Here is a 115,343-nt window from a genome sequence, read left to right as displayed (position 1 = left end):
GCCCGCTGACCGTCGCCTGCACGCAGCAGGCCGGCCAGTTCACCAATGAGATGGGCGAACGCGCCGGCCCGATCAGCTTCGTCAACATCCGCGAGACGGCGGGCTGGTCGCGCGACGGCGCGAAGGCGGGCCCGAAGATGGCGGCGCTGCTTGCAGCGGCGGCGGTTCCCGCGCCGGACTATCCGCTGGTCACATTGTCGAGCGATGGCATCATCCTGATCTATGGGCGCGACGAGACCGCGATCGAGGCTGGCCGGCTGCTGGCGGACCATCTCGACGTCACGGTCATGCTCAGGAAGCCGGCGGACGTCGTGCCGCCTGCCGCGGCCGTGTTCCCGATCGTGCAGGGCACGATCCGCAATGCGCGGGGGCACTTTGGCGGCTTCGAGCTCGCGATCGACGACTACGCGCAGCCACGCCCGTCCTCACGCGCCCGCTTCGAGTTCGAAGCCCCGCGCAACGGCGCGATCTCGCGCTGCGATCTCGTGCTCGACCTCTCCGGTGAGCCGCCTCTGTTTCCCGCACACGATCTGCGAGACGGCTATCTCCGCGCGGATCCGAGAGATCCCGCGGCCATGCTGCGTGCGGTGCTCGCCGCCCGCGATCTCGTCGGAAGCTTCGACAAGCCGAGATATGTCGACTTCACACCCAGCCTCTGCGCGCATTCCCGCTCGAAGCTGATCGGATGCCATCGCTGCCTCGATTTGTGCCCGACCGGCGCGATCACGCCGGACGGCGACCATGTCGCAGTCAACGCGGAGGTGTGCGCAGGCTGCGGGCAATGTGCGGCCGCCTGCCCCACCGGAGCGGCATCCTACGCGCTGCCACCCGCCGATACCCAGTTGCAGATCCTCCGCGCCATGTTGCGCGCCTATCGCGAGGCCGGCGGCACACATCCGGTCCTACTGCTGCATGACAGCCAGCACGGCACGCCGCTGATCGATGCGCTCGCCCGCCATGGCGACGGATTGCCGGCCAATGTGCTTCCCCTCGCCGTCAACGAGCTGACGCAGGTCGGCCTGGAAGCCATCATCGGCGCCTTCGCCTATGGCGCGGCTGCCGTGCGGCTCCTGCTGCGCGCCAAGCCACGACACGACGTGACCGGATCGTTGCTGACGATCCGGATGGCCGAGACCATTCTTGTCGGCCTCGGATTTGACGGTTGCCGCGTGAGCACGATCGAAACCGACGACCCCGACACTCTGGCCGAGCAACTGACGGGGATTGGCCCCCTCGCCGGCCTCGAAAATCCCGCGACTTTCCTGACGGTCGGCAAACGCGGCGATCTGCTTCGCTTCGGCTTGAGCGAACTGCATCGCCTCGCCCCCAAGCCGGTTGACGTGATCGCCTTGCCTGAGGGTGCACCTATCGGTGCGATCACCGTCGACGTCGCCGGTTGCACGCTGTGCCTGTCCTGTGTTTCGGCCTGCCCAACCGGCGCGCTCCGCGCCGATCCCGACGGCCCTGTCCTCAAATTCGTAGAGGACGCCTGCGTGCAGTGCGGTTTGTGTCAGAGCACCTGTCCTGAAAAAGTCATCAGGCTCACCCCGCAGATCGATTTCCGGGCAAGACGCGCGCCGGCGCGGGTGATCAAGGAAGAAGAACCTGCCCTGTGTATTCGCTGTGGCACACCGTTCGGCGTCAAGAGCACGATCGATCGGATCGCGACCAAACTCGAGGGACGGCATTGGATGTACCCTGCCGGGGACCGTCGGACCGAGGCCTTGCGGATGTGCGCCGATTGCCGGGTCATTGTCATGAGCGAACAGCAGTTCGATCCGATCCAGGACGTGCCGGAACGCGCGCCGCCACGAACGACGGATGACTACCTGCGTCAACGCGAGAACAAGGACTAGCCGCATGCCTCGATTCATGAAGGTTCTGTCGACGTGCCTTGTCACCACGGTCCTTGGCGGCACAGCCGTCGAGGCCGCCGCCCTTACCAAAGCGGAAAAGGTTGCACTCAAGCAGGCGGTCGTCGCCTGCAAGGCCGAGGCGAAGGGCAAGAAGATCAAGTGGCTGTCCCGCCGCAAATACGTCAACCAGTGCGTCGTGGCGGCGCTCAAGGAACATCCCAGCATTAGTATCGCCCGCATGCTCAAGGAGAACCCTGAGCTGACGAAAATTCCGGTGGAGCAATGGCCGGGGTATTAAAGTCTCATATCGCGGCTTGACGCCTTCGCTTGAGTATGCGCAAGGCGGCTAGCGCCAACTCGGGCTATTTCGACGTCGCACGCGCCAGGAAGTCCGTGAGCGCGCGGCGATCTTCGGCCGAGCCGATCTGCTGCTCCGGCATCTTCGTGCCGGGCGTATAGGCGTTCGGCCCGATCTCGAACAATTTTGAGACGGTCTCCGGCGTCCAGACGATGTCCATCGTCTTGAGTGCGTCGGAGAAGCGATAGCCCGGCAGCGAGGCGATCCTCCGACCGAACAGTCCGGCAAGGGTGGGACCGGCGCGCTGCACCTCCGTCTCCGACAATGTGTGGCAGGCGACGCAGGCCCTGAAGATTTCGGCACCGTGGTCGTCGGCATAGGCGGCGAGCGGGTCCCTCGGCGTGCCCACCACGTTCGATCCGGCCGCCGCGCCAGTCAGTGCATTCCAGCGCCTGATCTTGCCGTCGGCGCCGCCGGTCAGGAGCGTCACGCCATCGGGCAGGAATGCCACCGACCAAACCGGCCCGCCCAGCCCGGCGAACGTGCGCAGCACGCTGCGCGCCTTGCGATCGACGATCGCCACCGTGCCGTCAATTGCCGCTGCGGCGATCAAGGCGCCGTCATGCGAGACTGCCAAGGCGACGATCGGAGTGGCGCCGGCCGTGACCTCGCCGCTTGCCTTGCCGTCGGCCGTCATCATGCGCAGCTTGCCGTCCGCTGCGCCGGTGACGATTTCGCCGTCAGGCGAGATGGCCACGGCATTCAGCGGCAACGGCACCGTGACGACCTCGGCGCTGCCGTCCGGCAGGCGCCAGATCCGCACCGTCAGATCGTAGCCCACGCTCACCAGCGACTGTCCGTCGGGGGCAAAGGCCACGCCATTCACGTTTTGCGAGTGACCTTGCAGCACGCGCGAGCCCCCGTCGGACAACGACGAGAGCCGCACGGTATGGTCCCACGAGGCGGATGCGAGCTTGGATGCATCGGGCGAAACGGCGAGCCCGACGATGGGTCCCGTATGGTCCGCGAAAACCCGGTCCGGCTGCGGCCGGCCCGACGTCCAGATGGCAATCCGGCCATCCGCACCCGCCGTTGCCATTCTTCCATCGCCGAGGAAGGCGACCGCGTTCACCGCACCCGAATGGAAGCGAAGGACCTGATCCGCGGACTCGGTTGCCAGCGACCATCGGATTGCCGCAGTGTCGAAGCTGCCCGACAGAATCGTCCTGCCATCGCCTGAAACGGCGATCGCGCGGACAGGTCCGCCGTGTCCGGCCAATTGCGCTTGCGCGGGTTGCAGCGCAAGAAGCAGCGATGCTGTTACAAGGAACGTGGCGAGACGCAAAATCAAATCCATGGCCGTCGGAGACACTCGCAGCGCAGCCCCCAAGCCATTCTGCCCGTTTTTGCTGCCCGGCCAAAGTGCTCCCCTGGCGTCCATCGGCCCCGCCGGCGATCATTCTGGAAATCTGGCGTGTCCATGGGCGACGGGCTTGGCCCTTGGCAACAACGTGCCCATTTCACCAGTAATCAACAAGGGAGCTCGTATTCGGTTTGGGGTGCGACAAGCGGCGCCTTGAAGAGCGGCCCACGCGGTCGCAGTCTTGGTAAAGGCGCCTCACAATCGAGGTCGAACATGCAAATACATCCGAAAGCATATCTGCAGTTCATCTCGCGCATTTGGCATTCTCGCGTGTTGCCGCCGCGGGATCGCAATCCCACCAGCCGGGACGCGTCGCCACTGCTCATCTACATCGCTGCGGTGTTGGCGCTGCTACTGGCAATTCTGATAGTCGATCGCCACGGTGCGCCGTTTCAATTCCCAGAACATGTCGGCGATCCCGCTGAGATCAACCCGATCTTCATGAGTTTTTGAAACACAGCGCGCGACGGGGGCTGCGCAAGCGAACAACCCGTCCGACGCGTCGCGCTGTTCAACGCCAGACGATTTCCAGCCCGCTCATCCCGAACCGAATGCGTTCGGATGCGACGGCACCATTCTCTCTATTGCTGAGTTCCCCTCGGAAACACCAGCGATCGATCGTCGAAATCTTCAACCGGCAGCTTGTCTTGTTCTTGCACAGCGGGCATCCCTGCCACCGATGTGTGGCTCACGGACGATGGATGCGATCTCGGGACATTCGTCGCAGCCAGAAAAAGCGCGAGGGCGGTCAGGCCGGCGATCATCAGGAGCTTCATGCGAACCTCCGTTGGTTCTGGGAGAGTCCTGACTAGTGCAGGATTCGACGTCCCCCTGTGAGATCGCTCACAACTCTCCTTTTGTTGATCAGCGCTGGAGCCGATGCGCTCCGGCTCCAGCCCCTTCCCAACCCGCCTATGGCAAATCTTTCGGGCGCGGCCACAAGCCGCCTTCGGACCAGGATTCGGATTCATCGGGCGACAACGGATCCGCGCCACCGCCGGTCCGTGCGGGATCGACGTTGAGCCATCGGCGCAATTCGAGCTTGCCGATCTGGTTGCGGTGGACCTCGTCGGGGCCGTCGGCCAGTCGCAACAAGCGAGTCGTCGCGAGCGCTGCCGAAAGGAAATGGTCGTTGTTGGTGCCGCCTCCCCCGAACGCCTGGATCGCCCAGTCAACAATGGTCTGCGCCATGTTCGGCGCGACGACCTTGATCATCGCGATTTCCTGCCGCGCTGCCTTGTTGCCGACCGTGTCCATCATGTAGGCCGCTCTGAGCGTCAGCAGCCGCGCCTGGTCGATCTTCATGCGCGCTTCGGCCACGCGCTCGAGCGTCACGGTTTGCTCGGCGAGAGGCTTGCCGAAGGCGACGCGTTTCAGCGCGCGTCGGCACATGCGCTCGAGCACGCGCTCGGAGAGGCCGATCAGCCGCATGCAATGATGAATGCGTCCGGGCCCGAGCCGACCCTGCGCGATCTCGAACCCACGCCCCTCGCCGAGCAGCATGTTGGCGGCCGGCACGCGTACATTGGTGAATATCACCTCGGATGCACGATCCGGGACGCCGTAGAAGCCGAGCACGGGCAGCGAACGGACGACATGCGCGCCGGGCGTCTCCTTCGGCACGAGGATCATCGACTGACGCTTGTGACGATCCGGATTCTGCGGATCGGTCTGCCCCATGAAGATGATGATCTTGCATCGCGGATCGGTGGCGCCGGTGGTGTACCATTTGCGACCGTTGATCACGTAATCGTCGCCATCACGGACGATCGAGCTGGCCACATTGGTCGCGTCGGACGAGGCAACGTCGGGCTCCGTCATCGCAAAGGAAGAACGGATCTCGCCGGCCAGCAAGGGCTTCAGCCAGCGTTCCTTCTGCGCCTCCGTTCCGTAGCGCAGGATGGTCTCCATGTTGCCCGTGTCAGGGGCGCTGCAATTGAAGACCTCGGGAGCAAGATGCGAACGTCCCATGATCTCGCACAGCGGGGCATATTCGAGATTGGTCAGCCCGTCCTCGTGAGCGGGTAGAAACAGGTTCCACAGGCCGGCCTGTTGTGCGAGCGGCTTCAGTTCCTCGACAACCGGGTGCACAGCCCAGGGCCCGAGCCGCTCGGCCTCCTGATAGTATCGGCGCTCATTCGGATAGATGTGCTCCATCATGAAGCGCTGGAGACGCGCGGCCAGTTGCTGGCTGCGCTCGCTTTGGGTGATATCCATGTAGATTCTCCTTACCGGCCGCGTAGGCCGTCCCTGAGCGTGTTTCGGGTGATTTTTCCGGATTCCGTCTTCGGCAGATCGTCCAGCACGCGAATGTCGACCGGGCACTTGTAGGCCGCCAGTCGCTCGCGGCAGAAGCGCGAGAGCGCGGCAACATCGATCACGGTGCCGGGTTGAGCGGAGACGAAGGCGACCACCGTCTCGCCGCGATAGGGATCGGCGGCGCCGACGACGGCTGCTTCGCGCACGCCCGGAAAGCCATAGATCACGTCTTCGACTTCGCGCGGCCAGACCTTGAAGCCGGAGGCGGAGATCATGTCCTTCTTGCGGTCCACGAGGTAGAACCAGCCGCTCTCGTCAAAGAAGCCGACGTCGCCGCTATGCAGCCAGCCGTTGGTCAGCACCTCGTCGGTTTCCGCCGGCTTCCTCCAGTAGCCGGCCATCACACCTGAGCCACGCACAACCACCTCGCCATGCGCGCCGGGTCCGAGCGGGCGGCGCTCGTCGTCGACGACGATCGCATCGACGCCCGAAGTCGGCCTGCCGATCGACAGCGCGCCTGAGTCGGGATCGACCGGAATCCGACCTTCGTTGGGCGCAAGATGGCTTGCAGAGGTCAGTTCGGTCATTCCATAGGAACTGCGGATCGCCCGTCCAAACCGTTTCGCAAAGGCATCGATGACCGAGGGCGCGATCGGCGCGCCGCCGGAATAGATATGTACGAAGCTCTCGAAATGCCGGCTCGTTGCGTCAGCCTGGTTCATCAGCGCGATGTACGCGGTGATGGCACCGACGATGAATGTCGGCCGCCATTCAAGGAAGGCATCGAGCGCGACCTGGGGCTGGAAGCGATAGGTCAGCACCATCGCTGCACGCGCGGCAAACGCCGCGACCATCTGGATTTCAAAGCCGGTGATGTGGAACAGCGGCGCGACCCCAAAGATGCACGACGTGCCGTTCAATTCGAAATGATCGCAACAGATCAACGCGGTCGCCACCAGATTGCGATGCGTGAGCATGGCGCCCTTTGGAACGCCCGTGGTTCCGGAGGTATACAAGAGAAGGGCGATGTCGTCGGACGTCAGAACCGGTGCCGGTGGTGCGGCTGCATTTTCGGCGAAAACCGTCGCCAGCGCCCGGGCCTGCGGAGCTGCGCCCGGCACCGGCAGCACCCGGACATCGTTTCGCAGCTGGAATTCCCGAGCGCCGGTCCAGAACACCAGCTCGGAATCGACCGAACTGGCGGCCAGGAAAACGTTCTCCCATTGATCGTCGTGGCAGATCACCGCCTTCGGCTCGCAATCCCCGAACAGCTTGCGAAGCTCTGGCGTGCGGTACATCGGGTTGAGGCTGACGACGATGGCCCCGACCTTCCAGGCCGCTACGCTGACGATGACGAACTGCGGCACATTCTGAAGAATGACGGCGACCCGATCGCCGCGCCCGACTCCTTTTTGCGCGAAGCGGGCGGCGAGCCGGTCGCTGAGCCGATCGATATCGGCATAGGTCTGCGTCGCATCGAAATAAAACACGGCCGGCGCCTCGCGCGGCGCGGCTCGAAACAGATCAAGCGCCGTCCGCCTTCCGGGATCGGGCGGAGCGACCGATTCCCCGAGCCGCGCGCGCAGCCGGCCCGCGGCTTCCTCGTAAGCGCGTGCACGCGACACGGAATCCAGGTCGACAGTCATCGCCGCTTGCCACCACTGTCGCAACGATGGCAGCCCCGTCCGGGCCGGCGGCCGCTATAGCCCGCCGCCACCTGGCGCAGCAGGAACCGTGGCAAAAGGCGTTCGCCGCCACTACTCATTGGCACTTTTTCCTCGATAGACCGAGCCGAGACGCGCATGCGGAAGCGCGGCACGGCTTGCAAGGGGCGGCTGGGCCGCCCCACTCTCTTTTGCTTGAATGACAACGCGCGTGCGCCGGATGTGGAGACGCACCAACACCTGTGCAGCTTCGACATCGCGCGCCCGGATCGCGTCCATGATCAGGACATGCTGGGGATCGGAGAACGGAAACCCGTCCTTGGCATAGGTCTCGCTCACAAACTGTCGCCGGAAATGCTGCGTGCTGTTCCAGAAGCGTTCGACCATCGCGAGCAGTTGCGGCATCCGCGCCCGCGAATAGGTCCGTAGATGAAACTCCCGATCAAGCTGGATGTACTCCTCGAGCGTGGTGACCTGCTCAAGTTCGCGCACAATGCGGTCAAGCGTCTCGATATCCTCGTCGGTCAGATTTGGAACGCTTTCGCCGATGGCAAGCGGCTCGACCGCTTCACGGATCTTGTAGATCTCGATCGATTCTTCCGAATTGACGTCCGCAATCCAGGCGCCACGGTTCGGCGCCATCACGACGAGCCCCTCGTTCTCGAGCTGCTTCAGCGCCTCGCGCACGGGAATGCGGCTGGCTCCGAAATGGGCCGCAAGAAGCTCCTGCCGAATCCGCGTGCCTGGCCGCATCTCGCCGCTCAGCACCGCGCTGCGAATCTCGCTTGCGATCCTCTCGCTCATCAGGCGACGGGACTCCGGATCGTCCTCATTGCCGTCCCGCGTCATGTCCTTCCAATGGGGAGGCCGCTGATAAGGACTCATGAAAGGCCCTCCTTCAATGAATGGCCGCGTACATGATCTTGTCCTCGGTCGCATCAGCCCGTGCCATTTCCTCGACGATACGTCCGCCGCGAGCGACCAGGATCCGATCCGAGATAGCCAGAATCTCCGGCAGATAGGAAGAAATAACGACAACCGCCTTGTTCTCGCGCGCCAGCCTGCGAATCGCCTCGTGAATTTGTGGAATGGCGCTCACATCGACACCACGCGTCGGTTCGTCGAAGATGACCACCGTAGGCTCCTGGGCCAGAGACTTTCCCACCACGACTTTCTGTTGGTTGCCGCCGGAATATTCGACAATCTTCAGCGTCCGCTTCAATGCAGAGATCGAGAGCGCCGAGATCCATTGATCGGCGATCCGTTTCATCTCGCGCGCGGAGTAAAGGAACCGCTTGACGCGCGGCGACGACAGATAGCCAAGATAGATATTCTGATCCACCGTCATCGTCTCGAAGAAACCGTCGACCTTGCGATCCTCGGTGATGTAGGCGATTCCGTCGCGCACCGCCTGCCGCGGCACCCGGTAGCGGACCGGCTTGTCCCGCAGATAGATCATCCCGCCGCGCAGGAAGTTGCGCTTGCGGGCGCCGCTGACGATCTGCGCGATCTCGGAGCGCCCTGCCCCGACCAGCCCGAAGATGCCGACGACTTCTCCATTGAACACCGAGAACGACATGTTCTTGACGATGCTGCCCATCGTCACGTTCTCGACCGAAAGCACCTTCTCACCGCGGGAGGCATGCGGCTTCGGCGCATCCGGATCAGCCCCGTGGGTCGCGTACTGCGCTGCGGTTTCCTCACGGCCAACCATCATCCGCACCAGGGCGTCACGCGTGACGTCCTTCGCCGGTACAGTGGCGACCAGCTTGCCATCGCGCAGCACGGTGATGCGATCCGCGATGTTCAATGCCTCTTCCAGAGCATGCGAGATGAAGATGATCCCGGCGCCCTCCTCTTTCAGGGTGTTGAGAAGATGGAACAGGTGCTGGGTCTCTTCAGGGGTCAGCGATGCGGTCGGCTCATCGAAGATGAAGACCTGGGCGTTGTGGCGAACCGCACGCACGATTTCGACCATCTGCCGCTTGGCGGTTCCGAGATTCTCCACCAGCACCAGCGGGTCGACGTTGAAGTTCATCGATTGCAACGACTGGGTCGCCGCAATGTTGATCTTGCTGTAGACCGTGACCCATTTCTCCATGCCGAGTTCAAGGTTCTGCGCCACCGTCATCGACGGGACCAGGCTGGATTCCTGGTAGACCATCGCGACCCCACCCTCGAGCGCTTCCTTCGGCGACGCGAACGAAACCTTGCGTCCCTGGATCAGGTAGTCGCCGGAGGTCAGCACGATCGCACCGGCAATCGCCTTGCACAGCGTCGATTTCCCCGCGCCGTTTTCTCCTAGCAGCGCGTGGATTTCGCCCGGCCGCAGATCGAAATTGACACCATCGATGGCGTTCAGACCGCCATAGACCTTGCTGCCATTGACGATCTGAAGCAGCGGGGTCCCTGCCTGTTGTTCCGCCGGCATGGCGTTCATCCTTCCTGCATGCCGCGACCAGGCGGCAGTTCGACGAGGCAATCGCGTCCCTTGGACACCGCCAGCACGCGCGAGCCGATCGGGCGGACGGCGGTGATTCCATGAACCCGACCATCGACGCGGCTGTGCAGCGTCTCGGTCGCCGCGCCCTTGTCGTCGAGCCGGGCGACGAGACCATAGGAACGCGGCGGCGCCCACGGCTTCTGGATACCGAGTTTCTTGATGCGGCCGATCTGGGTCGGTTCGCGCGGATTGAGGCGGCCATCCAGCGCCGGCCCGATCCAAAGCTCAGGTGGCACCGTCCGCATCATCTCTTCGCAGAATGCCCGCTCGCGCAGGACGAATTCGGTCAATTGCGTGCGCAGCGCGAGGAAGGCCATCCAGACCTCACCGTTCGCGCCTCGGGCAAGACGCGCCGGGTAGCCGGTATGATTCTTGACGATCACGCGCCTGTCGTCACCCGTGCGTGAAAAAGCGGTCAGGCGGTGGGTCCAGGATTCGGCGACCCAGACCTCCTTGCCGTCGCCGGATACGACCAAGCCGAGCGGCCATGCGAGCTTGTCCGCACGCACGCTCGCACTGCCGAGCGAGGAATTGCAGGCGATGAGCCGGCCCGAGGGGGCGCGGTTCTGCATCAGGTCGGTCAGCCAATGCTCTGGCCGATTGTTTCGCGAGCCGTCGGTGAGGTAGATCGCCCCGTCCGGCGCGACCGTCACCGACAGCGGACAGGCAATCTTTTCACCGCCGACGCTTTCGAGCTTGCCGATGATCTCGCCAGCCGGCGAAAGCGCCACCAGCCCCACGCCGGAGACGCAGGCGAGCAGCCGGCCGTCCGGCGTGCAGGCAAGCCCGCCGACCGGGCCGTCGAGCGTCGCGAACTCCGTGCGCGTGTTGAAGTCGTCTCCCGTGCAACGCAGGACGTGGTTGCCGGTCGAGACGTAGAGCGCACCGTCCTGCCCGAGCGCAATGTCGTCCGGTCGCTCGATCTCGTCGCCGAGCTGGCGCGCCTGATCGAGCCGCTGGTTCGGGGAGAAGGCGCCGTCGAGCACCGGAATGCCGTGAATTTCCCGGTTCGGGGACAGCACGCGATCGATGATATCGCCAAGCAGAGACATGGCTCAGGCCCTTCCCCAATAGGACTTGTGCGCTTCCCAGGTCGGGTCGGCGTCCTGCAGGCGGATGCGGCCGATGCGGTTGTTCTCCAGACCCCCGATATAGAGATAGCCCTTGTGTTCACGGACCGACGTGATGGTCGGATGCGAAAGCCCGCCTGGATCCCAGAGCGATTCCGTCACCACGCCGTTGTCGTCGAACTTGACCACGCAGCCGTAGTTGATGCCCGGACACAGCCATTCGTCCGGCGGGATCTGCTTGACCATGCGGGTGCGGAAAACAGGGTTGCGCATCGCAAGGTCGTAGACCGGCGTGCGCAGGCCGACGAAGGCGAGCCAGTACTTGCCGTCGGAGGCGCGGTTGATGTTGTCGCAATAGCCCGGAAGGTTGTCGATCAGGATTTCGCTGGTGCCCGCCTTCGGGCCAGCGATCCAGAAGCGATTGATCTGGCATAGCCAGGTGCTGGCCCACAGCACCGACTGACCGTCATGCGAAATGCAGATGCCGTTCGGGAACGTCAAGTTCTTGAGGACCGTCCTGGTGGTGCCGGTCTTCGGATCGTGGCAGATCAGCCGGCCGTTGCCGCGCCCCTCGAAGCCGTCGAGCGCCCAGTCGGTGAGTTCATAGCGGGTCGAGGCCTCGCTGAAATAGATCTTGCCGTCTGGCGCGACGTCGAGATCGTCAGCGAGATAGAGCCGCGAGTCGTCCTTGAGGCGCGTACGCGTGCGCGTGGTGCGGTCGGTGACCTTGAAGACCGAGCGATCGGGCTTCACGCCGTAAACGCCCATGCCCGCGATGCAGACGAGGAGGTTCTGATCCCGATCGAACGCCAACCCGAGCGGCCGGCCGCCGATGCGCGCGAACTCTTCGCGCACGGTATAGTCCGGCGCGAGAAAGCGGATGATCGAGCCGTTGCGGTTGACGGTGTAGAGGTTGTCCTTGCGGTCAAGGATGATGTCTTCCGGGCCCTCGATCATGTCGAGCGCGATCGCTTCCGCGTTCTTCAGGCGATCGTTCTCCGCGAACGGCGTGCCGCTGCCCCGCTCGACCGACGGCGGCGGCTCGAAATCAACCCAGCTTGGGGTGACGTAGACCTTCTGCAGCACCTTGCCCTTGTTCTTGACCCACTTCACGTTGAAGCCGACCGCGAGCAGCAGGATGATGCCGATGATGGCGGTGGTCAGGTTGCCGGAGATGCCGAGCCGGACCATGCCGCTGGTGAGCATGAAGATGATCGCCGCGCCCATGACGGCGCGCGCGATGGTACCGCGGCCACCGGCCAGGCTGATGCCGCCGAGCACCACCGCGGCCAGCGCGTTGATCTCCCAGCCGACGCCGGTGTCGGTGCCGGAGCTGCTCTGCCGCGCGGCATAGAGGATTCCCGCCAGCGCCGCGATCGCGCCCGACATCACATAGGCCGAGAACAGCACGCGCTTAACGTTGACGCCGGCGTGGCGGGCCGCCTTGCGGCTCGACCCGACCGCCATGATGTGGACGCCGGGCTTGATGCGGGTGAGGAAGAAGTGGGTTCCGACCGCAAGCAGGATCAGCACCAGCATGTTGAAGGGAATGCCGAGAACCCTCCCCGAGCCCATGAAGTCCCACGTACTGGACCCGCTGTCGATGCTCGCGAGTTCGTTCGTGTACGCAACCGTCACCTTGTTGTAGGCGGCGCGGACGATGATGAGGACGACGAGCGTCGTCAGGAACGGCCGGGTCTTGCCGTAGGCAATCAGGCCGCCGTTGATCGCGCCCATCGCCGCACCGAACAGGACCACAAGCACGATGGTCACGGGCAGCGGCAGCCCGAGGATGAGATACAGATAGAGCGCGAGGAAGTTCGACATCGCGAACACCGCGCCGACCGACAGGTCGATGCCGCCCGACAGCACGGAGAAGGCCATCGCGACCGCGACCATGCCCTGCTCCGCGAAATTCCGCATCAATTCCTGCAGGCTGCCCGCCGTCAGGTAGCGCGGGATCATGATCGCGAAGGCCAGGAAAACCGCGATCGTCAGCGTGAATGGAATGATCGGCTCCATCCAGCGCTTCTCAAGCAGTTCGCCCAGGAACAACTGGGGCGAATGGCGGTGCCAGGCTCGTTGCAGGCTCTTCATCAACAGACTCCGGCGGGCTCGGCGCAGCAGCGGCCGAACGGCGGGACGACGCGGGGGATTGGGATCGACAGCTCCGGCCTGCCCGCGCCGCGGTGGGCGCGGGCGCCGGAACGACTTACTTCGCGCCCTTCGGGATGCTGAAGCAGTACATGCGATCGTCCTTCGACTTCACCCAGGCGGGGGTCGTGTAATAGGCGATGTTCTTCGCGCCCGGCTTGTCGCCGCTCTGCAACAGCGCAATCACCGCGTCGGCGATGGTCTGGCCCTGCACGTCGGCGCGATACGACAGGTTCGCGGAGAACGCGCCTTGCTCGAGCAGATCGCAATCCGCAGGCTGGCCGTCGCTGGCGACGAACACCTTCACCTTGTCGCCCATGTTGGCCGCCTTGATCGCCTGCGCCGCGCCCGCGGTTTGCGGTCCCCAGACGCTGAGGATCCCGCACAGCTTGGGATGCTGCTGCAACACGGTGGTCGTGATGTCGCCGGCCTTGTTGGCGTCCCAGCTGGTCGGCTGCGACGACACGACCTTGATCGACGGGTCGGTCTTGAACACCTCCATCGCGCCATTCTTCATGTCGAGCGAATAGGCCGCGGTCGCCTCACCTTCGAGGATCGCAACCTCGCCGGAGCCCTTGCCGCCGCCACACTGATTGATGACCTCGCGCGCGATCTTGGTGCCGAGATCCTTGGCATCGACGCCGACATAGGCGTCGGTCAGGGTGTTCGATGCCATGTTGACCTGCACGACATAGATGCCGGCGTCCATCGCACGCTTGAGCTCCTTGGCGAGCAGCGTGACGTTCGGATTTTGCACCACGATCACGTCGGGCTTGTCGTTGATATAGTCGCTGACGGTCTGAAGCTGGATGTCGGACTTCATGTTGGCGTCGCGGGTGACGAGCTTGATGCCGTAATCGTCGAAACGATCCTTCATCACGCGCGTCCATTCGGATTCCAGAACACCCATCCAGACCGGCGACCAGGCCACCGTCTTGCCCTTGAGCGACTTGTCGAATTTCTCGCGCAGCTGGTCGCGCGGCCCGGCCGCCTGCGATGGCGCAGCCGCCAGTGCGGCGGTTGCCACCATCGCGGCCAGCCCGATGCCGGCAAACGCCCTCCTGTGCACAGCTTTCGTCATGTCAATTCCTCCCCTGTTATGTCGGCCGACCGTTGCGGCCCGTTGGTTGATGCAGAGCTTTAATCGCCCTGCTTCGACGTCTCCTCGTCGCGCGGATGCAGCCGGGAATCGAGCAGGATCGCGATCAGCAGCACGACACCCTTGACGATGTTCTGGGTCTGCACGTCCATGTCCATGATGGTCATGCCGTTCAGCAGCACGCCGATCAGCAGCGTTCCGGCGATGACGCTCATCACGTTGCCGCGGCCGCCGACGAGGCTGACGCCACCGAGCACCACAACCATGATGACGTCGAAAATGATCGTCGATTCCGCGACCTGGAGATGCATCAGCGCCGTCTGCGCGACCATCACGACACCGCCGACATACCCGATCGCGGCGCACAGCGCGTACTCGATCATGGTCAGCGGGCGGGTCGGCAGACCGGTCTGACGCGCGGCGTCGGGATTGTCGCCATGGGCATAGACGAAGCGCCCGATCACGGTGCGCGACAGGAAAAGATGCACGACGACCGCGGTGGCCGCGAAGATCAGGATCGAGATCGGAACGCCACCCCAGATGTTGCCGCCGAGCCGCAGGAATTCGTCATGCCCCTTGGAAAGATAGACGACATAGTGCTGCACCGCTGTGGTGCGCACGATCCCCAGCACCGCAAGGCTCGACGCCAGCGTCGTCAGCAGCGGCGGCATCTCGATCACCGAGATCAGAAACCCGTTCAGGACGCCGATGGCGATCGCCATCACGAAGCCGATCAGCAGCGCGACCGGCGTCGCGTAGCCCGAGTTCATCAGGATGATCGCGATCGCGGTGGAAGCGGCAAAGGAGGCGACTTGCGACAGATCCAGTCCACGCCCGATCACGACCACCGCCATGCCGAGCGCGAGAATGCCGAGTATCGAAATATTGCGCGCCAGCGCGAACAGATTGCCCAGCGTCAGGAAGCCCTTCAGGAAGATCGAAAAAATGACGATCAGGACCGCGCACATCACCAGCACGGCCGTCGTCTGCGTCAATTTCGCCCCGCGCGCGCCCGAACTGCCGGTCACCGGGTCCTCCCAGGATTGATTTTATTGTGAGCGGAAATTGAACAGAATGTATCCAGAAGTCAATCTCCGTATCCAAATTTTGGACAGCAGCTGGTTTGACCGGAGGATATATTCACACCTGAAGACCTCCATAACTATCTATATCTAAACAGATATATGTATGTTCTGGCGTCCGCGATCGAAGCGCATTTCCGAGTTCGATCGGTCCTTTTGAAGCCGACATTGCTATATTGGATACATTTGGCTTGAGAGCCTGTCCCTAAGGCCAACTGGTCCTCATAGCGCCGTCACCCGTGGCGACGGAACGAAGCCGACGACGTTGCGGCAATCGCTCCTGGCCAAGGCCTGAAGATCGTGGCGAAAGAGAATGCCGAGACCGATCTTTGACGCCGCCTTTCGCCCATCGAAGCCGCGCCAGGTGGAAGCCCGAGCGAACTGACGGCCGGTTTGAATTCTGTCTCGGCGCGCCCATATTCGTGACAGGTTCGCAAACACTGACGGTACCAGATTTGTCCGAGCAACTGTCGATGTTCGATGCGCCCGCCGCAGGACCGGCGGGTCTGCACTACGCGCCGGATTTCATCTCCAAAGCGGCCGAGGGCGAACTCATCCGCCACATCCGGGCACTTCCGCTTGCCCCCTTCCAGTTCGGACAGTTCGAAGGCAAGCGCCGCGTGGCTTCGTTCGGTTACCGGTACGACTATGGGTCGCGCCGACTGGAATGTGCCGAACCGATCCCGTCCTGGTTAAACGGCATCGTCGCCGCGATCCAATCCTTCGGCGGCGCGTCGACCGAGATCGGGCAGATCCTGTGCACCGAGTATGATCGCGGCGTCGGTATCGGCTGGCACCGCGACAAGCCGCATTTCGACCGGATCTTTGGACTGTCCCTGGGATCCGCATGCAAGTTCCGTTTTCGTTGTCGGACGGAAAACGGATGGGAGCGGCTCACGCTCGATGCGGCGCCCCGATCACTCTACCTGATGGCCGGTGATGCACGGAAGATATGGGAGCACAGCATTCCGCCGGTCGAGGCCCCCAGATACTCGATCACCTTCCGAACCATGGTCGAAACGGTGCGGGGCGCCAAAGCGTCGCGATAACCTTGGATTGCCGGTTCCAGCGCTCCGCTGCGCATCGCCGCATCAACCCTGATCGAGCGCTACTTCGATCCGATCGGAAGACGCAATCATGAGCGGAAGGTGCGACCAACGCCGCGCGAATGGTTGATGGGACGGGGGCGGACGAACTTGGGAAGTTCGTCCGCCGAGAGATCGCGCGCCCCCGGAGTGTCGATCACGGGGAACGCAGCGGGCGTCTCACGCCGCTTTCGCAGCAGCCTTGTCGGCCGGTGCCGTTTCCATGGCGCGCATATAGAGATCGAGCAGCGATTCGCGCTCGTCGCGCTCATCCTGATCCTGCTTTCGCAGTTTGACGATCTCCTTGAGGATCTTCACGTCGAAACCCTCACCCTTGGCTTCCGAAAAAACTTCCTTCTTCTGCTCGTTCAGTTCCTGCAGTTCAGCGTCCAGATTCTCGATCCGCTCGATGAAAGAACGAATTTTTCCGCCGGGAATGGTGATGTCAGACATAGTGCCTCTTTGTTGAATGAGGCGGTGAAAATGAAAGCAAAGTGATAACCAATGTCTTAAGCTTCATCGGTTCCTGTAGCGCATCTATCCCGCGGCTTGCCGCGGTATTTCAGACCGCGATCCAGCTGATCACGGCCGCGGCCGACGTCCAGAGTGTCCATCCAAGGCCAAGCAGGGACATCACCGCGGCCGCCATTGCTACGGCCAGCAGCAGACCATCTTCCTGCAGGTAAGCGATCGCGATCAGGACGACCACAATTCCGGGAATGACGTTGACCAGAGGCAGGGGCCAGCCTGCCAACAGACCCAACAGGAACACGACCAACCCAACAAGCCGGTCAGTCACGTCATGGCGCGCATTCCAGCGCGGCCGGCTGATGTTCTCGATCGCGCGCAGCAGCGGACCCGCCCTGACGGTGAACCGCTTGAATCGCTTGAAGTCGAACGGCCGCTTCGACAGGAAGCGGGGAAAAGATGGAGCACTGTGCCCCAACATCATCTCGACCGCCGGAAACAGGAGGGCCAGCGTCGCAATTGTGGCCACGCCGGGGACGATCACAAGCAGCCCCAGCAACAGCAGGAGCAACCCGAACGAGCGCCTGTCCAGATGGCTGAGGAGCCATTCGAGGTCGACGGGGCCGTCAGGTGCTTGCGCGACGAGTTCTTCGAGGAGCTGGGAAGTACGGGTAGGCGCTGAGAGGGGAGCGGGCAAATGAAGCATTACCCGGTAACATGGTCGAACTCCGTATCGATTGCAACGAATGCCAGAGGCGCCTAGGAAGCATTGATGGACAACGATTCCGACCAGGCGTGGCACGGCCATGCGCCGAACAGCCCCCTGCCCGCCGGTCGCCGCCGCTGGCTGTGGTTTCTTCTGATCGTCGTCGTCGCCCTTGTCGGCGCCGGCGGCGTCTACGCCTGGCCTGAAGTCGCGGCATTGGTCCCCGCCATAAGCCACGAATCGTCCGGCGGGGCGACGACGACGAGCGACAAGGAGGCATTGCCAACTCTCCTCGCGGCCCAGCAGAAGCTCGAGGAAGACCTCGCCGCACTCGATCGGTCGGTAGCCGACGGGCAGGCGCAGTTGAAGGCCATTACCGACCAGCTGGCGGCCCTGACCTCGAAGGTCGAAGAGTTGCAGCACCTGCCCCCGCCGGCAGCGCCGCCGCCACCTGTTACGGCCGAGGTGCCGCGTGCCCCGATCGCGCCAACTACCCCGCAGCCGAGAAAGCCGCCGCCTCGGGCCGCCAGGCCTTCGGGTCCCGTTTCGATTGGCGGCGCACCGCTCAATGCCGCGCCCGGCAGCATGGCCCGTTGAGCTCAGAAATGCCCCAAACCGCATTCCGATTTTTGGCTTGGGGTTTGATCCTCGGCCTCTTCATCGTCACCGATACGACGCTGGCATTTCGTCCCCACACCTTGATATCGCCAAACGCCGATCGCTTTGCCGCGCTCTTCGTTGTCGGAGCCGTCTTTTCGCTCGCCTATCCGAAGCATGTCCTGCCAATCCTGCTGGCACTGCTCGCCGTCATCGTCGGCTTCGAACTCATTCAAAAGCTGCTCGCCGGCAGGCATGGCTACATAAAAGACATATTCGTCAAAGGCGCCGGCTGCTGCGCAGGCGTTGTCGCCGCCACTGCCCTGAGACGCGCGCTTTCAGCAATGTCCAAGCCGACAGGTACCTCCTGACGTCCTGCGCCGCCTTTGCCCTGTTCGACGTTGGCGCAGAGGCACGTGTCGGCAACCTTCGGTCCAATCCATCATCAAACCTGCCTTGGCACGGGCAAGTCCGCTATTCAAATTGGACCGGCTCGGATCCGGGATAGGAATGAGCGACGAACTCGCAGAACGCGCGAGCCGCCGGAGAAAGCTTCGCCTTGTCCTTCCAGGCAAGCCCGACATCCATGGTGTGGACATCGTCATCGAGCGTCTTGAGATCGATGCGATGTCCTTCGAGCGACCAGGGACGGTAGACCATGTCGGACAGGATTGTAATTCCCATGCCGGTTGCGACCATGCTGCGAACCGCTTCGACCGACAGGGTCCGGAAGATGACGTTCGGCACGTACGCGGTATGCTGCCAGTAACGCATCGCGGAGCGTTCGGCTTCATCGACGGTCAACATCAGATAGGGCTCGCTCGCCAGGTCCGCCAGCTTGATGCTGTCCTTGCGAAGCAGCGGATGATTGACGCAAGTCCACAAGCGACGCGGCGAGCGCAACAAGAGCCGCGAGCGAATGGAGTCCCGGTCATGCAAGTTCGCAACCAGCATGATGGCCGCATCGACGCTACCGCTGATCAAGCTCTGCTCGATCGCGTCGCGCGGAAACTCGTGAAGACGCACCGTGATGCCCGGGAATGATCGCCAGAAGCGCGACAACAAGGGCGGCAGGAAATATCCGGCGATGGTGTAGCTGACGGCGACATCGACGGTGCCGTCCACCTGCATTCCCCAGCGATGCGGCCCGCGTATCGCATCCGATACGCTGGCCTCGATGGCGCGGGCACGCTGCAAGAACTCCCGTCCGTCAAAGGTCAGCGTCACGCCGTTCGAGTGACGGTCGAACAGCTTGTGGCCGAGCTCGGCCTCGAGCGCCTTGATGGACGCGGTGACCGCAGACTGCGTCACGCTGAGCGCCGCCGCGGCAGCCGAAACGCGCCCGGTCTCGGCGGTTGCGATGAAATGCCGAACCTGACGGAACGTCAGAGACATAAAAATTTCCGATATCAGCGAACGATATTTCGAATTTTACAATCCCCCGGCGGACCGGAAAAATCAATCCATCGGTTCGCGAGTGAGAGGCATTGAGGTCATGTCCGATGGTTTGGAGTTGGTCGCTCGCGATATCAGCGTCCAATTCGAAGGCCTGAAGGCGCTGTCCAACGTGACCTTGAGCGTACCGCGGGGACGTATCGCCGGACTGATCGGCCCGAACGGAGCCGGCAAGACCACCCTTATTAATGTGCTGACGGGTTTCCAGCCGGTTGGCGCCGGAACCGTGGAACTGGAAGGCGAGACGCTGAGTGGCATTGCAGCGCACAAGCTGCGCCGCAAAGGCGTGGCGCGAACCTTCCAGTCGGGCCGACTTTTCCGCGACCTGCCGGTGATCGACAACCTTGAGGTCACCGGCGTCGGCCTGGGCCAATCCCGTCCGGAGGCGATCGGTGAAGCCGAGCGCGTCATGGCTTGGCTCGGCATTTCGCATCTGTCCAACACCATCGCCGGCGCCCTGCCCTATACCGACGAGCGCCGCGTCGCGATCGGCCGCGCGATCATGTGCACACCGCGCTATCTGCTGCTTGATGAACCGGCGGCTGGAATGTCGGAGCACGAAAGCCACGAACTTGCCGCCATCATCCGGCGGATCGCTGGCGAGCTCAATGTCGGGGTGCTGCTGATCGAGCACAACATCGGCCTCGTGCTCGAGCTCGGCGAGCGCATCTACGTCCTCGATTCCGGCGAGGTCATCGAAGCCGGCCCGCCCGCTCAGATCCGTGACAGCGATGCGGTGCGGCACGCCTATATGGGTACGCAGCGCGACGAGCTGCTTCCGCCAGTCGCCGCCGAAGAGGCCGTCGCGTCATGACGCTGCTTGCCGTCGACGACATCACCGTTAGCTATGGCCGCCTGACGGCTCTCCGCGGCCTGACGCTGAAGATCGATGAAGGCGAAATCCTGTTCGTGACCGGCCCGAACGGCGCCGGCAAGTCGACCTTGCTCAACGCCATCGCAGGCGTCGTGCCACCGGGCTCCGGGTCCATCATGATCGATGGCGCAAAGATCACGGGTGCCGCACCCGAAGACATCGCCCGGCGCGGATTCTCCCTGGTTCCCGAGGGACGCAATGTCTTTGGCGCGCTGACGATCGAGGAGAATCTGAAGGTCGGAACCGGCATGCGCACCGACCGCAAGAAGATCGCCGACGACCTGGATCAGGTCTACGAGGAATTCCCGATGCTGGCCGAGCGCCGCCACACCCCGGCGGGCATGCTCTCCGGCGGCCAGCAGCAGATGCTCGTCATTGGCCGCGCCTTGATGGCCGCGCCCCGCATCATGGCGATCGACGAGCCGTCGCTCGGCCTTGCGCCAAAGATCATCGACCAGGTCTACGAGATCCTGGTGCGGCTGCGGACGCAGCGCAAGCTCACACTCCTGATCGTCGAGCAGAGCTCGACACGCGCCATGATGACGGGCGGACGGATGGTCCTGATCCGCGGCGGCCGCATCGTGCTCGAGGGCCCAGCGGCCGATATGGTCAGGGATGATCGTCTGAAGCAGTCCTATTTCGGCTTCGGAGATCATTGAGATGCGCGAGTTGCTCCAGATCATCTTCGATGCCCTCAGCCTCGGCAGCCTCTACGCCCTTGGCGCGCTCGGTATCGCCCTGATCTTCGGCGTGATGCGGCTCGTCAACTTCGCGCACGGCGATTTCATCGCGTTTTGCGTCTTCGCCATGCTGTGGCCGTCGATCGATGCGGCGGCGATCGTCTTTGCCGGGCAGCTACCGTTCTATCTGCTGATCCCGCTGCTGCTCTTGATCGGCGCCGCGCTGTCGATCCTGTCGGAGATCGTCGTCTTCCGCCGCTTCCGCAATGCCAATCCGGCGACGATGATGATCGCATCCTTCGCGCTCGGCTTCGTGATCCGGCATCTCCTGCTGATGCTGTTTTCGAGCCGGCCGAAGTCGATCACGCTGTGGCCGAGCCTTGGCCTGCCGGTCGAATTCCTCGGCGCTCACATCCCGATGCTCCAGGTCGTGACCATCATCATCACGCTGGCCGTGCTGGTGGTCCTCGTCCTGTTCCTCAAGCGCACGCGCTACGGGCTCGAGATGCGCGCCGCCGCCGACAATTTCACCATGGCGCGCATGCTCGGGGTCCGCGCCAACGGCGTGATCCTGCTGGCCTTCGCCATCAGCGGCATGCTGGCGGCGGCGATCGGCCTGATCCTGGCGACCAATTCCGGCACCGCCGACATCGGCATGGGCGCCAATGTGATGCTGATCGCGTTCATCGCGACCGTGATCGGCGGCCTCGGCAGCATTCCCGGCGCCGTTGCCGCCGGCTTCCTGATCGGTGCGGCCAGCGTCGTGTTCCAGGCGACCCTGCCACACGACGCCAGGGTATTCCGCGACGCCTTCGTCTACGGCGCCGTCATCGTCGTCCTTCTGGTGCGGCCGCAGGGCCTGTTCGCACCGAAATCCGCCAAGCAGAGGGTCTGATCGATGTCGCAGCGGCCGTCCGTCATCCGGCAAACGATCATCACGCCGATCGTGCTGATCGTGGCGCTGCTCATCATGGCGGCCCTCTCCTATCAATTCGGCAGCCGGGCCTTCAACCGCACCGTGGTCGAGATGTTCATCAACATCATGGTGGTGGTCGGGCTCTACGTCTTCGTCGGCAATTCGGGCCTGCTGTCGTTCGGCCATATCAGCTTCATGTGCCTCGGCGCCTACATGACCGCCTGGCTCACGATTCCGCCGGTGATGAAGTCGATCACGCTCAAGGGATTGCCGGCGTGGCTGCTCCACACCCAACTGCCGATGTGGGTGGCGACGCCGATATCCGGATTGATTGCGGCACTGTTCGCGCTGATCGTCGGGCGCGTCATCATGCGCCTTTCGGGCATCGCCGCCTCGATCGCGACCTTCGGCCTGCTCGGCGTCATCAACAATGTCTATTCGAACTGGGATTCGGTGACGGGCGGACAGGGTTCGATCGTCGGCATTCCGCCCACCATGAATGTCTGGACCGGATGGATCGGCGGCGCCGTGGCCATCGCGATCGCCTATCTCTACTCGATTTCGCGCTCCGGACTGGCACTTCGCGCCACGCGAGACGAAGCGGTCGCGGCCAGCGCCTCCGGCATCGACATCGTCCGCGAACGGCTGATCGCCTTCGTCGTCAGCGCCTTCATCATCGGGCTCGCCGGCGCGCTCTACGCGCATTTCCTGAGCATCGTCAATCCCGGCGCATTCTATCTGCGGACGACGTTCATCACGCTGTCGATGCTGGTGGTCGGCGGCATGTACAGCCTCAGCGGAGCCGTCTCGGGCGTGGTCGCGATCTCCGTGTTGATCGAGCTGTTCCGCAATCTCGAGAAGGGCATCAGCCTCGGCGGTCACACCGTCGGCCTGCCGAACGGTGTCCAGGAAATCGCGATCGGCATCATCACCATCGCGATCCTGATGTACTTGCCGACGGGACTGACCCGCAACCAGGAATTCTCCTGGCGTCGATGGCCGTTGCAGCGCCGCCTGACGCCACCGGTCCAGACCGCGCTGAAGGAACTGCACTGACGCTTGTTGTACAATTGGAGGAGTGGGGATATGCGCTTTACGACATTACTCAGCATCTTGGCCGGAGCATCCGCGCTCTGGTTCACGCCTGCCCGGGCAGCCAACGAGATCGTTGTTGGATTTGCGACCGCGGCGTCCGGATTTATGCAAGCCTATGACAAGCCGGCGCAGGACGCGGCGCTGATCCGGATCGAGGAGATCAACAAGGCCGGCGGCCTGCTCGGCAAGAAGATCAAGCCCGTCTTTGCCGACACCAAGACCGATCAGGCCGAGGGTGCCAAGGCCGGCCTTGCGGTGCTCGACCAGGGTGCCGACCTCGTCATCGTCTCCTGCGACTACGATTTCGGCGCGCCCGCGGCGCTGCAGGCGCAGGCTGCCGGCAAGGTTTCCTTCTTCCTCTGCGCCGAATCGATCAAGGCCGGCATCCCCGGCGTCGGCCCGTTCTCGTTCTCGGCCTCGGTGCTGGCACCGGTGCAGGGAGCGACCATGTCCGAATGGGCTTACACCAAGAAGAACGCGCGCAGCTTCTATCGGCTGCTCGACAGCTGGACCGTCTACAACAAGGGCATCTGCGACGGCTTCGACTGGATGCTGCCGCGCCTCAAGGAGGCCAAGCTGGTCGGCAGCGACACCTTCAAGAACGACGATGCCTCGATCGCTTCGCAGATCACGCGCATCAAGAGCCTGCCGAAGGAGCCTGACGCCATCATGCTCTGCACGATGATGCCGGGCGCTGTCTCCGCCATCAAGCAGATCCGCGCCGCCGGCATCAAGTCGATGATCCTCAACGGGTCAGGTGTCGACGGCAGCTACTGGATGAACGCCGTTCCTGACCTCTCGAACTTCTACGTCCCGGTGCAGGGCTCGGTCTATGGCGACGATCCGAACCCGAAGGTCAACGAGTTCAACAAGAAGTACAAGGAGGTCACCGGCGGTGACCCCTCCAGCCAGTACGTCTATCCGGGTTACGTCCTGATCGACGTCTGGGCCAAGGCGGTCGAACGCGCCAAATCGACCGATGCGGCAGCCGTCGTGGCCGAGCTCGAGAAGATGAACAACGAGTCCACGCTGTTCGGGCCGCGCACCTTCACCAAGGACATCCACCACCAGAACCAGGGTCGCTATCTGATCGTCGACACCGAGGCCGGCAAGCCGCAGGTGATCGACCAGTGGACGATCTCGGAAAAGATCCCGCTCGACTATCTGGTGTCCAAGTAACCCGGCAATGCGCCGCCCTGGGTGCGCCAGTCATACCCGGGGCGGCCTTCGCCGGTCATATGCAAAGCCAGTTGGAAGGAAATCAGGAGATGGTCGTGATCAACTGCGACATGGGCGAGGCCTACGGCCTCTACAAGATGGGCGACGACAAGGCATTGATGCCTCATATCGACGTCGCGAACGTCGCCTGCGGCTTTCATGCCTCCGACTTCAATCACATGCGCAAGACCGTGCAGCTCGCCAAGCAATTTGGCGTCAAGGTCGGGGCGCACCCGTCGCTGCCCGATCTGCAGGGATTTGGTCGCCGGGAGATGAAGATCGACCGCGAGGAGCTGGCCAATTGCCTGCTCTATCAGATCGGCGCACTCCAGGCCTTCCTGGATGCCGAAGGCATGGCGCTCAATCACATCAAGCCGCACGGCGCACTTTACGGCATGGCATCGCGCAACGAGGAGATCGCCGAAGCCGTGGCTGATGCCGCTGACGTCTACAAGGTGCCGTTGCTCGGCATGAAGGGAACGTTGCACCAGAAGGTCTACGAGCGGCGCGGTCATGCCTTCGTCGCCGAATACTATGCCGACCTCGACTACAATGCCGACGGCAGCCTGATCATCACCCGCGAGCACGAGGCTAAGGATCCGGCCGACGCCGCAACCCGATGCGCAAGGGCGGTCAATGAAGGCAAGACGCGCACTGTGGCCGGAAACGACATCGTGGTCGGCTCCGATTCGATCTGCATCCACTCCGACACGCCGAACGCCGTCGCCATCGCCGAAGCCGTCCGCGAGGCGGTGCGCCCCTATCTCACCGCGCGCTGAACCGTCGCGGCAACGAACCAAAGACTCTCAAGAGGAAACAATGGCAACGCAGCAGATCTTCTCGCCGCTCCCAGGCATCTTTTATCGCAAGCCCGCACCCGACAAGCCGGTCTACAAGAACGACGGCGACGCCGTCGCCGAGAGCGACACGATCGGGCTTATCGAGGTGATGAAATCGTTCAACGAGGTGAAAGCCGGCATCGCCGGCAAGATCGTCCGCTTCCTGGCCGAGAATGAAGATGCCGTGATGGCCGGCCAGCCGATCGCCGAAATCGACGTTTAGGGCTCTTCGACCAGCCATGGCGATCAAGAAGCTCCTCATAGCCAATCGCGGCGAGATCGCGGTGCGCATCATCCGCGCAGCGCGCGATCTCGGCATTGCAACCGTGCAGGTCTACAGCAAGGCCGACCAGGCCTCGCTTGCGGTCAGGCTCGCCGACGAAGCGGTCGATATCGGTCCGCCGCAGGCGTCGAAATCCTATCTCAACCAGGCCGCCATCCTCGCCGCGGCGCGGGGCACTGGTGCCGACGCTATCCATCCCGGCTACGGCTTCCTGGCCGAGAACGCCGAGTTCGCCGCCGCAGTCGAAGCGGCGGAATTGATCTTTGTCGGCCCGACCGCGCAATCGATCCGGCTGATGGGCGACAAGGTCGCGGCACGCGAGGCCGCCGCCGCGGCCGGCGTGCCGACCGTCCCTGGCAGCCAGGGGCGGCTGGAATCGGCCGAAGCGGCCTTCGCGCTGGTCGAGAAGACCGGCTTCCCAGTGATGATCAAGGCCGCCGCCGGGGGTGGCGGACGCGGCATCCGCATCGCGCGGTCCCCCGGGGAGTTTCAGCATCTGATGCCGCAGGCACAGGCCGAGGCACTCGCGGCCTTTGGCGACGGCGGGCTTTACGTCGAAAAGCTGATCGAAGGCGCGCGGCATATCGAGGTGCAGGTGCTCGGCGACGGACACGACGTGATCCATTGCTTCGAACGCGAATGCTCATTGCAGCGCCGCCGCCAGAAGGTCTGGGAAGAAGCCCCCTCGCCCTCGCTCACCCAGGCCGTGCGGGAGAGGCTCTGCACCTCGGCTGTGGCACTCGCCCGAGCGGTCAATTATCGCGGCGCCGGCACGCTCGAATATCTCTACGACGACGCCACCGGTGAATTCTACTTCCTGGAGATGAACACCCGCATCCAGGTCGAGCATCCGGTCACGGAGATGATCACCGGCATCGACCTCGTCCGCGAGATGATCCGGATCGCCGGCGGCGAACGTTTGCGCATCAGCCAGAACGAGATGTGCGTCAGCGGCCATTCGATCGAGGTCCGTATCAACGCCGAGGATCCCGCCAGAAACTTCCTGCCCAACCCGGGCACGGTGAGCGCGCTCAACCTGCCCGTCGGCGACGGCGTTCGCTTCGACAGCATGCTCTATGAGGGATACACGGTGCCGCCCTTCTACGACAGCCTGCTCGGCAAGCTGATCGTGCACGACAAGGATCGGCCGAGCGCCATGAAGAAACTCGAGCGCGCGCTCGCCGAGCTCAGCGTCGAAGGCATTTTCACGACCAAGCCCCTACACCAGGCGCTGGCGCGCGACGCCGACGTCCAGGCTGGGCGCTTCCATACGGCATGGCTCGAATCCTGGCTTGAGTCCCATGCCGCCACGCTTGCCACCGCTCAGCCGCCATCAGCCGCGAAGGTCGCCTCATGATGGCGAGAGAATCCGCCCCGTCAGCAACAGGAGGCCGCTAGCATGCAAACTCGATTTTCCTTCGGCGGCGATGAGCACATTTTCGCCGAGGTCGGCGAAGCGATGTCGCTCGAGGCCTTTTTCAAGAGCCTGTTCATCACCAATGCGGTGCGCGATGCCAGGATCAAGGGTGTCACCGAGATCTGCCCGGCGAACGCGTCCTATCAGGTCAAGTTCGATCCAGAGCGGATCAAGCCCGACGATCTCCTCGCCGAGCTGAAGCGGCTGGATTCCGCATCCGAGAAATCGGAACCGGTGATCAAGACGCGGATCATCGAGATCCCCGTGCTCTACAACGATCCCTGGACCCATGAGACCTTGATGCGCTTCCGCGAGCGTCACCAGGATCCTGACGGCACCGACCTCGAATACGCCGCGCGGATCAATGGCCTCGACAGCGTCGATGCCTTCATCAAGGCGCATTCTAGCGCGCCCTGGTTCGTCTCGATGGTCGGCTTCGTCGCCGGCCTGCCCTTCCTCTACCAGATGGTCGAGCGCAAGCGGCAGCTTCAGGCCCCGAAATATCTGCGCCCGCGCACGGATACGCCGAAGCTCACCGTCGGACATGGCGGCTGTTTCAGCTGCATCTATTCGGTGCGCGGCGCCGGCGGTTACCAGATGTTCGGCATCACGCCGATGCCGATCTACGATCCCAACCAGACCATCAGCTATTTGCGCGACTTCATGTGCCTGTTCAAGCCGGGCGACATCGTGAAATGGAAACCGATCGACCGGGCAGCCTATGACTCCGCGGTCGCCGACGTCGACGCCGGCCGGTTTGCGCCCGTGATCCGCGACGTCTCGTTCTCGCTGACCGAGTTCAACCGCGACATTGATGGCTACAACAGCAAGCTCGATGGAGTTCTCCATGGCCGTTAGGGTTTTGAAGCCGGGTCTTGCGACCACCGTCCAGGACCTCGGACGTCCCGGCTATTATCACATCGGCATCCCGCTCTCCGGCGGCATGGACCGTCACGCGCTGGTCGCCGCAAATCTGCTAGTCGGCAATGATGCAGGCGCAGCCGTGCTTGAGGTGGTGTTCATGGGGCCCGAGCTCGAATTCACCGAGGACGCCACGGTCGCCGTCACCGGCGCGGAGCTGCCGCCGAAACTCGACGGCGAGCCGCGCGAGACCTGGACCAGCTTCAAAGTGAAGCGTGGCCAGATCCTCTCCTTCGACTTCCTCAAGCGAGGCGCACGCGGCTACATCGCGGTCGCCGGTGGCATCGATGTGCCCGTGGTGCTCGGCTCGCGATCGACCTACGCACTCGGCGCGCTCGGCGGCTTCAAGGGCCGCAAGCTCGAGGCCGGCGACGAATTGCCGGTCGGCCGTGCCAGCGTGACGGTCAAGGACGGCCGCACCGTCGCCAACGATTTGCGCGGGCAACCGGCGGGAATGCCGACGGAGCTGCGCGCCATGCCCGGCCTCTATTGGCACCGCATCACCGAGGCCGCCGGCAACGGCTTCTTCTCCGACACCTGGAAGGTCGCGCCGGAAGCCGACCGGATCGGCTACCGCTTCAAGGGTGGCAAGGCGCTCGAATTCGTTCCGCGCGAACCGCCGTTCGGCGCCGGCTCCGATCCGTCCAACATCACCGATGCCTGCTATCCCTACGGCTCGATCCAGGTTCCCGGCGGCACCGAACCGATCGTGCTGCATCGCGACGCCGTATCCGGCGGCGGCTACTTCATGGTCGGCACCGTGATCGCCGCGGACATGGATCTGATCGGTCAGCTCCAGCCCAACACGCCGGTGAAGTTCGTCAAGGTCGACATGGATCAGGCGCTTGCGGCACGCAAGAGCCGGACCGAGCTGCTGGGCAAGCTTCGCAGCGCCATGGCGTAATCGCGAGGGGACCGCCGCATCTGCCAACGGAGCTCGGCCGCCGGCGCCGGAGCGTTCGCGCATGGTCAAGTCTAAACCTGTGGCTGTCGATTGCGCGCTCGCACATCTGAGGTCTGTGCCACGGCGCGCTGTCCGCCGGGCGGCACGAGAGTTGCAGCGGACACATTCGGGCTGAGAAACACTGCTCATGAGTTGTGCAAACATCGGAACAACCGCGATGTCCGTTTCTCTGAAACAGATCCGCTACTTCGTCGCCGCCGCCGAGACCGGGCGGATCAGCCAGGCGGCCATCGATCTCAACGTCTCGCAATCAGCGGTCACCGCGGCGATCCAGCAGCTCGAGGCCACCGTCTGCGCCCGCTTGCTGGAGCGCACGCCGAACGGCGTAACCGTCACCATGGAGGGCAGCCGCTTCCTCTCCCAGGGCCGTCATATCCTCGCCGCCGTCGCCGAGGCGGTGCGCGACACGCAGATGTCCGCCGGCCCCCTGTTCGGGACGATCCGCGTCGGCGTCACCTACACCGTGTCGGGCTACTTCCTGCCGCGTCATCAGATGCGCTTCAAGGCGAGTTTCCCCGGGATCACGATCGAGCTGTTCGAGGCGCCGCGCGACGTGCTCGAGCGCGCACTCGTCGATGGTGCCCTCGACCTCGCGGTGATGCTGGTCTCGAACCTGCGCGACAACGCCATGCTCACCAGCGAGACCTTGCTGCGATCGCCGCGCCGGCTGTGGCTTGCGCCCGAGCATCCCCTGACCCGCGCCGAGCGGGTCCACCTCGCTGACATCGCGACCTATCCCTATGTCATGCTCACGGTCGACGAGGCCAAGCACACCTCGATGCGCTATTGGAACAACGCCTCACTCGAACCGAAGACGGTGTTCCGTACCTCCTCGGTCGAAGCCGTCCGCTCCATGGTCGCCGGCGGCATGGGGATCGCCATTCTGTCCGACCTGATCTACCGGCCCTGGTCGCTGGAAGGACAGCGGATCGAGACCCGCGTCATCGAGGACGAGGTGCCCAGCATGGACATCGGTCTTGCCTGGCGTCGCGACACCAAGCCATCGGAGGCTGCGATGGCTTTTCGCGATTTCATGCGCTTTGCGGTTGCCGGCGTCGGGCCGGCCCGGCCGCCGGTCAGCATGGACCACCGACATCAGGCCGAGGAGGCCATCGAAATCTAGAATATCAGTTTCCGTTTTATTCGACTTGACGCCGTCCGGCTGTCCTCGCCAAACTTTGCCCGGGGACACGACGACCGGAGGCACAGCCGGCGGCGGGAGTGAGACATGCAAGTCACCTACACGACCAACGACATCCCGTTGCAGACCCGCCGCCAGTACTGGCAGGAGGTCGTCTCGAAGACCTATTACTCGCTCGACCTGCGCTTCCCGAGCACGCGCGACTTCAATGCGCGCCTTGGCGCCTGGTCGATGGGCCCTGTCTCGGTGTCCCGCAACATCGCCAATGGCCTGCTGTACAAGCGGCATGAGCGGCATCTCCTGAGCGAGCGGGAGGAATCCTTCCTGATCACGGTGCCCGAACTCGCCGAAATCCGTTTCGAGCAGGACGGCAAGGTGGTGCATTGCCGCCCGGGCGCGTTCCTGATCGAGCGCAGCCACCTACCCTACGAGTTCAGCCATCAGGATCCGACGGCGCTGTGGTGTCTGAAGATCCCGAGCGCGGTGCTGCGCGCCCGCATTTCCCGGCCCGAGCGCCTCGCGACGCTGCAATTCGACGCCAGCCGCAGCGTCGGCGCGCTGTTCGTCGACACGCTGCGCCTGTCCGGTGAACGGATCGAGGAAATGGACGAGACGGCGCGCACGATGATGGGCAAGCACCTGATCGAGCTGCTTGCGATGGCCATTGAATCCGACGACCGTGTGTTGACCGGTCACTCGTCCTCCGTGCGCAACGGCCATTTGCTGCGTTGCGAGCAATTCATCCGTGCCCGCCTCGACGACATGCGGCTCACGCCGCAGATGATTGCCGACGGCTGCGGCATCTCGCTGCGCTATTTGCACCAGATCTTCGAGGGCGAAGGCCTGACCGTCTGCGCCTATATCCGCAACCAGCGCCTTTCAATGTGCGACGCCCTGCTGCGCGATGCGAACTGCCGCAAGAGCATTTCGGAAATCGCCTATCAATGGGGCTTTGCCGACCAGGCGCAGTTCAGCCGCAATTATCGCGGCCGGTTCGGATGCACCCCGAGCGAGGCGCGCGCGATTTCGCGCACCGCCAACTCCTGATGACTGGCCTGCTGATGGATTTTTAGGCACACCGCCGCCGGCCTGGGCATGTATGAGCACCGGCACGGTTCGCTCTCTCGCACAAACCTTCCTGCGCTCAGCGTCAAGAACGAAGGCCGCCGCTCTGCCTAAGATCGGCGAAACGCTCGTTCGAAAGGAAGAGGCATGGCGCAGAACCTTCGTGTGGCCGTCGATGTCGGTGGCACCTTCACCGACATCTGCATCATGGACGAGACGACCGGTCTCGTGCGCATCGAGAAGACCTCCTCCACGCGCGATCCGATCGAAGGGATCATGGGCGGCGTATCCAAGGCCGGCATCGACCTGTCCAAGGTGGCGCTGTTCTCGCACGGCACCACGATTGCCACCAACGCGCTGATCACGCGCCGCCTGCCGCGCACCGCAGTGGTCACGACCAAGGGGTTCCGCGACGTCATCGAGATCCGGCGCGCCAACAAGGAAGACCTCTGGGACACCTACAAGGACGTGGTCCGGCCCTATGTGCCACGGCGCGACCGCCTCACCGTACCTGAACGCGTCGATGCAGCCGGCGCGGTGATCGAGCCGCTCGACGTCGAAGCTGCGCGCAGCGTCGCACGCATCCTCAAGCGTCGCGGCGTCGCCGCGGTCGCGGTGTGCTTCATGAACGCCTATCTCAACGGCACCAATGAGCGCGCCATGCGCGATATCCTGCTGGCCGAGATGCCCGATATTCCGGTCTCGATCTCCTCGCAGGTGCTTCCCGAAATCTTCGAGCACGAGCGGTTCTCGACGACGGTCGCCAATGCCGTGGTGAGCCCGGTCGTCGTCAACTACACCAGCCGGCTCGGCGAACGACTCTCGGACGAGGGCTACACCCGCGATCTTCTGCTGCTGCACACCGGCGGCGGCGTGATGACGCCGGCGAGCGTGAAGGATTTCGCGGCGCGCCTTGCCGGCTCCGGCATCGCCGCCGGGGCCATAGCCAGCCGCCATATCGCCGGTCTTTGCGGTTTCCCCAATTCGATCGGCCTCGACATGGGCGGCACGTCGACCGACGTGTCGCTCGCCTATGAGGGCCAGTCGCGGATTACCAAGGACTGGCACATCGAGTTCGGCTATCCGATCCGCTTCGCATCGATCGAGGTGCTCACCATCGGTGCCGGCGGCGGCTCGCTGGCCTGGACCGATCCGGCCGGCTCGCTGCGCAACGGCCCGCAATCGGCCGGCGCCTATCCGGGACCGGCCTGCTATGGCAACGGCAATACGCAGCCGACCAACACCGATGCCAATGTGACGCTCGGCCGGCTTGGCACCGATCTCGCCGGCGGCAAGGTCAAGCTCGACCCCGAGCTGGCGCGGCAAGCAGTCGAGGGCGGCGTCGCCAAGCCGTTCGGCCTCGGCCTGCACGAAGCCGCAGATGCAATCGTCAAGGTCGCCAATGCCAACATGTCGGATGCGGTGCGCCTGATCTCGATCAGTCGCGGCTACGATCCGCGCGACTTTGCGCTGGTGGCGTTCGGCGGCGCCGGTGCCCTGCATGGGGTCGACGTCGCACGTGAGCTGGCGATTCCCGTCGTGATCGTTCCGCTCAATCCCGGCGTGACCTCAGCGCTCGGTTGCCTGCTCGTCGACATGCAGCACGATTTTTCGCAGAGCTGCATGGTCGACGCCGCCGAGGCCGACGCCACCGAGATCGAGGCACAGTTCGCCGAGCTCGAGAAGGCTGCGCTCGCACGGTTGATCCATGAGGGCGTCGCGCAGCAGGACATCGTGCTGCAGCGCTCGATCGACATGATGTATCGCGGCCAGTGGCGTTCGCTTGCCGTCAACGCGCCGCGGCCGATCGGCGCGATCGCCGATCTGGTGCAGAGCTTCCATGCCGAGCATCAGCGCGAATACAATTTCCGCCGCGACAGCGCGCCGGTCAGCTTCTTCCGTCTCAATCTGAAGGCAGTGGGCGTGGTCCCCAAGGCCGAGTTTGCCGTCCACGAGCCGACCGGCGCTAGCCCCGAGCCGGTCAGCCGCCGCAGGGTCTGGTTCGAGGGCAGCGGGCTCGATACACCCGTCTATCGGCGCGACAACCTGCCCTGCGGCTTCTCCTTTCAAGGCCCCGCGATCATCGAGCAGGTCGATGCCACCACCGTCGTTCCGCCCGGCGCCGCCGCCGAGGTCGACAGATATCTCAACATCATCATCCGCGTGAAGGAGTAAACCATGGCCGGAGCTCTCCCGCTCGACCCCGTGACCTTCGAGGTTTTGAAGAACTCCTTCATCACCAGCGTCGACCAGATGGGCGAGCAGGTCCTGAGAGCCTGACTGAAAAATGGGTGAGTGATCTCAGTGGGGTGTGATTCCATCGGATTTGCAAAGATTCGAGGGAGAGCACGATGCCCTGGACCAAGATCACTCGGGAGCAATATCGGCGGGACGATCTGCGTTATGCAAGCGATATGACCGATGCGGAGTGGGCGGTGATCAGACGCCTGTTGCCGCGAGCGAACCGGCGCGGCCGGCCGCGTAAGACGGAGCTGCGTCGTGTGATCGAAGCGATCCTCTATATCGTTTCGACCGGCTGCCAGTGGCGGGCGTTGCCGCAGGAGTTCCCGCCCTATTCGACGGTGCAGGGCTATTTTTATAGATGGCGGGATACAGGCCGGTGGCAGAGGATTGTCAGCGTGCTTGTCCGACGGGCGCGAAAAAAGCTTGGACGGACACCGAAGCCGACGGCAGCCGTGATCGACAGTCAAAGTGCGCCAACCACGCAAGCTGGCGGACCGCGCGGCTACGATGCAGGCAAGCGCATCTACGGCCGCAAGCGGCATATCGTGACGGATACCAATGGCCTCCTCCTTGGGGTTCATGTTCATCCGGCCAACGTTCAGGACTGCCATGGCGCCGTACCGCTGCTGAAGAACGTGCGGATGAACTTCCCCCGGCTGCGCCACGTCTTTGCCGACCGGATCTACCGCGGAAATCAACTCCTCGACGCGCTCTCAGACTGCGGTCCATGGACTGTCGAGATCGTCGAGCGGCCTCAAGGCGTCAAAGGCTTCCAGCTTCTGCCGAGGCGGTGGGTGGTTGAACGCACATTCGCTTGGTTCGGCAGATGCCGCCGCCTCGCCAAGGACTTCGAGGCGACGGTGGCAACCGAAGCTGCCTGGCTGCTGATTGCACACATCAGGCTCCTGACCCGCAGACTCGCGGCTGCAGCTAAGGTTGGGTGATTTATGAGTCAGACTCTGAGGACCTGCTACTCCTTCGTCATCTACAATCGCGACTTCTCGAGCGCGCTGCACGACGCCAACGGTGAATGCGCGGCGCAGGGCAACCAGGATATTGCCGTCCACGTCGGCACGCTGCATTTCACCTGCAAGGATGTCATGCGCCATTTCGAAGGCGACATGCATGAGGGCGACGTTTTCGCCATCAACGATCCCTATGCCGGCGGCACGCACTTCTCCGACGTGCGGCTGATCCGTCCGATCTTCGCCGACGGCAAGATCATCGCTTTCAGCCAGTCCAACGGACACTGGTCCGACGTCGGCGGCAGCGTGCCGGGATCGTTCGACGTCGCCGCCCGCGAGATGTTCCGCGAGGGCCTGCGCATCACGCCAGTCCGGCTGTTCGACAAGAACGGCCTGCGCAAGGACGTCGCGCATCTGATCGCGTCGAATACGCGCGATCCGGCCTCGATCATCGGCGACATCCAGGCACAGGCCGAAGCCACCGCCGTCTGCGAACGGGAGATCCTGCGCCTGGTCGGCAAATATGGCCGTGATACCGTCGAGACCGGGCTTGCCGCCGTCCAGGACTATGTGGAGCGTTCGGCGCGCCAGCGCATCGCGGCGCTCCCCGACGGCGAATGGGAAACCGTCGACTTCATCGACCGCGATCCGGCCGGCGGCGAAGGCATGATCCCGATCCGCATCAAGATGACGATCAAGGGCGATCGCGCAATCTACGACTTCACCGGCAGCCATCCGACCATCGGCTCGATCTACAATTCGGCGTTCGGTGCAACCTTCTCTGCCGTCGCCGCCGGCATGAAGACTTTCTTCCCCGACCTGCCACTCAATTCCGGTTTCTACCGCTGCTTCGAGATCATCGCCCCCGAAGGATCGATCGTCGACGCCAAATGGCCGATCGCGGTCACCGGCTTTCTGATGCCGTTCGAGAAGATCATGAACTCGATCTACGAAATGTGGTCGAAGCTGATGCCGGAGCGCGCGCTCGCTTGCGCGTTCAATCTCGAATATCTGCTCACCGGCGGGCTCGATGCCCGCAGCTCCGACAAGCCGATCTTCATGTTCTATGACTGGCTGCCCGGCGGCTGGGGCGGGCGCAACGGCAAGGATGGCAGCAATGTCACAACCGCCTGCTTCGGCACCGGCTTGATGTCGCAGCCGGTCGAAGGCCAGGAGCGCGCCAACCCGATCCTGACCACCGAATGCGAGATCCTCAAGGACTCGCCCGGCCCCGGCAAGTGGCGCGGCGGCGCCGGCGTGGTGAAGACGTCGCGGATGCTGCAGGCCGAGAAAACCGTGATCTCCTATATCTGCGACCGCGAGCGCGCGATCGTGTGGGGCATCGAGGGCGGCCTGCCGTCGATGCCGCACGGCCTGACCCTGAAGCGCGCCGGCAGCACGGCCGCGGAGCGGCTCGGCTCGATCTTCTCGGACGTCCCGATCGGCGAAGGCGACACTTTCTCGCGTCCGACCGCCGGCGGCGGCGGATTTGGCGATCCGCTGGAGCGCGATCCGAACCTCGTCGTCGAGGATATCAAGGACGACTATGTCTCGGTCGAGCGTGCCGCCAAGGACTATGGCGTCGTGGTGCACACCATCGACGCCGAGCTCTGTAACTACGAGGTCGACAAGGTCGCGACCGAGGCGCTCCGTGCGAAGATCCGCTCCGAGCGTGTCGCCAATGTCCGGCTCGATCCGGAGCTGGTGGCGCAACGCTATCGCAGCGGAGCAATCGACGCGCTCGACGCGATCCGCAAGCACGCGGTGATCCTCGATTGGGGCACCGGTGCCTTGCTTCCCGAATCCACGCGCCAGTTCCGCGAGGTGTTTGAGCGGCGCTCGGTCGCAACGTGGAAAGCAGGCTGAATGCCATCGCCGGCCGCGACGTCGGCAGACCGCACAGAGCGTTCACGAAAAACTGGATCCGACACCGCCCCTCCACTTTCATTCGAGCCATGAGGATTGTGCTATGACGAGTACGACGTGCCTTTCCCCCAATCGAGTTTGGCCGATCCGCCCCGCGCTCGGCCTTGCCGCCGGCCTCGCCCTTGCCGCTGCGGTCGCGCCGGCCGCGGCCGAGACGCCGTGGTTTCCGATGAAGGTCTACGACGCGTCGTCCGGCACACCGAAGCCGGCCGAGTACACGCCGCTGCCGAATGCCGAGAAGCCGTACAGGCTCTGCGTGCTGTTTCCGCACATGAAGGACAGTTTCTGGGTCGCCGTCGCCTATGGCATCGTCAAACAGGCCGAGGCGATGAACGTCAACATGAACCTCTACGAGGCCGGAGGTTACGAGAACCTGCCGAAACAGCTGTCGCAATTCGATGACTGCATGGCCAGCGCACCGGACGCCATCATCGTCGGCGCCATCTCCGGCGCAGGCCTCAGCAAGAAGTTCGAGGAAGCCAAGGCCAAGGGCGTGCCGGTCGTCGGTGTCACCAACCCGCTGCCGCCGAACGCGCTGCCCGCGGCCAACTACGTCGACTTCGTCGCCATGGGCGAAGTCACCGGCGCCGGCCTGCTGGCGCAATCCAAGCCCGACGACAAGCTCAACATCGTGACGTTCCCCGGTCCGGCCGGCTCTGGCTGGGCGGAGTCGTTCAACGAAGGCTTCAAGAAGGCCGTTGCCAAGAACCCGAACGCCGAGATTCTGGCCGAGAAATTCGGCGACTCCGGCGTCGCCGTGCAGCTTCAGCTCATTCAGGACGCCTTGCAGGCCTATCCCGGCATGAACGTGATCTGGGGCACCGCCCCCACCGCTGAAGCCGCCATCGGCGCCGTTGCCGAGGCCGGCCGAAGCGACCTGAAGATCGTATCGTCTTACGAAAACCAGGCCATGCTTGACGCGCTCAACCGCGGCGACATCCTCGCCTTCGCAACCCAGTATCCGGTCGGAGAAGGCGCCGTCGCGATCGATCAGGCAGTGCGTCTCATCGAGAAGAAGCCGGTCATGAGCCTTGTCCAGCCGATCGCCGCTGTCATCGACAAGACCACCGTACCGAAATTGCAGATGGACCTCGTGCTGGCTCCGGCGAGTTGGACACCGGTCTATTCGGTCAAGGCCAAGTAAGCCGCTCGCGAATGGTGCCGGGTGGGAGCACCTGCTCCCACCCGTCTTGCTCACGGCCCAACGGAGACGCGGATGGATGTCGAGATTGACCCGAAGCCCGCCGAGCCTCTGCTTCGATTGCGGGGGATATCAAAGCGCTTCACCGGCGTTCGCGCGCTCGACCGGGTCGACCTCGACGTTCGTGCCGGCGAGCTTCATGTCCTGTTCGGCGAGAACGGCGCCGGCAAATCGACCCTGATCAATGTCATCTCGGGAACGTTTCCGCCGGACGAAGGCACGTTCCATTTTGGCGACGAGGAGATCCATCATCTCACGCCGCAGCGGGCCCGCACGATCGGCATCAGCCCGGTCTTTCAGGAGTTCTCGCTGATCCCGAGCCTCACGGTGGAAGAGAACCTGTTCCTCGGCCGCGAGGTCACCCATGGCGGCGTGCTGCGCTCGCGCGAGATGCGCAAGCGCGCCAGGGCGCTGATCGACGAGCTCGGCTTCGATCTCGATCCGGCGCAGCGGATCGACGACCTTTCCCGCGCGCACCAGCAGATGGCCGAAATCGCCAAGGCCCTGCTCGGCCGCGTCCGCCTTTTGATCCTTGACGAGCCGACTGCCTCGTTGACCGAGCGCGAGACCGGACGGCTGTTCGAGCTGATCGCGCGCCTGAAGAGCCAGAATGTCGGGCTGATCTATGTCTCGCATCGCATGCGCGAAATCCGCGCCCTTGCCGACCGTGTGACGGTGCTGCGCGACGGCCGCCACATCCAGACCCTCGACGCCCCCGGCTCGACCGACGGCGAGCTGGTGGAGCTGATGACCGGCCGCAGGATCGACCTGCTGTTCCCGGCCATCGCCCACCGGCCTGACAAGGTGATGGTCGACATCGAAAACCTGACGCTCGCGGACGGCAGCGTTCAGGAGGTGAATTTCCATGCCCGCGCCGGCGAGATCACCGGCATCGCCGGTCTCGTCGGCTGCGGCAAATCGGAGCTGATCCGCGCGGTCTACGGCATCGAGCCCGCGGCATCAGGCGTGATCCGGATCGACGGTCTGCCTTACGAATTCCCGACCCCGAGGCAAAGCCTCAAGCGCGGCATCGCCTATTTTCCTGCCAATCGGGTTGCCGAAGGGCTCGCGCTGTCCCGTCCGATCCGCGAGAACGCATCGATGACGGTGCTCGACCTGCCCGCGTTCGCGCGCTTCGGCGTGCTGCGGCAGGCCGCCGAACGCGCCACGATCGCGGACATCATGGAGCGGTTGCAGCTGAGGCCGCCGAACATCGAACGGAGCGCCGGCGCGCTGTCCGGCGGCAACCGTCAAAAAGTGATGCTGGCACGCGCGCTCACGCGTGAGCTGACCGTGTTCCTGTTCGACGAGCCGAGCGTCGGGATCGACGTCGGCGCCAAGCTCGAGGTCTACCAGTTCATGAAGCGGCTGGTCGAGGCCGGCGCCGCCGTGATCGTGGTGTCGTCGGAATTGCCGGAGGTTCTGGCGCTGTCGAACCGGCTCTACGTCATGCATCACGGCCGCATCGCCGCCGAGCTGACGGACTCCGAGAAGACCGAGCAGAACGTGCTGTCGAGCTTCTTCCGCGACCATCTCGCCGCGGAGGTCGCGTGAACACCGCGCTGGTCACCGCAAACCCGCAAGGCGCGATCGGCTTGCGATCGATCGCAGGCCGTGTCGGGTTCCTGCCGGCCCTGCTGGTCTTGCTCGTCGCCGGCATGTCGGCGATCGATCCGCAGTTCTACGGCATCATCAACATCCTCAACATCCTGCGCAACGCGTCGCTGCTCGCGATCGTCGCCTGCGGTCAGGCGCTGGTCATCATCGCGGGCGGCTTCGATCTTTCGGTCGGCGCCGTCGTGGCGCTCGCGAGCGTCGTCACCGCCAAGACCATGGCCGCCGCAGCCACCGCGTTTCCCGGCAACAACGCCCTCATCATTGCCAGCGGGATGGCGGCCGGACTCGGCTCCGGGGCCGTGGTCGGGCTCGTCAACGGCTTCTGCGTGGCGAAGCTCAAGGTATCCGGCTTCGTGGTGACCCTGGGCACGATGTCGGCGACTGCGGGCGTCGGCCTGATGATCACTAACGGAATCCCGGTTTACGGCATGCCCGATATCTTCGTGAAGGGCTTTGGGCGCGCCCAGGCGCTCGGCCTGCCGACCGCCGTCCACGTCGCGCTGGTCATCATCATCGTGATGGTGTTCGTGCAGCGGCGCACGCTGTTCGGCCGTTACGTCTACGCGATCGGCGGCAATGTCGATGCGGCCATCGTTTCGGGCGTATCGATCCAGCGCCACGTCGTCGGCACCTACGTTGTCTCGAGCATGCTCGCGGCATTGACGGGCATCCTGCTGACCGCGCAGGTCGGCTCCGGCCAGGCCAGCTTCGGCGGCGACCGGATGATGCTGCAATCGATCGCAGCCGCCGTGATCGGCGGCGTGAGCTTGCGCGGCGGCGTCGGGCGCATCGAAATCGTCGCCATCAGCGCCCTGTTCCTGACCATCCTGGGCAATGCGCTCAACCTCCTGCACGTCGACTCCCGGCTGCAGCCGGTCTTTCTCGGCGTCATCATGGTCGCGGCCGTGGCGCTGGACGAACTCAGCCGACGGAGCAAGGCTCGTGTCTGACCTCGAATTGTCCGTCGCCGCCAAGAACGCGGATCGCCCGAAATTGGCGCCGGGTCGCTGGCTCTGGAGCGCAGTGCTGCCGGTCGCATTGGTGGCCCTGTTGCTCGCCTTCGCCACGGTCGACCGCGGCGTGTTGTCGCCGGCCAACCTGCTCAACATCGCGCAACAGAGCAGCTATCTGGCCCTGTTCGCGATGGCCCAGACCGTGGTGATCCTGACGCGCGGCTTCGACCTCGCACTCGGCCCGACCGTATCGATGGTGAGCGTCGGCACCGCGCTGGCGATGGCCGGCGCGACGGCGTCGGGCCATGGTACAGGCGCCGTGCTGCTCGCCGGGCTCGCTGCCGGCTTCGTGCTCGGCACCGCGTGCGGGCTCTTCAACGGCGTGGTTATTGCGCTGCTCGGGGTCAACCCCTTTGTCGCAACGCTCGGCAGCTACAATATCGCGATCGGGATTGCGACCACACTATCGTCCGGACGGCCCGTGCAAGGCGTGCCGGCGCCGTTCTCGCAGATCTTCTACGGCGGCAGCGTCTTCGGAATTCCGGCGGCCATCGCGATCACGGTCGGGGTCGGCGCCGTGCTCCATTGGACCCTGACGCGGACCGTGTTCGGCCGTTCGCTTTACCTCATCGGCACCAACCCGCGCGCAGCGGCGGTCGCCGGCCTGCCGGTCAAGCGCACCCTGATCGCGACCTATGTGCTGTGCTCCGGGCTTGCGGCGCTCGGCGCGATCATGATGACGGCGCGGACCGGATCGGGCGAGCCGAACCTCGGCGGGGCGCTTTCACTGCAGGCGATTGCCGGCGCCGTAGTCGGCGGAACAAGCCTGGCGGGCGGGCGCGGTGGGGTCGGCACCGCGGTGCTCGGCGCCCTGTTCATCACCATTCTGTCCAACGGCATGAACCTCACCCGGATCGACGGATACGTCCAGATGGTCGTGCTCGGCGCGATCGTCATCGTCGGCGTTCTGCTCGATCGCCTGCGACTGGAGCGGCGCCAATGACGACGGGTTCTCCCATGCAGAGCGTCGCAGGCGAGATGCACGATGCACCTGCCTCGATCTACGTTGCGCCCTCGCTCGCTTCCGCACTCGACGCACTGAGCGAATTCGGCGCGGCCGGCGCTGCCTTTGCCGGCGGCACGTGGATCATGCGGTCACCGATCCGCCACGAGCGGTTGAAGCCGCACTATGTCGCGATCGGCAAGATCGCCGAGCTGACCGCGGTTCGTATCGGCAGCGATGCAATCGAGATCGGCGCGGCGGTTACGCATGCGGCACTCGCGGCGGCCCTGGCCGATCTTGCGGAATTCGCGGTCCTGGTCGACGCCGCCGGCCGCTCCGCCAATCCTGCGATCCGCGCGATGGCAACGATCGGCGGCAACCTCGCGACGTCGGAATTCGCCGCCGCGGATTGCGTACCGGCGCTGCTCTGCCTCGATGCCCAAGTGGAAATGTCGGACCGCGACGGCCGCGAGCGCATCGGCCTGTCGCATTTCCTGAAGATCCGATCGTCCCTTCCGCGCGGTCATCTGGTGACGCGGATCATCTTGCCGCGGGCGGCGCGCAGAAGCGCCCATGCCCGCCTGCCGCTGCGTAAATCGGGTGACTACCCGGTCGCCATCGTCAGCCTGTCGGTCAGCATCGATGCAGCGGGCCGTGTCCAGGCGGCGCGCGTCGCGGTCGGTTCAGTCGAGCCGGTGGCGCGCCGCTGGGATCGGCTCGAGGCAGCGCTGATCGGACGCCCGCTCGATGCGGCGGGGGCGGCGCAGACTGCGGCCGCGTTGGCGGACGACTTCGTCGGCCGCGACAGCGTCGATGCCCCGGCCTGGTATCGGGTCAGCGTGCTACCCGGTCTCGTCCGCCGCGCTGCGATCGCAGCGCTTGGCTCCTGAACCGGTGGGGACCGACATGGGATTCAACTTGACAGTGAACGGTGATCGCCTCCCTTCCGTGGCCGACCCCGCCACGCCGCTGATCGACATTCTGCGTGAGGAGATGCATCTGACCGGCGCGAAACCGGTCTGTCGCGAAGGCTTTTGCGGTGCCTGCATGGTGCTGGTCGACGGCGAGCCGACGCCATCGTGCCTGTTGCCCGCCGCGCTCGCCGATGGCCGCGAGATCCGCACCGTCGAAGGCCTTGCGCCTCACGGCGAACTGAACCGCATCCAGGCGGCCCTCGAGGCCAGCGATGCGGTCCAATGCGGCATGTGCTTTCCCGGCATGGTGGTGAGCCTGACGCATCTCTTGACGACCCGGCCTGACGCCACCCGTGACGATATCCGGGCCGCACTCACCGGGAACATCTGCCGCTGCACGGGATACGAACGCATCGTCGAGGCGACGCTGCTCGCCTTGGCCAACGCATAATCGGGAGGCGCAAGCATGTCCGACGTTTCCGCGACGATGGATTTGCGCCGGCGGGACGCCGCCGACAAGCTGCGTGGCCGTACGCGCTACACCATCGATCGATATCTGCCCGGCATGCTGCACGCCGCGGTGCTGCGTGCCGGCCTGCCTTCGGGCCGGATCATTCGCCTCGACACGTCGAGGGCTGCCCGCATGCCGGGGGTACGTGCGATCGTGACGGCGTCGGATGCGCGCGGCATGATCGGCATCGGCATCGCCGATCACCCGCTGTTCGCCCGCGATGTCATTCGCTACGACGGCGAACCGCTTGTCGCGGTCGCAGCCGTCACGTTGGCGCAGGCGCAGACCGCGCTCGCGGCGATCGACGTGGAAATCGAGCAACTCCCCGCAATATTGACCATGGCGGAGGCGCTGGCACCAGATGCGCGGCTGGTTCATCCGGACTGGCGCGGCTATGAGGTCCTGGTCGAAGGCGGCGCGCGTGCGGGCAATGTCGCCTGGGAGGCGACCGTCGTTCGCGGCGACGTCGACGCCGCCTTTGCGCGGCCTGACGTCGAGATCGTCGAAAGTTTCTATCGCGTCGGCCGGCAGAACCACGTGGCCTTCGAGCCGCGTGCGGTCGTCGCAAGCTACGAGGACGGCCGCTTCCATATCGAGACGTCGACGCAGGTTCCCTGGAGCGTCCGCAATGCAACCGCGCGCGCGTTGGGCGTGCCGGCATCGCAAGTGCGCGTCACTGTGCCGCCGGTCGGCGGCGGCTTCGGTCTCAAATTCGATCTGGCGGTTGAGCCCTTCGCCGCCCTCCTCGCCCGCGCCAGCGGCCGGCCGGTTCGCCTCGTCAATTCCCGCGAGGACGAGATGCTGACCTGCCTGTTCCGCGAGAACGCCGATATTCGCATCCGCTCGGCGGTGACGCGCGACGGAGAAATCGTGGGCCGCGAGGCGGTCGTGCTGATGGACTGCGGCGCCTATGGCGGCGAACAGATCTTCCTGACCACCATGACCGCACACACGCTCGGCGGAAACTACAGGCTTGGCAGCGTGCGCATGGTCTCGCGCGCGGTCTATACCAACACGGCGCCGAACGGCGCGTTCCGCTGCTGCAATGGCGTCTACAACACCTTCGCGCTCGAGCGGCACACCGACGAGATCGCAGCGCGGATCGGAATGAATCCGCTTGCTTTCCGGCGCCGCAACGTGCTCGGCGACAAGGATCTCGGCGCCACCGGCCAGGTATTCGAAGGCGATGTGCTCGGCCCGATGCTCGACCGGATGGATACGTTGCGCGACGCGGCAGCGCCGCTGCCGGCGCGCACCGACGGCAAGCTCCTTGGACGCGCGACCACCGTCGGCACCTGGTTCGTCTTCGTCGGCCCATCGGCCGCGACGGTGAACATGAATGCCGACGGCACGGCGACCCTGGTCACGTCAGGTGTCGAGATCGGATCCGGCTCGATGATGCAGAGCCTGCCGCAGATCGTTGCCAGCACGCTCGGCATCGCGCCCGAGCAAGTGATCGTCCGCGCCGCCGATACCGATGCGGCCGGTTATGATGTCGGCGTCGGTGGCGGCCGCACCACCGTCTCGCTCGGCGCCGCCAGCCTGTCGGCGGCACAGGAGGTCCGCACGAAGCTTTTGAGGATCGCCTCCGAGATGATCGAAGCCGCGCCCGGCGATCTCGTCATGCGCGATGGTCGGATCGAGATCGCCGGCGCGCCGGGCTCCGGCCGCACCGTCGCGGAGGTCGCGACCCGCGCTCAAGCGCTGGGCGGACCGGTCGCCGGCACCGGCGCCTTCACCGGCGCCGGCGTGCCGGCGATGCCCGGTTGCGTTGCCGGTCATTTCATCGACGCGATCGACATCCCCGTCTTCGCCGTCCACGACTGCGAGGTCGCCGTCGATTCGGAGACCGGGCATGTCGAGGTGCTAAGCTATCGCGTGGTCCAGGACGTCGGCCGTGCGCTGAATCCACGCGCAATCCACGGCCAGATCCAGGGCGGCGTCGTGCAGGGCCTGGGCTACGCCCTGCACGAGGAGGTGACGATCGGCAGCAATGGCCGTGTCAGTCAAAGCGGCTTTGAGACTTACCGCGTACCGCTTGCGCTCGACGTCGTACCGGTGGAGATCAGCCTCTATGAGGGCGCGCCGTCGGTGGGGCCGCTCGGCACCAAGGGCGCCGGCGAGGTGCCGATCCTCAATGTTGGCGCCGCCGTCGCCTGCGCCGTTGCCAACGCGACAGGAAAGCGGGTACAGGAATTACCCCTGACGCCGCCGCGCGTGCTCGAACTTCTGCTCGAGCGCAAGCCGGGTCTGGCACTGTCTCACATTGCCGAGGTGTGGGCGGACAACCTTGTTCGTCCTCACGGGGCGCCCTAGGGACACCAGAAAAAATGCCCAGCAAACGATCCGAACGCTGAGCGACCGGCTTGGGCGCCAGGCGCCTGATCCGTGGCAGGTAGGCGCTACCGTCCCCGCACCGACCAGGCCCACGATATTTTCGTCCATTCCCCTCCGCGGCGCTCAGGCAGCCGCGACCTCGTGGCCCGCCATGACCTCCAGCGCTCTCAGAATGCCGGAATGGTCCCAGCTTTTGCCGCCGAGGGCGGTACAGGCGTTGAACAGCTGCTGGGCTGCTGCAGTGCCTGGCAGCGACAAGCCAAGCGCGCGCGCCCCTTCGAGCGCGAGGTTGAGGTCCTTCTGATGCAGCTCAATGCGGAAGCCCGGATCAAAATTGCGCTTCAGCATGCGATCGCCGTGCACTTCGAGGATCCGGGACGACGCGAAGCCGCCCATCAACGCCTGGCGCACCAATGCGGGGTCGGCCCCGGCCTTGGAGGCGAACAGCAACGCCTCGCTCACCGCCTCGATGGTCAGCGCCACGATGATCTGGTTCGCAACCTTGGTGGTCTGGCCGTCGCCGTTGCCGCCGACATGCGTGACATTCTTCCCCATCGTTTCAAACAGGGGCTTCATCGCATTGAACGCCCGCTCCCGCCCGCCGACCATGATGGTCAGGCTGGCCGCCTTTGCACCAACTTCGCCGCCGGAGACCGGCGCGTCGAGATAATCGGCCCCGAGCGCATCGATCCAGCGTGCAAACTCCTTCGTCGCCAGCGGAGAGATCGAGCTCATATCCGTCACGATCCTGCCCTTGGAGATGCCCTCCGCGACGCCGCCTTGACCGAACAGCACGGCTTCGACATGCGGAGTGTCCGGTACCATGATGATCACGGCGTCCGCCTCCTGCGCCACCTGCTTGGCGGACTCGCAAGCGATTCCGCCGGCCGCGATCAACTCAGGCGCAACAGGTACGACGTCGTGCAGGAACAGACGATAGCCGGCAGCCAGGAGGTGGCCGGCCATCGGACGTCCCATGGTGCCAAGTCCGATGAATCCGATGTCTTTCATTGTCGTTGCTCCCTGTCAGCCGGATGAAGGCGTTTTTCCGGACGAGCGACTCTCGGCTCGCGTGAAGAAACCGCGTTAAATAAAATTCCAGAGCTCCGTCCCGATTCAATCGGAACGGAACAGGCTCTAGGTCACGAAAGTCTGTGCGGCGTGCCAGCCCAGGCTCTCGAGCGTGGTCGCCCGCGGCTTGTATTCGCACCCGATCCAGCCCCGATACCCGATGCTGTCGAGATGCTTGAACAGATAGGAGTAGTTGATTTCGCCGGTTCCCGGTTCATAACGGCCCGGATTGTCGGCGAGCTGGACATGCGCGATCCGGCCGAGATGCTTCTGCAGGGTCCGCGCGATATCACCTTCCATGATCTGCATGTGATAGATGTCGTACTGGATGAACAGATTGGATGAGCCAACCTCGGAAATGAGCTGCACCGCCTGTTCCGTCCGGCTCAGGAAGAAGCCGGGAATATCGAGCGTGTTGATCGGTTCGACGAGGAGCCTGATGCCATGCTGGGCGAGCGCGCCTGCGGCGAAGCGCAGGTTGGACACGAGGACTTCCTGCAGGTCCGCCCTATCCGTATCGGCTGGAGCGATGCCGACCAGGCAGTTCAGCTGCCGGCAATCCAGCGCCTTTGCGTAGTCGATCGCGCGCACCACGCCGTCGCGAAATTCATCGACCCGATTGCGCAGGATCGCAATGCCACGCTCACCGGCGGCCCAGTTGCCGGCTGGAAGATTGTGCAGCACCTGGGTCAGCCCACAGCGCGCCAATTCCTCCCGCAACGCGCCCTTTTCGAAGTCATAAGGAAAAAGATACTCGACTGCGTTGAAGCCGGCCGCCTTGGCGGCCGCGAACCGATCGAGGAACGGCAGCTCGTTGAAGAGCATGGTGAGATTGGCGGCAAATTGAGGCACGAGTCGTATCTCCGCTTGAAGCGATGAATGATGTGGTCAGGCCGGCAACAGCGTGCCGGATCGTGATGCGCTCGGCACGTCATCGAGCGGAAGATCGAGCACCTCTTCGAACTCGACGATGTTGTCGATCTCCGTTCCCATCGCGATATTGGTGACTCGCTCGAGAATGAACTCCACGACCACGGGCACGCGATGCTTCGCCATCAGCTCGCGTGCGGTCGCGAACGCCGCCTGCGCGTCGTTCGGATCGGTGACCCGGATCGCCTTGCAGCCCAAACCCTCTGCGACGGCCACATGGTCGACGCCGTAACCGCCGATCTCGGGCGCGTTGATGTTCTCGAACGAGAGCTGGACGTGATAGTCCATGTCGAAGCCGCGCTGCGCCTGCCGGATCAGGCCGAGATATGAATTGTTCACGACGACGTGGATGTAGGGCAGATTGAACTGCGCCCCGACCGCGAGCTCCTCGATCAGGAACTGGAAGTCGTAGTCACCCGACAGCGCGACGATGTCGCGGTCGGGATCGGCGGCACGCACGCCAAGCGCGGCCGGCAGTGTCCAGCCGAGAGGACCGGCCTGCCCGGCGTTGATCCAGTTGCGCGCATTGTAGACGTTGAGGAACTGGGCCCCAGCGATCTGCGACAATCCGATCACGGTCACGTAGCAGGTGTCGCGGCCAAAGGCCTTGTTCATTTCCTCGTAGACGCGCTGGGGCTTGATCGGGATGTTTTCGAAGTGGCTCTTGCGCAGCATCGAACGCTTGCGGTCGCGACAGGCGGCGGGCCAGGCCTGCCGATCGCGCAGCCTCCCGGACTTCCGCCACTCCCTGGCGACGCTCACGAACATTTCCAGCGCGGCCTTGGCGTCGGAGACGATACCGAGGTCCGGATTGAAGACCCGCCCGATCTGCGTCGGCTCGATGTCGACATGCACGAATTTGCGGCCCTTCGTGTAGGTCTCGATCGAGCCGGTATGCCGGTTGGCCCAGCGATTTCCGATGCCGAGCACGAAATCGGATTCGAGCATCGTGGCGTTGGCGTAGCGATGGCTGGTCTGCAAGCCGACCATGCCTGCCATCAGCGCATGATCGTCAGGAATAGCGCCCCAGGCCATCAGCGTCGGAACGACCGGAACGTTGACCGCTTCGGCAAAGGCGACCAGCAGCTCGGATGCATCGGCGTTGATCACGCCGCCGCCGGCCACAATCAGCGGCCGCTCCGCGGCGTTCAGCATCTCGAGTGCCTTCTCGATCTGCTTGCGCGTCGCCGTCGGCTTGTAGACCGACAACGGTGAATAGGTCTCGTCGTCGAACTCGATCTCGGCCAGTTGCACATCGAGCGGAAGGTCGATCAGCACCGGTCCCGGCCGCCCCGACCGCATGACATGGAAAGCCTGGCTGAACACGCGCGGCACCAGCGCCGGCTCGCGCACGGTGACGGCCCATTTCGTCACTGGTTTTGCGATCGACTCGATGTCGACGGCCTGGAAATCCTCCTTGTAGAGCCGCGCCCGCGGCGCCTGACCGGTGATGCAGAGGATCGGAATGGAATCAGCGATCGCCGAGTAGAGGCCGGTGATCATGTCGGTGCCGGCCGGACCCGATGTGCCGATGCAGACGCCGATATTGCCCGCCTTCGCCCTGGTATAGCCTTCCGCCATATGCGAGGCGCCTTCGACGTGCCGCGCCAGAATATGCTGGATCGAGCCGTTGCGCTTCAGTGCGGAGTAAAGCGGATTGATCGCTGCGCCGGGAACGCCGAATGCGCACGTGATCCCTTCGCGTTGGAGAATGCGCACTGCTGCATCGACTGCTCGCATCTTCATGTGATGATCCCGCTTCGCTATGAGTTGGCCTGAGCAGGATCATCAGGCCCGCGAGCATCGATCTCAACGCAATCGATTGGAATTTCCGCGCTGTGGCAACGCTCGCGATTTCTTGCGCGTCTTCAAACGATTAGCGTCAGCGTAGAAATGGAAATTGTTGCGGACGGAATTGCAGCCCGCCCTACGCCTGCGCTTGCTGCGTGCGGTTCCCGCGAAGTTCGGCCGTGAGTTCGGCTGCGATCCGATGCACGATCGTACCGATCTCGGGCAAGCGTTCGTTCGTCAGCCTGTCCGCCATGCCGGATACCGAGATTGCGGCATATGGCTCGTTGCAATCGTTGAAGACGACCGCGGCCACGCAGCGCAGGCCGAGGCGCGCCTCTTCATCATCCACCGCATAACCCTGACGCCGCACGCTCTCCAATTCCTTGAACAACTCGCCGGGCCGCACGATCGATTTTTCCGTCAGCCGCGGCATGCCCTGACGGCGAATGATCGCGTTGACGTCTGCATCGGAATAGGTAGCCAGCACCGCCTTGCCCACTCCCGAGGCGATCATCGCGACGCGTCCGCCGACCTTGGTCAGCGAGCGCATGATCTCACGGCTTTCAATGCGGGACACGACGATGATGGATTCATCGTCGACCACGGCAAGATTGGCCGTTTCCCGGGTCTGGTCGCGCAGCTTGCGCAGATAAGGCAGTGCCTGCGCGGCAAAATTCCGCCGGCGCACGAAGGTCGAGCCGACCACGAAGCTTTGCGCGCCGATGTGCCACTTGGATTCGTCGCGGTCGAATTGAACGAACCTGCGGTTCTCGAGCGTGGTCAGCAGCCGATGTACGGTCGAGGGAGACAGGCCGGTGCGGATCGCCAGATCGGTCAGCCGATAGCCTTCATCATCCTCTGCAAGTGTCTCCAGGATTTGCATGGCGCGATCAACGGACTGAACACCGCCGTCGCGCGCGTCCAGTTCCGGCTGCGCGCGAAGATCGGGATCGGACGGCTTGCGCCGGATCGGCTCTCTTTTCATCACGACCTGCCCCTAACCGGTTGCGGTTCAGAACGAAATTGCTCGTCGAGAGCGAGCCTTAGAATTGGCATATGGCATACCAAAAGGCCATGGAGTCAAGGCGACAATACTCACGAATAGGTCAGTATTTTTGCCATTATTCTTGGCAAATAGCTCGATTCTTTTATTTGACTTCTGGGATAATGTATACCACGATCGCTTCACAACGACCAAATCAAGCAACCGGGAGGACGATGCCATGTACGTCGGGGACATCCTTCGCGCCAACAATGCGCACGTGGTGACGATCGGCTCGAACGAAACCGTGAGCATTGCGGCGAACCTGATGTACGCGAGCAATGTCGGCGCCCTCGTGGTCAGGAACGCCTCGCGCAGCAAGGACGCCGCCGTGATCGGGATGTTCAGCGAGCGCGACGTCGTCGCTGTGATCGCCGAGCGCGGCACTAATGGTCTTGCGATGAAAGTCGCGCAATTCATCTCGCCGCGGCCGCTGCTGTCCTGCAATTCGCAAGATGCGCTCACGGATGTCGAGCGCCTCATGGCCCGTCATGGAATCCGCCATGTCCCCGTCATCGACAACGGCCGGCTCGTCGGCGTCGTGAGCATGCGGGACATCACCCTTGCTTTCGAGGAAGCCGCCTGCGCGGCCTGACAGACTTGCCCAAGGCCATTGCCACGCTACTCGGTTCGAGCCGCTGCGGCTCCTGCTGTGTCCCCACTCTGCTTGCGAGGATCGAATGAGAATCTGCATCTACGGCGCCGGCGCGATCGGCGGCTATCTCGGTGTCGAATTTATGCGTGCTGGTGCCGATGTCAGCCTGGTCGCGCGGGGTGCGCATCTCGCCGCAATGCGGCAGAACGGCCTGAAACTCCTGATCGGCGACGAGGAGCGCGTCGTGCATCCTCGCTGCACCGATAACCCCGCCGAACTCGGCGAGCAGGATTACGTCATCATTTGCCTCAAGGCGCATTCGATCACCGGTGTCATCGAGCCCATGCGGCCGCTGCTGGGCGATCGGACCCGCATCGTCACCGCCGTCAACGGCATTCCCTATTGGTATTTCCACAAGCACGGTGGTCGGCACGAAGGATCGACGCTCGAGAGCATCGATCCTGGCGGTCAGCAGTGGAACGAGCTCGGCCCCGAGCGCGCGATCGGCTGCGTGGTGTACCCCGCCACCGAGATCGAGGCGCCCGGCGTGATCCGCCATGTCTACGGCAACAACTTTCCGCTGGGCGAGCCCTCCGGCGAGATCACATCCGACGTCCAGAAACTTTCCGAGCTGTTCGTGGCCGCGGGCATGAAAGCTCCGGTCCTCGACCGTATCCGTGACGAGATCTGGCTCAAGCTGTGGGGCAACGTCTGTTTCAACCCGATCAGCGCCCTCACCCACGCGACGCTCGACGTGATCTGCAGCAATCCGGGCACGCGCGCGCTGTCCCGGGCGATCATGCTGGAGGCCCAGGCGATCGCGGAAAGCCTCGGCGTCAAGTTTCGGGTCGATGTCGAACGCCGCATCGAAGGTGCGCGCAAGGTCGGCGCGCACAAGACCTCGATGCTGCAGGATCTCGAGCGCGGACGTCCGGTCGAGATCGATCCGTTGATCACCGTGGTGCAGGAGATGGGCCGGATGACAGGAATCGCGACGCCCGCCCTCGATGCGGTGCTGGCCCTGGTCGCGCAGCGCACCAGGCTGGCCGGCCTCTATGACGGGGCGGCCGGCGCCGCAGCAGCAGAAACGCTGGCGGTGGCGTGATCCCGATGGCCAATGTTACGCGCTGGGTCCGCTTCCGCCACCATGCCGAAATCGGCTTCGGGCAACTCATTCCATCCGGCATCTCCGTGCACGAAGGGGACATGTTCGGCGACATGCGACCGACTGGACAAACGCTGGCGCTGGACAACGTCGAGCTGCTCGCCCCGACGCAACCGAGCAAGGTCATCGCGCTCTGGAACAATTTTCACGCACTTGCGGAGAAGCTGAAATCACCTGAGCCTGCCGAACCGCTGTACCTGTTGAAGGCGCCGACCAGCGTCACCGCGCCTGGTGCCGTCATCAGGCGTCCCTTGGGCTATGATGGCAAGACGACCTACGAAGGTGAACTCGGCATCGTCATCGGCAGGAGCTGCACGGCGGTCGCGCCCGAGCAGGCCGACGCCTTCATCTTCGGCTACAGCTGCACCAACGACGTCACCGCCGCGGACATCCTCAATCGCGACCCGACCTTCCCGCAATGGGCGCGGGCCAAGGGCTTCGATGGATACGGCCCGTTCGGCCCCGTGATTGCGTCAGGCCTCGACCCCGCACGCCTCGTGGTGCGCACCATTCTGAACGGCGTCGAGCGCCAGAACTACCCGATCGCGGACATGATCTTCAGCGCACAGACGCTGGTCAGCAAGATCTCGCACGACATGACGCTGTTGCCGGGCGACCTGATCTGCTGCGGGACATCGATTGGCGTCGGGGTGATGAAGGAGCCCGTCAACACGGTCACCGTCGCGATCGACGGAATCGGCGAGTTGACCAACGAATTCCGTCAGTAGGCTGCGGCGGGACGACAACCCGACGCAGCCGGCCCAAACGACGATTATCTGCCTTAGGAGCGTACATGATCTCCACCAACCCGGCATCATCGCCCGGCGGCTTCCGCTGGCTGCAACTGGCGATCGGCATCGTCTGCATGGCGATGATCGCCAACCTGCAATATGGCTGGACGCTGTTCGTTGATCCGATCGACGCGAAGTTTCACTGGGGCCGTCCGGCCATCCAGCTCGCCTTCACGATTTTCGTGATGACGGAGACATGGCTTGTGCCGGTGGAGGCCTGGTTCGTGGACAAATACGGCCCCCGCATCGTCATCATGTTCGGCGGGCTGATGATCGGGTTGGCCTGGATCATGAACTCATACGCCTCCTCTCTCGTCACGCTTTATGCGGCAGCTGTCGTCGCGGGCATCGGTGCCGGCGCCGTCTACGGCACTTGCGTCGGCAATGCCCTGAAATGGTTTCCGGACCGGCGCGGCCTGGCCGCAGGAGCAACCGCCGCCGGGTTTGGCGCCGGTGCGGCCCTCACCGTCGTACCGATTGCCAACATGATTGCCGCCAGCGGCTACCAGAGCACCTTCCTGACCTTCGGGATCGGACAAGGCCTCATCGTCATCCTGCTGGCCTGGTTCGTCCGGCCACCGCATGGCGTCGAAGCACCCAGGAAAAAGCGTCTCAATCTGCCGCAGAGTGCGATCGACTACACTCCGCCCCAGGTGTTGCGCACCCCGGTCTTCTGGGTCATGTACGTGGTGTTCGTCATGGTGGCTTCCGGCGGCTTGATGACCGCCGCGCAAATCGGGCCGATCGCCCATGACTTCAAGATCGCGGACACGCCGGTCACCCTGGCGGGCTTCCAGATGGCGGCACTGACGTTTGCCATCTCGCTCGATCGCGTCTTCGACGGTTTCGGCCGTCCGCTCTTTGGCTGGGTCTCCGACAATATCGGGCGCGAGCACACGATGTTCATCGCGTTCGCGACAGCGGCGCTGATGTTGCTGACGCTGTCCACCTACGGTCACATTCCGGTTGTCTTCGTGCTGGCCACGGCGATCTATTTCGGCGTCTTCGGCGAAATCTACAGCCTGTTTCCCGCGACGTCGGGCGACACGTTCGGCGCCAAATATGCAACCACCAACAACGGCATGCTCTACACGGCGAAGGGCACGGCGGCGCTGCTCGTGCCGCTCGCGAGCATCATCTCTTCCCAGCTCGGCTGGCAGGCCGTGTTCATCGTCGCGGTTGCACTCAATGCGACCGCTGCCCTCACCGCGTTGTTCCTGATCAAGCCGATGCGGCGCGCGTTCATTCTCGGCAGTGAAGCGACGGCAAGTGCCGCAATCGCTCGCGCAAAGGTCTTTCCCGGTGAAGGCGGTCGACTTGAGGCACCCATGTCTTACGACCGTCTCGAGAAGGCGCCATAACAAGAGACCTATCGGCCGGAGCGCAAGCGATTGAACGACAGATGGACGGATGTGCGGGCTCGGACCGCCCTGCGGCGAATCTTCGACGCCGCCATCGCGAGCGCCGATCCGAGGATCACGATTGCCGACGCCCTGCCGGCAAAGCCGAGGGGCAGATGCATCGTCGTCGGCGCGGGTAAGGCGTCGGCGGCAATGGCTGCGGGCCTCGACGCGGCATGGCCTGACGTCGCGCTTTCCGGCGTCGTCGTCACGCGCCACGGCCATTCGGTTCCAGCCGGCCGTATCGAAGTGCTCGAAGCGTCTCACCCCGTGCCGGATGACACGAGCAGGACCGCGGCCCTTCGCATGCTGCGCGCCGTCGAGGGGCTTTCTGCAGACGATCTCGTCATCGCCCTGATGTCCGGCGGTGGCTCGGCGCTGATGACCCTGCCGGCATCTCCGATGACTCTCGCCGACAAGCAGGCGGTCAACCGGGCACTCCTTGCAAGCGGCGCGACGATTGCCGAGATGAACGTCGTCCGCAAACATCTGTCCGCGATCAAGGGCGGTCGGCTGGCGCTGGCCGCCCGTCCCGCCCGCGTCACGACCCTTGTGATCTCAGACATTCCCGGCGACGATCCCGCGGCGATTGCCTCCGGTCCCTCGCTGCCGGACAGCAGCACGAAAGCCGCTGCGCTGGAGATCGTTGGCCGCTTTGCAATCGACCTGCCGGAAGCGGCGCGGCTTGTGCTCGAACAAGCGGACGAGACACCCAAGCCCGGCGAGATCGATGCTGATGTCCGCATCCTTGCCGCTCCATTCCATGCGCTTGACGCTGCGGCCAGCGCCGCCCGGGACGAAGGCCTGACGCCGATCATCCTTGGAGACGCGATCGAGGGCGAGGCACGGGAACTCGGAACCGTGATGGCCGGCATCGCCCGGTCGGTCGCGAGATATGCGCAGCCGGGCCCTGCCCCCGCGGTGCTGCTGTCCGGAGGCGAGACGACAGTGACGATCGGGCGCGGGCCGGCGGGACACGGCGGCCGCAACACCGAATTCCTGCTGGGGCTTGCCGTCGCCCTGTCCGGCGCATCCGATATCTGGGCCGTTGCGGGCGACAGCGATGGAATTGATGGAACGGAAGATGCGGCTGGCGCTTTGATCGGTCCGGATACGCTGCGGCGCGCCGCCGCGAATCTGCTTGACGCACGAGCGTACCTGGCTGCTCATGACAGCTACACGTTCTTCGACCGCCTTGGAGACCTCGTGCGCACCGGGCCGACGCTTACGAACGTCAATGATATCCGTGCCGTGCTGATCGCAGCCGGCCAGCCACCGACGAGGTGATTCATGCGTCGTCATCGACGAGCCAAGATCGTTGCAACCGTTGGTCCAGCAAGCAGTTCCCCCGAGATGCTCGAGGCACTGCTGCTGGCGGGCGTCGATACGTTCCGCCTGAACTTCAGTCATGGAACACAGAGCGATCACGCACGCATTCACGCGGCGATCCGAAAGCTGGAACAGGACGTCGGCCGGCCGATCGGCATCCTGATGGACCTCCAGGGCCCGAAGATCCGCGTCGGCACCTTGCGCGATGGAAAGATCGCCGCAATGGCCGGAGAGACCATTCGGTTCGTCTTGTCCGGATCGGAAGGCGACCGAACCGCAATTCCCCTCCCGCATCGGGAGATCTTTGCCGCCGTTGCCCCCGGCCATGACCTTCTGATCGACGACGGCAGGGTCCGCGTTCGCGTTACCGGGCTCGGTGACGATTTCATCGAAGCCAAGGTGATCGTCGGCGGCACGATCTCGAATCACAAGGGCGTCAATCTGCCGGGTACGGTCCTCGATCTTTCACCGCTGACCGCGAAGGATCGCCTCGATCTGGAGTTCGGCCTGAAACTTGGCGTGGATTGGGTTGCGCTGTCGTTCGTGCAGAAGCCCTCGGATATCATCGAAGCGAGAGGCCTCGTCGGGGACCGTGCCGGCCTGATGGCCAAGATCGAGAAACCTGCCGCGCTCGAACGGATCGACGATATCATCCAGCTGTGCGACGCCATCATGGTTGCGCGGGGAGATCTCGGCGTCGAAATCCCGCATGAGGACGTGCCGGGGCGCCAGAAGGAGTTGGTGCGGGCCTGCCGTCTCGCGGTGAAGCCCGTGATCGTCGCCACGCAAATGCTGGACTCGATGGTCGCCGCCCCTACGCCGACGCGCGCGGAAGTCTCCGACGTTGCGACCGCCATCTATGACGGCGCAGACGCCGTGATGCTGTCGGCGGAGTCCGCGACAGGCCGATATCCGCGCGAGGCGGTCGAGATGATGGACCGCATTATCCGCAGCACCGAACAACACAAGATGTACCGCTCGATCGTCGAGGCGACCCAGCCCGGCGAAGAGCAGACGCCACCGCATGCCGTGGCCACGGCAGCGGCCGATCTCGCCTCCGTCGTTCACGCCGCGGCCATTGTGGCCTACACCTCGAGCGGCACCACGGCCGCACGCGTCGCGCGCAAGCGGCCGAGCCGCCCGATCCTCGCCATCACCCCAAGCCGCGAAGTGTCCCGCCGCTTGTGCCTGCTTTGGGGCGCTCACAGCGTGCTTTCCGACGACGTTCAGAGCTATGAGGAGATGGTCGAGCGCGCAACCACATTCGCGCAAGCAGAGCAGTTTGCATCGAGCCGCGATCTGCTGGTCGTGGTCGCCGGCATTCCCTTTGGACAAGCGGGAACGACCAACAATCTACGGGTCGTATCGCTGCCCTGAGAGAACCGTCGGCCCGAGCGATTGCATCATCAGCGCACCGCGCGGCAAGGCGAACGCGACGGTCGCGCGCATCCCGATCGCCTAGGTCAGCATCGAGATGATCGACTGAAGCTGATCGGATGCCGACGTCACGAGCCCGTCGAACGATGTCTGGCCGTGAGCTGCGGCTCGCAGGATGCATTCCGCAACAGCGGCCTTGAGACCGAACACGGATTGATCCGCCGGTACGCTTGCCATGACCGCATCCAACGCATCGCGCATCGTCTGGATCAGTTCGGCGCTGTGCTTCATGGCTGTCCCTCCGCGGGCTCAAAATAAGCCGGCCGTACAGGGTCGCCACTCACAAGCGCGCGATTCCAAATTGCCTTTTCTTAATGCAGTGACAGATACGTGAACCGGCGAACGCTAGAGCTCTCTCTCGGCAAGCTTGCGAAACGCGTCGGGCACCGAATGAACCGCCTCCTGCGCCGCTGAACCATATCCGATCGCCTCCCAGCCAAAGCGATCGCGGATCTTGTCGATCGCACGGTCCGCCGCCCAGCGGGCCATCCCTGTCCGACTTCCAGGCCGAAGCGCTTCGTCCTCCAGTCCGAGTGGAAGCTCCAGTGCAAGATCCCAATGCTCCTCGAGATGCGAAACCGAGATCGCCAGCAGCGAGATGATCTTCTCGCCGGGATGGTCAGCAAGAGCCGCGCGCACCAGATTCTCGGCGAGCCGCGCCAGCACGATGGTCGTGCACACCGGCGCATCGAGCGTCATCGAGCGCGTCACCGACTTCAGGTCGGCGAAACGGACGCGCACCGTCACGGTTCGTCCAGGCCGTGATTTCGCCCGAAGCCGCGTGGCGACGCGGTCGGCGAGATGAAGCAGCGTGGGCCGGATGACTTGCTCGATCGCAGGCTTTCGGCCAAGCGCCGATTGTGCCCCCGCCGATCGTGCGCGCCGGTGTGGCTTGAGCTGTCGCGGATCACGATTCCAGGCCAGCGCGGCGAGTTTCTCGCCCGCTGCCGGACCGAGCAAGTGCGTCAGCGACCGTTCCGACAGTTTGGCGAGCTGACCTATCGTCGCTACGCCGATCGCGTCCAACCGGGTCCTCGTGACCGGCCCTACTCCCCACATCAACTCGACCGGCAATTCGTGAAGGAAGCTCAGCTCGGCGTCGGGATCAACGACGACAAGTCCATCGGGCTTTGCGACCTGCGAGGCGATCTTCGCCAGATGCTTGGTGCGGGCGACGCCGACCGAGATCGGAAGGCCGAGCTCGCTGCGTACGCGCCACCGGATCGACGCGGCTATTTCGGCAGGCGTTCCGAACAGGTGAGTGCAGCCGGCAACGTCCGCAAACGCCTCGTCGATCGAAATTCGCTCGACCAGCGGCGTGAAGTCGCCGATCACCTTGATGGCCGCGTCACCCAACCGCTGGTAATCGCTGAAATGGCCGCCGACGAAAACGAGTTGCGGGCACAGTTGGCGCGCTTCCCGCCCCGACATGCCGCCATGCACTCCGAAGGCCTTGGCCTCATAGGACGCCGCCAGCACAACCCCGCCCCCGACGGCGATCGGCTTGCCGCGCAGCGACGGCTCGAGCAGCTGCTCGACCGATGCGTAAAATGCATCCAGGTCCGCATGAAGGATGGTGGCTGCGGCTGCCATCTCGACCCGTTCATCCCTGACCCGACCGAAGCCGCCCATCTCCGGACGTGGAAATTGACAATAGAACAAAATAGGAACAATCTGAAATCGAGTCAATCCAGCATGTCATCGCGGCCGCTGGCGCCGCGAACGACGCCGGGTCGTCAACACGCGTTGCCACGCCGCGTGCTTGCCGCGCGAGGGGCCTGTCGGCGCTCCCTTCAGCCGGCTTCGCCCGATCGCCCCCGATCTCGGCCCGCGGGAGATCGAAGTGGGAGTTGCTGCGAGGCATCAACGCAAGGCACATCGGCGGATCGTTCGAGATGCATGACGGCGGCTTCTGCGATGCACGACCGCAGCTTGCGCGTATTGCCGCACCAGCTCGCTCATCAGCCGGCTGACTTTGCCGCGCAGGGCTTTTTCGGGTAGATATTTTGCAATGACCGACCAATCTCATCAGGTGGACTTCCAAGCTGCGGCCCACCTTTACAAATGGCCTTCTCTCAACAACTCGAGGCGAGAGGATCGCGCGCCCTATATGGTCGTCAACGGAACGCTCGACCAATGCATTCGGGATTTCATGGGCAAGCCCGAGAAGACGCGACATCTTTACGAGATCCGGACCAAGTCGCAGCCTCCCCTCGTCCCCGACGTGCTGTCACCCGAGCATGTGATCGAGCTTTCCAGGCTTCGCGAGTTTCTCTGAGGCGCGCAACGAACGCGATCCCGACGCGTGTCGTTTGCGGGCCGACTTATCCATCTGTCGTAGGTCTGGTGCCGGATTGTTTGCCCCTTGGCGAGCCGGTACACTTGCTTGACTCCCTGACCGACCGACGTCCGCGCCGGCATGATTGATCCGCTTCGACCCCGCTGAGGCTCGCACGTCGCCTGCAGGGGAGCGGAACGGCGGCACGGCCGGTTGATGGGGCATCGCGAGGCGCCGCATGAGGTTCAATCTGGCGATCCTGAGTGTGCTGGCCGCAAGGCCCGGGCAGCGGATCGCGATCGACGAGGTAAGCCGCGAGGTCAAGCGCATGATCGCGGCCGGCGATGAAGCCACACAGTCGAAGCGGCCGTCCGAGCTTGGCGATGCCGACGTCTTCCAATCGGGATGGGCATCGATCAACGACGCGGGCCTGCAGATCACCGATTCGGGGCTCTCGCTGTGGCGCTCGCTTGAAGCCGCCCGCATCGAACACGGACCCGATCAACAGGAAACGGAACGATTGGACGCCGCTGCGACCGACACGCGCCATTACGTTGCGGATACTGCGATCGACCGCCCCGACGACGTTGATCTCGAGCTCCCCGGTATGACGCGCGAGGACCACGACGACCGCCAGCCATCCGGCGCGGGCCGTTCGGCTACCGCTCCCGGCATCCCCTCGGCGCACTCTCCGGTCGTCCCTGCGCCTGCACTCGGCGCCTTTCAAGAGGCGAACCGGGTGGTGGCTGCGCGGCTGTCCGGTCTGGTCAGCTTGCTCGGCACGATCAAGCCGAAATTCGCCGCCGCGCGGCGACGGCGACCCGCGGAGGATGTCGGGGATCGTCGTGCCGATCGTCGAGGCGGATTGACGGGGCTGGCGGTAGCGTGCCTCAGCCTGATCTCGGTCGTCGCTTGCGTTGCCGCCGCGATTGCACTTGGTCAGCTCTCTTCGCTGAAGTCGGACATTACCGCGTTGCGACGCGAGATCGCGCCGCTGAGGGAACGCCTCACCAGACTCGAACAGGTCGAAGTCGCAAGACGCGAGGCTGCCCAGCAGCAAGATGCGCAAGACAAGGCCGAGGCGGAAAAGAAGCTGCCTGACGGCGCGGGCGAACAGGCCGCGCTCAGCCTCTCGCGTGAAGAGATTCAGTTGATAAGAGAGTACATCAAGGCAGCGCCTTCGGCCGGCGCAGCAGTCGCGCCGATCAACGTCGGCGATCCCGTCACCGGCGGAATGATTCCGCTGCCGTCGTCGTTGACGGAAAAAGTGCCGCGGCTTCTCGGTGCGAGATTCGCCACCCGCAACGGCGCCATCGTCATCAGCACACGAAACAGCCGCCGCATCGATGCCGTGCTGATGCCGAACTAAGTGAACCCCAACTCGTAATCTCAAGTTACTCGCGCCTAGCAGCAAGTATGGATCTGCGCCCCCCGGCGAGATCAAAATTCGAGGATTGTTAAGGCACTCTTGCCAATTGGGTTCGTTCTGCCAAATTTTGCAGTTCAGTCAAAGGCTCCGTTTGGCCGGCCTCCTTTTTGAGCCAGGAGTACGTGCGACGCTCGTACCATTCGAGTGCGCCAAGCCTCCTTATGGCAGCATTGACAGCATGGGGTTCGGCTTGGCGAAGCAAATCTTCAATTTCAGCTAGAATTTTCCTTCGCGCGTCGTCAATTTGACGCACCCTATGCGAGGTGGCAACGGTGCCTGCGCATTCCAAGCTTGAATTTACCTGATCAGTCGCAGCGGCAAAATCCTTCGTCGTAGATGCTAATCCGTGGCGAATGGCATTCATTCGTGAACGCGCTTTGCCTTCTCTTGTACGGGGCCCAGTGCTCTTGAGCGCGTTGCGCCGGTTCGCTTCGATCTGCTTTTGGCTGGCCACGAGTCCTGCCCGATCAGTTTGAGGGTCGCTGTTCGGCGCGCATCAAATACCGAGCCTCCAGCTCTTTGGCTATATTTTGCAGACGCTTTTCCTTTGAAGCGATCATCTTCTCGAGCGTTGCCAATGACGGCAGGGAAAGAATGAACGCCTCTCCCTCGACCGCATGCGGCCCAAAGCCCGCCGATTCAAAATCTTTGGACGACTTCTCCTTGTGCTTCGGGTCCGCATAATACTTGTCTGCGTCGAGATGACACTTCGCTCTCACACCAGCGGCCGCGTCGGCTACGGCGGCGCCGGGGTGAGTCTTCTGCAGCATAGTTTCGACGGCTGGGCGTTCCTGCAGACGCATGATTGTAACCTTCATACGTTCGTACCGCATGATCTCAGCCGTCAACGTCGTCGCCCGGCAGACCATCCAGTATTCAGCTTCGGTTTCCGCTTTGCCAGCACGGGTCTGTTCATAGGAGCGAAAGATCTCGATTAATTCTAATCGGCTTTCACCCGGCAACAGAGGTGGGTTTTTGAGCCAGGCCCGCACAAAAAGCGGAACGCCTTCGACGGCGTCTTTCTGGCTTTCGGCCTTTTGCTGGATGTCTTGGTCGTCTGGCTTTTTCGGCTGATCAACCGGCATTTGCTTTCTCCTAAACATGGCTGGCACCAAGTGCGCAGCTCAGCTGGATAAAAGCAGTTCAATTGTATTTCTCGAAGAACTTTGCCGTGGGAGAAAGTGGGCGGCCTTGATCTATTTGACTGATGAAGGCCTCTTGCTCGCGAACCGGACGACCGAATCAATGGTAACTGGGGCAAGGTTATGTTCGCGGAGGTACTGCTGCAACGGAGGCAATACAAGTTCGAGGAACTCTTTAAATTGGCCTACCTCGACGTAAACGACCTCTCCCTTGTACATTTTTGAAGACTTGCGACGACGTACAATGGGGCGACCGGTCGAACGAAAAATGTTGCCCATCTGCTCGGCAATGAGACGGTTGGCGGAGTTGTTTGGGCGTCCCAGAGAGCAGGCTTCGTCGATGCGGCGCATCGCTGTCCGAGCGGCCTGCTTGACGCTGGCTTCGCTTGGGGTCTCGAGCGGATAGTGGCAACTGATTTGCTCGCCGCCCCAGACGTCCATCGCGAAGGTGCCCGGTTTTTCCTCACCGCGCTGATAATTGCCAGCAATGACCCATAGGACGTCCGCCGGAAGCGTACCAGAAAAGTAGCGGGAAGGGTCTTTTGCAACTTTCTGAAGGGTGGCGAGCAGTATTCGCTCGGGCATGGACTCACTAAGCATGGCTGCTTCCACCAGCGCTCTCAGGACCGGTTTCAACTCTTCTTCTTCGCCCTCGGTGAGTTCGCCGTCCCTCTCCGAGCCGGGGATTTCGAGGTCGCGCGCGGCATAATAACCCAGCTTGGCAAGAATAGCCCTAGCTTGAGGTTTCAACGCCTCAGCCATGATCGCCCAGACTTCTTGCAGAGGTGTTGCAGATTCGACGAGTTGAGCTTTGTGACGCGCGGGCATGCGGTGAACCGGAAAAATAGATGATGCATTTGCTGTCACCAAACTCGGCTAAACTGCGGCACCCGGGGCTTATCCACGATTGTTTCGCTCGCTCCCTGCCTTCTCGGAGACATGTTCGGCGACAATCGAGGACCTCAACCGCGAATTCTACCTCTTTTCTTTCTCGTCTCTTGGCTTCGTGAGGCGCACTCCTGGTCCGCCGCCGTTCTCGTCGATGAACTCGACTCCCCCAGCTTCTAATGCGTGGCGCAACGCCTCGATCGTGCGCTCCTTTAATTCTTCTCCGCGCTCAAACCTAGCGACGGTGTCGATCGACACCTTGGCCGCCGCGGCAAGTTCTCGAACGCCCAATCCCAGAGCAGCCCGGGCCATGCGGCACTGAACAGGCAAAAAAATCATAACAATGAACCGATTTCAGTTGCAATCTCTGTTTTTCCCTTTATCGTATTCATGTACTGTTTTCGTATCAAAAACATGATTATTCGATTGGAGGAGTGGACATGCAAGCTCGAATGGTACCTGATTCAACAGAAAGACGCAGTTTTATAGGCGGGTCTGACGCACGCACAATCATGGGTGATGATGAAGCCGCCCTGCTTCGTCTCTGGCGTGAAAAGCGGGGCGAAGCCGAGCCGGCGGATTTGTCAGCCAACTTGATCGTACAACTCGGCACCGCAACCGAGCAGCTTAACCGACACTGGTACGAGAAGAATACCGGTCACGTCGTAACTGACGTTCAGCGGCGGGCATTTCATCCGGTCAAGCGCTGGATGGCGGCAACTCTCGACGGCATGGTGGAGGACACTGGCGCGGTATTCGAAGCGAAGTTCATGCTCCCATGGTCGTTCTCGGAAGAGAGTGCGGCGGAAAAGCACATGGCGCAATTGCAGCACAACATGTGGGTCACGGCGTCACGAACTTCGGCACTATCGATCATAACCGGCGGCGGCAGATGGGTGGAGATGACCATTCCCGCCGATCCCCTGTACCAACACTTGCTGCTAACGGCGGAAAAGAAGTTTTGGCGCTGTGTCGAGACCGGCGAGCGCCCTCAGCTGTTCGGCATCGAGCCGCCGCGACCTCGGATTGATGCAGTCCGCACGGTCGATATGAGCGCCTCCAATGCCTGGGCGGCGTTTGCCGGGGTCTTTCATCGGACCCGTTCGGCCTATCTCGAGCACGATGCCGCAAAGTCTGAGCTGAAGAAGCTGATCCCAGAAGATGCCAAGGAAGCGAGCGGTCATGGACTGAGGGCCACGCGCTCGAAATCCGGTTCAATCAGCTTTCATGTTGTGGACTAAGGAGTCGGCCATGCAACAGTCTAGCGAAACGATCGGCGCAATAGCCAGCGCATTGGCCAAAGCTCAGCTGGAGCTTTCCAACCCTGAGAAGGCGCTTACTGCAACTATCCCTGCAGTCTTTCCGCGCGAAGAGGCTCGCAACTTCAGGTACGCCTCATTGGCAAGTGGATTGGATTTGGTCCGCAAGTGCTTAGGGAGCCATGAGATTGCGACGGTGCAAACGACAGGTATCGACCAAGCGACGGGCCTGGTTCGTTTGACGACGCTCCTCGCGCATTCCTCCGGAGAATGGATGTCTTCGGAGTGGCCGGTGTGTGCTGTCAGTGAAATCAATGCTCCACACCGGATGGGAACCGCCCTCACATATGCCCGGCGATACGCTCTCTTCGCCCTTGTCGGCATCGCGGGCGAGGACAACTTGGATGCGCCGGATGCCACAGCGCCCCCTCCGCCCCTCGAGTTTCGAGCTGGCAATCGGCCCGACGTCAAAGGAAACAAAAGCGCTACGCAGCGGCCTCCGATACTCAGCTTGGATCAATCGGTCCAGCTAATGGAGCAGATGTTGGCGGAACTCGGTTGCTTAACGAGTGAGAACGACCTCCTCGCCTGGGCTCAAGCCGGACTACCCAGAAAGAACACCCTCCTAGTGGCAGATGCACGCACCCTTGAGTCTGCCTACCTTGAGAAGTTGGCAGCCCTATCGAAGGCGCTTCCTGACATAAGCGATAGCTTGAAGCCGGCTGCTTCCGTCCAGGACACCCCAAGCGATGCTGAGCTTGCATTTCCCAAAGAACCCGTGCGCAAGCGCAGTAAAGCCCACTTGCTGTTTGTCCGCGACCAGTCTTGTCTCGTTTGCCGGCAGAGCCCGTGCGATGCCCACCATTTGAAGTTCGCTCAACCCAAGGCTCTCGGCCGCAAGGTCAGCGACGAGTACACCGTGCCATTGTGCCGCGCCCATCACCACGAGCTGCATCGGCAGGGTAATGAAAGGGCCTGGTGGGCCAACCTGAAGATCGAGCCATTGCAAGTGGCGCAAGACTTGTGGGCGACAAGTTCGATCCACAGTCCGCTCACCGCCGCCGTCGTCAGCGCGGCCCCTCCCTCACGCCTGAGGTCGGACGCTACAACACGATGAACGGGCCATTCCAAACCCGCAAGATCTGACCCCAAGACCCCAATAACGTTGCCGGTCGAGTTTTGAGGTGTTGGCGCCGTTCCCTGCTGCTTCCCAGTGAATGTCTTGACCAGTCACGCGCTACGGCGGGTGATCTCCGAAGCCTGGTCCGCCGGCGTCGGCGCCGCCTGCGTCGTCGGGCGCCGTGCGGCCGATGCCGGCTCCTGCCGGAGTTTCTCCACCCAGCGCCGCAATACCGAGTCGCGCAAACCGAGTTCCTTGCCGACCGCCGTGATCGACCAGCCGCTTGATACCACCAGCTCAGCGGCCTGCCGCTTGTACTCCTCAGTAAACGACCGACGTTGACGCTCTTGCATCCGACACCTCCGGGCTCTTAGAGCCTACTACAGGTGTCCACTCATTCGGAGGAGGTTCAGTCACCTAAGGGGCATGGATCGAGACCTCGTCTGAGAGACTCAGACGACCCTGCCCGCCGGTGGGATGCAAGCCGGGTTTTTACGGGGCTCCGAGCATTTAATGCTACGGGCGGGCATTCAGATTGGGGGCTTGTCAGGAAGACGATTGGTCGGTTTATTGAAGGAATTGCAGTTAGTTGATTTTTTTGTCCAGAGCACCGTTTGATGAAAGCAATTGCCGGTTACGTTTCGCTGAAGGATCGCGAAGAGCTGAACAATCTTAAATACCATCGCCAACAATTGTTGGATTACGTTCGAGTATACAGCGTCCCTGGTTTTCAAATCATCGGTCGTGAGCGAGACCTTCGGCGAAGAGATTGAACTCATCGAAACAAGCATTGGCGCGGTTCGATGCGGAGACCGAACCTTGTCATCAGCGAGGAGCTCGAGGCCATAGGGACATTGAGACTGATTCGAGCGTTCTCGAAAGTCAAAGGTCTCGAGTTTATCGCGGAGTTTGTCGAGGCTGCATTGCTAGCCGCCGCGCTAGTATCGCAAGCCTCCCTTTTGGGAAGTCATTAAGGGATCAATCGATGTTTCGTGACATGTCCTGGCTCTCCGGTCGGCGAGCCGGGTTGTACGGAAGTGGCATCGCAATTGCATTGGTCATCATCTTTGCAAGACATATTCTGATCTACTACCGCGGGGGCGGTTACGACGAGGGCGGCAACCTATTCGGCGCCGATTTCACGACGTTCTGGGCGGCTTCGCTTCAGATCCACTCCGGCCACACCGCTGAGGTCTACGTGCCTGAGCTACATCAGGCTATCGAACAACAGTATTTGCGAAACGGATACGAGGCCTTCTTCTATCCGCCGACAATGCTGATCTTGTGCATTCCTCTTGCAATTGTACCGTATTTCGCTTCTTACCTTGCATTTCTGGGCGCTACGTCGGCGCTTTTCGTCGCAAGTATCTGGCGCATCCTGCGGTCACCATGGACCCTGATTGCGATCCTCGCTTATCCGCCGGTCTATTTTAACATCGTGGCTGGTCAGAACGCCTTTCTGACCACGGCAATTCTCGGATGCGGTCTCGGCCTCATGAACCGGCGACCCGGCTTGGCGGGCGCAGTTCTTGGGCTGATGGTGATCAAGCCACATCTGGCGCTAGCCGTGCCGATCGCGCTTATCGCGACAGCCCGCTGGCGGACCTTGGCGTGGGGCGGGATCTCGTCGGTTTTGCTCGTCGTTCTGTCGTACCTCCTGTTTGGGTTAGATACGTGGCTCAATTTCCTCGACGTCTCACGCTCGGCGCGCCAGACGCTCGAGAACGGTGATGTCGGGTTCTGGCGGCTGCAGAGCATCTTCGCAACTATGCGATTGCTCGGAGCCGACGTCAGCACAGCCTTCCTCACCCATGGCCTTGCTTCACTTGGTGTGATCGGCGCGCTTGTCTGGACGTTGCGCCAGAAGACTAGCGCCGCGGCCGAACGTTCGATCATCGCGCTTGCGTGCCTTCTGATCACTCCGTTCTCGCTGTTTTACGACATGCTCATCATGGCGCTCCCATTGGCCTGGATGTTGCGCGAGTGGCAGAAGACCGGCTTTCCAGCCTGGTCGAAAGCGGTGATTAGCTTGACGTTCCTTGCTCCGATGGTCTTCTATCTGCCGGTCATCTATGGATTCTCCATCGGAACGTCACTGCCCTATGGTGCGCCTATCGCGGCTCTGTTCGGATGGTTTCTGGTCAGAGAGACGATAATGGCTCCAGACCACGCGAGTGCGCCCCCCAGCTGTATCAAGGCACAACTCTAATTGGCGGCGATCCTCGCGCCACCGGCCAGCCAGCTCGCCAATTGTGCGGCGATCGGCGAAGCGACCGGTTCAGTTCGCGCCGGCGACGATGAGGACGAGGTTGTTCAGTACGGGCGTGGAGCAGAAGGCCACCACAAGGGCCACGTTGTAGACGTTCTTGCTGCGCCAAAGCAGCCACGTCACGAGAAGCGTCAAACCGAGCTTGGGAATGAGCCACCAGACGCCGAGCCAGGTCTGCGCCAGACTCATGAACGGATTCAGTTCGCCCATCCCGAGATCCAGGATCACATTCGTTGTCACGAGGTCGGCGCACCCCAGCAGCAAGCAGAACAGTAACAAGAGTGCCTTAGCACAGTTCCTCTTGTTGAGGCCCTCGATGCTGAAAATGCCCGGCTTGGTCATGTCAAAGGATCCTGAGCGACGGCAGTGTTAAATCGGATCAAAACGATGCAATGAGGAGGGTCTACGAGAAGAATCTTTATATTCCCTCAAGCCTTGAGACGTTCACCCGAGGCCGAGGCCGGCACTGAAATGGTGCCTCTCCGGATTTGCTCCGAACGACCGGCTTGATCACCGATCGCAGCGGGCGAACCACATCCTGCTGCGGACTTCCTGGGCTGGCAGCCACTTCGATGATCGTCCCTGGCGTCGTTGACATGGCGGGGTTGACATGGCGGGCGAGCGGCGCCGCTCTAGAATCTTGACTGCGTCTCACCGCGGTATGCCACAAGCACGGATCGGCCAACGCGCCGGCATAGACAGACCGTTGTCTGACGCGAGGCGCCGCCCCCTGAACAAATCAGGAACATTGCACAGTGTCTGCGACCCTCAAGTTGACCTTCATGCCGGCTCCTCTTCTCGGCGAAGCCGCCTCAAACACGTATGGTTAAAATGAGCTCTCTCCATAAGGTCCACAAGGAGAGGGTGCTCGTCGAACGGCCTACTTCAAAGGACGTTGGCGTCCCAAAGCAGGGCCAATTCCCGCAAAAGTCGCAGTTGCGCTCACTGAACGTTTAAGGAAAAATAGCCTTCAATATCTATTGGAAATGATTTTCTGGAACATTGCCTGTTCCTCTATTTGAATTTTCATTTTCTGCTGGCGAAATCAGATTGCCCCGCCAGAGACTCAGATTGAATCGGCGAGTCGTTCATCATGTCGAGTGAGATCGCAAATGTCGCGTTTCTCGCGGCGGTGTTTGTAGGCGTCATCTACGGCAGTCGCATCTTGGAGAAAAGGTGGCCCATTGCGGACGTCCCCTACTCCGAATTCCGTGATGATTGGCTCGCCGTTATTGTGAGCATCGGACTGGCGAAACTGCTCGCTCCGATCGCAGCAATGATTGCGGGTAAGATAGCTAGCTTTACCGGGATTGGCTGGGTTCGGTTACCAACCGAAGGCTACTGGTGGTACGCCTCTCTTGGATTCGTTGTAGTCGCGATGGATCTCTACAAATACACATTCCATCGCCTCCAGCATGCGATCCCGTTCCTTTGGTCGATGCATTCGTTCCATCACAGCGCAAACGCCATTACCTTCATTACCGGTGCCCGACACTTTTGGCTCGAGCGCGTGCTGTCGGACGCCTTTCTTCCAATTCTGGCGATCCTGCTTCAGGTCCCTCCAGATATGGCAATCGTCTCGGCATTCATCTTTTTTCTTCCTGACGCTTGTGCTCACCTGAACGTGCGGGTCCCGCTCGGTCGGTTTGTAACCTGGATCAACAACCCGCAATGGCATCGCATCCACCACTCGAACCTAATGGAGCATCGGGACAAGAACTTTGCCTCCTTCTTGCCGCTCTGGGACATTCTGTTTGGCACGGCACATGTGCCAAAACCAGACGAGTATCCTGCAACGGGACTAGTGCCAGCTGAGCGAGTGGACATCGTCAATAGCGTGATCTGGCCAATCCGACATCTCCGGCATCGAGAGTCCAAGAATGAATTGGGTTAAAGTTCTTCTGGTGCCCTTCTGCGTGTTCCTGGGCACGAGAGCCTTGTCTCCGCAAGGAGATCTCGGACGAGTTGAACCCCTTCACGCGGCCGGCTTAGACATGGTTGAGCATATGGTGGCCTATCTGCAAGCTCAGTTTGACGTTTTTCGTGACGTAGCAATTTTTCAAACGGGCTGATTTCAATGAATTATTCGGAATGCGTTGAGCAGAAAGCACCAAGTTTGGTACGAGCTCATGGCCAAGAATCTGCCGAAGCGGTGCACTTTTGGCTGATCATCGGAGCGATGACGGCGGTCGCCGCATTAGGCCTCTATCTGTCGAATACGCAGATCTCGCTCGGCTTCCCAATTTGCTTCGGCTTCCTCGGGCTTGTTGGCCTCAACCTGTTTTACACCAAGATCAGGAAGAACCCGCTCTTTGCTTCAATTGCCCTGACGTGCGCGCAGCTGGTTGCATTCACTAACGTAGCCATCGTTCTGAGCTACCTTGCTGCCGCTCGACGCCTTCCCTTGGTCGACAATGCATTGGCCGCCATGGATGACGCGGTCGGATTCGATTGGGTATCGCTATTTACATGGTCGAAGATCGAGCATCCGACAATCGGCTGGATGCTCGATCTGATCTACGACACCATGATCATTCAGGTTTTCATCCTGCTTATTGTGCTGTACTCGAGCAAAAGGCTCTTTCAAGCCCGAACATTCAGTTGGCTGTTTGCCGTAACTCTGCTCATCGTCATCCCGATATCGATGGTGCTCCCTGCGGAAGGCGCTTGGGCGCACTACGGTGTGGCACATCTGACAAGCGCCTACTACCTGCCTGACTTCTACGCCATCCGTTCCGGATCGATGCATGTCATCGATATGGCCAAGGTTACTGGCATCATCCAGTTTCCCTCGTTTCACGCCGCTCTTGCCTTGATCTTGATTCTCTCGAGCAGGGGAACGTTCCTGTTTCCCGTTTATCTTCCTCTGAACGTCCTGATGATCTTCTCGGCGCTCACTGCCGGTGGTCACTACCTGACGGATATCGCCTTTGGACTTGCGACCGTGCCAGTCGCCGTTCTCGTGCTGCGACTAACAGGTCGCACAGCCGGCCCTCGCCTTCCGATGCCATGAAATCCCTGCCAGCAGCAAGCGATCGCAGGCCGGCATTGTCATCGATGTACAATGGACGCTCTCCGGGATGGCGTTTGACGACCCGCGGCAACGGGTCGAGTCGCCTGTTAGTTAACAGAGAGTCCTGCGGACCTTTAAGTGGGATCCAGTAGCGCCCCGTTAATTCACTGCCCCTCTCAGTCAATGCCGATCGGATAGCGCCACTCCGTTCCCATATTATCGTCGGTGATCGGCCTCTTGCCTTCCGTCCGGGCGAGCAGCTGCGGACATTCTTCAATGACCTGTCGGGCATAGTCCGGCGACGTGATCGCATCAAGCAGCACACGATCCTCAAAGCTTTCGGGTCTAAATTGTCGCTCTCCGTCGATAGCGTAGGGCTCAAGTGCACGGCGCCAACGCCCGAAGTTCCAATCAATCGGCACATCCGATACAATCATATGGTTGGTGAATCGTGCGCCATAGGAAAAGGCCAGACAAGCTGTCCGCTGGACCCGATCGGAGTCGGTGCTGTTGTAAAACAGGATACCACCGGAGTTGAGATGGCGCTTCGCAAGCTCAAGAAATTCCATTGACAGCAGATTGGTCACGTTGGCGCGAAAATGCCACGTCGTGTTGGAGACGATCGCGTCAAAGCGCTGATCCGGATGATGGGTCAACCAGCGCCGCCCGTCGTCGATGACGATCTTGACTTTGGCATTTTTCAGCACCGAAGCCACCTCTCGCTGCCGTTCGATGAGTCTGAAATATCCAGAATTGATCTCTACGATCGTGAGCGAGCGCACCGCGGGATTGTTCGCTATGACTTGCGCCCACGAGCCCGACGCGAGGCCGATCATCAGGACATCGCGCGGCGCGTCACGAAACAGGCTGAGCGCGTAGGGACGGATAATGCCGTTCGGGTCTCCGGCGAGGCGAGTGTTGAAGCGGCCGTCATACATGCCATTTCCAAATACGGTGCCATCCTTGTCAACGGTGATAATACCGCTGCGATTTTCGACGACGTCGGTGAAATCGTAGGAGGTTAGGCCCTTGCCAAGCAGGTTTTCGAATACCCGATGCGACATTGCCGGGATGGCGACGCACGCCAGCGCCAGCACGGCGACAGCCCTCAGCAAGTGTTGTCGGTGCTCGCCGCGCGGGCCCTTCGATCGTGCCAGAAGAATGAGGGCACAGAGCGTGCCCGCGAAAACCAGAGCGACGGCCAATTGCACGGAGGTCAAATAATCCGTCAAGACGAAACCGGTGAGGATCGCGCCCGTCGCGGACCCTAGAACGTTGGCAAAGTACAAGCGCGACATCCCCATCCCCGCCTCCTCATCGGCCGGGATTCCGACTTGAGCGAGATAGGGCAGTAGCGCCCCCCACCGGCGGGCTATGAAATAGACCAGAAGCAAGGCTATCCCGATCGCGCCGCGACCAAACAACGCCGACTGTGCCAAGACTGGCAGAAACATCAGCCCGATTAGATTGCCGATGATGATTTCGTCGATGGCCTTGCGTATGACACCGGGAGGCGAGTTTCCTTCGCAACTTTCGCCGGCCTTGCGTGATCCACCGGCGATCCCGAAGAGAAAGCACGCAAGCGTCAGCGCAAAGGCGGTTGCACTCGATCCCGACGCGTAGGAGACGATACGGAATAGGTAGATCTCGTAAGATAGAGATATAAAGCCGCCCAGCGCAGCGATGAGAATGATCGCAGTCGGGACGGTGACGGCTTCAGACGCAGGTCTGATAGCAGCGGCGTCTCTCGATGGTGCCTGACTGCCGCGGAACAGATGAACGACGACGGCGCACAGTGCAACAGCGACATTGAGCGCGACGGCCACCAGCACCGCGCGATGCGCGCCGAGGAACGGAAACAGCAAGAAGCTGCACAACACGCAGGCCGCCCCCGCTCCCAGGGTATTAACGTAGTAAAGCAGGCCAACGGTGCGGCCTACCTCTCCCGAGGAGCGAACGAGATGCGCTACCAGGATTGGCAGCGTAGCGCCCATCAACAAGGTCGGAATGAGCACCAACAGCAGATTGACCGCGGCGACCGCCGGCAAAGACCAACCAACGACAAGTGCTCCGACCTGTTCGAATGCGCCAAGCGAGACGATTCCAAACATCGCCGTGACGCTCTCGATGATTGCCAGCAGTGGCAGCAAGCTTATGCTCCGGCGCTTCGAAATCCATCCGCCGGCAAGGCTCCCGAGCCCAAGGCCGAGCATGAAGGCGGAGACCACGATGGTCACCGACTCGGAATTCACGCCAAAAATACGGAACAGTGCCCTCTGCCAGGTCAGTTGATAGATCAGCGCCGGAAAGCCGGAAAAGAAGAACAGAATGCAGAGGGTCTTTGTCCTTGCTGACAGGCCCGCCTGCGCGGCAGCCGGGGGAAAGTCCAGGGCCGTCATGAAGCGCGTCCCCCCTAACAACTTCGCCGTCGAGCTCGTGTCCCGGCGGACGCCCTACTCCTTGGACCCCTGAAATCCCGGCACACGAAGCACCAGCAATGATCGTGCCGTGCATTCGTGCGTTTGTGAACCCATTCACGACCCCGTAGTACCACGGCCCGGCAAGACGATCATCCCCGTTAACTAGTGGATGCCGGCTCCGTTGCCCGACCAAGAACTGCGGTGGTAGATTGCGCTATTTAGGACTTGGAACCAATTTTTGTGAGCAATTTGACAGCCACCAATTCATGGCCCGTTCGCACGTCGATCGCGATGCCGACGTTTGCAGCTACCTTGTTCGTCAGCGCCAGCCTGATGTTCTTCGTCGAACCGATGGTAGCCAAAATGGTGTTGCCAAAGCTGGGCGGCGCGGCAGCCGTCTGGACCACATGCCTTGTTTTCTTTCAAGCCACGCTGCTTCTCGGCTACGCTTACGCCCATCTGTTGACGAGACTTTCGCGCTCCGTCCAGATCATTGTTCACATTTGCGTTCTACTGCCGCTCGCGGCCACCGTATTGCCCTTGTCGCTCGGCGCCGACGCCCCGTCGGCAGAGCAATCCCCCGTCCTGTGGCTCTTGCTACGTCTCACCTTGACCTGCGGAATCCCGGTGTTCGTGATTTCGACGACCGCGCCGCTCCTCCAGCACTGGTTTGCGGATGGAAGTCATAAGCAAGCGCGCGATCCCTATTTCCTCTATGCTTTGAGCAACGCCGGCAGCCTACTGGCGCTGCTGGCATACCCCTTGTTGATCGAGCCCGAGCTCACGCTCGATCGGCAGTCTTGGCTCTGGTCGGCTGGGTTTGCCGCACTGGCTTTCGGCCTCGTCGCGTGCGCGGCGATCATGCTGTCGCAGAGGCGTACTGCGGACGCGCCGAAGCCAACCGCTGAAGCAGCCGCAACGGCGGGCACGCGGGATCGCCTGAGGTGGACGGCGCTCGCGTTCATTCCCTCATCCCTGCTTCTCGGCGTCACCCAGTACATCACGACCGACGTGGTGTCGGCGCCGCTGCTGTGGGTGATTCCGCTGACGCTCTACCTTCTGACATTCATTCTGGCCTTCGCGCGCCGGCCGCCATTGCCACATGCTGCGATGCTGCGCGCGCTTCCGATCATGTTGATCCTGGTCGCAATGACCAGTGGCACCAGCGGCAATTTGCTCCCGCTTCCGATTGCGCTGGCCTTCCACCTCGGATGCTTTTTCGTCGTTGGCATCGTCTGCCATGGTGAGCTAGCGAAACGACGGCCGCCCGCCGCTCAACTGACCGAGTTCTATTTCTTTCTCTCGCTAGGCGGCGTCCTGGGCGGCGTCTTCAACGCTCTGATCGCACCACTGATCTTCAATGGTGTATGGGAATATCCGCTGGTGTTGGTTGCGGCCTGCCTGATGCGGTCTCGGATGGTCTCCGAAGCGCGGCGCGGCCTGCCAATGGACTTCGCGCTGCCATTGCTGCTGTCGGCAGCCCTGATGATCGGCCAGCACGCCCTCACGTCGCTCGGTTCCGGGCCAGCGGCGGTTACCTTGCTCTACGCGCTATATGTCCTGCCGGCATTGGCACTCGTAAATTTCTCAAAACGACGCCTGCGTTTCGCGCTCGCGGTCGCAGTTCTGCTGTTTATGCCGGTCATGCCACAGAGCACTGGGCAGCAGATCGTCGCCAAGCGGAGCTTCTTCGGCGTCTACCGGGTCGAGCAGCTTTCTGATGCGGGCACGCCGACTCTCGTGCTCATGAGTGGCACCACGATGCACGGCGCAAAGAGCATGCTGCCGAACGAATCCATGCTGCCGATGACTTATTACAGCCCGGAAGGCCCGTTCGGGCGCTTCATCCGCGCACTGCCTCAGGGCGCGACACGCCGCCTTGCGGTGATCGGGTTGGGTAGCGGCGCCCTCGCCTGCTACGCCAAAGCCGGACAGAGCTGGACCTTTTACGAGATCGATCCCATCGTCGAGCGGCTGGCAAGAGAGCATTTCGAGTTCCTGGAAAAGTGCGCTCCAGGCTCGCAGGTCGTTCTCGGCGACGCGCGCATGACCATCGCCAATGCGCCTGACGGTAGCTATGACGTGCTTATCGTCGACGCGTTCAGCTCGGATAGCATCCCGATGCATCTGCTAACCCGCGAAGCCCTGACGCTTTACCAGCGAAAGCTGACGCCGGGCGGCCGCCTCCTGTTCCACATCAGCAGCAGGAAACTCGATCTTGCGCTGGTTGTCGGAGCTCTGGCAGCAGATGCGGGCCTGCCGGCGCGAACCCTTTTTGACCTTCCACCGCCAGGGACATCCACGTTCCGGCGCTCTGCAACGCAAGTGGCCGTCGTCGCCAAGCGCGAGGCCGACCTTGACTTCCTGTCAAAGGAAGACGGTTGGGAAGCGCTGCCGACCGCACCCTCTCAATATCTATGGACTGATCAGCGAGCAGATCTATTGCGGGTGATCAGATTTTGATGTTGCGAAGCGCGCGATCAATGATCGATTCCAGGGTCGAGCGGGACGCTCGTTCAGAGCCGCTTGATGCGCTCCGCGGCCTGGCCATTTCGATGGTCATCGCCTATCACTACTTCGCGTTCAAGTTCGGAATATTCGGCGTCAATCTGTTCTTCGTCCTGAGCGGTTTCCTGATCGGCGGCATTCTCCTGGATAGCCGCGAACAGCCCGGCTATTTTTCATCGTTCTATGGACGGCGCGCGTTTCGCATCCTGCCGCTGTATTGGCTCCTGCTGATGATCGCGCCGCCGGATCACTGGGGCTACTATCTGCTCTTCATCCAGCAAGCGGCGTGGCTGCAGTTCGGCTTTCCGGTGCATGAGCCGATCTTCGTCACCTGGTCGCTCGCCGTCGAAGAGCAGTTTTATCTGTTCCTTCCGATCCTGATTTTCTGCCTGCCGCGACGATGGCTGATCCGTGTGCTGTGGGCCGGCGTCCTGCTGGCTCCGGCCTGGCGCTGGATCTTCGATGCCTATTTGCCTCACCCATCCTGGCTGTCTCTGCTGCCAGGTCGGCTGGATGAGCTGTTCGGCGGCGTGTTGATTGCGTGTTTGACGCGCGGCTATTGCCGCTCCCGCACCACATGGGCAATCCTGGCCTTGATTGCACCGGTTTGCGACGTTGTTCATTTCGCGCTGGTCGGCTCCATCGCCGCTCTGTCGGTCGTGAGCTTTACGTGCTGCGTTGCGGTCTGGTCGGCCGCCGTCACGGAACGACCGGTGATGCTTCGTCCGCTGATCTGGATGGGGCGTCGCTGCTATGCGCTCTATCTATTCCATATGCTCGTGTACGCAGCGGTCCTTAAACTTGATGCTCCGTTCTCCGCATTCATCGCCCTTTTGACGACGTGCGCCCTTGCAGAGACGAGCTGGCGCGTGATCGAGGCCCCGCTCATCGGCTATGCAAAAAGACGATTCGCAAGAATGGACTCTGGACCAAATCGAATCATCGGCGCGGCTGTGATGCCGGACCGCTGAATTGACGGCCCGCTCCGGCTCGCCGTTGCTGGTCGCTCGCAGCCCGTCGCAGTCGGCACTCGCCCGGCGCTCCGGGCTGCCCGGGTTCGGAAGCGTCATGAAAACCAGGCGACGGTCGCGGGGCGATCAGCCTAGGGCTGATTGTTCGGCGGCCTTTCGATGAACTTCCGGCTGCCGTTGAGAAGCTCGAGGTTGTTGGCGATGACCGGATTACCCGGATCGAGCGAGTACGCCTTCTCGAACTTCCGCCGCGCGCCACCCAGATTGCCGCGCAGCATGAGGGAATAGCCCTGATCGTTGAGGATCTGGACGGTCTCGCCGCCAAGCCGGATCGCCTGCGCATAGGCCTGATCGGCAAGATCGAACCTGCGTATCCGATCATAGCTCGCCGCAAGCCCGACCCAGGCTGTGACATCCTTCGGCGACTTCTCGACGGCATCCTTGAAGTAACGCTGCGCTATTCCGTAATTGCCGCGATTGTATTGCTCCAAGCCCATCCGCACCGGCTCGTCGGAGGGATAGTATTTGACGTCGGTCGGCTCCTGCACCGGGTCTCCGCCCGGAGGATCCACGGGCGCGACGATCGCGGCCTCCCGCGTCGTGTAGTCGCAGGCCCCAAGGCCGCTCGCCAAGCAGCAACAGATCAACGCTGGCGCAAGACGATGCAATCCTCGCCCCGTTCCCCAAGTCCAGCGCATCTCTTGCACCATTCGAAACATCATCGCGAAACTACCTACGAAAAACGGACGGCACGACCGAAACACTGAGGTCAGCGCCAGGAACTAACGTCGCATTCCCCTCCGAGCCCCTGCCCGACGCGGGATTGATCGACAAGTCGACATCCCAACGGCGAATGCCCAAGAGGCCGAGCCCTTCAGCTCATTACCTGTTGCCCCCCACACCGACGGCGACCGATCCTCCGGTCCCTGCTCCCAATCCGGTCGTGTTGACGTTCTGAATTGTGGTGACGGGGGGCGCTTGGCCCATCGCCTTGGTCGGATCGCTCATGTCGGGCAGTTGATCGACCGGCCGCGACGTGGTGCCGTAACGCTTCACAGCCTCACCGGTACGCCGCGCGTCATACGCGATCCTGCGATCACCGACATAGGCCGGCCACGGGTGGATCGTGTGCGTAGCGGCGTTGACCTCTTTGGCATTGCCGGCGCTCATCGTGATGGTGTCGGAACGCTGGACGTAGCGGTCCATCTCGTCATGCCCGTACACGCCGTAGCAGCCGCCGAGCAGGACGGGGGCGAGCAGCGCCAGGTATCTGATGGTCATCTCTCGCCTCCTCTAATTCAGGGTTTTCACGACCGGCTGGTTCGCACCAACGGCAGCCGGTGGCGGAACAGGTACGACCGCATTGGGCGCGATGATGTGGCCATAGGGACCCTTCACATCGCCGCCGGAATTGACGTAGTCGTCGTAACGCTTGCGCACTTCCATCTGGCCATTGAGGAAGAAGTCGACGTCATTGGCCGGCAGGCGGGAATCGAGCGGCGATGCCAGCTGCTGGCCGGGTGCTGCCGGCGCGACCAGGCGCGGCGTCACGATGATGACGAGGTCGGTTTCCTGCTGCTGGTAGGACTTGCTGCTGAACAAGGCCCCAAGCACCGGCACCGAGCCGATCCAGGGCAATTGCGAAACGTCCTGCTGGTTGCGGGTCTGCAGCAGGCCGGCGATGGCAAAGCTCTGGCCGTCACGCAACTCGACCGTGGTGCGCGCGTCGCGGCGGGTCAGTGACGGAACAGTGGTGCCCTGGATCGTCACCGCATTGGAGAAGTCGAGCTCACTGACCGAGGGCTCGACACGGAGGTTGATCAAGCCGCGCGAGAGCACGGTTGGAACGAAGGCGAGCTCCACACCGAACTTCTTGTAGTCGATCGACACGGTCGGAAAGCCGGATGTCGACTGGCTCGGGACCGGCACCGGGAATTCGCCGCCGGCCAGGAAGCGCGCGGCGTCACCGGAGAGCGTGGTCAGGTTCGGCTCCGCCAGCCGGCGCGCGAGACCTTTGGTTTCCAGCGCGGTAATCAGCAGGTCCACCGAACTGCCATTGCTGGTCCTGAGAATGCTGGTCAGCAGGCTTCCGAACGGCGCCGGAGACACGCCGCCGGCCGAGCCGACAAGCGTGCCGATCGTTCCAAGCACAGGAAGGCTCCCTGTGGGAGCGGCACCGACCGCATCGCCGCCCGCACCCAAGGGGCCATTGGCGGTATTGATACCGCCTATGGGAGTTCGGCCAGCAGCTACGACGCCGCCCAGCCCTGATTTGCCAATATTTGTGCCGTTGGCGTTGGCCGCCATAAGGTTCACGCCGAGGTCGCGTCCCGCCGACCGGCTGACCTCGAGGAAGCGAACCTCGAGCATCACCTGCTGCGGTGCAGCAACGCTCATCGCATTGACGACGATGCCGCCCTGGGGAACGCTACCTTGGGCAATCGTCATCGCCCGCTCGGCAGAGACCGCATCGGCGGCCATTCCGCTCAGCACCACCTGGCCTTCGGATGCAGACACGCGAATGCCCCGGGTACCGGTGCCGTTCTGGATGTTCTGCTGCAGATTGCCGATATCGACCGTCACCTCGACATCGAGAATGCCGATCTGCTTCATCGAGCTGTCGAACAGGATGACGTTGGTGGTGCCGGTCTTCTTGCCCTGGACGTAGATAAGGTGGTCGCTCAGCGACTTCACGTCGGCGATATCGGGCGAGCCTGCCACGATCGACGCAAACGCCGTATCGACCCTGAAGGTGCGTGACTTGTTGATGGTCACCCTGACACGCTGGACGTCGCTCATCTCGCTGACGAAGATGCCGCCGGACGACGAAGCCCGCCGCTCCGCGGCCGCCGCAAGATCGGTGGAATGAAACAGGGCAATAGCAGCGCCAAACACCATCGCGCTCAAGGCGACCAGCCCAAGTCCCGCATCACCCGAAACGCGACTTCCCATCATGCCAATCCCCTTCGCCGCGTCTCCGCGACGATCCCCCGTAAACCTACGGCCTCGGCGTCCCGATCACTCCAGTTCGTCCACCACGCCGTAGAGCTTACAGTCTGTCCGACTACAAATCGTTACTCACGAAATTCGCATTCCCCGGCGCGCTGAGCTGTCGCATCCCCACTCGCCAGACCGCTAATGGCGGCTCCAGATAATCCCCCGCCGCGCGCCCTGATTGCAAGGAAAGAGCCCTGCCGGGCCGTGCCGCCCCCTGAGAAAACTCCCGGATGTTGCCAGCGCGCACCACTTCCGTAGCCCGCCTAGGCTATTCCTTGCCCGCCCGACGGCGAGGCTGTCCGGGCAGCTGCCCGCCCCGGACAAACCAGCTCGAATCAGCCCAGCGAATCGGACTTTTCAGAACGGAATTTTGGTGGTCACGCTGGGCGCGTTGAGCGTGGTGCCCCAGATCGGCATCAGCATCTTGAAGCTGGGTGAAGATGCCGTCACGACAATCGGACTGGTTGCCGTCGCCGGGGCGTTCAGTGTCGGTGTGTAACCATTAGCATACAGGAACGGGGCCACGGCCTGTTTCGCCGCATCCGTCGGCAGCGGATCACCACCGCAACTGGATGGAGTATTTTTGCTGATAACGGCGGTGCTATAACAACCAATCATGATCGTCCGGGCGCCCGCATTCGCGAGCGAACGCAACGATTGCAGGGTGATCGCATAGCGCGCCAGATCGAAGATTGCGAAGATCGCGAGACACAGCGGGACGAAGACGAGACAAAACTCCAACGCTGCCACACCGCGCTGATCGAGCCGCCTCATCACTGCACCAACTGCACGTATTGCGGCGGACTCTTCACCTGCACTTGGGTCGGGCAACCAGAGCTGTCGAGAGTAGCATTGCCGTTGAACGCGACCGACGCGGCGATCAACTGGCCGCAGCTTGTTCCATTGCCCATGCTGATCGTCGGATTACCCTGAAATGTCACGGCCGCGTTTGGTGCGTAAATGGTTCCTGTCAGGTTGATGTTGCTATTTCCGCCAAATTGCACGGCCGCCGCCGAAGCGTCGTACATGGACATGTACTGGAATAGGCTGGCAGAAGACTGAAGGGCCGCAGGAAGCGACGAAGCACTCGGCGCAGCCGACGGCCCTGCAATGGTAATCACCGCATTCCCCTGGTTGTTGATTGTCGCCCCTGGCAGGAGAATGAAGATAGCCGTACCCGAGATCGTGGGAGTACCTGTGATTTTCAGAGTACCCGAGATGAAGTAAACGCAGACGGATGCGGACGCCGGGCAGCCCGTGTTCCCGCCGGGGGACAGATTCTCGGCCGTGTTGCCTGTGATGTGGAGATTATTGTTCGTGCATGGGGCGGCGGCCGTGTAAGCGACGAGCATGCTTGCGTTGCAAACCCCATTTGTTTGAAGACCGCATGTTGCGGGGAGGGTCGGATTCGCTCCACACAACGTGGTGAGGGCGGTATCAAGGGCGGTGTAGGGGTTTTGAACCGGCTGCTGATAAAGGAAAGCCTTATTGCAGAACGTTGTGCTCCCCGTGCAACCGCCCGCAGCAGACAATGGGCCGGTGAGGGTCATGCCGCCGCCAGTGAAGTCCAATGCGTTGTTGGCCACGCTGTCCGAAAACATGCCGCAATTCTGCGCATTGATGTTGGGGCTCCCCTGGAAGCTCAGAGAGCCCGACAAGGCCAGGACGCATGGTGGATTTGGCGCCACCAGATTGATCTTGGCAACGGCTATCGCGCCGATGGTTACGTTGTTGAGCCCAAGGAATTTCGCAAGATACGCTGGCTGTGTCTGGCTGACAGTGGCCTTGACGTAGGTGCCGGCGGTGCCGCCCCACGTCGCCAGCGAAGCGATCTGGACGTTCTGCGAGACACCGCTCGGAAGGCTCGTCGAGCATTTGGAGCCAACATAGGAGGTATCGCCCGAATTGCAGAACGTATTCTGCGCAGCAGACTGCTTGCCACGAGAGTCGACCGTACCCGTCGCGGTGCAGGTGGATCCGGAAGCCAGGCAGGCGGCTTGCAGGCCGCCGGAATAGGCGGCCGCATCGGCCGCATTCTGCGCGCGCTGCTGGGTGACGTACCAGGACCCCGCCTCACCCCCAAGCGCGAGCGCGCCGATCAGCGGAATCATCGCGATCACGGTTGCGAATGCAGCCGATCCTCGGCGGCAATGGAGCACGTTACGCATGGGACACTCCTATTGAAACCGTTCGGTATAAGGCAACGTGAATGTACAGGAATTGGTATTGCCACTGGTGCACAACACCGACCTCAGCACGATCGGCGCCAGCGTGACGGTCGTGCTGTAGGAATAGTATTTTGGCGACCCGGTGTTACCGGTGGCGCACAGCGTCACGCTGTCGCCACACATCACCTGGACGACTGAAATGGGGTAACGGGAATCGGCCTTGTTGCGTGCGGTCGTCGACCATGTCGAAGTGCTCGTCACATCTGTCGGCGGCGAATACTGGATCGACTGCCCGAACGCGCGCAGCGCCTCCCAGGCGGATGAATACTGGTAATATGCGATCCCGAGATCAGCGAGCGGCACAAGAACAACCAGAATCAGGAAAAGGTAGACGCTCGGCATCTCGAACGCGACGGCGCCGCGCTGATCCGCGATCAGCGAGCGCTTGAGGCTCATACGTTTTTCCCTGCAAGGCATGGTCACTCACCAAACGTAGGGAATCAATCTCCAGCGCGATGCTTCGTAGCTGGAATATTCAGGAAGAGTGCGCCGAAGCACGTCCTCCTCGTAGAGGATCCGGCTAACCTGGATGCCGATGTGCAGGAACAGCCAGGCCACGGTCATCCAGCTCAGGTGCTGCAGCACGACTCCAAGGAACACGATCTCTTCCGATAGGTAGAGAGGGTGCTTGATCCACCGGTAAGGACCGGACTGCACCACCGAGCGTGCCTGCGGCACCAGACTGAACGAACGCCCCAGATGCCGGACGGTGGCGAGGATCATGATCATGCCGATCAGCACGCAAACCGTGGACGCCAGGTTCAGCAATGCCCCATCGGTCCTGTCGAAGAACGTGATGGTCCATGGCCAATAGGTGCCGGCGAATGCCGCGATCCGTGGCAGCAGGCCTTCCGCCTGCGCCTTGGCGGGTCCCCGGGTGAGGATCAGCAGCGCCAGCATCAGATAGAACACCGCCACGCAGAGGCTCGACACCAGCGACGTCCAGGGCTCGCCGGTCATCGTTCCGAGCTTGAGCGTGACGACGAGTCCCAGAAGGAGAAACCACGCGCTGCCCAGCAACCGGGTTACCCGATCGTAAGCCAGGCTTGCCGGCAATGTCATTGTACTTGCACTCATGGCTTAGTGACCGAGGTTGGAGAACGTACGTGTGAGGTGGAGGAACGGGCTTCCGCCCAAGATGACGAACATCGCGGGGAGCAGGAACAGCACCATCGGAACAGTGAGCTTGGCGCCCAATTTGTGCGCTCGCTCTTCGAGCTTTGTGATGCGCTCCCGGCGCAAGTCGGTCGCGATGCTGCGCAGGGCCTGGCTCAGCGGCGTGCCGTATTGCAGGCTTTGGCTGACCATGGTGCCGAAGCGACGCAGACCCTCCGAGGTCGCAGCAAGCTTCTCGAACGCGTCAGCGCGGCTCGGCAAGACCCGGAGATCATCAAGCAGACCGTGCAACACATGAGCGATCGATGGATTGGTCTCCCGCATCTCGTCCGCCACGCGTTCCAGCGCGCTTTCCAGACCCATGCCCGCTTCGCTGCAGACGACAAGCAGGTCGATCATATCGGGCGTGCCCATTCGAATCGCCGAATCGAAGCGCCGCTTCAGGATCATTAGAATCACGCGTGGGCCCACGATTCCGAACGCCAGGCCGAGGAACGTGAAGATCATCACGTCGCTGAACGGCCTTCCCAGAATTTGCGCGACACAGAACCCTGCGATCGGAAGCGCAAAACTGCTGACCGTCTTGAAGCCGATCCAGATCGGCAGCGTCCGATAATGATTGAATCCTGCCGATTGCAGGACCATCCGCAACTGGCCCAGATTTTCCTGACCGTAAAAGCGCCTGTAGCGCATGCCGACCGATGAAAGCCAGCTGATCAGGTCCTTCGGCGAGGCCGATCGATCGGGGATGCCCAGCACCGCATTCGACACCCGCGTGTCCAAGGCGCGGAGATGGACCTCACGGATGATCAACAGGAAGGTCGCAGCCGCGACTGCGACGGCGAGAACCGCCAAAGCGACACCGGCCGTCATAGCGAGGTTTCCCTTCTGACCATCCAGCGGATCACGAAATGCCCCATCAGGACCGAACACGCCGCGTATGCGAGCAGCACGTTTCCTTCCGGATCGAACAACAGCAAATCGATCGACTGCGGATTGATCCAGTAGAGCAGCCCGCCGACAATCACCGGGGCGAACGTCAGCGCACGCGAGGAAAAAATGACCTCTCCCGCCAGCGCTTTCGCACGGGCCGCCAGAGCAACCCGCTGACTCACCGTCTCACCCAGTGTCTGCAGCGTTTCCGCCAGACTGCCTCCGGTCTTCAATTGCACTGCTAGCGTGACAGCAAACATCGCGTATTCCGGTACTTGCGTCCGCCGATAGACGTCTTCCACGGCTTCCTCGGGCGACCTGCCCAGATTCAATTCGCTACAGACGATGGCAAACTGCCCGGATGTCGGTTGCGGCATTTCGCGGGCGATGGTGCGGAACGCTTCGTTGACGGGCAGCCCCGATCGGACGGTACTCGTCACCAACTGGATCGCGTCGGGAAGTTGCTGGAAGAGTTGATTTGCAAGGCGCCGTTGTTGCCAACCAAACAGACCACGCACGACCAGGATGGCGACGACCCCAGCCGCAATACCCGCCTTCAGGCCAGAGAACTTGAGCAGCTCGTTGAGATAGAGGACTCCCATCGCTGCGAATGCGGCCGCAAGCAGCACATAGACCGGGCGCACAGTGTACACCATCTCAGCGCGGTAATTGGCAAGGCGATCCAGCATATTCCAACGTGAAGCCTTGGCCGCGCGACGGATAGACACCAAGGTTGCCGCTTCAGCTCTCGGCAGAGCAATCTCGAGCTGGCGGTCCATACGCCGCTCTCGCGAATCGAGCCACAGCGTATTTGCCGTGGCGCACAGCAGAAGCACAAGAACGATGACCAAGGGTATCGACATCAGATCTGCCTCATCGCCTCGGCCCAGGCTCGATCAAGCCCATAATAGACAAGGCGGCTCTTGAATTTCGGGATCGCGTTGGTGGACTTGTAAGTGCCCGATATCCGCCCGTGAACATCCTCGTCCTTGTACTCGAAGAGTGCAATGTCATTGGTGGTGATCACTTCGCCCTCCAGGCCGATCACCTCGCTGACCTGGACGATGCGCCGTTGCCCGTCTCGCATGCGCTCGACCTGCACGATGAGGTCCAGGGCGGCGACGATCTGAGCGCGGATTGCACGCGACGGCAGATTGACTTGTCCCATCTGCACCATGTTTTCCACGCGGGTCAAAGCATCGCGCGCACTGTTCGCGTGCACGGTGGAGATTGATCCATCATGGCCGGTGTTCATCGCCTGCAGCATGTCGAATGCCTCGGCGCCGCGCACTTCGCCCACGACGATGCGGTCTGGCCGCATACGCAGCGCGTTCCACAAAAGGTCGCGCTGTGTCACCTGCCCCGTACCTTCAAGGCTAGGCGGGCGTGTCTCCAGGCTAATCACATGCGGCTGCTGAAGCTGGAGCTCCGCAGCGTCCTCGATCGTGACGATGCGCTCGCTGTGGTCGATGAACTGACTCAAGGCGTTCAGCAGCGTCGTCTTGCCGGAACCGGTGCCTCCGGAGACCAGGACGTTAAGCCGGCAGCGGGAGGCGATCTCGAGCAACTGCCCAAGCGCCGCGTTCATCGTTCCGTTTTCGATCATCGCGGCGATGTTGTAACGCCGGCTCGGGAACTTTCGGATAGAGATGCAGGGGCTATGAAGTGCCAGCGGCGGCAGGATGATGTTGACGCGGCTGCCATCAGGCAGACGGCAGTCTACCATCGGGCTGGATTCGTCGACGCGGCGGCCGACCTGCGAGGCGATTTTCTGCGCGACTGCGGCGATGTGGTCATTGTCGCGAAATCGAACCGCGACCCGCTCGAGCTTGCCGGCCCGCTCGACGTAGACGTTGCTCGGTCCGTTGATCATGATGTCGTTAATCGTCTCGTCGAGCAGAAGCGGACGAAGCGGTCCGTAGCCGGTCATGTCGTCCGCGATTTCCTCTGCGAGGAACAGCTGCTCACGGCCCGACAGCTCCAACCGCTCCTGGTTGGCGATACCGTGGATGATTTCCTCGATCTGCCGCCGCAAGACGTCGCGGGAGACGGTCGTGGCAATCGCGGGCTCGATCTGCTCGATCACCCGTTCGCGCAGCGACGCCGGCATCACCGGATGGTGCGAAGGCTCTTCATGCTTCGGCGCCGGCGCAAACAGGCTGGGTGCCGGTGACGCCGCGCTCGGCTCCGCCGGCGGCAAGGGCGGCGGGACCGGATGCACACTTGGCTCCGGTGGCGGCGCGACCAGCACCGCTCCAGGCATCCGCACCGGCATTTCGTCTGCTCGCCTGCCGAACTTTTTCATAGCCCGAGCCACCTCTTCCACCCAGACCTTTTCATGGAGCCGACGCCTGTGATCTCTCGTACGATCGGGGCGAGGTGACGCCGCAGCCTGGATACGTGTTTCAGCGCCGGAACGCCGAGATTGACCGCCTGGGTCATTCCCTTGCCGAGATCGGGGATGATCATGTCCGGCTCGGCGCCCAGCGCCTTGACGATCGTCGCCCTGGGCAGACCGCCGGCGCGGTCAGCGCGATTGAGCAGGGTAAACACGCGATCCTTGCCCGCGATGTTGGTGACGGCGTTGCGAAGCGCGTGGGCATTGCGCAGACCGGTTACTTCGGCCTCCAACAGCACCAGCACATGACGGGACATCTGAATGACCGGATATATCGATGCCGGGAACGGCACCGGCACATCGACAACGACGTAGTTGAACCGCTGACGGAGCAGGCCCAGCACGTGCCGCACGCCGGCTTCGGTGATGTCGAGCTTGGCATCGAGCTCCTCATCGCCGGAAATCAAGCAGACTCGATCATTCACCTCGATCGCCGCACGCTCGAGAAACAGCGTGTCGGCCCGCATCGGGTTTTCAAGGGCGATGCGGAGGCCGGGTCCAGGACGAACACCCAGCATCACCGCGGTCTCGCCGCCCTGCAGGTGCAGGTCGAGCAGTGCGACCTTGGCCTTGGTGGTTTCGGCCAGTTGCAGCGCGAGGTTGATCGCGACGCTCGTGGCTCCAGCACCGCCCTGCGCCCCACAGATCGAGACCACGTGTCCGCCGCGATCGTTCTGGGCGGGCGCGACGTCGCCGACTAGCTTCGGACGCAGCTGGTCGAGCACGATGTCCCTGGTGATCGGCGTTGGAAGGTATTCGGTAAGGCCGATCTCCATCAGCTCGCGGTAGAAGGTGATCTCCCGGTTGTCGCCGATCAGGGCAACCTTCACATCGGGCGGACAGACACTGGCCAGACGTTCCAGTTCAGTAAAGGGATCATCCATCCCGCTGATGTCGGTCACCAGCGCGTACAGATCGGTGTCGGTCTCGAGCATTCGTGTCGCATGGCGGATGGTGCCACGCCGGATCACCAGATTGCTGCCGTCGAGACCCTTGCGAAGAGCCGCAGCGCTCAACTCGTCGTTCACGAAGCAGACGATACGGTTGCGCGCAACAAGGGACGTCGTCTCTTCGGGTGAGTCCACCACTGCCATGTTCACACTCATCAACGTTTCTCCGGCGTCTTGCCAACGTCACTTGCCGCCGCTGTGGTCTGGCGGTCAAAGTCGGATGGCCCATCGCAACCAGCACGGTCATCATCTGCATCCTGTTTCCTCACCGAATACTGCTTGACCCCGCTACCGGAATAGATCGCCACTGTCGTGCTCTGGCCGGCGACAGCGCTCTGGCGCGCCAGCTCGGGCGACACATCGCAGCTGGATGTCGCACCCGTGTCGGCCTTGTCCCACTGCTCGGCCGCAGCTCGGACGACGAGCGAGAGCGTTCCAAGCTGCTTTGCAACGGCAACCTTCTTGACCTGCTCCGGCTTGAGCTCCAACGAAACGGTTTGCGCCGTCTTGCCTACGACAGCATTGCTGACGGGGCGCCCACCTTGTGCAATCTCCTGATCGATCGCGATGACGCGCACATTGGACAGAACGGTTTCGCTGACTGCTCGCCGCACCGGATCCGCCTTCTCGAACACCTGGGTCAACACTACGTCGACATTGTCGCCCGGCCTGATCAGACCCGAGACGCCAGTCTCCTCGTCGACCTTGATGCTGATCGCGCGGCTGTCAGGCGCCAGAACGCTGGCGAGGAAGCCACGATCCTTCGGACGCAGGATGTCCTCCAGAGTAATGGCGCTGCCAGCGTCGACGAACCTGCGAACCAGAGAACCGGGAAGTCCGGCTTTAGAATCAGGCGTTTCGAGGATCGCCCCTCCGGGGACACGGTTCGGCGCCGCCTGGCGCACGGCGAAATCTTCGTCCCGCGCCAACGTCCCCTTCGACAGCGGACGCGTCGCAACGAAGTAGCCGACGGTCGCAGGCGCGGCCGCCGGCTTTTCCGCGACCACCTCCGCGACAACCGGATCTTTCGGCTGGTTGACGTTGTAGGCAATGATCCCGAGTGCCGTAGCCGCAAGCAACAGCACCATGATGATCGAGACGCGCAAAGCGGACGACATGTCAAAATCCTTTGCTTAAAATAGCCCAGATACCGCCGCATGCGATGGCGACCCCGTAGGGTAGCGGTGCATGCCTCAAATGACGCCAGCGCTCGACCGCATAGACCCTTCGCGCAAGCGACGATCCGGCGGGCGCCAGCCGCGGGTATGGCAGGCGGCGCATCATCAAATGCACTGCGGCCAGAGCGCCACCGGCCAATGCAGTTACGGTCAACAATTCAATCACGCCGGCCAGCGGGAGGCCGAGCGCCAGGGCAACCAGCAATTTGACGTCGCCGCCGCCAATCATTCCGCGCTGGTAGATCACGAACAGCACCAGAAACAGGATTGCAGCAACGATCAACGACTGGCCAATCTGCATCGGGCCGGCCAGTTGACCAACGATCCCAAGGAACGCCAGCGCCAGACAGATTTCGTTTCGGATCAATCGTGTCGCGATATCGATCGTTGCGACGTACAACAACAATGCGATTGCCAGACACGAGGTCGTGGTCGCAATCCAATTCATAAAATATAGCCTCGAGAATGGTGGGGGGCATAAAATGGTGCCCCCCTCCCGTAGCGCGGTCTTCGCCGATTAAGCAGAGACCGCGTTAGTGACTGAGGTAGTGATGGTGGTAATCGCACTGGTCAGCGCAGCACCAATACCACTCGCAGTGCTTGTACCGAACGCGGCAGCGACTGCAGCCACGATGCAAGCGGCCACGATCACGTACTCGAACGACACGACGCCGTCCTTGTCCGCGCGCAGACGCAGCAACGCTTCACTGGCCCTGATATAACAACGCAACATGGAGAGAACCTCCTCTACCTTGCCGACATCGCAATCCGGTTGAAGACTGTTGGCAGAAAGACTCTGCCAACGCCGTCAACGTTCGGATTAGGCCGAGACCGCGTTGGTGACGGAGGTGGTGATCGTGGTGATCGCGGAGTTCAGCGCCTTGCCGATACCGGACCCGGTACCGGTTCCGAATGCCGCAGCGACGGCGGCGACGACGCAAGCGGCGACGATCACGTACTCGAACGACACAACGCCGTCCTTGTCCGAGGCGAGACGCTTGAAGGCTTCGGTGGTCTGGATGTAAAGCTTCAACATAGGAAAATATCCCTTTTACGATGAATTTACGCAATAGGTTGGCGGGCAAAATCCAGTGCCAACTAATTTTTCTTATAATCTGTCGCGAGAAAGCTGTCGATTGGTAATCGTTTATTAACCCTACCGGCGTAGCGGCTGGCACCCTCTTTAGGCTGGATGCTCCGAGGAAACGCACGAAAACCCCTTAAATTATAGGGTTTTTGCATTTCGCGACATTTCAGTTTGGCTGCTCCGTGCGAATACGGTGATAGCGCCCAAGCGACACCGACGAAGCTGTCGCGAGACCGAGGTCGAGGGCGACAGCGTCATAATTCGGCTCCACAAGGTACCCGTCGATCGCCATTTGCAGGATCACCCGTCTCAGTAACAGGTCCCGGAGTCCCCTCCGAGCCGGCCGCAGCTCTCTGGGTTGGATTGTCGCCATTGCGTAACTGCCAGCGGCGGCTTGCCTGCGTCCGCCGACGGGGCCGGTAGCCTGCCGCGCTCTTCGTCTAGGAGCTGCGAAGGAACCTTCTGGATCTGAACGTTCCGCTCGAGCAGGGAAATTGCCTTTGCTTGAACCTGCTCTGCCAACGCTTTGCGCAGGGCGTTCTCCCGATCGAGCAGCTCTGGAAACGGCAATAGCGGCCGTACGAGCTCGGTCGCCTTGATCACGCCTGACGCCTTTCCCCGCGTCTGCGCGACGGCGCCGGTTGGCGTCTAACAAACGCACGCTCCCGCTTGTCGGCACATTGCATCCGTGCGAGGCCGGGCTTGCTCGCCTAAGCGGCGCCGGATGATCTTCCCTCCGCGGGCCTAATCTGGATCGCTCCGAATCCTCCCAATACAATAGCACGACAGGCTAGAGGTGGCGCCTGTGTTCACACAGCGTCGTTTCAAATACGAAATGAGTGCCTGATCTGCCTCAGCATGGCCAGCGTCGCGTCGGTGTACCGACCATACGTGAGATACTGATCTACTTGCGATGCTCCAAGCACCACGAGTGCGGCTATCGCGAAGCCCTTGATCATAGTGGGCCTCTCCTACGAAAGAGACCGCCAACCTGGCTGTCCAGAGTTTCAGTTGTGTTGAAACTTTGCTGCCGCTGCTTGCGACCTACCTGCAATAAGTGAATGCTGGCCGAAAACGGTAACCAGAGCCTTAAGCGAGCGCGGAGTCGGTCTAAGTTCCAGGAAAAAGCTCTACGGGCACGACCTGTATGCCAGCTAAGGGCGAGCTCGCCGGACATTGCTCTCCCGCTTTTTTGGTTGCGTGGCGAAAACGGACCCAGCGCTCTCCGCTGCGTTCGGTCTCATAGGCTGCTATGGCAATCGATGGTTCGCGTTCCGAAGTAGAGCAGCCTTAACCAAGGTTGGGCCGAGGCGTAAGCAGAACCTGCTCTTCACTTACCTGTCTCACCGGATCTGGCTGGCCAGCTTGCGCCAGTGGTAGCCACGCTTTGCGACGTCCTCCCGGATTTCTTCGCTCACCGATCGCACGGTGCGCTTCCTTTTGCGCCAATTTCCGCCCAAGTTCGAAGGAATGGGAAGTCCGCGTCGGATAACCAGCAGATCGTTCTTCCCACTCAAGTATACATCGTACATGAGAGCGCCCTGTTGCGGGGAGCAACATAAACCTATGCAGGGCATCGTTGGTGGCACGGGTGCCACAGCAATTTCAAAACTAATGTGTCGGGGCCAGTTAACTAGAACTTCGAGGGATGCGTCCAAGGCTCACTTCTGCCGGAACGCGTGATTGAACGACATCACCAGCGGCCCCACGATGTAGTCAAACGCCGTTCGCTGAACCGTCGGGATCATGACCGTTGCCGGCATACCCGGGTAAAGGCGAACGTTGGGCATGGTCGCCAGCTCGCCCTGGTCGATCCGAACGAAGGCCGTGTAATAGGGATTGTTGGTCTTGGGATCCGTCAAGCGGTCCGCCGAGACCTGAATGACGTCACCATGAATGATCGGGACGATCCGCTGTTTGTAAGCGGTCAGGTGAACTTCCGCGCGCGTGTTTGGATGCACGTCGCTGATATCCTCGACCGCCACCTGCGCTTCGATTGTGAGCGAATCCTCGTCGGGCACGATGTCCAGGATCTTGTCGCCGCGTTGGATCACGCCTCCTACCGAAAACACGCTCAGCCCAACCACGCGTCCGGTATAGGGAGCACGAATTTCCATCCGGCCGAGCACGGCTTTGGCGTTCGTCGCCTTCGGGATGACCTCCAGGAGCTTGGCTTGCGTATCGCGCAAATCCTTCGTGACGTCGGTCATCCGATCGTTGTCGAACTGGGCAATCTGCTGCTCCTGCTCGGCGATCGCCTGGCGGGCCTTGGCGATGTTGGCGTTTGCATCGGCGATCTGGCCTTCGAGACCGTACGCCGTCCGCTCCAGCTGCAGGATGCGGGGACGGGCGATCAACCCGCGTTCGACGAGCGGGGCGATGTCTTTGGCTTCCTTGCGTACTGAGTCGATCTGGTTGGTGAACGATTTCACCTGCGCTTCCCCGCCAACGATCTGGGACCCCAGCTGGTTGATCTTTTCACGGACGACGCTTCTTTGTCCTTCGAGCGACGCCCGGCGGCTGTCAAACTGACTGAGCTGCCCGTTCCAGACGCTTTTGAAATAGGGATCGTCAGAGCGTGCCATCAGATCCGGCGGCATGACCAGCGCGGATCCATGGTCGAGCTCGGTCAGAAGCCGGACTTCCGTTGCGCGCAGCACAGCATATTGCTGCGTCAGCACCTCGAATTCCGCGCGAGCCTGGGTCTCGTCGAGAACGATCAGCAGATCGCCTGCGAGGACCCTGTCGCCTTCCCTGACATGCAATTCCTTGACGATGCCGCCATCAAGGTGCTGGAGGCTCTTGCGGTTGCCGTCGATCTTCACGACCGCGTTGGCAACTACCGCACCGTTGAGCGGCGCAGTCACGGCCCAGGTACCGATCCCGCCGAAAAAGACGGCGATGATCAGCCACCCCGCTATTGCGACCTTGCGAATGGAGTCGTTTGGCGATCCATCCTTGTTGGCGCGTTTTGTTCCGCGTGGGGCAGCGGCGGGACGCATCGACAGATCTGTGACATCAAGCAATGTCATGACTTCTCCTAACCGGTCGCTCCCCGAACTGCAGGAACCGGCACAGGCCGCGTGAGGCGCGCAAGGATTTCGCTCCGCGGTCCGAACATCTCGGCCACGCCTTCGCGCAACACCAATATCTTGTCGACCACGCCGATGGTGGCCGGCCTATGCGAAATGATCACCACCGTGGTCCCGCGCTTCTTCAGCTGCGTGATGCAGTCGGCGAGCGCCGCATCGCCCTCGGCATCAAGGTTCGAGCTCGGCTCATCGAGCACGACCAGGCTTGGATTGCCGTAGACCGCGCGTGCGAGGCCGATGCGCTGGCGGTAGCCTCCGGACAGGATCGCGCCGCCTTCCCCGACCTGAGTATCGTAGCCATCGACGAGCCGCAGGATCATCTCGTGCACGTCGGCCATTCGCGCCGCCAGAATGATGTCCTTGTCGTCACCGTCCTTGAACCGACAAATGTTGGCTGCCACCGTATCGGCAAACAGCTCGATATCCTGGGGCAGATAGCCAAGATGCTCGCCGAGCGACGACCTGATCCAGCTCGAAACGTCGGATCCGTCGAGGCGAACGGCCCCTGCGGATGGCGCCTGAACGCCGACAATATGACGCGCGAGCGTGGATTTGCCGGCGCCAGAGGGGCCAATGATCCCCAGGACTTCACCCGGTTCGATCTGGAAGGTGACTCCGCGCAGAATGGGCTTCGACGTTCCAGGCGCAGCAAAGGACAGCGCTTCGACGGAAATACGCCCTTCGGGCCGCGGCAGCGTCAGTCCTGTTTCGCGCGGCGGGTTGGCCGCCAACAGCTCGCGCACCCGCAGGAATGCGCCGCGGGCCGAAACGAGACCACGCCAGGATCCAACGATCTGTTCGATCGGCTGCAACGCGCGGCCAAGCAGGATGCTGGCGGCAAACATGGCACCAGCGGTGGTGAGCCGCTCGATCACCAGATAGGCGCCGAGACCGAGAATCAAGGATTGCATCGACAGCCGCAGGAAGCGGATTAGGCTCTGCATCGTGGCCGCGCGATCGCTTGCGGCGACTTGGCGCTCAAGCATTCGGTCGCGGTCCCGGCCCCATCGCTTCAGGAGGCCGGCGGTCATCCCCATTGCGCGCACCACTTCCGTATTGCGCAGACTCATCTCGGTGAAACTGTAATTTCGATTTGCCGCCTCGCTGGATTCGGAAAGCGGAGGCTTTACGATCCATTCGTTGAGAAGGGCCATCAGGACCAGGATGATCGTGCACCCAAGCGCAAAAGCGCCCAGCAACGGGTGCAGAGCGAAAATCACCGCGATGTATATCGGCGACCACGGCAGATCGAAGATAGCGTGAATTCCGGATCCGGTGATGAACTGGCGGAACGTATCAAAATCACGCAAGAGCTGGCTGCGCGCGCCGCCGATTTTTGCCGAATGGTCGATGATTGCGGTCATCACCCGCGGCGCGATCTTGCGATCGAGGCGAATGCTGGTGCGCGTCAGCACGCGTGCGCGTACCGCATCGAGCCCCGCGAGCGCCATGAACGCCAGCAATAGCGCCAGCGTCAGCATCAACAGCGTGACCTCGCTGGCGCTCGAGATCACGCGGTCATACACCTGCAGCATGTACAGCGGACCGGCCAGGTAGAGCAGGTTAATAGCCAGGCTGAATATGGCTGCAGTGACAAAATAACCTTGGCAGGCTTGCAGCGCCTGCCGCATTTCGTCCGCTCTTTTCCGAAGGGTACTCACGCGGAACCTGGCCGGAGCCATCCCTTAAAAATGATGACTGACAGCCAATAGGCGGCAGTCAAAAGGTCCAAGTAAATCAATTATCCAATCTATCCTGCTTAGCATGGCCGGCGGCTGCGCCAAAGCCGCTGCCGACCCAAAAAAGGCAGGAGGGTAAACTTCCGGGGTTCGGCTTCTCCCCCGATCATTTTCCTCCCCCGTGAAGTTCACGCCCCTCAGGCGATGTGGTGCGGATCATAGGTGATCACCGTACCGTTCGTTGTGTCAGCCTTCTCGGCAAACCCGGCCGGATCGTATTGACCGAGCAGGACGATGCTCGCCGTGTGAGCGCCGTCTGACACCGTCAGGGTGCCGCCGGTCCCCGCCTGGTTTTCCGCGAAGCTCACCGCGGTGTTGGCGCCGAAGCTGATGCCCTTGAGATCGATGTCGTCATTGCCATCGAGGCCGCTCACCGTTCCGGAGAAGTGGAAGGCGTCATCCAGGATCAGGTGGCCGGCGGCAGTCACATCGAAGGTAACGCCTGCCGCCGAGGCTGCCCCGAACTCGATGGTGCCGGCCCCGCTGATCAGAGCGCCGCCGCTGCCGGTAACCTCGCCCTCAGCTGTGACGTTACCGCCATTGGCCCAGATCAGGCCGCTGTTGGCCACCGCACTGGCGAGCACGAGCCCACCCGTACCGGTTGCCTCTAGCGTGCCGGCGTTGGCGATCACGTTGGCGCCCGTGTCGATCACCAGGGCGTGGGTCCCGGTGGCATTGATGGTGCCTTCGTTGCTCAGGGTCAGGCTCCCCTGCCCGATCTGCCCGGCACCGGAGATCACGTTGTCGACGTTGTCGAGCGTGACGTTCGAGGCCGTGCCGGCGATGATGTTGTGGTCATCGTCAGACAGGGTCACATGGCCGCCGCCGTTGAGCGTGAGCCTGGTCTGGATCAGCTGCAGCAGCGTGTCGTCGCCGGAAGCCTGCAGGTCGATCTCGCCAGTGTTGTGGATGGCGCCCGACAGCGGCAGCATCGCCCCATCGCCGATGGTCATCAGGCCTGGATTTTCGACGGTCGGCGTGACGTCGAATTCGAAGTTTGCTGCGGTCAGGTCCGCCGCATGCACGTGGTCGAGCGTGATGGTCTGGCCGTCAGCCAGCGTGATCACAGCATTGCCATTTCCGTCGTCCGCCGTGTGGGCCTGAACTTCCGCGAAACTCTGCCAGCCGTAGCTGATCAGGTCGATGACGTCGGATGACACCTCGAAGCTGTGGACGACGTCGTTGCCGATCGGCCGTGAGAACACGAACGTGTCGTGACCGGCAGATCCGGTCAGCGCGTCGTCGCCTGACCATGCGAAGATCGGGGTACCGGGGGCAAACGCCTCGATGTTGTCCGCGATCATCGAAAGGCCAGTACCGCCGGCAGAATCGATCCAGGTTTGCGATATGTGCAACGAGATTGCGCCGGTATAACTATCAAGCGTGTTGATAGAGAGTCCGGTGACATCGCCTGTCTGGATCGACCAGGTCCCGTCACCGTTATCGGTGCCCTCGCTTAGCGTCCAGCCCAAGGGAATGCCACTAATGCTGACGTTAACCGTACCAACATGATCCACCGGGTTTGTCAGGCCGAGGCTGATGGGTTGGCCGGCAATGCCTGCGGGAGCGAGATGTGCCTGACTGATATTGGTCAGGGTGACACCAACGAGATCCACCAGGATGTCGGCGTTGACGTTCGGAGTGGCCCCGACCTGCTCGAAGACGTAGCTATGGGCAGTTCCGCCGATATTTGCCACGAACGCAACCGCCGCGCCGGTGCCTGTGGCTATGTCGTTATTGTGGAGATACTGGACAACGGCGGCGACGTTAGAGGTGGACGATAAGGTTAGGGCCGACGCGAAGGTATTAGCATCGTCGAATGTAATTATCCCATTCGTAATTGAGTGGGATTTCACGGTCGCCCCCCCGATCGTCAGTGTGGAGTCGTTGGTCGTGGCCGAGCTACCCGTCGTGGTGACTGGCAAATCGAGGATATCGTTAGTTCCTGTCGTGGCGAAGTCCGTGATCACATCATAGCCGGAAATCGTGCCGGCATCTCCGGAACCCCCAACAATGCCGAGAGATTGTCCGCTACTGATGACGAATGTGTCGGCACCGCCTCCGCCGGTCATCGTATCAGCGCCGGCACCACCGGTAATGCTATCGGCACCGGAGCCGCCGGTGATCGTGTCGTCGCCTGAGCCGGTCTTGAGAATGTCGTTACTATCTCCACCAACGACAATAAAAGCTCCCGAAGTAACCGCGCTAGCATCCAAATTAAGTTTGCCATTGCCCACGATTCCAGACGCGTCAATAGTCAGCGTTCCATTGTTCTGGAACGAGGACAGGAAAGTTACGTTGTCGGTATGATTTCCGCTGTTGGTGTCGACGATTTTGAAGACTTCAAAGTTTGTGAGAAAGATGTTTCCATCACCAAATGTGAATGGTCCGGGGGAGCCACCAGTCACGATCAGCGTGTCTGTGCCGGTCCCGCCAGTTATGTGATCTGTTCCATTTAAGGTGGTGTTTGTTCCGTTTAGCGTGTTCGTGCCGCTAGCGTAGAAGATGACGTCGGTCGGACTAGCCGTCAGCGTACCTGGGTTGGGGCTGTCCTCATTGATAGTAACGGTATCGCTATCGCTCAGTCCTCCCTGATCCGTCGTTGTGATCGTCAAAGTATCAGCGCCGACGAAAGTATCAGCTGGATTGTAGAGAAGACCGTTCAAGGCGTTATTGATGTTGGTCACCGAGCCGGAGAAGGTCATAGTGGTGTCGGTCGTACCGTCACCGGTGGTGAACGAGAGGCCGGTGGTACCTGATAGCGTCAGCGTGCCGTGCGCAACCGACAACGTCACCGTCTCGGTGCCAGCGCCCACGTCAACGTCGGAGATTGAGACGAGTTTGGCGCCGTTGAATGTCACGTTAGTGTTTTGCACGACCTCCTGCACACCGGGCACCGTATTCACGGGAGCGTCGTTCGCGCCGTTAATTGTGACTGTCAGCACCGCCGTGTCGGTCAGGTTGCCATCGGTGACGGTGTAGTTGAAGGTATCGGTCGTCGTCTGGCCGACGTTGAGCGCCTGCACCGCGCTGTCGTTCTGGTTCACCACATAGGTGTAGCTGCCATCGACATTCATCGTCAGCGTGCCGTGCGCTCCCAATAGATCGGCACCCAGCGTGCCGGCCGTGCCGACTCCCTCGACGCCGCCGACGCGGATCGCACTGACCGTCAAGCTGCCGCCATGGACGTCGCTATCGTTGGTCAGCACATTGCCGCTGCCGTTGATGCCGCCAGAGCCGTTGCTTGTACCCCCCTTCTCGGTTGCCGCTGTGGCGCCGGCACTGGCACTGGTATCGTCCACACCCGTCGGCGCCACGTCGGTGACGGCAATGCTGAAGGTCTGGGTGGTGAACGCGCCGCTGGCGTCGGCCGCCTTGACGGTGATGTTGTGGCTGGTCGCGGTCTCGAAGTCGAGCAGCGAGGCATTGGCCACGGTCACGACGCCGGTCGAGGCATCGATCGCGAAGCGGCCGCCGGCGTCGTCGCTCAGCGAGAACGTGACGGTGCCGCCGTTGACGTCGCTCGAGGTCGCGGTGATCCCGACCAGGTCGCCGTTGGCGGCGCCTTCCGAAACCGTGTTGGTGGCATTGTTGCCGTCGACCGGCTGGGTCGGCGCCACGTCGGTGACGGCAATGCTGAAGGTCTGGGTGGTGAACGCGCCGCTGGCGTCGGCCGCCTTGACGGTGATGTTGTGGCTGGTCGCGGTCTCGAAGTCGAGCAGCGAGGCATTGGCCACGGTCACGACGCCGGTCGAGGCATCGATCGCGAAGCGGCCGCCGGCGTCGTCGCTCAGCGAGAACGTGACGGTGCCGCCGTTGACGTCGCTCGAGGTCGCGGTGATCCCGACCAGGTCGCCGTTGGCGGCGCCTTCCGAAACCGTGTTGGTGGCATTGTTGCCGTCGACCGGCTGGGTCGGCGCCACGTCGGTGACGGCAATGCTGAAGGTCTGGGTGGTGAACGCGCCGCTGGCGTCGGCCGCCTTGACGGTGATGTTGTGGCTGGTCGCGGTCTCGAAGTCGAGCAGCGAGGCATTGGCCACGGTCACGACGCCGGTCGAGGCATCGATCGCGAAGCGGCCGCCGGCGTCGTCGCTCAGCGAGAACGTGACGGTGCCGCCGTTGACGTCGCTCGAGGTCGCGGTGATCCCGACCAGGTCGCCGTTGGCGGCGCCTTCCGAAACCGTGTTGGTGGCATTGTTGCCGTCGACCGGCTGGGTCGGCGCCACGTCGGTGACGGCAATGCTGAAGGTCTGGGTGGTGAACGCGCCGCTGGCGTCGGCCGCCTTGACGGTGATGTTGTGGCTGGTCGCGGTCTCGAAGTCGAGCAGCGAGGCATTGGCCACGGTCACGACGCCGGTCGAGGCATCGATCGCGAAGCGGCCGCCGGCGTCGTCGCTCAGCGAGAACGTGACGGTGCCGCCGTTGACGTCGCTCGAGGTCGCGGTGATCCCGACCAGGTCGCCGTTGGCGGCGCCTTCCGAAACCGTGTTGGTGGCATTGTTGCCGTCGACCGGCTGGGTCGGCGCCACGTCGGTGACGGCAATGCTGAAGGTCTGGGTGGTGAACGCGCCGCTGGCGTCGGCCGCCTTGACGGTGATGTTGTGGCTGGTCGCGGTCTCGAAGTCGAGCAGCGAGGCATTGGCCACGGTCACGACGCCGGTCGAGGCATCGATCGCGAAGCGGCCGCCGGCGTCGTCGCTCAGCGAGAACGTGACGGTGCCGCCGTTGACGTCGCTCGAGGTCGCGGTGATCCCGACCAGGTCGCCGTTGGCGGCGCCTTCCGAAACCGTGTTGGTGGCATTGTTGCCGTCGACCGGCTGGGTCGGCGCCACGTCGGTGACGGCAATGCTGAAGGTCTGGGTGGTGAACGCGCCGCTGGCGTCGGCCGCCTTGACGGTGATGTTGTGGCTGGTCGCGGTCTCGAAGTCGAGCAGCGAGGCATTGGCCACGGTCACGACGCCGGTCGAGGCATCGATCGCGAAGCGGCCGCCGGCGTCGTCGCTCAGCGAGAACGTGACGGTGCCGCCGTTGACGTCGCTCGAGGTCGCGGTGATCCCGACCAGGTCGCCGTTGGCGGCGCCTTCCGAAACCGTGTTGGTGGCATTGTTGCCGTCGACCGGCTGGGTCGGCGCCACGTCGGTGACGGCAATGCTGAAGGTCTGGGTGGTGAACGCGCCGCTGGCGTCGGCCGCCTTGACGGTGATGTTGTGGCTGGTCGCGGTCTCGAAGTCGAGCAGCGAGGCATTGGCCACGGTCACGACGCCGGTCGAGGCATCGATCGCGAAGCGGCCGCCGGCGTCGTCGCTCAGCGAGAACGTGACGGTGCCGCCGTTGACGTCGCTCGAGGTCGCGGTGATCCCGACCAGGTCGCCGTTGGCGGCGCCTTCCGAAACCGTGTTGGTGGCATTGTTGCCGTCGACCGGCTGGGTCGGCGCCACGTCGGTGACGGCAATGCTGAAGGTCTGGGTGGTGAACGCGCCGCTGGCGTCGGCCGCCTTGACGGTGATGTTGTGGCTGGTCGCGGTCTCGAAGTCGAGCAGCGAGGCATTGGCCACGGTCACGACGCCGGTCGAGGCATCGATCGCGAAGCGGCCGCCGGCGTCGTCGCTCAGCGAGAACGTGACGGTGCCGCCGTTGACGTCGCTCGAGGTCGCGGTGATCCCGACCAGGTCGCCGTTGGCGGCGCCTTCCGAAACCGTGTTGGTGGCATTGTTGCCGTCGACCGGCTGGGTCGGCGCCACGTCGGTGACGGCAATGCTGAAGGTCTGGGTGGTGAACGCGCCGCTGGCGTCGGCCGCCTTGACGGTGATGTTGTGGCTGGTCGCGGTCTCGAAGTCGAGCAGCGAGGCATTGGCCACGGTCACGACGCCGGTCGAGGCATCGATCGCGAAGCGGCCGCCGGCGTCGTCGCTCAGCGAGAACGTGACGGTGCCGCCGTTGACGTCGCTCGAGGTCGCGGTGATCCCGACCAGGTCGCCGTTGGCGGCGCCTTCCGAAACCGTGTTGGTGGCATTGTTGCCGTCGACCGGCTGGGTCGGCGCCACGTCGGTGACGGCAATGCTGAAGGTCTGGGTGGTGAACGCGCCGCTGGCGTCGGCCGCCTTGACGGTGATGTTGTGGCTGGTCGCGGTCTCGAAGTCGAGCAGCGAGGCATTGGCCACGGTCACGACGCCGGTCGAGGCATCGATCGCGAAGCGGCCGCCGGCGTCGTCGCTCAGCGAGAACGTGACGGTGCCGCCGTTGACGTCGCTCGAGGTCGCGGTGATCCCGACCAGGTCGCCGTTGGCGGCGCCTTCCGAAACCGTGTTGGTGGCATTGTTGCCGTCGACCGGCTGGGTCGGCGCCACGTCGGTGACGGCAATGCTGAAGGTCTGGGTGGTGAACGCGCCGCTGGCGTCGGCCGCCTTGACGGTGATGTTGTGGCTGGTCGCGGTCTCGAAGTCGAGCAGCGAGGCATTGGCCACGGTCACGACGCCGGTCGAGGCATCGATCGCGAAGCGGCCGCCGGCGTCGTCGCTCAGCGAGAACGTGACGGTGCCGCCGTTGACGTCGCTCGAGGTCGCGGTGATCCCGACCAGGTCGCCGTTGGCGGCGCCTTCCGAAACCGTGTTGGTGGCATTGTTGCCGTCGACCGGCTGGGTCGGCGCCACGTCGGTGACGGCAATGCTGAAGGTCTGGGTGGTGAACGCGCCGCTGGCGTCGGCCGCCTTGACGGTGATGTTGTGGCTGGTCGCGGTCTCGAAGTCGAGCAGCGAGGCATTGGCCACGGTCACGACGCCGGTCGAGGCATCGATCGCGAAGCGGCCGCCGGCGTCGTCGCTCAGCGAGAACGTGACGGTGCCGCCGTTGACGTCGCTCGAGGTCGCGGTGATCCCGACCAGGTCGCCGTTGGCGGCGCCTTCCGAAACCGTGTTGGTGGCATTGTTGCCGTCGACCGGCTGGGTCGGCGCCACGTCGGTGACGGCAATGCTGAAGGTCTGGGTGGTGAACGCGCCGCTGGCGTCGGCCGCCTTGACGGTGATGTTGTGGCTGGTCGCGGTCTCGAAGTCGAGCAGCGAGGCATTGGCCACGGTCACGACGCCGGTCGAGGCATCGATCGCGAAGCGGCCGCCGGCGTCGTCGCTCAGCGAGAACGTGACGGTGCCGCCGTTGACGTCGCTCGAGGTCGCGGTGATCCCGACCAGGTCGCCGTTGGCGGCGCCTTCCGAAACCGTGTTGGTGGCATTGTTGCCGTCGACCGGCTGGGTCGGCGCCACGTCGGTGACGGCAATGCTGAAGGTCTGGGTGGTGAACGCGCCGCTGGCGTCGGCCGCCTTGACGGTGATGTTGTGGCTGGTCGCGGTCTCGAAGTCGAGCAGCGAGGCATTGGCCACGGTCACGACGCCGGTCGAGGCATCGATCGCGAAGCGGCCGCCGGCGTCGTCGCTCAGCGAGAACGTGACGGTGCCGCCGTTGACGTCGCTCGAGGTCGCGGTGATCCCGACCAGGTCGCCGTTGGCGGCGCCTTCCGAAACCGTGTTGGTGGCATTGTTGCCGTCGACCGGCTGGGTCGGCGCCACGTCGGTGACGGCAATGCTGAAGGTCTGGGTGGTGAACGCGCCGCTGGCGTCGGCCGCCTTGACGGTGATGTTGTGGCTGGTCGCGGTCTCGAAGTCGAGCAGCGAGGCATTGGCCACGGTCACGACGCCGGTCGAGGCATCGATCGCGAAGCGGCCGCCGGCGTCGTCGCTCAGCGAGAACGTGACGGTGCCGCCGTTGACGTCGCTCGAGGTCGCGGTGATCCCGACCAGGTCGCCGTTGGCGGCGCCTTCCGAAACCGTGTTGGTGGCATTGTTGCCGTCGACCGGCTGGGTCGGCGCCACGTCGGTGACGGCAATGCTGAAGGTCTGGGTGGTGAACGCGCCGCTGGCGTCGGCCGCCTTGACGGTGATGTTGTGGCTGGTCGCGGTCTCGAAGTCGAGCAGCGAGGCATTGGCCACGGTCACGACGCCGGTCGAGGCATCGATCGCGAAGCGGCCGCCGGCGTCGTCGCTCAGCGAGAACGTGACGGTGCCGCCGTTGACGTCGCTCGAGGTCGCGGTGATCCCGACCAGGTCGCCGTTGGCGGCGCCTTCCGAAACCGTGTTGGTGGCATTGTTGCCGTCGACCGGCTGGGTCGGCGCCACGTCGGTGACGGCAATGCTGAAGGTCTGGGTGGTGAACGCGCCGCTGGCGTCGGCCGCCTTGACGGTGATGTTGTGGCTGGTCGCGGTCTCGAAGTCGAGCAGCGAGGCATTGGCCACGGTCACGACGCCGGTCGAGGCATCGATCGCGAAGCGGCCGCCGGCGTCGTCGCTCAGCGAGAACGTGACGGTGCCGCCGTTGACGTCGCTCGAGGTCGCGGTGATCCCGACCAGGTCGCCGTTGGCGGCGCCTTCCGAAACCGTGTTGGTGGCATTGTTGCCGTCGACCGGCTGGGTCGGCGCCACGTCGGTGACGGCAATGCTGAAGGTCTGGGTGGTGAACGCGCCGCTGGCGTCGGCCGCCTTGACGGTGATGTTGTGGCTGGTCGCGGTCTCGAAGTCGAGCAGCGAGGCATTGGCCACGGTCACGACGCCGGTCGAGGCATCGATCGCGAAGCGGCCGCCGGCGTCGTCGCTCAGCGAGAACGTGACGGTGCCGCCGTTGACGTCGCTCGAGGTCGCGGTGATCCCGACCAGGTCGCCGTTGGCGGCGCCTTCCGAAACCGTGTTGGTGGCATTGTTGCCGTCGACCGGCTGGGTCGGCGCCACGTCGGTGACGGCAATGCTGAAGGTCTGGGTGGTGAACGCGCCGCTGGCGTCGGCCGCCTTGACGGTGATGTTGTGGCTGGTCGCGGTCTCGAAGTCGAGCAGCGAGGCATTGGCCACGGTCACGACGCCGGTCGAGGCATCGATCGCGAAGCGGCCGCCGGCGTCGTCGCTCAGCGAGTAGGTCACCGTTGGGCTATCTACGTCCGTAGCGTGAACCGTGATGCCGACGGTGGTGCCGGCCGCGGCGCCTTCCGCAACCGTGTTGGTGGCATTGTTGCCGTCGGATGGCATCGATGGCGCGTCATTGGCACCATTGATGGTGACGGTGATCTGCTGTGCCGTGCCGTCGATGGTGCGGACCGTAAACGTATCGGTCAGATGACCGCCGACATTCAGTCCCTGGACCGCGGCATTGCTGTTGTCGAGCGTGTAGGTCCAGGTGCCACCTGCGGTCATCTGGAAGGTGCCGTAGTGGTTATCCGTGGCCGAGCCGGCCGCCGCCACCTGGAACGCATTTGGTGTGTTGTCGACGTCGGTGTCGGTCAGCGTGCCACTGACAGTCGGAGTTCCGGCGATTGCGTTATTGACGCCGCCAGCTTCGACCACGGTGCCGCTCGTGGTGCCCGAGATCACAGCTGCGTCATTAGTACCATTGATGGTGACGGTGATCTGTTGTGCCGTGCCGTCGATGGTGCGGACCGTAAACGTATCGGTCAGATGACCGCCGACATTCAATCCTTGGACCGCGGCATTGCTGTTGTCGAGCGTGTAGGTCCAGGTGCCACCTGCGGTCATCTGGAAGGTGCCGTAGTGGTTATCCGTGGCCGAGCCGGCCGCCGCCACCTGGAACGCATTTGGTGTGTTGTCGACGTCGGTGTCGGTCAGCGTGCCGGTTGCGGTCGGTGTCCCCGGCGTTCCGTTGGCAACCCCGCCGGCCTCCACCACGGTGCCGCTCGTCGTCCCGCTGATGATGGCGGCGTCGTTGGCCCCCGCGAACTGTACGGTCGCCGTAGCCCAGCTCAGAGTACCGTTGCCGAGCCGGATAGCGTAGATGAAGGAATCGGTCAGAGACTGTCCAGACTGCAGTGCATCAAGTTGCGCTTTGAAGGATGCACTCAACGTGCTTGCGTCGTAACCCACTTTTCCATCGGACGTGATCCAGATCTTGGCGCCATTTAGGCTGGTATCTGCGCTGGTGGACTCGACTCGTGTGGTATCCTGAGTCAGCAGGTCAGCCGCAACATAGCCGTTCATGCCCCCGACATTGTTGATGCCGTTGTCGATCGAGAACAGTGTCTTGGCATTGCCGCCAAGGTCATTAGCCATCACGTCCAAATACACGATGGTTGGGATGGTACTGGTTGGGCTGTTTTCCGTTAGCCCGGTTTGCGCGCTCGTAAAGGTGTCGTCTTTGGCCTGTGGCGTATTGCTGAAGGAAGTGGTGCTGCCGCCGCCAGTGGTCTGAGTCGCCATTTGTTCGTCCTCGAAACTGATAGATCAAAATACTATTTGGAACCGGTCCGGATGCGAGTGAACGCAGTGGCTGGCTGGCAATGGATTAAATCGCATGCCGCGATTGCGGCCTCGAATTCTGAAATGATATCTTGATGAGGTGATCGTGAAACGCGGCCCTCGTCGGACGCGGTCAGCAACCGATCATTGGCAAGCGTCGCCGACGACTCGACGCGAAGATCAGACGGCGGAGGACTAACCGGCATATCCCGGAGGCGGGATTCCATTTCGGACCAGTCGAGCGCCGGTTCGGACTTCGGGGTAAACAAAAAGCGACTCAATACACACTCCTAAAAAACTCTGCCGACGCAGAGCAGGTGTGATTGCAGTCGAAAATCAATTCATCAAACTTCCAAACGCTCGTCTAAAAAACCTGCGAGCGTTTTCGACCGACAAGCAATGGCCACGCCATTTATGTTATTTGCTCGTCCACCGTGCTGTGAAAGACCTCGAACGCACTACCCTGCCCGCTTCGGTGCGGCTCTGAACTCCGCACATATTAAAATCTTTGTCTTCAAACTGGCTCGTCGTGGGAAGGCCTGCAATCTGTGTCCGCAAAAAATGCGAGCAAGCATCCCAAAACTTAATTTGAATGCAATTTGCCGCAAATTTGCGCGGCCGTCTAGCGGCGCACGAAATCCCCGCCCTTAACATTAATGTCGATCCGACAAAGGGTTCCTTTATGGCGCACGTCGCATCCGTGACTTTACGGGGAAAGCCGCGACAAGCGGTGATCGCACGCGCGCCCGACCGTGCGCTTCCAAGCGCTTCAAAGGCGCCGCACGCCTCAGTAACAAGTCCCTGAATCCCCTCCGAGCCGGCCGCAACTCTCCCCATTGGATTGCCGCCACTGCGTGACGGCCAGCGGCGGCTTGCTGGCGTCCGCGGGCGCGGCCGATAACCTGCTCCCCTCCTCTTCGAGGGGCTGCGAATCAAGCTTCTGGATCTGGATGTTGCGCTCGAGCAGGGACATCGTTCTTGCTTGGACCCGCTCCGCTAATACCTTGCGCACGGCGTTCTCTCGATCGAGCAGCTCGGGAAACGGTAGCCAGCTACGGGCCACAAGGATCCCCGGAGTTGCAGCACGGAATGCGGGGGCGGCAGTTTGCCGCCCCGAAGTTCGCCGACGCCTCAGGTTATTTGGCTGCTTCCTGTTGCGGCTGCGGCGGTGCCTTGGGCATCGACGTCAGCATACGAATTTTCCACTGGCCATTCTCACGAACATCGAGACTGGTCCAGAAGGCGTTCAATTCCAGAGGATCACCTTTCTCACTCTTGCCGGTTACGCGGGCCTCGCCGGTTCGCATAGCCATGTTCTCCGACAAGAGCTGAACGTCGGTTGTTCTTATTTCCAAGTGATTCATCCCGGCCTTGAACGCTCCTTCATAGTATTTCGTGTTGTCAACAATCCCCATTGGCGTAACGCGCAGGTAATTTTTCGCAAAAAGTGAAGTAATGCCTGCAGCATCCTGCTTGTTGAAATACTGCTCATAGGCGGTGCTAATCTTCCCGAGTTCGTCCTTCTGACTTTGATCGAATGCATTTGCAGGAACTGCAGAAAGTAACAGTGAGAAACATACTGCTCCGGATAATTTGCGCATAATGTTCTTCCCTCTGTTGAAGCCTCAGGGATGGAGGCGGAGGCCCGCCTCCATCGCTTGCTTAGATCGCCAGCCTAGACCTTGATGCAGATCAAAGTGCGTCGGCCTGTGGGCGCTTCGCGCAGCACGCGCTCTAACAGCCCACCCACCACGTGCGAAGCTATCTGAGGCACCCACGGTCGTGTTCGTGGCCGAGCCACAGGATCAGGCGATAAAGCCCGTAGCTAGTCGAACCAGCCTCGCACAGAGATGCACACCAACAAGCCGGCTGGCGATCCGTTTAAAGACTCGACGCATGCCGGTCGCCGACGCATCGACCTCACGAAAAAGCGAACCTCTCCTCACCGGCTTGTTTCGGCGATCGCGATGGCATTTTTCAGATTCGCGACGTCGATTCCGACATAGCTTCTCAACAAACTGCCACGGCTCGTCCTCCCATGATGAGGATCGGCTCGGACCGCCCAATTGCCGCAGTGTAGGCGAGCCACCTCTCGGGAAGAGGCGGACCTATGACCTTCCACTCAATAACACGTCCCCGAGTCGCCTCCGAGCCGGCCGCAACTTTCCCCATTGGATTGCCGCCATTGCGTGACCGCCAGCGGCGGCTTGCTCCCGTCCGCCGGCGCGGCCGATAGCCTACTGCGCTCTTCTTCGAGGAGCTGCGAATGCAGCTTCTGAATCTGGATGTTGCGCTCAAGCAGGGACATTGTTCTTGCTTGAACCTGCTCGGCCAGCGCTTTGCGCAGCGCATTCTCCCGATCGAGCAGATCGGGAAACGGCAATAGCGGTCGGACGAGCTCGGTCGCCTTGATCACACACGACGCTCTCGCGACCGCCTGCGCGATCTGATCCGGAAACGCGTTCCGGCATTCCGCGAGTGCGCCGTTCAGGTTGACCGGTTCCGCCGCCGGTGCCGGCGTCCCTGTCGCCTCCGGCGTCGGCGTCGGCGTCGGTGTCGTTGTCGCCGCTGGTGTCGGCTCTGTGGCCGCTGTTGCCGTCTCCGTTATTGGATCCGGTGCCGGTCCCGCCTCCTTCTCGATGGCCTGGCGAGCGGCCCCGCAACAGGACAGCATGATGCAGAACGAGAGAACGACCAAGCATCTCGCGCGCCTTGCCCAACACTCCCTGGTGCCCGCCTCGATCGGACGCCCGATTGCCACATCGATCACGGCAAGCCCCATCGCGAGCGCCCCACCCTGCCTCCTGCTGATCGGAACATCGAGCAATGGGTCGATCGCGACGGCTCGTTAGCAATGCATGCGAGAGACTGGTTGAGGCGGCACGACAGACACGCCGCCGCGCATCCACACCCGCCCGCTAGAATAACCATCTGCGTAATGTGGGCACGCAAGGCCGTCCTTCCTGCGGCGAAATTGGTATCGACCAAAACCTGCATCTGCAAAAAAGTGGTATCTCGAAATATCGCGCCGGCACGAAATGATGCCGCTACACTAGATTGATTTTAGATGTAGTTTTGTCGGTGACGCAACAATCGCCTTGTGAGTAGCGGCGCGGCGGCACGGCCGCGCTGCACCTTTGCTCGGCATCGACGGCGGGCGTTCGTTTCTGACGCTGCAGAGATCAGAATCGGCGTTGCGCACGTGCTCGAACCGCCGATGCTATCGAATCGCCATGGCGGCCAATTTTTCTGCGCTGGCGAATGCGCCTTCGTGCTTCGTCGGCGCGAACGGCCGCATCGTTGTTCAACGACAATCGTTTTGTTTGCGTGGGCGGCCAGCCGCGCGCTTTCGACCGTTATGTTATCAACAGGCGCACGATTCGTATGGCATCCGGGTTGGCGAAAATTTTCACTTTTTCCAGGGCGAGTCCTTGCTCTAGGATCAGTCATTTCAGTTTTGGCGCTCACCCACGATGCGCTCGAGGAATTTTCAGAACCGAAGCGTACAGCACTGATCCGGACGTCATGGGGATTTGAGATGGCCGATCGCATTGCACTTTTCATTGATGGTGCGAACCTCCACACCACTGTCAAGAACCTCGGCTTCGAAATCGACTTCCGGCGACTGCTCTCGGAGTTCGGCAAGCATGGACAGATCGTCCGCGCCTACTTCTACACGGTCGTGAGAGACGACGACGAGTTCAGCAGCCTTCGGCCGCTGGTGGATTGGCTCGATTACAACGGATATGCGGTCAGGAGAAAGTTAGCCAAAACGCACGATGACGGCGAAGGGCGGCGGCGAATGAAGCGCAGCATCGGCATCGAGCTCGCGGTCGACGCATTGGAAATCGCGCACCGCATCGACCACGCGTACCTGTTCTCTGGCGACGGTGATCTGCGCGCCGTCGTCGAAGCCGTCAGGCGGGCTGGCGTCCGCGTGACGGTCGTTTCCAGCATCCGAACCAAGCCTCCCATGATCGCCGATGAGCTTCGCAGGCAAGCTGACGTCTTCCTCGAACTCGAAAGCCTCAGGGCATCGATCGAACGTCCAGCGCACCCGATCGCGCCCGAGTGAAATCGCGGGCGCCTCTTCCGGCGAGGAAGCAAAGCAGCTCTGCTTGTCCGTAAATCACCGAGTTGCGCGAGTCGGGCGCTGACATCACTATCCTCCAAACAACGAAACAGAGGGTAACACCCATGTGGAGGTCGGTCGGCTGCCTGTTGCTGTTCTTGGCGGCGACGAGCGCTGCGATCGCCGAACCTTCCCGGTTCACCTGCGACACGCCGCGGGGCAAACGGGTCGAGCTCGGCCCGTCAGGCAAAGGCGGTGACGCCCAGTGGATCGATGACGATCTCGATACGGTCCGGCCCGCCGTCGTGATCGATGGCGACACGTTCACGGTCACCTGGGGGACATCTGTCGCGGCAGAAGGCAAGGGAGGAGCCAAGCTCACGACCTACGTCTTTGCGGCCGCCCGCCGTACCGCCGCGTCGATCTTTGCGACCCGCACCGACGACACCACGGCCGAGATTTTCCGGTTCTATTTTGGCGATAAGTCGCTCTACAAACTAACGAGCCGACTGGGAGGCCCCTCCGCGGACACCAAGGCCGCGCCCTTCGTTGCAACCTACCTGGCGACCTGTCGCCAGCAGTAGCCGGCTGCCGCCAACCTTAAGATGGGCTTAACTGATCTTTCATGTTCCGGTCCCCGGTGTTGCGGCTCGGCACCAGTTCGCGCGATCACAGAACATCATATAAATCACTGAATTTTAATAAAAATGTTTAGATTTGCGCGCACTGGACCTCGGATGGTTCGGCCCCCACTTAGGGCGCCTGTGTGGCTGAAATGTCATAGGTCGCGGAACTGTCCTTTGTTACCCTTTGGAGGATTCTACATAATATTTTTGTGAGTAGGGGCTGAGATTATGAAGTCGGCATACACGGTCATAGCGTGCCTATGTCTGGCGGCAACGCCAGCATGTGCCGAGGTTTTTTCTATTAATGATGCACTACGCCAGGCCATGCAGACCAACCCGGGTATCGGCGAGGCTTCGGCGAACCGGCGGGCGACGGAAAGCGAACTGCGGCAAACCCAAAGCACACTGCTGCCGCAGGTGCGCATTGACGCCAGCTACGGCCCGGAAAAATTCGATCAATCGCCGGGCTTCATCACCCCGAACATTCAGGCGGCACCGACCGTGGGCTCAGGACCATGGCGCAATGGCAGCCAGGAATCGGTCGTGGTGCGCCAGCTGCTGTGGGACGGTTTTTCGTCGATCTATGACGTCTGGCGCCAGACCGCGCGGGTCAATGCCGCCGCCTCCCGCGTCAAGGAGAGAACCGAGCTGCTGGCCCTCGACGCCGCCGAAGGCTACATGGACGTCGTCCGCTACATCCGGTTGGTCAGCCTCGCCCAGCAGAACGTCGCCAACCACGAGAAGATCTTTGCAAACGTGAACTCCCGCTTCTCGGGTGGCCGGGCCGGCGAAGGCGACCTGGAGCAAGCGCGGGAGCGCGTCGAAGCTGCCCGTGCGGCACTCGCCGAATTCCAGCGCAGCCTCGATGACGCCCGGGCAAAGTACCGCAAGGTTGTTGGCCTTGAGCCGATCAATGTTCGCTTCCCCGCCCCTCTCGCAGGATTGCCGCACAGCCGCGACGAAGCGCTGGCGACCACCCTCCGATTCAATTCGACGATCGCGGCGGCCCAGTCCGACGCCGACGCCGCCAAGCATGCGTTCAAGGCCACCGACGGCACGTTCGGCCCGAAATTCTATCTCGAGGGACGGGCAACCCATTACGACAACTCCTACCCCTACGTGGCGACCCCCGGGACTCCCTCCATCACGCATGAGGACTACAGCGGCAAGGTCGTCATGTCGTGGGACATCTTCCGCGGCGGCCAAGATGCCTGGAACAGGTCAGAGAAGGCCGAGCGCTATACCGAAGCCACCATGCGCCACGCCCGCCTGCAGCGCGACGCGTATGAGTCGATCGACAAGGCGTGGAATGCCCGTACAATTACGGCTACCCGCATCGGTGCTCTGACCCGTGAGCTGGAAGCAGCCAGGAAGACCATCACGGCGTTCCAGAAGGAATATGAACTCGGCCAGCGTTCGCTGATCGATCTCCTGAACGCGCAGAACCAGTTCTTCAACGCATCGGTCTCGCTCACCTCCGCCCGCAGCGTCGTCGTTTTCGCCGACTACCAGCTGCTGGCCGCGATGGGGACCCTGATTGAGTACCTGAAGGCTCCGCCGCCGGTCGATGCTGCGCCGACGGACATGCTTTCGATTGGCCTGCCCCGCTACTCGTTCCCGACTCTTCGCGTGAACCTCCCGCAAACCGGGTCCGAGCCGCTGCACGTCGCCGTTCCGGCGCCTGTCGCCCGTCCTGCCAAGACCTATGCGGCAACCCAGCCGAAGGACGTTGGCTTTGCGGACCGTTTCACCGGTGCGACGACGACCGCAGCGGTGCCCGGTTCAACGGAATGGATGCAGCAGCAAAAGACGGCTGCGGACGGCCCGAACGTGATTTACGCGGATCCGTCGGTCACGGCGAACGCGAGCTCCTATGCGTCGACCAAGCCCCACTGGCTGCTGTCGGCCTTCCCGAGTTCCGCTCGATAGTGACCGCCAACAAGCTCAGGACAGGACTGCCGGAAGGGCCCCAAGTCGGGGCCCTTTCGATTCCTTATTAATCGTTAAGATAAGTTTCGCTGAATTTGTTCGCTGTTTGTTGTAGTCTGCCCGAAATCTAATGCGATTGCTGCATTTCCATTTTGCTTGTCGAGGTTTCAGTTGTTGTTTCGCACCCCCAGCGCGGCGGCCGACGCCGTCCGCCCCTCGCCGGATGACTCAACCTCAAAGCCTGCCGCGACAAGCAGGCCACGCGCGCTGGGCGACGATCCCCTCACCGCGTCGTTGACTTATCTCGCCGCCCATCATGGCCGCGCGGTGAGCCGCGAAGCTCTGCTCGGCGGACTTCCGATCACGGACGGACGCTTGTCCGTTTCGCTCTACGACCGCGCCGCCAGGCGCGCGGGTCTGGAGACCGAGGCCGTCAAGCGCGACATTTCAGACATTCCCGCGCTGGTCCTGCCGGCCGTCCTCGTCATGAAGAACGGCTCTGCGCTGATCCTTCTGGGTGTGGACCCGGCGAACAAGTCGATCAAGGTCGTTGATCCGGCGACGCCGAACAGCCCGCGCGTCGCCGACATCGCCTCGCTCGCCACGGACTATACCGGCTATGCGTTCCTGGTGAGAAGCGCGCCGCAGGCCGATGCGCGCGCCGCCGCCGCAGGCGACATCCCCAAGAGCCACTGGTTCTGGTCGGTGGTGAAGACGCATTGGCGCAGCTACGGGCACATCGCGGTCGCGGCTTTTCTGACCAACATCCTCGCGCTCGCGACGCCGCTGTTCACGATGAGCGTCTATGACCGCGTCATCCCCAACGGGGCAATCCCCTCCCTGATCGCGCTCTCGATCGGCATGGGGCTCGGCATCGTGTTCGATTTCATCTTCCGCATGGTCCGCAGCCGCATGATCGACGTGACCGGCAAGACGATCGACGTCGTGCTGGCCGCAAACATCTTCGAGCACGTGATGTCGGTGAAGATGGCGCAGCGGCCGACTTCGGTTGGCATCCTGGCCAATCAGCTCCGCGACTTCGACTCGGTGCGCGAGTTCTTCACCTCCGGAAGCGTGGTTTCGGCAACCGATCTGCTGTTCGCCATCCTCTTCGTTGGGGTGCTGTTCCTCATCGCCGGACCGCTGGCCTGGATCCCACTGGTCATGCTGCCGCTGGTCATGCTGATCGGCTTCCTGCTGCAGCGCCCGCTTGATCGCGCCATCAAGCGGCTGCAGGCCGAATCCGCCGCACGGCACGGCGTGCTGGTCGAGTCGCTGTCCGGCCTCGAAACCGTCCGTGCGACCGGCGCCGAGGCCCGCATGCAGACCTTGTGGGAACGCTCGGTTGCCGCGACCGCCCGATCCGGCGAGGACGTTCACTTCTGGTCGTCGATGTCGCTGACGAGCGCGAGCACGGCCCAGCAGATCACGAGCCTGCTCCTCGTCATCGTCGGCATTTTCCTGATCCTCGACGGCAAGCTGAGCGTCGGCGCGCTGGTCGCCGCAAACATGCTCGCCGGGCGCGTTCTGGCGCCGATCGCCGGGATCGCCGCGGTGATCACCAAGGGTACGCAGACGATCACGGCCCTCAAGGCGATCGATCGCATCATGTCGATCGAGCGGGAACGCTCGCCGACCCGGTCCTACGTCGCAAGACGAATCGAAGACGGCAAGGTCGCCTTCGAGAACGTATCGTTCGCCTACCCCAACGCGCCGGGTAACGCGCTCGAAAAGGTCAGCTTCAAGATCGAGGGCGGAGAAAGGGTCGGCATCATCGGCAGGGTGGGATCTGGCAAGACCACGGTCGGCAGGTTGCTGCTCGGATTTTACGAGCCGAAGGAGGGCCGCATCCTGGTCGATGGCGTCGACTCGCGCCAATACGATCCCTCGGACCTGCGCGCCGGCATCGGCTTTGCGATGCAGGATACCGACCTGTTCTTCGGCAAGCTGCGCGACAACATCGCGCTTGGCAAACCGGAAGCGACCGACGAGGAAGTCCTGCTTGCCGCGCGGCTTTCGGGCGTCGAAAGCTTCATCGCCGGTCACCCGATGGGCTATGACATGCCCATCTCGGAAGGCGGCCGCAGCCTGTCGGGCGGCCAGAAGCAGGCCATCGGACTCGCGCGCGTTCTGATCCGCAAGCCTCGCGTGCTCTTTCTCGACGAGCCGACGGCGCACTTCGATATTCGCAGCGAACAGGAGTTCTTGGAGCGGCTCAAGGGCCTCGATGATGATCGCATGACCATCATCATTTCGACCCATCGCCTGTCATTGCTGAACATGGTCGATCGGTTGCTGCTGTTCGACAATGGCCGCCTGGTTGCCGACGGCCCGCGCGACAAGGTGCTCGCTTTGCTCCAGGGCCGGCCGGCGTCCGCGGCCCCGTCGCCGGAGAACACGATCCAGCCGAAATCCGCATAACGAGCAAATACATTATGGCGTCTTCCGATTTCACATTTGCAAATGACATCCGGTCCGCGGCGCTGCTGCGCACGCCGCGGACCTCCCGCATGCTGTTGTGGACGTCGTGCGCGCTGCTTGCGACGTTCTTGATCTGGGCTCATTTTGCCGTGCTGGACGAGGTCAAGCGCGGCAGCGGCCGCGTCGTGCCGTCGCGGCAGATGCAGGTGGTTCAATCGCTCGAAGGCGGGATCGTCGGCGACATCCTGATCCGGGAAGGCGACATCGTTCAGCAGGGCCAGTCCCTGATGCGGATCGATGATACGAAATTCGCTTCCGAGTTCGGCGAAATCCGCGAGCGCCGTGCGGCGATGGCGGCGCGGGTGGCCCGTCTCGACGCCGAGGCGCGCGGCCGAGCCGAGATCACCTTCCCGGACGATCTCGACAAGATGGTTCCCGCCGCCGTCGCGACCGAGACCAGCGTGTTCAAGATGCGGGGTCAGAAGGTCGCGCAGGACATCGACGTCCTCAACCAGCAGGTCACTCGCCTCACCGGCTCCCTCAAGCTCCTCGAGCGCGAGCAGACCCTGACGCGCAGGCTGTATGAGCAGAAGGTGGTGCCCGAGATCGAGATGCTGCGACTTGATCGGCAGGCAACCGAGATGAAGGGACAGCTGGCCGAAGCGCAGTCGAAGATCGCGAACATCACCGCGTCGTTCCGTTCACAGGCCGACGAGGACCTGGCCAAATCGCGTGCCGACCTCGCCGTGCTCGACGAGAATATCAAGTCCGCCCAGGACCGGGTGCGCCGCACGGATCTGAAGGCGCCGGTCCACGGCATCGTCAACAAACTGAACATCAGTACCATCGGTGCCGTCGTACAGCCGGGCGCCAACCTGATGGACATCGTGCCGCTGGACGACACGCTGCTGGTGGAAGGCCGGATTCGTCCGCAGGACATCGCGTTTATCCGTCCCGACCAGGACGCGGTGGTGAAGATCAGCGCCTATGATTCCTCGGTCTACGGATCGCTGAAGGGCAAGGTCGAACGCATCAGCGCCGACACCATCGTCGACGACAAGGCGGAAAAGACCGAACGCCAGGAGACCTTCTACCGGGTCATGGTGCGTACCGATAAGAACCATCTCGGCACCGAGCAGCATCCGCTGCCGATCATTCCGGGCATGGTGACCACGGTCGAGGTCCTGACCGGCGAGAAATCCGTGCTGGACTACATCGTGAAGCCTGCTCGCCTGCTGCGTGACGAGGCGCTGCGCGAACGGTGATCGGGACCACGGTGGCCGTGGTTAACCAATCGTAACCTCGGTTCGTTCAATTTCGAACGAACCGGCAAACCCCGGATTGACCGCCTTTTCGACATTCGAGGTGGCGCCCCCCTCCACTTAACTCCGCTTAAGCGGCCAAGGCGCCAGTTTGCGTCCCGATAACAGCGGGGACGCAGATCGACGCACAGACGTTGACGGTCCCCGACATTGGGGACGTCATATGAAGTCGCTGAAGTTTGCTTCGTCGGCGGTCATGGCCGCGGCTGCACTGACAATAGGTCTTTGCGCCATGCCTGCCGCGTTTGCCGCGGACGAGCTCACTCTCGGAAAACCCGCCGGCGAGCTCGCGCCCGCTGCGGACGCCGCGTCGAACCGCCCGCCTGCCACCTTCTTCACCATCGCCGACGTCCTGGCCAAGCTCGACCGGCAGCACGGCCGGGGTCCGAACGCCATTCGCACCGCCTCGCTCACGCCGCCAAATATCGCGACCGACGCGGTGCCGGCGACAAAGCCGCTTCCGCCTGTCGGCGCCGAGCCGTTTGGCCTGTTCACCTTCCGCGCACCGGAAAACGGCCTGTGGCGCAAATGGCGCGGCCTCGAATCCGATCTCGCAAAGGAGGCGAGCGTTCTCGCGCAATGCCGCGAGAACGCGGCCGCCTGCCCGTCGCAGGCCGCGCAATTCCTTCGTCTGATCGGCGCGGTCAAGTCCAAGGCCGGACGCGACCGGCTGGATGAGGCCAACCGCGCCGTCAACCAGGCGATCCGCTATGTCAGCGACTTCGCCCAGCACGGCGAGGCCGACCGCTGGACTGCGCCGCTCGCCACCTTCGCGACCGGCAAGGGCGACTGCGAGGATTATGCGATCGCAAAATACATCGCGCTCAGCGAAGCCGGCTTCCCGCGCGAGGATCTGCGCCTGGTGCTGGGCCGCGATCGCGCCATCCGCCAGGATCATGCCGTGCTGGCGGCGCGCCTGGACGGCCATTGGCTGATCCTGGACAGCCGCCGCTCCGAACTGATTGATGACGGCGAGCTCGGCAACTTCACACCGATGTTCGCGATCAACGACCGCGGCGTGCAGCTGTTTGCGGCCCCCTATGCCAAGCGCCTCCCGCTCGGCGACGAGCTCGACGCGGCGCCGGCGGCCGCCAATGCCGCGGAGACCGAATGGACCGGCGTAGAAGCGCTGGACGCGGCAAGCCCGCTCTTGGGCTTCCTGCCCGTGCTGATGTGATTGCGCGCAAGAAAGGCGACAATTCAATCAATAAAAATCCGCGGAGAGGTCTCCGCGGATTTTCGATTTTGCTGCAAGCCTAGCCTAGAAAATATGAACGTTCGTGGCCGCCGGCAAGCCGGTGCTCACATGTGCGAGGTCCAC

Annotated in this window: 97 protein-coding genes (2 of these 97 only partly in view); 49 read left to right on the top strand and 48 right to left on the bottom strand. The window is 62.6% G+C overall.

Annotated features, from left to right (window positions below; translation table 11 throughout):
* Positions 1–1,856 carry the 3' portion of a 4Fe-4S binding protein gene (locus tag ACVI1L_RS29740; RefSeq protein ID WP_456784532.1) on the top strand. The gene continues 115 nt to the left of window position 1, outside the view, so only the last 1,856 of its 1,971 coding nucleotides appear in the window; the start codon falls outside the window, past its left edge; its stop codon occupies positions 1,854–1,856.
* 4 nt (positions 1,857–1,860) lie between these two features.
* The gene (locus ACVI1L_RS29735; protein ID WP_229189508.1) at positions 1,861–2,154 is read left to right on the top strand and encodes a hypothetical protein; all 294 of its coding nucleotides are present in this window, start codon (positions 1,861–1,863) and stop codon (positions 2,152–2,154) included.
* Positions 2,155–2,218: 64 nt separating this feature from the next.
* On the opposite strand, the gene ACVI1L_RS29730 is transcribed toward ACVI1L_RS29735, so the two are convergent.
* On the bottom strand, positions 2,219–3,511 hold the full coding sequence (locus ACVI1L_RS29730; RefSeq protein ID WP_456785624.1) for a c-type cytochrome: 1,293 nt from the start codon (positions 3,509–3,511) through the stop codon (positions 2,219–2,221).
* Positions 3,512–3,628: 117 nt separating this feature from the next.
* Here ACVI1L_RS29730 and ACVI1L_RS29725 point away from each other — a divergent pair, with 117 nt between their 5' ends.
* Positions 3,629–4,030, top strand: a complete 402-nt coding sequence (locus tag ACVI1L_RS29725; protein ID WP_225646077.1) for a hypothetical protein — start codon at positions 3,629–3,631, stop codon at positions 4,028–4,030.
* Between the two features lie 128 nt (positions 4,031–4,158).
* On the opposite strand, the gene ACVI1L_RS29720 is transcribed toward ACVI1L_RS29725, so the two are convergent.
* From ACVI1L_RS29720 to ACVI1L_RS29680, 9 genes are all read right to left on the bottom strand, one after another.
* Entirely contained in the window at positions 4,159–4,353 is a 195-nt protein-coding gene (locus ACVI1L_RS29720) for a hypothetical protein (protein WP_057017127.1), read from the bottom strand.
* Between the two features lie 136 nt (positions 4,354–4,489).
* Positions 4,490–5,794, bottom strand: a complete 1,305-nt coding sequence (locus ACVI1L_RS29715; RefSeq protein WP_456784531.1) for an acyl-CoA dehydrogenase family protein — start codon at positions 5,792–5,794, stop codon at positions 4,490–4,492.
* A gap of 11 nt (positions 5,795–5,805) precedes the next feature.
* Positions 5,806–7,482 carry an AMP-binding protein gene (locus ACVI1L_RS29710; RefSeq protein ID WP_082653776.1) on the bottom strand — a complete coding sequence of 559 codons (1,677 nt, stop codon included), beginning with the start codon at positions 7,480–7,482 and terminating at the stop codon, positions 5,806–5,808.
* Positions 7,483–7,593: 111 nt separating this feature from the next.
* Entirely contained in the window at positions 7,594–8,268 is a 675-nt protein-coding gene (locus ACVI1L_RS29705; RefSeq protein ID WP_229189506.1) for a GntR family transcriptional regulator, read from the bottom strand.
* 130 nt (positions 8,269–8,398) lie between these two features.
* The gene (locus tag ACVI1L_RS29700; protein ID WP_057017125.1) at positions 8,399–9,940 is read right to left on the bottom strand and encodes a sugar ABC transporter ATP-binding protein; all 1,542 of its coding nucleotides are present in this window, start codon (positions 9,938–9,940) and stop codon (positions 8,399–8,401) included.
* Positions 9,937–11,055 (bottom strand): SMP-30/gluconolactonase/LRE family protein, encoded by a 1,119-nt coding sequence (locus tag ACVI1L_RS29695; RefSeq protein WP_057017124.1) that lies wholly within the window; start codon positions 11,053–11,055, stop codon positions 9,937–9,939. Before ACVI1L_RS29695 ends, ACVI1L_RS29700 begins: the two co-directional genes overlap by 4 nt.
* 3 nt (positions 11,056–11,058) lie before the next feature.
* Positions 11,059–13,170 (bottom strand): ABC transporter permease, encoded by a 2,112-nt coding sequence (locus ACVI1L_RS29690; protein WP_456784530.1) that lies wholly within the window; start codon positions 13,168–13,170, stop codon positions 11,059–11,061.
* A 115-nt stretch (positions 13,171–13,285) separates the two neighbouring features.
* The gene (locus tag ACVI1L_RS29685; protein WP_253587226.1) at positions 13,286–14,308 is read right to left on the bottom strand and encodes a sugar ABC transporter substrate-binding protein; all 1,023 of its coding nucleotides are present in this window, start codon (positions 14,306–14,308) and stop codon (positions 13,286–13,288) included.
* A 59-nt stretch (positions 14,309–14,367) separates the two neighbouring features.
* Positions 14,368–15,354: an ABC transporter permease gene (locus ACVI1L_RS29680; protein WP_083714936.1), complete on the bottom strand. Its 987-nt coding sequence runs from the start codon at positions 15,352–15,354 to the stop codon at positions 14,368–14,370.
* 509 nt (positions 15,355–15,863) lie between these two features.
* On the opposite strand from ACVI1L_RS29680, the gene ACVI1L_RS29675 reads away from it, so the two are divergent.
* On the top strand, positions 15,864–16,457 hold the full coding sequence (locus ACVI1L_RS29675; protein WP_456784529.1) for an alpha-ketoglutarate-dependent dioxygenase AlkB: 594 nt from the start codon (positions 15,864–15,866) through the stop codon (positions 16,455–16,457).
* A 216-nt stretch (positions 16,458–16,673) separates the two neighbouring features.
* On the opposite strand, the gene ACVI1L_RS29670 is transcribed toward ACVI1L_RS29675, so the two are convergent.
* Both ACVI1L_RS29670 and ACVI1L_RS29665 read right to left on the bottom strand, forming a co-directional pair.
* Entirely contained in the window at positions 16,674–16,946 is a 273-nt protein-coding gene (locus ACVI1L_RS29670) for a DUF2312 domain-containing protein (protein WP_016842183.1), read from the bottom strand.
* A gap of 109 nt (positions 16,947–17,055) precedes the next feature.
* Positions 17,056–17,667 carry an exopolysaccharide biosynthesis protein gene (locus ACVI1L_RS29665; protein WP_225646071.1) on the bottom strand — a complete coding sequence of 204 codons (612 nt, stop codon included), beginning with the start codon at positions 17,665–17,667 and terminating at the stop codon, positions 17,056–17,058.
* Between the two features lie 66 nt (positions 17,668–17,733).
* Here ACVI1L_RS29665 and ACVI1L_RS29660 point away from each other — a divergent pair, with 66 nt between their 5' ends.
* Positions 17,734–18,264: a hypothetical protein gene (locus ACVI1L_RS29660; RefSeq protein ID WP_456784528.1), complete on the top strand. Its 531-nt coding sequence runs from the start codon at positions 17,734–17,736 to the stop codon at positions 18,262–18,264.
* A gap of 8 nt (positions 18,265–18,272) precedes the next feature.
* On the top strand, positions 18,273–18,635 hold the full coding sequence (locus tag ACVI1L_RS29655; RefSeq protein ID WP_456784527.1) for a hypothetical protein: 363 nt from the start codon (positions 18,273–18,275) through the stop codon (positions 18,633–18,635).
* Positions 18,636–18,738: 103 nt separating this feature from the next.
* On the opposite strand, the gene ACVI1L_RS29650 is transcribed toward ACVI1L_RS29655, so the two are convergent.
* A complete protein-coding gene (locus ACVI1L_RS29650; protein WP_456784526.1) occupies positions 18,739–19,659 on the bottom strand; it encodes a LysR substrate-binding domain-containing protein in 921 nt (306 codons plus the stop codon).
* Positions 19,660–19,759: 100 nt separating this feature from the next.
* Here ACVI1L_RS29650 and ACVI1L_RS29645 point away from each other — a divergent pair, with 100 nt between their 5' ends.
* From ACVI1L_RS29645 to ACVI1L_RS29540, 22 genes are all read left to right on the top strand, one after another.
* Positions 19,760–20,533, top strand: a complete 774-nt coding sequence (locus tag ACVI1L_RS29645; RefSeq protein ID WP_456784525.1) for an ABC transporter ATP-binding protein — start codon at positions 19,760–19,762, stop codon at positions 20,531–20,533.
* Positions 20,530–21,252: an ABC transporter ATP-binding protein gene (locus ACVI1L_RS29640; protein ID WP_057017116.1), complete on the top strand. Its 723-nt coding sequence runs from the start codon at positions 20,530–20,532 to the stop codon at positions 21,250–21,252. Before ACVI1L_RS29645 ends, ACVI1L_RS29640 begins: the two co-directional genes overlap by 4 nt.
* Before the next feature lies 1 nt (position 21,253).
* The gene (locus ACVI1L_RS29635; protein ID WP_057017115.1) at positions 21,254–22,168 is read left to right on the top strand and encodes a branched-chain amino acid ABC transporter permease; all 915 of its coding nucleotides are present in this window, start codon (positions 21,254–21,256) and stop codon (positions 22,166–22,168) included.
* Between the two features lie 3 nt (positions 22,169–22,171).
* Entirely contained in the window at positions 22,172–23,245 is a 1,074-nt protein-coding gene (locus tag ACVI1L_RS29630) for a branched-chain amino acid ABC transporter permease (protein ID WP_092084513.1), read from the top strand.
* A 30-nt stretch (positions 23,246–23,275) separates the two neighbouring features.
* A complete protein-coding gene (locus tag ACVI1L_RS29625) occupies positions 23,276–24,463 on the top strand; it encodes an ABC transporter substrate-binding protein (protein ID WP_028345052.1) in 1,188 nt (395 codons plus the stop codon).
* Between the two features lie 89 nt (positions 24,464–24,552).
* Complete coding sequence (gene pxpA, locus ACVI1L_RS29620; RefSeq protein ID WP_456784523.1) at positions 24,553–25,281, top strand: 5-oxoprolinase subunit PxpA; 729 nt, start codon at positions 24,553–24,555, stop codon at positions 25,279–25,281.
* Positions 25,282–25,321: 40 nt separating this feature from the next.
* Complete coding sequence (locus tag ACVI1L_RS29615; protein WP_018270951.1) at positions 25,322–25,564, top strand: acetyl-CoA carboxylase; 243 nt, start codon at positions 25,322–25,324, stop codon at positions 25,562–25,564.
* A gap of 16 nt (positions 25,565–25,580) precedes the next feature.
* Positions 25,581–26,981: an acetyl-CoA carboxylase biotin carboxylase subunit gene (locus ACVI1L_RS29610; protein ID WP_456784522.1), complete on the top strand. Its 1,401-nt coding sequence runs from the start codon at positions 25,581–25,583 to the stop codon at positions 26,979–26,981.
* Between the two features lie 42 nt (positions 26,982–27,023).
* Positions 27,024–27,899 carry a 5-oxoprolinase subunit B family protein gene (locus ACVI1L_RS29605; protein WP_456784521.1) on the top strand — a complete coding sequence of 292 codons (876 nt, stop codon included), beginning with the start codon at positions 27,024–27,026 and terminating at the stop codon, positions 27,897–27,899.
* The gene (locus ACVI1L_RS29600; RefSeq protein WP_456784520.1) at positions 27,889–28,866 is read left to right on the top strand and encodes a 5-oxoprolinase subunit C family protein; all 978 of its coding nucleotides are present in this window, start codon (positions 27,889–27,891) and stop codon (positions 28,864–28,866) included. Before ACVI1L_RS29605 ends, ACVI1L_RS29600 begins: the two co-directional genes overlap by 11 nt.
* A gap of 217 nt (positions 28,867–29,083) precedes the next feature.
* Entirely contained in the window at positions 29,084–30,049 is a 966-nt protein-coding gene (locus ACVI1L_RS29595) for a LysR family transcriptional regulator (protein WP_057017111.1), read from the top strand.
* 105 nt (positions 30,050–30,154) lie between these two features.
* Positions 30,155–31,114 carry an AraC-like ligand-binding domain-containing protein gene (locus tag ACVI1L_RS29590; protein ID WP_057017110.1) on the top strand — a complete coding sequence of 320 codons (960 nt, stop codon included), beginning with the start codon at positions 30,155–30,157 and terminating at the stop codon, positions 31,112–31,114.
* Between the two features lie 165 nt (positions 31,115–31,279).
* Positions 31,280–33,307, top strand: a complete 2,028-nt coding sequence (locus ACVI1L_RS29585; RefSeq protein WP_076826273.1) for a hydantoinase/oxoprolinase family protein — start codon at positions 31,280–31,282, stop codon at positions 33,305–33,307.
* 176 nt (positions 33,308–33,483) lie between these two features.
* Complete coding sequence (locus ACVI1L_RS29580) at positions 33,484–34,320, top strand: IS5 family transposase (RefSeq protein WP_076824982.1); 837 nt, start codon at positions 33,484–33,486, stop codon at positions 34,318–34,320.
* A gap of 3 nt (positions 34,321–34,323) precedes the next feature.
* Positions 34,324–36,207: a hydantoinase B/oxoprolinase family protein gene (locus tag ACVI1L_RS29575; RefSeq protein ID WP_456784519.1), complete on the top strand. Its 1,884-nt coding sequence runs from the start codon at positions 34,324–34,326 to the stop codon at positions 36,205–36,207.
* Positions 36,208–36,310: 103 nt separating this feature from the next.
* Entirely contained in the window at positions 36,311–37,411 is a 1,101-nt protein-coding gene (gene torT, locus ACVI1L_RS29570) for a TMAO reductase system periplasmic protein TorT (protein WP_456784518.1), read from the top strand.
* 72 nt (positions 37,412–37,483) lie between these two features.
* Positions 37,484–39,022 (top strand): sugar ABC transporter ATP-binding protein, encoded by a 1,539-nt coding sequence (locus ACVI1L_RS29565; protein ID WP_456784517.1) that lies wholly within the window; start codon positions 37,484–37,486, stop codon positions 39,020–39,022.
* Entirely contained in the window at positions 39,019–40,035 is a 1,017-nt protein-coding gene (locus ACVI1L_RS29560; protein WP_456784516.1) for an ABC transporter permease, read from the top strand. The genes ACVI1L_RS29565 and ACVI1L_RS29560 overlap by 4 nt, the downstream gene beginning before the upstream one ends.
* Positions 40,028–41,041, top strand: a complete 1,014-nt coding sequence (locus tag ACVI1L_RS29555) for an ABC transporter permease (protein WP_456784515.1) — start codon at positions 40,028–40,030, stop codon at positions 41,039–41,041. Before ACVI1L_RS29560 ends, ACVI1L_RS29555 begins: the two co-directional genes overlap by 8 nt.
* The gene (locus tag ACVI1L_RS29550; protein ID WP_245311430.1) at positions 41,038–41,931 is read left to right on the top strand and encodes an FAD binding domain-containing protein; all 894 of its coding nucleotides are present in this window, start codon (positions 41,038–41,040) and stop codon (positions 41,929–41,931) included. The genes ACVI1L_RS29555 and ACVI1L_RS29550 overlap by 4 nt, the downstream gene beginning before the upstream one ends.
* Before the next feature lie 16 nt (positions 41,932–41,947).
* Positions 41,948–42,406 carry a (2Fe-2S)-binding protein gene (locus ACVI1L_RS29545; RefSeq protein WP_253626002.1) on the top strand — a complete coding sequence of 153 codons (459 nt, stop codon included), beginning with the start codon at positions 41,948–41,950 and terminating at the stop codon, positions 42,404–42,406.
* A 15-nt stretch (positions 42,407–42,421) separates the two neighbouring features.
* Entirely contained in the window at positions 42,422–44,782 is a 2,361-nt protein-coding gene (locus ACVI1L_RS29540; protein WP_456784514.1) for a xanthine dehydrogenase family protein molybdopterin-binding subunit, read from the top strand.
* Between the two features lie 144 nt (positions 44,783–44,926).
* On the opposite strand, the gene ACVI1L_RS29535 is transcribed toward ACVI1L_RS29540, so the two are convergent.
* The 4 genes from ACVI1L_RS29535 to ACVI1L_RS29520 form a co-directional block, all read right to left on the bottom strand.
* The gene (locus ACVI1L_RS29535) at positions 44,927–45,814 is read right to left on the bottom strand and encodes a 2-hydroxy-3-oxopropionate reductase (protein WP_456784513.1); all 888 of its coding nucleotides are present in this window, start codon (positions 45,812–45,814) and stop codon (positions 44,927–44,929) included.
* Positions 45,815–45,940: 126 nt separating this feature from the next.
* Positions 45,941–46,726, bottom strand: a complete 786-nt coding sequence (gene hyi, locus ACVI1L_RS29530) for a hydroxypyruvate isomerase (RefSeq protein WP_456784512.1) — start codon at positions 46,724–46,726, stop codon at positions 45,941–45,943.
* Between the two features lie 36 nt (positions 46,727–46,762).
* On the bottom strand, positions 46,763–48,550 hold the full coding sequence (gene gcl / locus ACVI1L_RS29525) for a glyoxylate carboligase (protein ID WP_168856846.1): 1,788 nt from the start codon (positions 48,548–48,550) through the stop codon (positions 46,763–46,765).
* A 181-nt stretch (positions 48,551–48,731) separates the two neighbouring features.
* Complete coding sequence (locus ACVI1L_RS29520) at positions 48,732–49,580, bottom strand: IclR family transcriptional regulator (protein ID WP_253640158.1); 849 nt, start codon at positions 49,578–49,580, stop codon at positions 48,732–48,734.
* Between the two features lie 238 nt (positions 49,581–49,818).
* Here ACVI1L_RS29520 and ACVI1L_RS29515 point away from each other — a divergent pair, with 238 nt between their 5' ends.
* The 6 genes from ACVI1L_RS29515 (at position 49,819) to pyk (ending at position 56,294) form a co-directional block, all read left to right on the top strand.
* Positions 49,819–50,232: a CBS domain-containing protein gene (locus ACVI1L_RS29515; protein ID WP_057017285.1), complete on the top strand. Its 414-nt coding sequence runs from the start codon at positions 49,819–49,821 to the stop codon at positions 50,230–50,232.
* An 85-nt stretch (positions 50,233–50,317) separates the two neighbouring features.
* Positions 50,318–51,337: a 2-dehydropantoate 2-reductase gene (locus tag ACVI1L_RS29510; RefSeq protein ID WP_057017096.1), complete on the top strand. Its 1,020-nt coding sequence runs from the start codon at positions 50,318–50,320 to the stop codon at positions 51,335–51,337.
* A 5-nt stretch (positions 51,338–51,342) separates the two neighbouring features.
* On the top strand, positions 51,343–52,125 hold the full coding sequence (locus ACVI1L_RS29505; RefSeq protein WP_456784511.1) for a fumarylacetoacetate hydrolase family protein: 783 nt from the start codon (positions 51,343–51,345) through the stop codon (positions 52,123–52,125).
* Between the two features lie 65 nt (positions 52,126–52,190).
* The gene (oxlT, locus tag ACVI1L_RS29500; protein ID WP_229190205.1) at positions 52,191–53,549 is read left to right on the top strand and encodes an oxalate/formate MFS antiporter; all 1,359 of its coding nucleotides are present in this window, start codon (positions 52,191–52,193) and stop codon (positions 53,547–53,549) included.
* Positions 53,550–53,579: 30 nt separating this feature from the next.
* Positions 53,580–54,875, top strand: a complete 1,296-nt coding sequence (locus tag ACVI1L_RS29495) for a glycerate kinase type-2 family protein (protein WP_456784510.1) — start codon at positions 53,580–53,582, stop codon at positions 54,873–54,875.
* A 3-nt stretch (positions 54,876–54,878) separates the two neighbouring features.
* Complete coding sequence (pyk, locus tag ACVI1L_RS29490) at positions 54,879–56,294, top strand: pyruvate kinase (RefSeq protein WP_229190207.1); 1,416 nt, start codon at positions 54,879–54,881, stop codon at positions 56,292–56,294.
* Positions 56,295–56,375: 81 nt separating this feature from the next.
* Here pyk and ACVI1L_RS29485 read toward each other — a convergent pair whose 3' ends face one another.
* Together ACVI1L_RS29485 and dinB are read right to left on the bottom strand one after the other, a co-directional pair.
* Positions 56,376–56,585 (bottom strand): hypothetical protein, encoded by a 210-nt coding sequence (locus ACVI1L_RS29485; protein ID WP_092084574.1) that lies wholly within the window; start codon positions 56,583–56,585, stop codon positions 56,376–56,378.
* Between the two features lie 114 nt (positions 56,586–56,699).
* Positions 56,700–57,947, bottom strand: a complete 1,248-nt coding sequence (dinB, locus tag ACVI1L_RS29480) for a DNA polymerase IV (protein WP_456784509.1) — start codon at positions 57,945–57,947, stop codon at positions 56,700–56,702.
* A gap of 418 nt (positions 57,948–58,365) precedes the next feature.
* Here dinB and ACVI1L_RS29475 point away from each other — a divergent pair, with 418 nt between their 5' ends.
* Together ACVI1L_RS29475 and ACVI1L_RS29470 are read left to right on the top strand one after the other, a co-directional pair.
* A complete protein-coding gene (locus tag ACVI1L_RS29475; protein ID WP_016846025.1) occupies positions 58,366–58,632 on the top strand; it encodes a hypothetical protein in 267 nt (88 codons plus the stop codon).
* Between the two features lie 265 nt (positions 58,633–58,897).
* Positions 58,898–60,001, top strand: coding sequence for a hypothetical protein (locus ACVI1L_RS29470; protein WP_456784507.1), 1,104 nt, complete (start codon positions 58,898–58,900; stop codon positions 59,999–60,001).
* An 88-nt stretch (positions 60,002–60,089) separates the two neighbouring features.
* Here ACVI1L_RS29470 and ACVI1L_RS29465 read toward each other — a convergent pair whose 3' ends face one another.
* From ACVI1L_RS29465 to ACVI1L_RS29450, 4 genes are all read right to left on the bottom strand, one after another.
* The gene (locus ACVI1L_RS29465; protein ID WP_456784505.1) at positions 60,090–60,515 is read right to left on the bottom strand and encodes a hypothetical protein; all 426 of its coding nucleotides are present in this window, start codon (positions 60,513–60,515) and stop codon (positions 60,090–60,092) included.
* Between the two features lie 13 nt (positions 60,516–60,528).
* Positions 60,529–61,146 (bottom strand): hypothetical protein, encoded by a 618-nt coding sequence (locus ACVI1L_RS29460; RefSeq protein WP_456784503.1) that lies wholly within the window; start codon positions 61,144–61,146, stop codon positions 60,529–60,531.
* 111 nt (positions 61,147–61,257) lie between these two features.
* A complete protein-coding gene (locus tag ACVI1L_RS29455) occupies positions 61,258–62,031 on the bottom strand; it encodes a hypothetical protein (protein ID WP_456784502.1) in 774 nt (257 codons plus the stop codon).
* Positions 62,032–62,178: 147 nt separating this feature from the next.
* Positions 62,179–62,430, bottom strand: coding sequence for a helix-turn-helix domain-containing protein (locus ACVI1L_RS29450; RefSeq protein WP_456784501.1), 252 nt, complete (start codon positions 62,428–62,430; stop codon positions 62,179–62,181).
* Between the two features lie 101 nt (positions 62,431–62,531).
* On the opposite strand from ACVI1L_RS29450, the gene ACVI1L_RS29445 reads away from it, so the two are divergent.
* Together ACVI1L_RS29445 and ACVI1L_RS29440 are read left to right on the top strand one after the other, a co-directional pair.
* Positions 62,532–63,332, top strand: coding sequence for a YqaJ viral recombinase family protein (locus ACVI1L_RS29445; protein WP_456784500.1), 801 nt, complete (start codon positions 62,532–62,534; stop codon positions 63,330–63,332).
* Between the two features lie 10 nt (positions 63,333–63,342).
* Positions 63,343–64,467 (top strand): ERF family protein, encoded by a 1,125-nt coding sequence (locus tag ACVI1L_RS29440; RefSeq protein WP_456784499.1) that lies wholly within the window; start codon positions 63,343–63,345, stop codon positions 64,465–64,467.
* A gap of 113 nt (positions 64,468–64,580) precedes the next feature.
* On the opposite strand, the gene ACVI1L_RS29435 is transcribed toward ACVI1L_RS29440, so the two are convergent.
* The gene (locus tag ACVI1L_RS29435) at positions 64,581–64,823 is read right to left on the bottom strand and encodes a transposase (protein WP_456784498.1); all 243 of its coding nucleotides are present in this window, start codon (positions 64,821–64,823) and stop codon (positions 64,581–64,583) included.
* Positions 64,824–65,455: 632 nt separating this feature from the next.
* On the opposite strand from ACVI1L_RS29435, the gene ACVI1L_RS29430 reads away from it, so the two are divergent.
* Entirely contained in the window at positions 65,456–66,679 is a 1,224-nt protein-coding gene (locus tag ACVI1L_RS29430; protein ID WP_456784497.1) for a glycosyltransferase family 87 protein, read from the top strand.
* Between the two features lie 69 nt (positions 66,680–66,748).
* On the opposite strand, the gene ACVI1L_RS29425 is transcribed toward ACVI1L_RS29430, so the two are convergent.
* Complete coding sequence (locus tag ACVI1L_RS29425; RefSeq protein WP_438079781.1) at positions 66,749–67,081, bottom strand: DUF5658 family protein; 333 nt, start codon at positions 67,079–67,081, stop codon at positions 66,749–66,751.
* A 751-nt stretch (positions 67,082–67,832) separates the two neighbouring features.
* On the opposite strand from ACVI1L_RS29425, the gene ACVI1L_RS29420 reads away from it, so the two are divergent.
* A complete protein-coding gene (locus tag ACVI1L_RS29420; RefSeq protein ID WP_456784496.1) occupies positions 67,833–68,633 on the top strand; it encodes a sterol desaturase family protein in 801 nt (266 codons plus the stop codon).
* Between the two features lie 183 nt (positions 68,634–68,816).
* The gene (locus tag ACVI1L_RS29415) at positions 68,817–69,752 is read left to right on the top strand and encodes a phosphatase PAP2 family protein (protein WP_456784495.1); all 936 of its coding nucleotides are present in this window, start codon (positions 68,817–68,819) and stop codon (positions 69,750–69,752) included.
* A gap of 176 nt (positions 69,753–69,928) precedes the next feature.
* Here ACVI1L_RS29415 and ACVI1L_RS29410 read toward each other — a convergent pair whose 3' ends face one another.
* Positions 69,929–72,151, bottom strand: coding sequence for a fused MFS/spermidine synthase (locus ACVI1L_RS29410; protein ID WP_456784494.1), 2,223 nt, complete (start codon positions 72,149–72,151; stop codon positions 69,929–69,931).
* A 261-nt stretch (positions 72,152–72,412) separates the two neighbouring features.
* Between ACVI1L_RS29410 and ACVI1L_RS29405 the strand changes: the two genes are divergently transcribed.
* Both ACVI1L_RS29405 and ACVI1L_RS29400 read left to right on the top strand, forming a co-directional pair.
* Positions 72,413–74,635, top strand: a complete 2,223-nt coding sequence (locus ACVI1L_RS29405) for a spermidine synthase (RefSeq protein WP_456784493.1) — start codon at positions 72,413–72,415, stop codon at positions 74,633–74,635.
* Positions 74,636–74,655: 20 nt separating this feature from the next.
* On the top strand, positions 74,656–75,651 hold the full coding sequence (locus ACVI1L_RS29400) for an acyltransferase family protein (RefSeq protein WP_456784492.1): 996 nt from the start codon (positions 74,656–74,658) through the stop codon (positions 75,649–75,651).
* A gap of 131 nt (positions 75,652–75,782) precedes the next feature.
* Here ACVI1L_RS29400 and ACVI1L_RS29395 read toward each other — a convergent pair whose 3' ends face one another.
* From ACVI1L_RS29395 to ACVI1L_RS29295, 21 genes are all read right to left on the bottom strand, one after another.
* On the bottom strand, positions 75,783–76,199 hold the full coding sequence (locus ACVI1L_RS29395) for a tetratricopeptide repeat protein (RefSeq protein WP_456784491.1): 417 nt from the start codon (positions 76,197–76,199) through the stop codon (positions 75,783–75,785).
* 334 nt (positions 76,200–76,533) lie between these two features.
* Positions 76,534–76,932: a hypothetical protein gene (locus tag ACVI1L_RS29390; protein WP_456784490.1), complete on the bottom strand. Its 399-nt coding sequence runs from the start codon at positions 76,930–76,932 to the stop codon at positions 76,534–76,536.
* A 12-nt stretch (positions 76,933–76,944) separates the two neighbouring features.
* Complete coding sequence (locus tag ACVI1L_RS29385; protein WP_456784489.1) at positions 76,945–78,606, bottom strand: type II and III secretion system protein family protein; 1,662 nt, start codon at positions 78,604–78,606, stop codon at positions 76,945–76,947.
* Positions 78,607–79,005: 399 nt separating this feature from the next.
* Positions 79,006–79,422: a TadE/TadG family type IV pilus assembly protein gene (locus ACVI1L_RS29380; RefSeq protein ID WP_438079771.1), complete on the bottom strand. Its 417-nt coding sequence runs from the start codon at positions 79,420–79,422 to the stop codon at positions 79,006–79,008.
* On the bottom strand, positions 79,422–80,816 hold the full coding sequence (locus ACVI1L_RS29375; RefSeq protein WP_456784488.1) for a pilus assembly protein TadG-related protein: 1,395 nt from the start codon (positions 80,814–80,816) through the stop codon (positions 79,422–79,424). The genes ACVI1L_RS29380 and ACVI1L_RS29375 overlap by 1 nt, the downstream gene beginning before the upstream one ends.
* 9 nt (positions 80,817–80,825) lie before the next feature.
* A complete protein-coding gene (locus ACVI1L_RS29370; protein ID WP_456784487.1) occupies positions 80,826–81,272 on the bottom strand; it encodes a hypothetical protein in 447 nt (148 codons plus the stop codon).
* Between the two features lie 27 nt (positions 81,273–81,299).
* Complete coding sequence (locus ACVI1L_RS29365; protein WP_456784486.1) at positions 81,300–81,938, bottom strand: methyltransferase family protein; 639 nt, start codon at positions 81,936–81,938, stop codon at positions 81,300–81,302.
* Between the two features lie 18 nt (positions 81,939–81,956).
* A complete protein-coding gene (locus tag ACVI1L_RS29360) occupies positions 81,957–82,865 on the bottom strand; it encodes a type II secretion system F family protein (RefSeq protein WP_456784485.1) in 909 nt (302 codons plus the stop codon).
* Positions 82,862–83,788, bottom strand: a complete 927-nt coding sequence (locus ACVI1L_RS29355; RefSeq protein WP_456784484.1) for a type II secretion system F family protein — start codon at positions 83,786–83,788, stop codon at positions 82,862–82,864. The genes ACVI1L_RS29360 and ACVI1L_RS29355 overlap by 4 nt, the downstream gene beginning before the upstream one ends.
* The gene (locus ACVI1L_RS29350; protein WP_456784483.1) at positions 83,788–85,230 is read right to left on the bottom strand and encodes a CpaF family protein; all 1,443 of its coding nucleotides are present in this window, start codon (positions 85,228–85,230) and stop codon (positions 83,788–83,790) included. The genes ACVI1L_RS29355 and ACVI1L_RS29350 overlap by 1 nt, the downstream gene beginning before the upstream one ends.
* Entirely contained in the window at positions 85,227–86,429 is a 1,203-nt protein-coding gene (locus tag ACVI1L_RS29345; protein WP_456784482.1) for an AAA family ATPase, read from the bottom strand. Before ACVI1L_RS29345 ends, ACVI1L_RS29350 begins: the two co-directional genes overlap by 4 nt.
* Entirely contained in the window at positions 86,429–87,379 is a 951-nt protein-coding gene (gene cpaB, locus ACVI1L_RS29340; protein ID WP_456784481.1) for a Flp pilus assembly protein CpaB, read from the bottom strand. Before cpaB ends, ACVI1L_RS29345 begins: the two co-directional genes overlap by 1 nt.
* A gap of 13 nt (positions 87,380–87,392) precedes the next feature.
* Positions 87,393–87,899: an A24 family peptidase gene (locus tag ACVI1L_RS29335; protein WP_456784480.1), complete on the bottom strand. Its 507-nt coding sequence runs from the start codon at positions 87,897–87,899 to the stop codon at positions 87,393–87,395.
* 69 nt (positions 87,900–87,968) lie between these two features.
* The gene (locus tag ACVI1L_RS29330) at positions 87,969–88,184 is read right to left on the bottom strand and encodes a hypothetical protein (protein WP_456784479.1); all 216 of its coding nucleotides are present in this window, start codon (positions 88,182–88,184) and stop codon (positions 87,969–87,971) included.
* A gap of 87 nt (positions 88,185–88,271) precedes the next feature.
* Positions 88,272–88,487, bottom strand: coding sequence for a hypothetical protein (locus ACVI1L_RS29325; protein ID WP_438079759.1), 216 nt, complete (start codon positions 88,485–88,487; stop codon positions 88,272–88,274).
* Between the two features lie 360 nt (positions 88,488–88,847).
* Complete coding sequence (locus ACVI1L_RS29320) at positions 88,848–89,141, bottom strand: hypothetical protein (protein WP_456784478.1); 294 nt, start codon at positions 89,139–89,141, stop codon at positions 88,848–88,850.
* A gap of 1,058 nt (positions 89,142–90,199) precedes the next feature.
* Positions 90,200–91,570, bottom strand: coding sequence for an HlyD family type I secretion periplasmic adaptor subunit (locus tag ACVI1L_RS29315; protein ID WP_456784477.1), 1,371 nt, complete (start codon positions 91,568–91,570; stop codon positions 90,200–90,202).
* 8 nt (positions 91,571–91,578) lie between these two features.
* Positions 91,579–93,261 carry a type I secretion system permease/ATPase gene (locus ACVI1L_RS29310; protein ID WP_456784476.1) on the bottom strand — a complete coding sequence of 561 codons (1,683 nt, stop codon included), beginning with the start codon at positions 93,259–93,261 and terminating at the stop codon, positions 91,579–91,581.
* Between the two features lie 245 nt (positions 93,262–93,506).
* Entirely contained in the window at positions 93,507–103,466 is a 9,960-nt protein-coding gene (locus tag ACVI1L_RS29305) for a cadherin domain-containing protein (RefSeq protein ID WP_456784475.1), read from the bottom strand.
* Between the two features lie 1,322 nt (positions 103,467–104,788).
* Positions 104,789–105,253 (bottom strand): nuclear transport factor 2 family protein, encoded by a 465-nt coding sequence (locus ACVI1L_RS29300; protein WP_456784474.1) that lies wholly within the window; start codon positions 105,251–105,253, stop codon positions 104,789–104,791.
* A gap of 521 nt (positions 105,254–105,774) precedes the next feature.
* The gene (locus tag ACVI1L_RS29295) at positions 105,775–106,479 is read right to left on the bottom strand and encodes a hypothetical protein (RefSeq protein ID WP_456784473.1); all 705 of its coding nucleotides are present in this window, start codon (positions 106,477–106,479) and stop codon (positions 105,775–105,777) included.
* Positions 106,480–107,190: 711 nt separating this feature from the next.
* On the opposite strand from ACVI1L_RS29295, the gene ACVI1L_RS29290 reads away from it, so the two are divergent.
* From ACVI1L_RS29290 to ACVI1L_RS29265, 6 genes are all read left to right on the top strand, one after another.
* Complete coding sequence (locus ACVI1L_RS29290) at positions 107,191–107,727, top strand: LabA-like NYN domain-containing protein (RefSeq protein WP_038377452.1); 537 nt, start codon at positions 107,191–107,193, stop codon at positions 107,725–107,727.
* A gap of 122 nt (positions 107,728–107,849) precedes the next feature.
* Complete coding sequence (locus ACVI1L_RS29285; protein ID WP_253609344.1) at positions 107,850–108,308, top strand: hypothetical protein; 459 nt, start codon at positions 107,850–107,852, stop codon at positions 108,306–108,308.
* 270 nt (positions 108,309–108,578) lie between these two features.
* Positions 108,579–110,279 (top strand): TolC family outer membrane protein, encoded by a 1,701-nt coding sequence (locus ACVI1L_RS29280; RefSeq protein ID WP_057017074.1) that lies wholly within the window; start codon positions 108,579–108,581, stop codon positions 110,277–110,279.
* A gap of 267 nt (positions 110,280–110,546) precedes the next feature.
* Entirely contained in the window at positions 110,547–112,700 is a 2,154-nt protein-coding gene (locus tag ACVI1L_RS29275) for a type I secretion system permease/ATPase (RefSeq protein WP_274612733.1), read from the top strand.
* Positions 112,701–112,714: 14 nt separating this feature from the next.
* The gene (locus ACVI1L_RS29270; RefSeq protein ID WP_018270880.1) at positions 112,715–113,965 is read left to right on the top strand and encodes an HlyD family type I secretion periplasmic adaptor subunit; all 1,251 of its coding nucleotides are present in this window, start codon (positions 112,715–112,717) and stop codon (positions 113,963–113,965) included.
* Positions 113,966–114,185: 220 nt separating this feature from the next.
* Positions 114,186–115,199, top strand: a complete 1,014-nt coding sequence (locus ACVI1L_RS29265; protein WP_057017073.1) for a transglutaminase-like cysteine peptidase — start codon at positions 114,186–114,188, stop codon at positions 115,197–115,199.
* A gap of 84 nt (positions 115,200–115,283) precedes the next feature.
* Here the strand turns inward: ACVI1L_RS29265 and ACVI1L_RS29260 are convergent, their stop codons facing one another.
* A protein-coding gene (locus ACVI1L_RS29260) for a DUF5801 repeats-in-toxin domain-containing protein (protein WP_456784472.1) crosses the window boundary here: on the bottom strand, positions 115,284–115,343 show its end. The gene runs 9,618 nt beyond the window's last position; 60 of the gene's 9,678 nt are visible here — the last part of the coding sequence; the start codon falls outside the window, past its right edge; its stop codon occupies positions 115,284–115,286.

It is taken from the genome of Bradyrhizobium sp. USDA 4516 (assembly GCF_054055915.1).
The sequence above is the reverse complement of the archived record's forward strand: the minus strand, read 5'-3'. Positions and strand labels throughout refer to the sequence as shown.

What these genes read in the sequence shown, in the direction of transcription:
- ACVI1L_RS29735 (WP_229189508.1), top strand. Translation starts at nt 1,861, where the DNA reads ATGCCTCGATTCATGAAGGTTCTGTCGACGTGCCTTGTCACCACGGTC.
- ACVI1L_RS29730 (WP_456785624.1), bottom strand. Translation starts at nt 3,511, where the DNA reads ATGGATTTGATTTTGCGTCTCGCCACGTTCCTTGTAACAGCATCGCTG.
- ACVI1L_RS29720 (WP_057017127.1), bottom strand. Translation starts at nt 4,353, where the DNA reads ATGAAGCTCCTGATGATCGCCGGCCTGACCGCCCTCGCGCTTTTTCTG.
- ACVI1L_RS29715 (WP_456784531.1), bottom strand. Translation starts at nt 5,794, where the DNA reads ATGGATATCACCCAAAGCGAGCGCAGCCAGCAACTGGCCGCGCGTCTC.
- ACVI1L_RS29710 (WP_082653776.1), bottom strand. Translation starts at nt 7,482, where the DNA reads ATGACTGTCGACCTGGATTCCGTGTCGCGTGCACGCGCTTACGAGGAA.
- ACVI1L_RS29700 (WP_057017125.1), bottom strand. Translation starts at nt 9,940, where the DNA reads ATGAACGCCATGCCGGCGGAACAACAGGCAGGGACCCCGCTGCTTCAG.
- ACVI1L_RS29695 (WP_057017124.1), bottom strand. Translation starts at nt 11,055, where the DNA reads ATGTCTCTGCTTGGCGATATCATCGATCGCGTGCTGTCCCCGAACCGG.
- ACVI1L_RS29690 (WP_456784530.1), bottom strand. Translation starts at nt 13,170, where the DNA reads ATGAAGAGCCTGCAACGAGCCTGGCACCGCCATTCGCCCCAGTTGTTC.
- ACVI1L_RS29685 (WP_253587226.1), bottom strand. Translation starts at nt 14,308, where the DNA reads ATGACGAAAGCTGTGCACAGGAGGGCGTTTGCCGGCATCGGGCTGGCC.
- ACVI1L_RS29670 (WP_016842183.1), bottom strand. Translation starts at nt 16,946, where the DNA reads ATGTCTGACATCACCATTCCCGGCGGAAAAATTCGTTCTTTCATCGAG.
- ACVI1L_RS29665 (WP_225646071.1), bottom strand. Translation starts at nt 17,667, where the DNA reads ATGCTTCATTTGCCCGCTCCCCTCTCAGCGCCTACCCGTACTTCCCAG.
- ACVI1L_RS29660 (WP_456784528.1), top strand. Translation starts at nt 17,734, where the DNA reads ATGGACAACGATTCCGACCAGGCGTGGCACGGCCATGCGCCGAACAGC.
- ACVI1L_RS29655 (WP_456784527.1), top strand. Translation starts at nt 18,273, where the DNA reads ATGCCCCAAACCGCATTCCGATTTTTGGCTTGGGGTTTGATCCTCGGC.
- ACVI1L_RS29650 (WP_456784526.1), bottom strand. Translation starts at nt 19,659, where the DNA reads ATGTCTCTGACGTTCCGTCAGGTTCGGCATTTCATCGCAACCGCCGAG.
- ACVI1L_RS29645 (WP_456784525.1), top strand. Translation starts at nt 19,760, where the DNA reads ATGTCCGATGGTTTGGAGTTGGTCGCTCGCGATATCAGCGTCCAATTC.
- ACVI1L_RS29640 (WP_057017116.1), top strand. Translation starts at nt 20,530, where the DNA reads ATGACGCTGCTTGCCGTCGACGACATCACCGTTAGCTATGGCCGCCTG.
- ACVI1L_RS29635 (WP_057017115.1), top strand. Translation starts at nt 21,254, where the DNA reads ATGCGCGAGTTGCTCCAGATCATCTTCGATGCCCTCAGCCTCGGCAGC.
- ACVI1L_RS29630 (WP_092084513.1), top strand. Translation starts at nt 22,172, where the DNA reads ATGTCGCAGCGGCCGTCCGTCATCCGGCAAACGATCATCACGCCGATC.
- ACVI1L_RS29625 (WP_028345052.1), top strand. Translation starts at nt 23,276, where the DNA reads ATGCGCTTTACGACATTACTCAGCATCTTGGCCGGAGCATCCGCGCTC.
- pxpA (WP_456784523.1), top strand. Translation starts at nt 24,553, where the DNA reads ATGGTCGTGATCAACTGCGACATGGGCGAGGCCTACGGCCTCTACAAG.
- ACVI1L_RS29615 (WP_018270951.1), top strand. Translation starts at nt 25,322, where the DNA reads ATGGCAACGCAGCAGATCTTCTCGCCGCTCCCAGGCATCTTTTATCGC.
- ACVI1L_RS29610 (WP_456784522.1), top strand. Translation starts at nt 25,581, where the DNA reads ATGGCGATCAAGAAGCTCCTCATAGCCAATCGCGGCGAGATCGCGGTG.
- ACVI1L_RS29605 (WP_456784521.1), top strand. Translation starts at nt 27,024, where the DNA reads ATGCAAACTCGATTTTCCTTCGGCGGCGATGAGCACATTTTCGCCGAG.
- ACVI1L_RS29600 (WP_456784520.1), top strand. Translation starts at nt 27,889, where the DNA reads ATGGCCGTTAGGGTTTTGAAGCCGGGTCTTGCGACCACCGTCCAGGAC.
- ACVI1L_RS29595 (WP_057017111.1), top strand. Translation starts at nt 29,084, where the DNA reads ATGTCCGTTTCTCTGAAACAGATCCGCTACTTCGTCGCCGCCGCCGAG.
- ACVI1L_RS29590 (WP_057017110.1), top strand. Translation starts at nt 30,155, where the DNA reads ATGCAAGTCACCTACACGACCAACGACATCCCGTTGCAGACCCGCCGC.
- ACVI1L_RS29585 (WP_076826273.1), top strand. Translation starts at nt 31,280, where the DNA reads ATGGCGCAGAACCTTCGTGTGGCCGTCGATGTCGGTGGCACCTTCACC.
- ACVI1L_RS29580 (WP_076824982.1), top strand. Translation starts at nt 33,484, where the DNA reads ATGCCCTGGACCAAGATCACTCGGGAGCAATATCGGCGGGACGATCTG.
- ACVI1L_RS29575 (WP_456784519.1), top strand. Translation starts at nt 34,324, where the DNA reads ATGAGTCAGACTCTGAGGACCTGCTACTCCTTCGTCATCTACAATCGC.
- torT (WP_456784518.1), top strand. Translation starts at nt 36,311, where the DNA reads ATGACGAGTACGACGTGCCTTTCCCCCAATCGAGTTTGGCCGATCCGC.
- ACVI1L_RS29565 (WP_456784517.1), top strand. Translation starts at nt 37,484, where the DNA reads ATGGATGTCGAGATTGACCCGAAGCCCGCCGAGCCTCTGCTTCGATTG.
- ACVI1L_RS29550 (WP_245311430.1), top strand. Translation starts at nt 41,038, where the DNA reads ATGACGACGGGTTCTCCCATGCAGAGCGTCGCAGGCGAGATGCACGAT.
- ACVI1L_RS29545 (WP_253626002.1), top strand. Translation starts at nt 41,948, where the DNA reads ATGGGATTCAACTTGACAGTGAACGGTGATCGCCTCCCTTCCGTGGCC.
- ACVI1L_RS29540 (WP_456784514.1), top strand. Translation starts at nt 42,422, where the DNA reads ATGTCCGACGTTTCCGCGACGATGGATTTGCGCCGGCGGGACGCCGCC.
- ACVI1L_RS29535 (WP_456784513.1), bottom strand. Translation starts at nt 45,814, where the DNA reads ATGAAAGACATCGGATTCATCGGACTTGGCACCATGGGACGTCCGATG.
- gcl (WP_168856846.1), bottom strand. Translation starts at nt 48,550, where the DNA reads ATGAAGATGCGAGCAGTCGATGCAGCAGTGCGCATTCTCCAACGCGAA.
- ACVI1L_RS29520 (WP_253640158.1), bottom strand. Translation starts at nt 49,580, where the DNA reads ATGAAAAGAGAGCCGATCCGGCGCAAGCCGTCCGATCCCGATCTTCGC.
- ACVI1L_RS29515 (WP_057017285.1), top strand. Translation starts at nt 49,819, where the DNA reads ATGTACGTCGGGGACATCCTTCGCGCCAACAATGCGCACGTGGTGACG.
- ACVI1L_RS29510 (WP_057017096.1), top strand. Translation starts at nt 50,318, where the DNA reads ATGAGAATCTGCATCTACGGCGCCGGCGCGATCGGCGGCTATCTCGGT.
- ACVI1L_RS29505 (WP_456784511.1), top strand. Translation starts at nt 51,343, where the DNA reads ATGGCCAATGTTACGCGCTGGGTCCGCTTCCGCCACCATGCCGAAATC.
- oxlT (WP_229190205.1), top strand. Translation starts at nt 52,191, where the DNA reads ATGATCTCCACCAACCCGGCATCATCGCCCGGCGGCTTCCGCTGGCTG.
- pyk (WP_229190207.1), top strand. Translation starts at nt 54,879, where the DNA reads ATGCGTCGTCATCGACGAGCCAAGATCGTTGCAACCGTTGGTCCAGCA.
- ACVI1L_RS29485 (WP_092084574.1), bottom strand. Translation starts at nt 56,585, where the DNA reads ATGAAGCACAGCGCCGAACTGATCCAGACGATGCGCGATGCGTTGGAT.
- dinB (WP_456784509.1), bottom strand. Translation starts at nt 57,947, where the DNA reads ATGGCAGCCGCAGCCACCATCCTTCATGCGGACCTGGATGCATTTTAC.
- ACVI1L_RS29475 (WP_016846025.1), top strand. Translation starts at nt 58,366, where the DNA reads ATGACCGACCAATCTCATCAGGTGGACTTCCAAGCTGCGGCCCACCTT.
- ACVI1L_RS29460 (WP_456784503.1), bottom strand. Translation starts at nt 61,146, where the DNA reads ATGCCGGTTGATCAGCCGAAAAAGCCAGACGACCAAGACATCCAGCAA.
- ACVI1L_RS29455 (WP_456784502.1), bottom strand. Translation starts at nt 62,031, where the DNA reads ATGCCCGCGCGTCACAAAGCTCAACTCGTCGAATCTGCAACACCTCTG.
- ACVI1L_RS29450 (WP_456784501.1), bottom strand. Translation starts at nt 62,430, where the DNA reads ATGATTTTTTTGCCTGTTCAGTGCCGCATGGCCCGGGCTGCTCTGGGA.
- ACVI1L_RS29445 (WP_456784500.1), top strand. Translation starts at nt 62,532, where the DNA reads ATGCAAGCTCGAATGGTACCTGATTCAACAGAAAGACGCAGTTTTATA.
- ACVI1L_RS29440 (WP_456784499.1), top strand. Translation starts at nt 63,343, where the DNA reads ATGCAACAGTCTAGCGAAACGATCGGCGCAATAGCCAGCGCATTGGCC.
- ACVI1L_RS29435 (WP_456784498.1), bottom strand. Translation starts at nt 64,823, where the DNA reads ATGCAAGAGCGTCAACGTCGGTCGTTTACTGAGGAGTACAAGCGGCAG.
- ACVI1L_RS29430 (WP_456784497.1), top strand. Translation starts at nt 65,456, where the DNA reads ATGTTTCGTGACATGTCCTGGCTCTCCGGTCGGCGAGCCGGGTTGTAC.
- ACVI1L_RS29425 (WP_438079781.1), bottom strand. Translation starts at nt 67,081, where the DNA reads ATGACCAAGCCGGGCATTTTCAGCATCGAGGGCCTCAACAAGAGGAAC.
- ACVI1L_RS29420 (WP_456784496.1), top strand. Translation starts at nt 67,833, where the DNA reads ATGTCGAGTGAGATCGCAAATGTCGCGTTTCTCGCGGCGGTGTTTGTA.
- ACVI1L_RS29415 (WP_456784495.1), top strand. Translation starts at nt 68,817, where the DNA reads ATGAATTATTCGGAATGCGTTGAGCAGAAAGCACCAAGTTTGGTACGA.
- ACVI1L_RS29410 (WP_456784494.1), bottom strand. Translation starts at nt 72,151, where the DNA reads ATGACGGCCCTGGACTTTCCCCCGGCTGCCGCGCAGGCGGGCCTGTCA.
- ACVI1L_RS29400 (WP_456784492.1), top strand. Translation starts at nt 74,656, where the DNA reads ATGATCGATTCCAGGGTCGAGCGGGACGCTCGTTCAGAGCCGCTTGAT.
- ACVI1L_RS29390 (WP_456784490.1), bottom strand. Translation starts at nt 76,932, where the DNA reads ATGACCATCAGATACCTGGCGCTGCTCGCCCCCGTCCTGCTCGGCGGC.
- ACVI1L_RS29385 (WP_456784489.1), bottom strand. Translation starts at nt 78,606, where the DNA reads ATGATGGGAAGTCGCGTTTCGGGTGATGCGGGACTTGGGCTGGTCGCC.
- ACVI1L_RS29380 (WP_438079771.1), bottom strand. Translation starts at nt 79,422, where the DNA reads ATGAGGCGGCTCGATCAGCGCGGTGTGGCAGCGTTGGAGTTTTGTCTC.
- ACVI1L_RS29375 (WP_456784488.1), bottom strand. Translation starts at nt 80,816, where the DNA reads ATGCGTAACGTGCTCCATTGCCGCCGAGGATCGGCTGCATTCGCAACC.
- ACVI1L_RS29370 (WP_456784487.1), bottom strand. Translation starts at nt 81,272, where the DNA reads ATGAGCCTCAAGCGCTCGCTGATCGCGGATCAGCGCGGCGCCGTCGCG.
- ACVI1L_RS29365 (WP_456784486.1), bottom strand. Translation starts at nt 81,938, where the DNA reads ATGACATTGCCGGCAAGCCTGGCTTACGATCGGGTAACCCGGTTGCTG.
- ACVI1L_RS29360 (WP_456784485.1), bottom strand. Translation starts at nt 82,865, where the DNA reads ATGACGGCCGGTGTCGCTTTGGCGGTTCTCGCCGTCGCAGTCGCGGCT.
- ACVI1L_RS29355 (WP_456784484.1), bottom strand. Translation starts at nt 83,788, where the DNA reads ATGTCGATACCCTTGGTCATCGTTCTTGTGCTTCTGCTGTGCGCCACG.
- ACVI1L_RS29350 (WP_456784483.1), bottom strand. Translation starts at nt 85,230, where the DNA reads ATGAAAAAGTTCGGCAGGCGAGCAGACGAAATGCCGGTGCGGATGCCT.
- ACVI1L_RS29345 (WP_456784482.1), bottom strand. Translation starts at nt 86,429, where the DNA reads ATGAGTGTGAACATGGCAGTGGTGGACTCACCCGAAGAGACGACGTCC.
- ACVI1L_RS29335 (WP_456784480.1), bottom strand. Translation starts at nt 87,899, where the DNA reads ATGAATTGGATTGCGACCACGACCTCGTGTCTGGCAATCGCATTGTTG.
- ACVI1L_RS29330 (WP_456784479.1), bottom strand. Translation starts at nt 88,184, where the DNA reads ATGTTGCGTTGTTATATCAGGGCCAGTGAAGCGTTGCTGCGTCTGCGC.
- ACVI1L_RS29325 (WP_438079759.1), bottom strand. Translation starts at nt 88,487, where the DNA reads ATGTTGAAGCTTTACATCCAGACCACCGAAGCCTTCAAGCGTCTCGCC.
- ACVI1L_RS29315 (WP_456784477.1), bottom strand. Translation starts at nt 91,570, where the DNA reads ATGACATTGCTTGATGTCACAGATCTGTCGATGCGTCCCGCCGCTGCC.
- ACVI1L_RS29310 (WP_456784476.1), bottom strand. Translation starts at nt 93,261, where the DNA reads ATGCGGCAGGCGCTGCAAGCCTGCCAAGGTTATTTTGTCACTGCAGCC.
- ACVI1L_RS29305 (WP_456784475.1), bottom strand. Translation starts at nt 103,466, where the DNA reads ATGGCTAATGACCTTGGCGGCAATGCCAAGACACTGTTCTCGATCGAC.
- ACVI1L_RS29300 (WP_456784474.1), bottom strand. Translation starts at nt 105,253, where the DNA reads ATGCGCAAATTATCCGGAGCAGTATGTTTCTCACTGTTACTTTCTGCA.
- ACVI1L_RS29290 (WP_038377452.1), top strand. Translation starts at nt 107,191, where the DNA reads ATGGCCGATCGCATTGCACTTTTCATTGATGGTGCGAACCTCCACACC.
- ACVI1L_RS29285 (WP_253609344.1), top strand. Translation starts at nt 107,850, where the DNA reads ATGTGGAGGTCGGTCGGCTGCCTGTTGCTGTTCTTGGCGGCGACGAGC.
- ACVI1L_RS29280 (WP_057017074.1), top strand. Translation starts at nt 108,579, where the DNA reads ATGAAGTCGGCATACACGGTCATAGCGTGCCTATGTCTGGCGGCAACG.
- ACVI1L_RS29270 (WP_018270880.1), top strand. Translation starts at nt 112,715, where the DNA reads ATGGCGTCTTCCGATTTCACATTTGCAAATGACATCCGGTCCGCGGCG.
- ACVI1L_RS29265 (WP_057017073.1), top strand. Translation starts at nt 114,186, where the DNA reads ATGAAGTCGCTGAAGTTTGCTTCGTCGGCGGTCATGGCCGCGGCTGCA.